General features: G+C 40.7%; 105 protein-coding genes, 1 tRNA gene and 1 other RNA gene. 69 read left to right on the top strand and 38 right to left on the bottom strand.

The window, feature by feature from the left end; genetic code table 11:
- Positions 1-200 precede the first annotated feature (200 nt).
- The gene (locus tag AC1TO9_RS08050; RefSeq protein ID WP_482054322.1) at positions 201-1,484 is read left to right on the top strand and encodes a DEAD/DEAH box helicase; all 1,284 of its coding nucleotides are present in this window, start codon (positions 201-203) and stop codon (positions 1,482-1,484) included.
- A gap of 11 nt (positions 1,485-1,495) precedes the next feature.
- Here the strand turns inward: AC1TO9_RS08050 and AC1TO9_RS08045 are convergent, their stop codons facing one another.
- Genes AC1TO9_RS08045 through AC1TO9_RS08035 form a run of 3 tightly spaced genes read right to left on the bottom strand, consistent with a single transcriptional unit; the run spans position 1,496 to position 4,572 of the window.
- On the bottom strand, positions 1,496-2,644 hold the full coding sequence (locus AC1TO9_RS08045) for a DHHW family protein (RefSeq protein WP_482054321.1): 1,149 nt from the start codon (positions 2,642-2,644) through the stop codon (positions 1,496-1,498).
- A 45-nt stretch (positions 2,645-2,689) separates the two neighbouring features.
- Positions 2,690-4,075, bottom strand: coding sequence for an MBOAT family O-acyltransferase (locus AC1TO9_RS08040; RefSeq protein ID WP_482054320.1), 1,386 nt, complete (start codon positions 4,073-4,075; stop codon positions 2,690-2,692).
- A gap of 5 nt (positions 4,076-4,080) precedes the next feature.
- Entirely contained in the window at positions 4,081-4,572 is a 492-nt protein-coding gene (locus AC1TO9_RS08035; RefSeq protein WP_482054319.1) for a DUF4358 domain-containing protein, read from the bottom strand.
- 254 nt (positions 4,573-4,826) lie between these two features.
- On the opposite strand from AC1TO9_RS08035, the gene AC1TO9_RS08030 reads away from it, so the two are divergent.
- Both AC1TO9_RS08030 and AC1TO9_RS08025 read left to right on the top strand, forming a co-directional pair.
- Entirely contained in the window at positions 4,827-6,353 is a 1,527-nt protein-coding gene (locus AC1TO9_RS08030; protein WP_482054318.1) for a UbiA family prenyltransferase, read from the top strand.
- A 255-nt stretch (positions 6,354-6,608) separates the two neighbouring features.
- Positions 6,609-7,469 (top strand): helix-turn-helix domain-containing protein, encoded by an 861-nt coding sequence (locus AC1TO9_RS08025; protein WP_482058813.1) that lies wholly within the window; start codon positions 6,609-6,611, stop codon positions 7,467-7,469.
- Positions 7,470-7,652: 183 nt separating this feature from the next.
- On the opposite strand, the gene AC1TO9_RS08020 is transcribed toward AC1TO9_RS08025, so the two are convergent.
- Together AC1TO9_RS08020 and AC1TO9_RS08015 are read right to left on the bottom strand one after the other, a co-directional pair.
- A complete protein-coding gene (locus tag AC1TO9_RS08020; protein ID WP_482058812.1) occupies positions 7,653-8,213 on the bottom strand; it encodes a PadR family transcriptional regulator in 561 nt (186 codons plus the stop codon).
- A gap of 14 nt (positions 8,214-8,227) precedes the next feature.
- Positions 8,228-9,163 (bottom strand): NAD-dependent epimerase/dehydratase family protein, encoded by a 936-nt coding sequence (locus AC1TO9_RS08015; RefSeq protein ID WP_482058811.1) that lies wholly within the window; start codon positions 9,161-9,163, stop codon positions 8,228-8,230.
- Between the two features lie 120 nt (positions 9,164-9,283).
- On the opposite strand from AC1TO9_RS08015, the gene AC1TO9_RS08010 reads away from it, so the two are divergent.
- The 4 genes from AC1TO9_RS08010 (at position 9,284) to AC1TO9_RS07995 (ending at position 12,959) form a co-directional block, all read left to right on the top strand.
- A complete protein-coding gene (locus tag AC1TO9_RS08010) occupies positions 9,284-9,553 on the top strand; it encodes a 2TM domain-containing protein (protein ID WP_482058810.1) in 270 nt (89 codons plus the stop codon).
- Between the two features lie 218 nt (positions 9,554-9,771).
- Complete coding sequence (locus AC1TO9_RS08005; protein WP_482054313.1) at positions 9,772-10,785, top strand: LLM class flavin-dependent oxidoreductase; 1,014 nt, start codon at positions 9,772-9,774, stop codon at positions 10,783-10,785.
- A 14-nt stretch (positions 10,786-10,799) separates the two neighbouring features.
- Positions 10,800-11,702 (top strand): LysR family transcriptional regulator, encoded by a 903-nt coding sequence (locus tag AC1TO9_RS08000; protein ID WP_482054312.1) that lies wholly within the window; start codon positions 10,800-10,802, stop codon positions 11,700-11,702.
- 120 nt (positions 11,703-11,822) lie between these two features.
- Positions 11,823-12,959 carry a 5-methyltetrahydropteroyltriglutamate--homocysteine S-methyltransferase gene (locus tag AC1TO9_RS07995; RefSeq protein ID WP_482054311.1) on the top strand — a complete coding sequence of 379 codons (1,137 nt, stop codon included), beginning with the start codon at positions 11,823-11,825 and terminating at the stop codon, positions 12,957-12,959.
- 157 nt (positions 12,960-13,116) lie between these two features.
- Here AC1TO9_RS07995 and AC1TO9_RS07990 read toward each other — a convergent pair whose 3' ends face one another.
- From AC1TO9_RS07990 to AC1TO9_RS07980, 3 genes are read right to left on the bottom strand one after another with little or no spacing between them, the layout of a single operon-like run.
- Entirely contained in the window at positions 13,117-14,022 is a 906-nt protein-coding gene (locus tag AC1TO9_RS07990) for an NAD-dependent epimerase/dehydratase family protein (RefSeq protein ID WP_482054310.1), read from the bottom strand.
- Entirely contained in the window at positions 14,019-14,516 is a 498-nt protein-coding gene (locus AC1TO9_RS07985; protein ID WP_482054309.1) for a hypothetical protein, read from the bottom strand. Before AC1TO9_RS07985 ends, AC1TO9_RS07990 begins: the two co-directional genes overlap by 4 nt.
- A 5-nt stretch (positions 14,517-14,521) precedes the next feature.
- The gene (locus tag AC1TO9_RS07980) at positions 14,522-15,736 is read right to left on the bottom strand and encodes a glycosyltransferase family 4 protein (RefSeq protein ID WP_482054308.1); all 1,215 of its coding nucleotides are present in this window, start codon (positions 15,734-15,736) and stop codon (positions 14,522-14,524) included.
- Between the two features lie 212 nt (positions 15,737-15,948).
- Between AC1TO9_RS07980 and AC1TO9_RS07975 the strand changes: the two genes are divergently transcribed.
- Together AC1TO9_RS07975 and AC1TO9_RS07970 are read left to right on the top strand one after the other, a co-directional pair.
- Positions 15,949-16,572: a DUF1796 family putative cysteine peptidase gene (locus tag AC1TO9_RS07975; protein ID WP_482054307.1), complete on the top strand. Its 624-nt coding sequence runs from the start codon at positions 15,949-15,951 to the stop codon at positions 16,570-16,572.
- 22 nt (positions 16,573-16,594) lie between these two features.
- A complete protein-coding gene (locus AC1TO9_RS07970; RefSeq protein WP_482058809.1) occupies positions 16,595-17,581 on the top strand; it encodes an SDR family NAD(P)-dependent oxidoreductase in 987 nt (328 codons plus the stop codon).
- On the opposite strand, the gene AC1TO9_RS07965 is transcribed toward AC1TO9_RS07970, so the two are convergent.
- The 7 genes from AC1TO9_RS07965 to AC1TO9_RS07935 form a co-directional block, all read right to left on the bottom strand.
- Positions 17,506-17,904 (bottom strand): helix-turn-helix transcriptional regulator, encoded by a 399-nt coding sequence (locus tag AC1TO9_RS07965; protein ID WP_482058808.1) that lies wholly within the window; start codon positions 17,902-17,904, stop codon positions 17,506-17,508. The genes AC1TO9_RS07970 and AC1TO9_RS07965 overlap by 76 nt on opposite strands.
- The gene (locus AC1TO9_RS07960) at positions 17,855-17,968 is read right to left on the bottom strand and encodes an FAD-dependent oxidoreductase (protein ID WP_482054304.1); all 114 of its coding nucleotides are present in this window, start codon (positions 17,966-17,968) and stop codon (positions 17,855-17,857) included. The genes AC1TO9_RS07965 and AC1TO9_RS07960 overlap by 50 nt, the downstream gene beginning before the upstream one ends.
- Before the next feature lie 15 nt (positions 17,969-17,983).
- Complete coding sequence (locus AC1TO9_RS07955; RefSeq protein WP_482058839.1) at positions 17,984-18,736, bottom strand: serine hydrolase domain-containing protein; 753 nt, start codon at positions 18,734-18,736, stop codon at positions 17,984-17,986.
- A 23-nt stretch (positions 18,737-18,759) separates the two neighbouring features.
- On the bottom strand, positions 18,760-19,338 hold the full coding sequence (locus AC1TO9_RS07950; protein WP_482058807.1) for a TetR/AcrR family transcriptional regulator: 579 nt from the start codon (positions 19,336-19,338) through the stop codon (positions 18,760-18,762).
- Between the two features lie 129 nt (positions 19,339-19,467).
- Positions 19,468-20,670, bottom strand: coding sequence for an MFS transporter (locus AC1TO9_RS07945; protein WP_482054298.1), 1,203 nt, complete (start codon positions 20,668-20,670; stop codon positions 19,468-19,470).
- A 25-nt stretch (positions 20,671-20,695) separates the two neighbouring features.
- Positions 20,696-21,286 (bottom strand): TetR/AcrR family transcriptional regulator, encoded by a 591-nt coding sequence (locus AC1TO9_RS07940; protein ID WP_482054297.1) that lies wholly within the window; start codon positions 21,284-21,286, stop codon positions 20,696-20,698.
- 121 nt (positions 21,287-21,407) lie between these two features.
- The gene (locus AC1TO9_RS07935; RefSeq protein ID WP_482054296.1) at positions 21,408-21,986 is read right to left on the bottom strand and encodes an LURP-one-related family protein; all 579 of its coding nucleotides are present in this window, start codon (positions 21,984-21,986) and stop codon (positions 21,408-21,410) included.
- A 230-nt stretch (positions 21,987-22,216) separates the two neighbouring features.
- Here AC1TO9_RS07935 and AC1TO9_RS07930 point away from each other — a divergent pair, with 230 nt between their 5' ends.
- The 7 genes from AC1TO9_RS07930 (at position 22,217) to cysI (ending at position 33,530) form a co-directional block, all read left to right on the top strand.
- Complete coding sequence (locus tag AC1TO9_RS07930; RefSeq protein WP_482054295.1) at positions 22,217-22,927, top strand: response regulator transcription factor; 711 nt, start codon at positions 22,217-22,219, stop codon at positions 22,925-22,927.
- A gap of 32 nt (positions 22,928-22,959) precedes the next feature.
- The gene (locus tag AC1TO9_RS07925; protein ID WP_482058806.1) at positions 22,960-24,387 is read left to right on the top strand and encodes a HAMP domain-containing sensor histidine kinase; all 1,428 of its coding nucleotides are present in this window, start codon (positions 22,960-22,962) and stop codon (positions 24,385-24,387) included.
- A 129-nt stretch (positions 24,388-24,516) separates the two neighbouring features.
- Entirely contained in the window at positions 24,517-25,275 is a 759-nt protein-coding gene (locus tag AC1TO9_RS07920) for an ABC transporter ATP-binding protein (protein WP_482058805.1), read from the top strand.
- A gap of 5 nt (positions 25,276-25,280) precedes the next feature.
- Positions 25,281-27,692 carry an ABC transporter permease gene (locus AC1TO9_RS07915; RefSeq protein ID WP_482058804.1) on the top strand — a complete coding sequence of 804 codons (2,412 nt, stop codon included), beginning with the start codon at positions 25,281-25,283 and terminating at the stop codon, positions 27,690-27,692.
- A 241-nt stretch (positions 27,693-27,933) separates the two neighbouring features.
- Positions 27,934-29,691 (top strand): methyl-accepting chemotaxis protein, encoded by a 1,758-nt coding sequence (locus tag AC1TO9_RS07910; RefSeq protein ID WP_482058803.1) that lies wholly within the window; start codon positions 27,934-27,936, stop codon positions 29,689-29,691.
- Positions 29,692-29,907: 216 nt separating this feature from the next.
- Complete coding sequence (locus tag AC1TO9_RS07905; RefSeq protein WP_482054505.1) at positions 29,908-31,767, top strand: assimilatory sulfite reductase (NADPH) flavoprotein subunit; 1,860 nt, start codon at positions 29,908-29,910, stop codon at positions 31,765-31,767.
- A 35-nt stretch (positions 31,768-31,802) separates the two neighbouring features.
- On the top strand, positions 31,803-33,530 hold the full coding sequence (gene cysI, locus AC1TO9_RS07900) for an assimilatory sulfite reductase (NADPH) hemoprotein subunit (protein WP_482058802.1): 1,728 nt from the start codon (positions 31,803-31,805) through the stop codon (positions 33,528-33,530).
- Positions 33,531-33,702: 172 nt separating this feature from the next.
- On the opposite strand, the gene AC1TO9_RS07895 is transcribed toward cysI, so the two are convergent.
- Positions 33,703-34,539 (bottom strand): patatin-like phospholipase family protein, encoded by an 837-nt coding sequence (locus tag AC1TO9_RS07895; protein WP_482054289.1) that lies wholly within the window; start codon positions 34,537-34,539, stop codon positions 33,703-33,705.
- Positions 34,540-34,840: 301 nt separating this feature from the next.
- Here AC1TO9_RS07895 and AC1TO9_RS07890 point away from each other — a divergent pair, with 301 nt between their 5' ends.
- Together AC1TO9_RS07890 and nspC are read left to right on the top strand one after the other, a co-directional pair.
- Complete coding sequence (locus AC1TO9_RS07890; RefSeq protein ID WP_482054288.1) at positions 34,841-36,040, top strand: saccharopine dehydrogenase family protein; 1,200 nt, start codon at positions 34,841-34,843, stop codon at positions 36,038-36,040.
- A gap of 16 nt (positions 36,041-36,056) precedes the next feature.
- Positions 36,057-37,196 carry a carboxynorspermidine decarboxylase gene (gene nspC, locus AC1TO9_RS07885; protein WP_482054504.1) on the top strand — a complete coding sequence of 380 codons (1,140 nt, stop codon included), beginning with the start codon at positions 36,057-36,059 and terminating at the stop codon, positions 37,194-37,196.
- Between the two features lie 90 nt (positions 37,197-37,286).
- Here nspC and AC1TO9_RS07880 read toward each other — a convergent pair whose 3' ends face one another.
- Complete coding sequence (locus AC1TO9_RS07880) at positions 37,287-38,162, bottom strand: LysR family transcriptional regulator (protein ID WP_482058801.1); 876 nt, start codon at positions 38,160-38,162, stop codon at positions 37,287-37,289.
- Positions 38,163-38,413: 251 nt separating this feature from the next.
- Between AC1TO9_RS07880 and AC1TO9_RS07875 the strand changes: the two genes are divergently transcribed.
- The 5 genes from AC1TO9_RS07875 (at position 38,414) to AC1TO9_RS07855 (ending at position 43,309) form a co-directional block, all read left to right on the top strand.
- Positions 38,414-39,367, top strand: coding sequence for a phosphate ABC transporter substrate-binding protein (locus AC1TO9_RS07875; RefSeq protein WP_482054286.1), 954 nt, complete (start codon positions 38,414-38,416; stop codon positions 39,365-39,367).
- A gap of 88 nt (positions 39,368-39,455) precedes the next feature.
- On the top strand, positions 39,456-40,361 hold the full coding sequence (gene pstC / locus AC1TO9_RS07870; RefSeq protein WP_482054285.1) for a phosphate ABC transporter permease subunit PstC: 906 nt from the start codon (positions 39,456-39,458) through the stop codon (positions 40,359-40,361).
- Positions 40,358-41,254: a phosphate ABC transporter permease PstA gene (gene pstA / locus AC1TO9_RS07865; RefSeq protein ID WP_482054284.1), complete on the top strand. Its 897-nt coding sequence runs from the start codon at positions 40,358-40,360 to the stop codon at positions 41,252-41,254. The genes pstC and pstA overlap by 4 nt, the downstream gene beginning before the upstream one ends.
- A 12-nt stretch (positions 41,255-41,266) precedes the next feature.
- Positions 41,267-42,022 (top strand): phosphate ABC transporter ATP-binding protein PstB, encoded by a 756-nt coding sequence (pstB, locus tag AC1TO9_RS07860; RefSeq protein ID WP_482058800.1) that lies wholly within the window; start codon positions 41,267-41,269, stop codon positions 42,020-42,022.
- 189 nt (positions 42,023-42,211) lie between these two features.
- The gene (locus AC1TO9_RS07855) at positions 42,212-43,309 is read left to right on the top strand and encodes a substrate-binding domain-containing protein (protein WP_482058799.1); all 1,098 of its coding nucleotides are present in this window, start codon (positions 42,212-42,214) and stop codon (positions 43,307-43,309) included.
- Positions 43,310-43,586: 277 nt separating this feature from the next.
- Here the strand turns inward: AC1TO9_RS07855 and AC1TO9_RS07850 are convergent, their stop codons facing one another.
- Positions 43,587-44,165 carry an XRE family transcriptional regulator gene (locus AC1TO9_RS07850; RefSeq protein ID WP_482054281.1) on the bottom strand — a complete coding sequence of 193 codons (579 nt, stop codon included), beginning with the start codon at positions 44,163-44,165 and terminating at the stop codon, positions 43,587-43,589.
- Positions 44,166-44,354: 189 nt separating this feature from the next.
- Here AC1TO9_RS07850 and AC1TO9_RS07845 point away from each other — a divergent pair, with 189 nt between their 5' ends.
- From AC1TO9_RS07845 to AC1TO9_RS07795, 11 genes are all read left to right on the top strand, one after another.
- Positions 44,355-44,780, top strand: coding sequence for a phage holin family protein (locus AC1TO9_RS07845; RefSeq protein ID WP_482054280.1), 426 nt, complete (start codon positions 44,355-44,357; stop codon positions 44,778-44,780).
- An 81-nt stretch (positions 44,781-44,861) separates the two neighbouring features.
- Entirely contained in the window at positions 44,862-45,149 is a 288-nt protein-coding gene (locus AC1TO9_RS07840) for a Dabb family protein (protein WP_482054279.1), read from the top strand.
- A gap of 36 nt (positions 45,150-45,185) precedes the next feature.
- Positions 45,186-45,614, top strand: coding sequence for a DUF86 domain-containing protein (locus AC1TO9_RS07835; RefSeq protein ID WP_482058798.1), 429 nt, complete (start codon positions 45,186-45,188; stop codon positions 45,612-45,614).
- Positions 45,615-45,635: 21 nt separating this feature from the next.
- Positions 45,636-46,565 carry a DUF4261 domain-containing protein gene (locus tag AC1TO9_RS07830; RefSeq protein WP_482054277.1) on the top strand — a complete coding sequence of 310 codons (930 nt, stop codon included), beginning with the start codon at positions 45,636-45,638 and terminating at the stop codon, positions 46,563-46,565.
- 109 nt (positions 46,566-46,674) lie between these two features.
- A complete protein-coding gene (locus AC1TO9_RS07825; RefSeq protein WP_482054276.1) occupies positions 46,675-47,028 on the top strand; it encodes a YtxH domain-containing protein in 354 nt (117 codons plus the stop codon).
- 178 nt (positions 47,029-47,206) lie between these two features.
- Positions 47,207-48,019: a glutamate racemase gene (gene racE / locus AC1TO9_RS07820; RefSeq protein WP_482054275.1), complete on the top strand. Its 813-nt coding sequence runs from the start codon at positions 47,207-47,209 to the stop codon at positions 48,017-48,019.
- Positions 48,020-48,124: 105 nt separating this feature from the next.
- Positions 48,125-49,345, top strand: coding sequence for a M14 family zinc carboxypeptidase (locus tag AC1TO9_RS07815; protein WP_482054274.1), 1,221 nt, complete (start codon positions 48,125-48,127; stop codon positions 49,343-49,345).
- A 122-nt stretch (positions 49,346-49,467) separates the two neighbouring features.
- Entirely contained in the window at positions 49,468-49,710 is a 243-nt protein-coding gene (locus AC1TO9_RS07810) for a hypothetical protein (RefSeq protein WP_482054273.1), read from the top strand.
- A gap of 137 nt (positions 49,711-49,847) precedes the next feature.
- Positions 49,848-50,150: a HesB/IscA family protein gene (locus AC1TO9_RS07805; RefSeq protein WP_482054272.1), complete on the top strand. Its 303-nt coding sequence runs from the start codon at positions 49,848-49,850 to the stop codon at positions 50,148-50,150.
- A 72-nt stretch (positions 50,151-50,222) separates the two neighbouring features.
- Positions 50,223-50,444 carry a YuzB family protein gene (locus AC1TO9_RS07800; RefSeq protein ID WP_482054271.1) on the top strand — a complete coding sequence of 74 codons (222 nt, stop codon included), beginning with the start codon at positions 50,223-50,225 and terminating at the stop codon, positions 50,442-50,444.
- Positions 50,445-50,552: 108 nt separating this feature from the next.
- The gene (locus AC1TO9_RS07795) at positions 50,553-50,828 is read left to right on the top strand and encodes a hypothetical protein (RefSeq protein WP_482058797.1); all 276 of its coding nucleotides are present in this window, start codon (positions 50,553-50,555) and stop codon (positions 50,826-50,828) included.
- A gap of 67 nt (positions 50,829-50,895) precedes the next feature.
- Here the strand turns inward: AC1TO9_RS07795 and AC1TO9_RS07790 are convergent, their stop codons facing one another.
- Positions 50,896-52,869 carry an LTA synthase family protein gene (locus AC1TO9_RS07790; RefSeq protein WP_482058796.1) on the bottom strand — a complete coding sequence of 658 codons (1,974 nt, stop codon included), beginning with the start codon at positions 52,867-52,869 and terminating at the stop codon, positions 50,896-50,898.
- A gap of 101 nt (positions 52,870-52,970) precedes the next feature.
- Positions 52,971-54,128, bottom strand: a complete 1,158-nt coding sequence (locus tag AC1TO9_RS07785) for a THUMP domain-containing class I SAM-dependent RNA methyltransferase (RefSeq protein ID WP_482058795.1) — start codon at positions 54,126-54,128, stop codon at positions 52,971-52,973.
- 197 nt (positions 54,129-54,325) lie between these two features.
- Here AC1TO9_RS07785 and AC1TO9_RS07780 point away from each other — a divergent pair, with 197 nt between their 5' ends.
- The gene (locus AC1TO9_RS07780; protein ID WP_482058794.1) at positions 54,326-54,958 is read left to right on the top strand and encodes an O-methyltransferase; all 633 of its coding nucleotides are present in this window, start codon (positions 54,326-54,328) and stop codon (positions 54,956-54,958) included.
- 386 nt (positions 54,959-55,344) lie between these two features.
- On the opposite strand, the gene AC1TO9_RS07775 is transcribed toward AC1TO9_RS07780, so the two are convergent.
- Positions 55,345-56,541, bottom strand: coding sequence for an MFS transporter (locus AC1TO9_RS07775; protein WP_482058793.1), 1,197 nt, complete (start codon positions 56,539-56,541; stop codon positions 55,345-55,347).
- 198 nt (positions 56,542-56,739) lie between these two features.
- On the opposite strand from AC1TO9_RS07775, the gene hemE reads away from it, so the two are divergent.
- The 6 genes from hemE to AC1TO9_RS07745 all read left to right on the top strand — a co-directional run bounded on the left by hemE (position 56,740) and on the right by AC1TO9_RS07745 (position 63,721).
- Positions 56,740-57,783 carry a uroporphyrinogen decarboxylase gene (gene hemE, locus AC1TO9_RS07770; protein ID WP_482058792.1) on the top strand — a complete coding sequence of 348 codons (1,044 nt, stop codon included), beginning with the start codon at positions 56,740-56,742 and terminating at the stop codon, positions 57,781-57,783.
- Positions 57,784-57,838: 55 nt separating this feature from the next.
- Positions 57,839-58,777: a ferrochelatase gene (gene hemH / locus AC1TO9_RS07765; protein ID WP_482054264.1), complete on the top strand. Its 939-nt coding sequence runs from the start codon at positions 57,839-57,841 to the stop codon at positions 58,775-58,777.
- Between the two features lie 149 nt (positions 58,778-58,926).
- Entirely contained in the window at positions 58,927-60,303 is a 1,377-nt protein-coding gene (locus tag AC1TO9_RS07760) for a CapA family protein (protein ID WP_482058791.1), read from the top strand.
- A 16-nt stretch (positions 60,304-60,319) separates the two neighbouring features.
- Complete coding sequence (locus AC1TO9_RS07755) at positions 60,320-60,943, top strand: fumarylacetoacetate hydrolase family protein (protein ID WP_482058790.1); 624 nt, start codon at positions 60,320-60,322, stop codon at positions 60,941-60,943.
- Between the two features lie 3 nt (positions 60,944-60,946).
- Positions 60,947-61,744, top strand: a complete 798-nt coding sequence (locus AC1TO9_RS07750) for a DUF92 domain-containing protein (RefSeq protein ID WP_482054261.1) — start codon at positions 60,947-60,949, stop codon at positions 61,742-61,744.
- A gap of 48 nt (positions 61,745-61,792) precedes the next feature.
- Complete coding sequence (locus AC1TO9_RS07745; RefSeq protein WP_482058789.1) at positions 61,793-63,721, top strand: ABC-F family ATP-binding cassette domain-containing protein; 1,929 nt, start codon at positions 61,793-61,795, stop codon at positions 63,719-63,721.
- A gap of 82 nt (positions 63,722-63,803) precedes the next feature.
- On the opposite strand, the gene AC1TO9_RS07740 is transcribed toward AC1TO9_RS07745, so the two are convergent.
- The 5 genes from AC1TO9_RS07740 to AC1TO9_RS07720 form a co-directional block, all read right to left on the bottom strand.
- On the bottom strand, positions 63,804-64,841 hold the full coding sequence (locus tag AC1TO9_RS07740; protein ID WP_482054259.1) for a M42 family metallopeptidase: 1,038 nt from the start codon (positions 64,839-64,841) through the stop codon (positions 63,804-63,806).
- Positions 64,822-65,163 carry a LapA family protein gene (locus AC1TO9_RS07735; RefSeq protein WP_482054258.1) on the bottom strand — a complete coding sequence of 114 codons (342 nt, stop codon included), beginning with the start codon at positions 65,161-65,163 and terminating at the stop codon, positions 64,822-64,824. Before AC1TO9_RS07735 ends, AC1TO9_RS07740 begins: the two co-directional genes overlap by 20 nt.
- Positions 65,164-65,278: 115 nt before the next feature.
- Entirely contained in the window at positions 65,279-67,069 is a 1,791-nt protein-coding gene (gene pepF / locus AC1TO9_RS07730) for an oligoendopeptidase F (RefSeq protein WP_482054257.1), read from the bottom strand.
- 396 nt (positions 67,070-67,465) lie between these two features.
- Entirely contained in the window at positions 67,466-67,645 is a 180-nt protein-coding gene (locus tag AC1TO9_RS07725; RefSeq protein WP_482058788.1) for a hypothetical protein, read from the bottom strand.
- Positions 67,646-67,651: 6 nt separating this feature from the next.
- Complete coding sequence (locus AC1TO9_RS07720; protein ID WP_482054255.1) at positions 67,652-67,885, bottom strand: hypothetical protein; 234 nt, start codon at positions 67,883-67,885, stop codon at positions 67,652-67,654.
- A 433-nt stretch (positions 67,886-68,318) separates the two neighbouring features.
- Here AC1TO9_RS07720 and AC1TO9_RS07715 point away from each other — a divergent pair, with 433 nt between their 5' ends.
- The gene (locus tag AC1TO9_RS07715; protein WP_482054254.1) at positions 68,319-69,062 is read left to right on the top strand and encodes a YebC/PmpR family DNA-binding transcriptional regulator; all 744 of its coding nucleotides are present in this window, start codon (positions 68,319-68,321) and stop codon (positions 69,060-69,062) included.
- Positions 69,063-69,453: 391 nt separating this feature from the next.
- On the opposite strand, the gene AC1TO9_RS07710 is transcribed toward AC1TO9_RS07715, so the two are convergent.
- The gene (locus AC1TO9_RS07710) at positions 69,454-70,785 is read right to left on the bottom strand and encodes a multi antimicrobial extrusion protein MatE (protein WP_482058787.1); all 1,332 of its coding nucleotides are present in this window, start codon (positions 70,783-70,785) and stop codon (positions 69,454-69,456) included.
- Between the two features lie 269 nt (positions 70,786-71,054).
- On the opposite strand from AC1TO9_RS07710, the gene AC1TO9_RS07705 reads away from it, so the two are divergent.
- Both AC1TO9_RS07705 and pfkA read left to right on the top strand, forming a co-directional pair.
- A complete protein-coding gene (locus AC1TO9_RS07705) occupies positions 71,055-72,086 on the top strand; it encodes a tetraprenyl-beta-curcumene synthase family protein (protein WP_482054503.1) in 1,032 nt (343 codons plus the stop codon).
- Between the two features lie 18 nt (positions 72,087-72,104).
- Positions 72,105-73,076: a 6-phosphofructokinase gene (pfkA, locus tag AC1TO9_RS07700; protein WP_482054502.1), complete on the top strand. Its 972-nt coding sequence runs from the start codon at positions 72,105-72,107 to the stop codon at positions 73,074-73,076.
- Positions 73,077-73,150: 74 nt separating this feature from the next.
- Here pfkA and AC1TO9_RS07695 read toward each other — a convergent pair whose 3' ends face one another.
- The 3 genes from AC1TO9_RS07695 to AC1TO9_RS07685 all read right to left on the bottom strand — a co-directional run bounded on the left by AC1TO9_RS07695 (position 73,151) and on the right by AC1TO9_RS07685 (position 75,701).
- Positions 73,151-74,335: a putative glycoside hydrolase gene (locus AC1TO9_RS07695; RefSeq protein WP_482058786.1), complete on the bottom strand. Its 1,185-nt coding sequence runs from the start codon at positions 74,333-74,335 to the stop codon at positions 73,151-73,153.
- Positions 74,336-74,506: 171 nt separating this feature from the next.
- Positions 74,507-74,701, bottom strand: a complete 195-nt coding sequence (locus tag AC1TO9_RS07690) for a hypothetical protein (RefSeq protein WP_482054251.1) — start codon at positions 74,699-74,701, stop codon at positions 74,507-74,509.
- A 178-nt stretch (positions 74,702-74,879) separates the two neighbouring features.
- On the bottom strand, positions 74,880-75,701 hold the full coding sequence (locus AC1TO9_RS07685; RefSeq protein ID WP_482058785.1) for a YitT family protein: 822 nt from the start codon (positions 75,699-75,701) through the stop codon (positions 74,880-74,882).
- Positions 75,702-76,046: 345 nt separating this feature from the next.
- Between AC1TO9_RS07685 and cshA the strand changes: the two genes are divergently transcribed.
- On the top strand, positions 76,047-77,648 hold the full coding sequence (gene cshA, locus AC1TO9_RS07680) for a degradosome RNA helicase CshA (protein ID WP_482054249.1): 1,602 nt from the start codon (positions 76,047-76,049) through the stop codon (positions 77,646-77,648).
- A gap of 94 nt (positions 77,649-77,742) precedes the next feature.
- On the opposite strand, the gene AC1TO9_RS07675 is transcribed toward cshA, so the two are convergent.
- The gene (locus AC1TO9_RS07675) at positions 77,743-77,841 is read right to left on the bottom strand and encodes a YjcZ family sporulation protein (protein WP_482054248.1); all 99 of its coding nucleotides are present in this window, start codon (positions 77,839-77,841) and stop codon (positions 77,743-77,745) included.
- Between the two features lie 171 nt (positions 77,842-78,012).
- Here AC1TO9_RS07675 and AC1TO9_RS07670 point away from each other — a divergent pair, with 171 nt between their 5' ends.
- The 3 genes from AC1TO9_RS07670 to AC1TO9_RS07660 all read left to right on the top strand — a co-directional run bounded on the left by AC1TO9_RS07670 (position 78,013) and on the right by AC1TO9_RS07660 (position 79,579).
- Positions 78,013-78,771, top strand: a complete 759-nt coding sequence (locus AC1TO9_RS07670; RefSeq protein WP_482054247.1) for a YesL family protein — start codon at positions 78,013-78,015, stop codon at positions 78,769-78,771.
- Positions 78,772-78,835: 64 nt separating this feature from the next.
- Positions 78,836-79,027, top strand: a non-coding RNA gene (gene ssrS / locus AC1TO9_RS07665) — 6S RNA.
- A gap of 162 nt (positions 79,028-79,189) precedes the next feature.
- A complete protein-coding gene (locus AC1TO9_RS07660) occupies positions 79,190-79,579 on the top strand; it encodes a DUF1499 domain-containing protein (protein WP_482054246.1) in 390 nt (129 codons plus the stop codon).
- 111 nt (positions 79,580-79,690) lie between these two features.
- Here the strand turns inward: AC1TO9_RS07660 and tpx are convergent, their stop codons facing one another.
- On the bottom strand, positions 79,691-80,209 hold the full coding sequence (gene tpx / locus AC1TO9_RS07655) for a thiol peroxidase (protein WP_482054245.1): 519 nt from the start codon (positions 80,207-80,209) through the stop codon (positions 79,691-79,693).
- Between the two features lie 118 nt (positions 80,210-80,327).
- Between tpx and AC1TO9_RS07650 the strand changes: the two genes are divergently transcribed.
- Positions 80,328-80,933: a rhomboid family intramembrane serine protease gene (locus AC1TO9_RS07650; RefSeq protein WP_482054501.1), complete on the top strand. Its 606-nt coding sequence runs from the start codon at positions 80,328-80,330 to the stop codon at positions 80,931-80,933.
- Positions 80,934-80,976: 43 nt separating this feature from the next.
- The gene (gltC, locus tag AC1TO9_RS07645) at positions 80,977-81,894 is read left to right on the top strand and encodes a glutamate biosynthesis transcriptional regulator GltC (RefSeq protein WP_482054244.1); all 918 of its coding nucleotides are present in this window, start codon (positions 80,977-80,979) and stop codon (positions 81,892-81,894) included.
- Positions 81,895-81,917: 23 nt separating this feature from the next.
- On the opposite strand, the gene AC1TO9_RS07640 is transcribed toward gltC, so the two are convergent.
- Together AC1TO9_RS07640 and AC1TO9_RS07635 are read right to left on the bottom strand one after the other, a co-directional pair.
- The gene (locus AC1TO9_RS07640) at positions 81,918-82,598 is read right to left on the bottom strand and encodes a zinc metallopeptidase (protein WP_482054243.1); all 681 of its coding nucleotides are present in this window, start codon (positions 82,596-82,598) and stop codon (positions 81,918-81,920) included.
- A gap of 51 nt (positions 82,599-82,649) precedes the next feature.
- Positions 82,650-83,078 carry a MerR family transcriptional regulator gene (locus AC1TO9_RS07635; protein ID WP_482054242.1) on the bottom strand — a complete coding sequence of 143 codons (429 nt, stop codon included), beginning with the start codon at positions 83,076-83,078 and terminating at the stop codon, positions 82,650-82,652.
- A 289-nt stretch (positions 83,079-83,367) separates the two neighbouring features.
- On the opposite strand from AC1TO9_RS07635, the gene AC1TO9_RS07630 reads away from it, so the two are divergent.
- The 4 genes from AC1TO9_RS07630 (at position 83,368) to AC1TO9_RS07615 (ending at position 87,276) form a co-directional block, all read left to right on the top strand.
- The gene (locus tag AC1TO9_RS07630) at positions 83,368-84,777 is read left to right on the top strand and encodes an ammonium transporter (RefSeq protein WP_482058784.1); all 1,410 of its coding nucleotides are present in this window, start codon (positions 83,368-83,370) and stop codon (positions 84,775-84,777) included.
- Positions 84,778-84,829: 52 nt separating this feature from the next.
- Positions 84,830-85,909, top strand: coding sequence for a DUF294 nucleotidyltransferase-like domain-containing protein (locus AC1TO9_RS07625; protein ID WP_482058783.1), 1,080 nt, complete (start codon positions 84,830-84,832; stop codon positions 85,907-85,909).
- The gene (locus AC1TO9_RS07620; RefSeq protein WP_482054500.1) at positions 85,906-86,604 is read left to right on the top strand and encodes an exonuclease domain-containing protein; all 699 of its coding nucleotides are present in this window, start codon (positions 85,906-85,908) and stop codon (positions 86,602-86,604) included. The genes AC1TO9_RS07625 and AC1TO9_RS07620 overlap by 4 nt, the downstream gene beginning before the upstream one ends.
- Positions 86,605-86,724: 120 nt before the next feature.
- Positions 86,725-87,276, top strand: a complete 552-nt coding sequence (locus AC1TO9_RS07615) for a TlpA family protein disulfide reductase (RefSeq protein ID WP_482054239.1) — start codon at positions 86,725-86,727, stop codon at positions 87,274-87,276.
- Between the two features lie 85 nt (positions 87,277-87,361).
- On the opposite strand, the gene cimA is transcribed toward AC1TO9_RS07615, so the two are convergent.
- Entirely contained in the window at positions 87,362-88,981 is a 1,620-nt protein-coding gene (gene cimA / locus AC1TO9_RS07610) for a citramalate synthase (protein ID WP_482054238.1), read from the bottom strand.
- A gap of 180 nt (positions 88,982-89,161) precedes the next feature.
- Between cimA and AC1TO9_RS07605 the strand changes: the two genes are divergently transcribed.
- The 3 genes from AC1TO9_RS07605 to AC1TO9_RS07595 all read left to right on the top strand — a co-directional run bounded on the left by AC1TO9_RS07605 (position 89,162) and on the right by AC1TO9_RS07595 (position 92,400).
- Complete coding sequence (locus AC1TO9_RS07605; RefSeq protein WP_482058782.1) at positions 89,162-90,454, top strand: DNA polymerase IV; 1,293 nt, start codon at positions 89,162-89,164, stop codon at positions 90,452-90,454.
- 127 nt (positions 90,455-90,581) lie between these two features.
- Complete coding sequence (locus AC1TO9_RS07600) at positions 90,582-90,824, top strand: ferredoxin (RefSeq protein WP_482054236.1); 243 nt, start codon at positions 90,582-90,584, stop codon at positions 90,822-90,824.
- A 130-nt stretch (positions 90,825-90,954) separates the two neighbouring features.
- Positions 90,955-92,400, top strand: coding sequence for a L,D-transpeptidase (locus tag AC1TO9_RS07595; RefSeq protein WP_482058781.1), 1,446 nt, complete (start codon positions 90,955-90,957; stop codon positions 92,398-92,400).
- Here the strand turns inward: AC1TO9_RS07595 and AC1TO9_RS07590 are convergent.
- Positions 92,397-92,531, bottom strand: a complete 135-nt coding sequence (locus tag AC1TO9_RS07590; protein WP_482054234.1) for a hypothetical protein — start codon at positions 92,529-92,531, stop codon at positions 92,397-92,399. The two genes, AC1TO9_RS07595 and AC1TO9_RS07590, sit on opposite strands and share 4 nt — an antisense overlap.
- Positions 92,532-92,720: 189 nt before the next feature.
- On the opposite strand from AC1TO9_RS07590, the gene AC1TO9_RS07585 reads away from it, so the two are divergent.
- The 5 genes from AC1TO9_RS07585 (at position 92,721) to AC1TO9_RS07565 (ending at position 96,860) form a co-directional block, all read left to right on the top strand.
- Positions 92,721-93,815 carry a quinone-dependent dihydroorotate dehydrogenase gene (locus AC1TO9_RS07585; protein ID WP_482054233.1) on the top strand — a complete coding sequence of 365 codons (1,095 nt, stop codon included), beginning with the start codon at positions 92,721-92,723 and terminating at the stop codon, positions 93,813-93,815.
- A gap of 34 nt (positions 93,816-93,849) precedes the next feature.
- On the top strand, positions 93,850-94,662 hold the full coding sequence (gene yjbM / locus AC1TO9_RS07580) for a GTP diphosphokinase (protein WP_482054499.1): 813 nt from the start codon (positions 93,850-93,852) through the stop codon (positions 94,660-94,662).
- The gene (locus tag AC1TO9_RS07575; protein WP_482058780.1) at positions 94,652-95,113 is read left to right on the top strand and encodes a DUF309 domain-containing protein; all 462 of its coding nucleotides are present in this window, start codon (positions 94,652-94,654) and stop codon (positions 95,111-95,113) included. The genes yjbM and AC1TO9_RS07575 overlap by 11 nt, the downstream gene beginning before the upstream one ends.
- A gap of 148 nt (positions 95,114-95,261) precedes the next feature.
- Positions 95,262-96,011, top strand: coding sequence for a pseudouridine synthase (locus tag AC1TO9_RS07570; protein ID WP_482054231.1), 750 nt, complete (start codon positions 95,262-95,264; stop codon positions 96,009-96,011).
- A 48-nt stretch (positions 96,012-96,059) separates the two neighbouring features.
- Complete coding sequence (locus tag AC1TO9_RS07565) at positions 96,060-96,860, top strand: Cof-type HAD-IIB family hydrolase (RefSeq protein WP_482054230.1); 801 nt, start codon at positions 96,060-96,062, stop codon at positions 96,858-96,860.
- A gap of 301 nt (positions 96,861-97,161) precedes the next feature.
- Here AC1TO9_RS07565 and AC1TO9_RS07560 read toward each other — a convergent pair whose 3' ends face one another.
- Complete coding sequence (locus tag AC1TO9_RS07560) at positions 97,162-98,220, bottom strand: GGDEF domain-containing protein (protein ID WP_482058779.1); 1,059 nt, start codon at positions 98,218-98,220, stop codon at positions 97,162-97,164.
- 232 nt (positions 98,221-98,452) lie between these two features.
- Between AC1TO9_RS07560 and AC1TO9_RS07555 the strand changes: the two genes are divergently transcribed.
- Genes AC1TO9_RS07555 through AC1TO9_RS07545 form a run of 3 tightly spaced genes read left to right on the top strand, consistent with a single transcriptional unit; the run spans position 98,453 to position 104,090 of the window.
- Positions 98,453-99,589, top strand: coding sequence for a glycosyltransferase family 4 protein (locus AC1TO9_RS07555; RefSeq protein ID WP_482054228.1), 1,137 nt, complete (start codon positions 98,453-98,455; stop codon positions 99,587-99,589).
- A gap of 2 nt (positions 99,590-99,591) precedes the next feature.
- A complete protein-coding gene (locus AC1TO9_RS07550) occupies positions 99,592-100,896 on the top strand; it encodes a metallophosphoesterase family protein (protein WP_482054227.1) in 1,305 nt (434 codons plus the stop codon).
- Positions 100,896-104,090, top strand: a complete 3,195-nt coding sequence (locus tag AC1TO9_RS07545) for an AAA family ATPase (protein ID WP_482058778.1) — start codon at positions 100,896-100,898, stop codon at positions 104,088-104,090. Before AC1TO9_RS07550 ends, AC1TO9_RS07545 begins: the two co-directional genes overlap by 1 nt.
- Here the strand turns inward: AC1TO9_RS07545 and AC1TO9_RS07540 are convergent.
- Positions 104,065-105,093, bottom strand: a complete 1,029-nt coding sequence (locus AC1TO9_RS07540) for a YkvI family membrane protein (protein ID WP_482054225.1) — start codon at positions 105,091-105,093, stop codon at positions 104,065-104,067. The two genes, AC1TO9_RS07545 and AC1TO9_RS07540, sit on opposite strands and share 26 nt — an antisense overlap.
- Before the next feature lie 188 nt (positions 105,094-105,281).
- Between AC1TO9_RS07540 and AC1TO9_RS07535 the strand changes: the two genes are divergently transcribed.
- The 4 genes from AC1TO9_RS07535 (at position 105,282) to AC1TO9_RS07520 (ending at position 106,809) form a co-directional block, all read left to right on the top strand.
- Positions 105,282-105,854: a xanthine phosphoribosyltransferase gene (locus tag AC1TO9_RS07535; RefSeq protein WP_482054224.1), complete on the top strand. Its 573-nt coding sequence runs from the start codon at positions 105,282-105,284 to the stop codon at positions 105,852-105,854.
- 97 nt (positions 105,855-105,951) lie between these two features.
- Positions 105,952-106,281 carry a hypothetical protein gene (locus AC1TO9_RS07530; protein ID WP_482054223.1) on the top strand — a complete coding sequence of 110 codons (330 nt, stop codon included), beginning with the start codon at positions 105,952-105,954 and terminating at the stop codon, positions 106,279-106,281.
- Between the two features lie 107 nt (positions 106,282-106,388).
- A complete protein-coding gene (locus AC1TO9_RS07525) occupies positions 106,389-106,604 on the top strand; it encodes a hypothetical protein (RefSeq protein ID WP_482054222.1) in 216 nt (71 codons plus the stop codon).
- A gap of 121 nt (positions 106,605-106,725) precedes the next feature.
- A tRNA-Leu gene (locus AC1TO9_RS07520) sits at positions 106,726-106,809 on the top strand.
- Positions 106,810-107,063 lie beyond the last annotated feature (254 nt).

Here is a 107,063-nt window from a genome sequence, read left to right as displayed (position 1 = left end):
TACCGATGGACAAATCCTAACCGTGGAATTGGATGATTAATTGGAGAGCAACGATAATGAATCATCTACAGTAAGCTACCATCAAAATAGAAGCGGGTAAATTCTCGGTTCTATTTGTGCGCTTATTTGTGTTATACTTATATGTTATGACATAAAGTAACGATGTTAAAAAGAAATGTATTTATAATTAAGGAGACAACATGACATTTAATGAATTGAATATTATACCCGAGATTCTAAAGGCTTTAAGTAAAGAGAATTATACTACTCCGACCCCTATACAGGAACAGTCGATTCCAGCTGTGTTAGCTGGTAAAGATCTACTTGGTTGCGCTCAGACTGGAACAGGGAAGACTGCCGCGTTTGCTATACCGATTATCCAACGATTGAATGAACAGCAAAGTAAACCTAACGCTGTGCGCCGTGTTCGTTCATTGATTCTAACACCGACAAGGGAACTTGCCCTGCAGATTTCTGACAATATTAAATCGTATAGTCAATATACCAACGTGAATTGTACTGCGATCGTGGGTGGCGTGTCGCAAAAAGTGCAGGAACGGGCGCTAAATCATGGTGCGGATATTATTATTGCTACGCCAGGTAGACTGATTGATCTTATCACTCAAAAACGTATTGATCTACAATATGTTCAAATCGCTGTACTTGATGAAGCTGATCGAATGTTAGATATGGGCTTTATTCATGATGTAAAGAGGATTATGGCCAAGATGCCGAACAAAAAACAGACACTCTTCTTCTCGGCAACGATGCCACCTGAAATATCCAAAATGGTTAAATTGTTATTAGTTGATCCAGTAAAGGTAGAGATTGCTCCGGTGTCATCGACAGCTGACAGAATTAAACAATCTGTTTATATGCTAGCAACGGGAAATAAGCAGAAACAATTGAATCACTTATTACTAGATAAATCGATTGTTTCGGCATTGGTGTTTACCCGCACGAAGCGTGGTGCTGATCGGGTTGTGCGCGATCTGACTAAAGAGAATGTTTCTGCTCAGGCTATTCACGGAAATAAGTCTCAAATAGACAGACAGAAGGCATTAAGTAATTTCAAAAGCGGTGTAACGCGAGTGCTCGTAGCGACAGACATCGCAGCTAGAGGAATTGATATCGATGAACTTTCTCATGTTATTAATTTCAACCTTCCTAATATTCCAGAAACCTATGTGCATCGAATTGGTCGTACCGGTAGAGCTGGGTTGAGCGGGAGTGCGATTTCCTTTTGCGAAGTGGATGAACTTCCGTTCCTCAGCGATATAGAGAAATTAATCGGGAAGAGCATCCCAGAGGTGAAGGATCATGCCTATCCGATGCCTAAATCAAGTCAATCTACGAAGGTGGAAGGTTCATCGAAACCTACAGCTAGGAAACCTGCAAAACCCACCCAACCCTCTAAGCCGGCTAAATCGAAGGAGAACCCAACTCGTAAGCCCAAGAGTGAATGGTTTACAAAAAGAAAGTAAACATATCTAATTTAATATCCGAGTTTCAATATTTCTCTATTATCAACAAAAGTTGAAGTATTGAACAACATCAATACTTCATCAATCTCATTCTCGGTCATATAATCACTAATATTTCCGTTGTAATAACGCAGGTCGATGACGTGAATTTCCGGTACATGAAGGGCTAGAAATGGAAGCACACTATGTGCGTAGGAATCCTTGAGAACGAGCAGCTTCTGCTGCTCAATGTCTACGGGTTTAATATCGCTAGTGATGGTCATCAGCGCATGAACTCCACCGAGGAAATACGAGTATTTATCTTTTGTATCCAAATAACTAGAGTCGTATAGACCAGAGACTGTTTCATTCGTGTCCGCAATATACAGTTCCGAAATGACTGGCGATTTCGGTAAATAGACTTCAATGGAATCCGCATTCAATCTGTTGAATTGACTCCGCGTTTGATAGCTTCCTAAGAATGAATCGGTGACGGTTTCAATCGTAAACTCCGATTCCATTTTTACTTTCCATCCCATTTTCTCAGCATACGCTTGATAAGCTAAATAAGCACCATAGGTCGTCCAATGATGATCCGTTCGATAGTATATTGGTGTGGTGTCGCTAGCGGCAGGACGTAGATAATCAAACCCATCAATGAAAGACAAGTTGTCTCCCAACTGCTCACGAATGAATTCGTTCACCTTTGATTGGGGATAAGCGGAAGCAAGCCAAGGCAGTCGTTCTGGGTATAAGCCAATCGAGGTTGGTGCAAGCATGAACGTTATATGAGTATCAGGGTGCTTAATAACAAACTTGTTAACAGCATCTGTATATTTCTGTACGGTTTCATAATAAGGCTGATTGAATTTCTCGAATAAATAGCCGTTATGGCCTTTGTAGATCCCATTGTTCTCCTGCTGAAGTCGTAGTTGTTCCATGGTCGATTTCACGGCAACCCATTTGTCCCGATAGGGGAAATGATCTGTAATATAGCTTTCTGTCTGTTCTGAGAATGTTTTCGACCAAAGATTGTCCCATGTGAATTGAGGAATCTTTTGCAGGTTACGGTTCTCCGTGTCAGAGAAATAAGATTTAGGAAGAAGAAGGAATAAGAAGAGCATGGCAAACAGAATAGTGACAAATCCAACGATATACAATTGATCTACACGTTTATTCATCTTGTTCATGCTCCTTCTTTAGTAAGAATTTTTGAACTACCTCTATTAGAATCGGAAGTATAGGAATGGATTGAAGGTTGCATCGACTAAATATGCAATAGAGAGTAGAAATAATACAGCATGCCATGTTAGTTGTAGATAGGGTCTAGATTCCAAGCGTGGGTTCGTCCGATCTGAAATAGAGGCAATCACCAGTACAACGAGCAAAATGGCGTTCGTGTATAGGAGATATAACGAATCAGAATTCCACAATGCTTGCCCATTCAACCCTGCAAGTGCGTTAAAGTAACTTCCCATCATAGGAAGCTCGTCGAATGCGAACAGCACCCAACCGATCAAGATTAGTAGCAATGCGTAACTATGCCGCAACCACCGTGGCATCCGCTGAAGTAATTGTAGCCCCAACCATTTCTCGAATATAAGAATAATACCGAAGTATAAACCCCATAAGAGGAAGTTCCAGCTTGCGCCATGCCATATCCCTGTTAGTAACCATACGATCAGAATGTTCCGTAGTTGTATCCCTAACCCACGACGATTACCACCTAATGGAATGTAGACATAGTCACGGAACCAGGAACTTAATGAAATATGCCACCGTCTCCAGAAGTCGGTGATACTTTGTGCTATGTATGGCCTATTGAAATTCTCATTAAATCGGAAGCCGAACATGAGTCCAAGACCAATAGCCATGTCCGAATATCCACTGAAATCGAAATAAATTTGGAATGCAAAGGCAATCATGCCAAGCCAAGCTGTTAGAACGGATAGTGTATCTGGGTTGGAGCTAGAAATAGTGTTCCAGAGCAGTCCGATATTGTTCGCAAGCAATACTTTCTTCGCTAATCCAATCGTGAAACGACGAACCCCTTCTGCGAACATTTCCCTGTTCACAGTTCGGTTACGTAATTGCTCAGAAATGGTAGAATATTGCACGATAGGACCAGCTACTAATTGTGGAAATAATGCGACGTATGTCCCGAAATCGAGCCAATGACGTTGGGCTGGGGTCGTTCTTCTATACACATCAATGATATAGGACATGGATTGGAAAGTATAAAAGGAGATACCGATCGGCAAAGGTAGTTCAGTTAAAGGAATATCAGTACCGAGTAGCGTATTGATATTGTCGATCAGAAAGTCAGTGTATTTGAAGTATGATAGTAAGCTTAAATTAACGATAATAGAAAATACCACAATCCACTTCCGCTTGTGATCACTGAACTTTGGACTGTCAAGAAGCAGACCAAAGCAGTAATCAGTGAAGGTGGAGAGTAGCATGATGACGATATATACAGGCTCGCCCCACGCATAGAATACGAGGCTGGCAGCGAATAAGATTAGATTCTTAGTACGCCGCGGCGAGCAATAATATATAGCTAATACAGCAGGCAAGAACAAGAATAAGAATAATAGGCTGCTGAATACCATACTAATTAAGGTTTAACGAAGAAAGGTTCGAATGCTTTCTCAATATCGGCGGCATTCTCTGAGATGATGAAGATGACATAGTTACCTTTTGTGACGAGTTTATAGTTCTTGGCATGCTCGTATTGATCTGGCAGATATTGCTCGAACTGTTTCTGAATATCTGTTGCACGTTGTTTGACGGCTGTTTCTACTGTGGTGATGTCTTTCGCATCTTTCACTTTCAGAACTGCAATTTCATTCGTCTTCACATTCATCATCGGTGTCATAATGGTATATTGATCAAGCAAAGTAGGATCTAAATGATAGAGTTCGCTGACCATTTCGGCCGGTAATTCCATTAAAGATGGTTGCTCGATTTGTGCTAATACGCTATCGGTCATTTCTTTCGTTGTTTGTGTCGGTTCATATACAACTTCTTTATTGTTCGATCCACCACATGCGGTTAACATAATCGCAAGTACGATCACCATGATCATGACAACATTCTTTTTTCTCATTTTTGTTCATTCTCCTTAGTTGTGTGTTTTGTCACTCTAATAGTAAAGACGGCAGTGATGTCGTTAATGTTGCAACTGTCGGTATATTGATTATCCCCATAATACGACTAATGATGCGCTTTAGGGAGGTTCTTGAGATATAATTGACGACTATGGGTATGTCTATTACCTTTGTTATAGTAAAATAGAATAGTTACCTAAAAATCATGTGCGGTATTTAATTATAATAGAAAAGTACGGAGGAGATATATTGTATGGCACAGCGCAGCAAGCAAGAGGTGTTCGAGTATTTAGGACGGGCTGAGGTCGCAGCAGTAGGAACCTCTAATATGGGGTTGCCTCGGCAAAGAATGATGCATTTTGCAGTGGATGAACAATTTAATTTCTATTTAACGAGTACGAAGGGTGATCCGAAGGTGATCCAATGGATCAACATACCTGAGACAGCTATATTGATTCATCAGGGCCCTACCTTTATGGAGATGGAAGAATGTGAAGTCATCGGAAGAGCAGAGGTACTGAAAGATGAGAAGGATCGGAATAAAGCGATTGAACTGCTATTGAACCGTTCACCTATTGTAGGTCAATTTCATAATATTGGTGCTCTAGATCGGTTGGAGTTTATTCGTGTTAAGCCATTTACCGTTAAGTATCGATATGTACCAGAAATTCTTCAAGGGGAACCTCCAACGGTGTTCGAATTCGAACACAATCGCGAGAATGTTAATGTGTGGGATGATGTTAAAGCTAAGGCACGGGCATGGAAAGAAGCAGTTCGTCCGTTGTCTCTTACAGCGTCATTAGTTCCGATCCTTTTGGGCGCAGCATTGGCTTTGTCGCAGACGGATCATATAAATATGCTTACCTTTATACTAACCCTATTCGGGGCTATCATGATTCAAGCTGGGACGAATATGATCAATGACTGGAAGGATGCTGAACGTGACAGCGAGAATCGTACGGGTATTCGCCCATTTACCGGTGGATCACGGATGATTCAGCTTGGATTAATCTCCAGAGCAGATATGGGGTTCTTCGGGATAGCGTTAAGTACCAGTGCTGTCTTAATTGGGATATATTTAGTTTTTGCTAGTGGACTTGGTCTGATCCCACTAATTATCTATGGATTGATTGCGGGTATCTTTTATACGGGTGGAAAAGGAAAACTCTCCTTCATTAATATGGCAACAGGTGTGGCTGAATTTCTCGTCGCTACGACCTATGGCGTTTTGATGACGATGGGAGCTTATTATGTGCAGACTGGACACTATTCGTTGCAAGCATTTCTGATCTCACTACCAGTCGCCTTGTTTATCAATAATGTATTGATTATTAATCAGTTCCCAGATGAAGAATCGGATAGGAACTCTAGTAAAAAGACGCTGGTCGTTCGCCTTGGTAAGAAGAAATCTAAAAATGTACTCATCGGTAGTTTCGTCCTAGGTTATGGAATCATCGCGGTGCTTCCGGTTGTGGGCTATGGGCCCTATACGCTGTACTTTTCTTTCTTATCCATTCCATTTGCCGTACAGGCAATCCGTTACGCACATCAGAATTATAATAAAAATGCTGTGGATTTGATCCCGAGCAATGCTCATACAGCGATAAACCATCTGTTCAATGGTTTACTTCTAGTTTTTGCTTTTCTATTAAACAATGTTACTGTCATCGTGCCCGTTTTGTATTTGGTTGCTTCCCTAATACTGGTCTTTTGGGTGTGGAATTATATTGAACGGCATAGAAAAGCGATGAATGAATTTAGATTAGCGTTTAAGAAGTAATATCAATAAGATCAATAATTGTAACGAGATACGTCTTATTTGAAAATATAAGAAAGCATAAGTTTCACTTGAATCAATTTCATAATCGCCGGTGCAGCTAAATCGAGTTGCATAATTATGAAATTGATTTTTGATACTCTAATCCTTATATTTCCGCTGAAATGGGTGCCGTCCTTGAAAAAGGACGGCGAAGCCGTTTCTACTTGTCAAGTGAGGTTAATTAAATATAGCTTTTTAAAGGGGAGAATGGGTAGATTGAAAAAGTATATGGACTATATGATCAGTCCTCATCCAATTCGTCTGTATGACCCAGTGGTAGATCCGAGTAAAAAGAAAATAAAGTCGCTTACTGTAGTAAATGCGGGACATTTACCCGCAAGAACACTTCAGCGAAAAGATGCTGATTTCAAATTTTGGGCATTCGTTATGATTACGGGTGGAGGCGGCTACTACCAGGTTAACGGAGGCGAGCTGCAGATCGTTGAAGCAGGAAGTTGGTTCTGTCTATATCCTGGTGCTGTTTTTAATTATGGTCCGCATAAGGACGGGTATTGGGATGAATATTATTTTACCGTGGAGGGAGAGAGAATAGCTGAGTGGTTGGAGAATTGGCTTCCTGATCCGGCACTCATTAAGAGAGCGAACATTGACGAACCATTTGTTCATAAGATGGAATTGATGTTCATGCTTATTGACAGTGGTGTTCCGAGTAATCTAGATCGCGCCTCAATGATGCTCGAATCGTTCTTGTATGAACTTGTTGCTCAAGCGGATCAGAGTGAAGATGGTAATCGGGGAAGTTTCGTTCTGAAGGTTATTGATGATATCTCTCGTTCACTGCACCTCTCACAAGAGCCTACGGACATGGCGGCTAGGCATCATATTTCCGTGTCGACACTTCGCAGGATCATTCATGAGTATACTGGATATCCGTTAAATGAATTTCTCCATCAACTCAAGGCTGCGGAAGCAAAGAATATTCTGCTTAACACAGAGTTAACTGTCAAGGAAGTAGGAGAAGCGCTTGGTTATAAAGATATATTCTACTTCTCTCGCGTATTCAAACGTATCACTGGATTTTCTCCGAGGAACTATCGGAAAAGGGGCGGTCAGTAACCGTAGTTTCAGTTTGTGAAAGTGAATAAATTGAAGTAACCAGAATACACTTGAATCAATTTCATAATCGCCGATGCAGCCAAATCTGGTTGCGTAATTATGAAATTGATTCTTGATACTCCATTTCTTATGTCTCGGCAGAAACGACATCAAGACGTTATGGATCATTCGCCTAATATATAGTTAACTATTTAATTCTTCAATACTTTCCTCGCACCACTGAATCAGCGCCCTAACTTGTATCTTTCCGTAGTTAGTCGTCATTAGCCAATACTTTAAATTTTCATCTAACGGGTGACAACTGCGGAGTGATACCTCTACGGTTTCGAATACTTGCAGCATCTCCTGCATCTTGTTCTTATACTCATCAATATGTCGGATGTTGACTTCAAGTGGAACATTATGACCGAAGAACAACCGTAGCAAGAGTTCGTTCTTTTTCTCGATAAAAGAGTGTTCCATCGGCATGCTTAACCAAGCAGCCAATGTCCGCTTGCCTTGTTGTGTTATTGTATATACTTTACGGTCTGGTCTTCCCTCTTGTGATTCCACATCCATCGTAACATCATTGTTCTCTAGAAGCTTACTTAACTGAGGATAGATCTGTCCGAAGTTCTCATTCCAAAAGTAGCTAGTGCTAAGCTCCATTTGTTTCTTAATGTCATATCCCGTATGAGGACCCAATGTCAAAACACCCAGTATTGCGTACATGCTGCTGTTCACTTTTCCTTCTCGACGCGTCAACTTGCTTCTGCCTCCTAATTAATCGTCTTTTCTTCTAAACTTCGATACCATGCTAATGTGCACTGGATCGCTTCTGTATGAGATGTCACCTGTGTACCGAAGGCCCGATCAAATTTCCCGTGATCCACTTTGAAAGGCTGATTGAACATATACATGATTTCCTTGAATTCCCTCATCATTGGCACGAACCATCCCATAACAATCAATATGAATCCCTTCGCGATACGAACCTTCGGTTTATGACCAGCTTCCTGATAAATTAAGTCTATCAACTGACGCGTGCTAACCGTGTCGGCAGAAGGTACATGCCAAACTTGACCGAGCGATTCTTCATTTTCGGATAGTGTTACTAATGCTCGCGCGAAATCATCGATAAAAATATGGGTATGAAGTTGGTCAATATCTCCAATAACTTCAGCAGGCTTTCCTGCTAGTGCTGCTCTAAATACACGTTCACCTAATGTAGATAATTGTACCTCAGGACCATAGAAGTCTGATCCACGACCAATTGTGGCTTGAATTCGTCCTTCCTTATGTGCTTGTAATACCATCTGGCTGAGAGTAGCACGAATACTTGTTTTTGATCCAATTGGTTTCTCTTGAAGATCTTCATGCAGATCGCCATACTGCGGTCCATAGGCATAAAGATTATCAGCATAAATCAATTTCGCTCCAGAGGAGGAAGCACCTTGAATGATTCCATGTTGAATTCTTGGCAGATCGGTGACCCATTGACTGTAAGGGAGTCCTGTACAATTATATATGACCTTGGCCCCCTGGCAAACATCTTTGCAAAAGCTTTCTTCCTTTGCATCACCGTGCACGAGTTCAACACCTGTAGGCAATTTTAGTTTCGATTTCCGATTAACCATTCTTACCTGTTCTCCATTACGCAATAATTGCCTCATGACAGCTAAACCTAATGCACCCGTACCGAAAATGATTTGCATGTTGGAGACCTCCTATGTATTATAATAATATATATTATTATAATACATAGGAGGAGATATGAATAGAAGTAATAACAGGTTATACAGTAAATTAATAAAATAAAGATGGGAGTTGTTTTATTGGACAATCATGAAAAATTTGAGCTAGCATTAAAAAGGGTTAGAGCATTAAAGGAATTTTATATTCACTTATTTGTATATATTTTAGTGAATTCAGGGTTAATTGTGATAAATTTATTATTCTCCCGAGACAGTATCTGGTTTATCTATCCATTGCTTGGGTGGGGAATAGGAATTGTAGCGCATGGCTTCTCTGTCTTAGGAAACGGCTTCTTTTTCGGTGATGATTGGGAGAAGCGGAAAATTGATAAGTATATGAATAGAAAATAAGCAACAACCTGTTGAATTCGATTGAGAGTATGAATTGGTTTTCATCAGAATTAAATGTTATAATTTAGTTCGAATTAGCTTATTGAATAGAACAGGACATGATATCCTTTTAGTAAGACAAGACTTACTTATTCATATCGATAAGCCCTTTTGAAGAAGGGTTTTTTTTATTATTACTTCAAGTTTTACACCATAGAGAAGAGGAGCAGTGCATAAATATGATTAAGTTAGGCGTACTTGACCAGGTATATGTTAATGAAGGACAAACGGCCACAGAGGGCCTTCATCAATCAACACGACTTGCTAAAGCAACGGAGGATCTAGGATACACTCGATACTGGGTGTCCGAGCATCACGCCATGCCAGCACTTGCTTTCTCTAGTCCAGAAGTACTCGTTGCTCATCTAGCAGCAGCGACCAACCGAATTCGTGTCGGTTCTGGCGGTATTATGCTCCCGCATTATAGTGCTTATAAGGTGGCTGAGAACTTCCGGTTGCTGGAAGCACTTCATCCCGGTCGTATTGATCTTGGTCTAGGGCGAGCACCTGGTGGTATGCCGCTTGCGACGAGAGCTCTACAACAGGATAAGTACGTTGATGTGAATAAATATCCCCAACAGGTATTGGATATTATAGGGTATCTAAATAATTCCATTCCTGCTGGACATCCGTTTGAGAAGCTAATAACTGCTCCAATCATTTCCACAGCTCCTGAAATTTGGCTTCTAGGTTCAAGTGGGGAGAGTGCGAGAATTGCCGCCACACTAGGTACCTCTTATGCTTTCGCGGAGTTCTTTGGCACGCCTGGTGGTGAAATGGCGACGCAACATTATAATGAGCATTTCGAGTCCAATCATGTATTGGAGGATCATCCACGTTCGATGATTGCAACCCTTGCGATCTGTGCTGAGACGGAAGAAGAAGCAAGTCAATTGGCGATGAGTAGTGATTTGTTATTCCTCGGTATTAGAACAGGGTTGGAGATCCCATTCTTACCGTCTGTTCAGACAGCAACGAATTATCCATACACGGAGATGGATCTGCAACATATTAAGGAGATTCGGAAACGTAGAGTGATCGGTACACCGGCTCAGGTGAAAGAGCAACTTCTACAAATGGGCAAGGATTATAATGTTAGTGAGATACTCCTTAATAGTCCGATTCACGATGAGAAGGCAAGAATCCATTCCTATAAGCTGATTGCAGATGCGTTTGACATGAATGTAAACTGAAAGGACTAGATCTATTGACTCTACAACAGCTGAGATATGTTATTGAAGTCGCTAATCGAGGTTCGATGAATGAAGCCGCAAAGCATTTATTTATATCTCAACCCAGTCTTTCCAATGCGATTAAAGATTTGGAAGAGGAACTTCAAATTACTATTTTTGATCGGACGAATAAAGGAGTCACTCTTTCGATGGAGGGTGCAGAATTTCTTGGATATGCACGGCAGGTGATTGAGCAGGCGGAATTACTTGAGGGACGCTATTTAGATGCTAAGCCATCACCACAGCATTTCTCAGTTTCTACACATCATTATGCTTTCGCGGTGAATGCATTTGTGAATTTGGTTCAAGAATATGGGCAGGATGAATACGAACTAGCACTACGTGAGACCAAAACCCATGAAATTATTGAGGATGTTAAAAGTTTGCGTAGCGAAATTGGGATATTGTATCTTAACGAATTCAATGCCAAAGTAATCAACAGGCTACTCCAAGCTGGGAATCTGCAATTCAACAGCTTATTTACGGCAGAGCCGCATATTTTTATTAGTAGTAAAAATCCCTTAGCTAAGCAATCCGTAGTTACGATAGAACAGCTTCAGCATTATCCTTATCTATCATTTGAACAGGGAGAGTATAATTCCTTTCACTTTTCAGAGGAGATTCTTAGTACGTTATCGCGCAATAAAAGCATTCGTGTAACGGATAGGGCAACGCTTTTCAATTTATTGATAGGCTTAAATGGATATACTATTTCTACTGGAGTGCTTAGTTCTGATCTAAATGGCAATGAAATTATTCCGGTTCCATTGGATTGTGATGAAACGATCAACGTCGGATGGATTTCCCATAAAAATGTGGCATTATCAAAACTTGCATCGGCCTATGTTGAAGCACTTCATCAAGCTATTATCGAATAATAAAAAGTATATAGTTTAAAGCTATAACTAGATATAGTATATTGGATTTACGTTATAACTGATATCCCGTGGTATATTTCTTTTAGACATTCAATTCAAAAGCTAAAGGAGATTACCCATATGAGCAACATTACAGAAAACGCAACACAACGAAAGGTTACTCCGTTCAGATATGATACAGTTGGTAGCTTTCTACGTCCTCAGGTGATTAAAGAAGCTAGATTGAAATTTCAGAACGAGGAGATTTCTGCTGACGAATTGAGAAAGATAGAGGATAACGAGATTATCAAGTTGGTAGAGAAGCAAAAGTCTGTAGGACTTCAGGCCGTTACGGATGGTGAATTCAGACGCTCTTGGTGGCATCTTGATTTCATGTGGGGTCTTGATGGCGTGGAGAAGGTTATTCTTGAAAAAGGATATCAATTTCAAGGTGTGGAAACAAGGGCTGAAACTGCACGGTTATCGGGAAAGATTAGCTTTTCCACTCATTCATTCGTAGAGGATTTCAAATTTTTGAAACAAGTTGCAGGTGATGACGTGATTGCCCGTCAGGCGATACCGGCACCCGCACAATTTCTTGCAGAGCTTGAACGCGGAGAGAATAAAGCGAGCACAGACGCTTATTATAGTAATACAGATGATCTGATAACTGATATTGCGAGTGCCTACAAAGCTGCAATTCTAGCTTTCTATGAAGCGGGATGCCGTAGTCTACAGTTAGATGATTGCACTTGGGGAATGCTCTGCGACAAGAACTATTGGGAAGTAAGGCAGCAGGAGGGAGCGGATGTTGCTGATATTGCGAAGCGATATGCTCGTGTCAATCAAGAAGCAATTACCGGGCTTCCTTCGGATTTGGTCATTACTACTCATGTTTGCCGTGGTAATTATCATTCAACTTGGGCATCCTCAGGCGGATATGAGCCCATCGCAGAAACACTTCTTGGTATTGAGAACATAGATGGCTATTACCTTGAATTCGATACCGATCGTGCCGGGGACTTTAAACCGTTGAGATTTATGAAAGACAAGCAGGTTGTACTAGGTCTGTTTTCTTCCAAAAATGGCGAACTAGAGGATAAGCAAGAAATCATCAAGCGCATTAAAGAAGCTGCACAGGTGGTGGATATCAATCAAATTTGCCTTAGTCCTCAATGTGGGTTCGCGTCGACAGAAGAAGGTAATATTTTGACAGAAGAGCAGCAGTGGAGCAAACTTGCATTCATCAAGGAAATTGCAGATGAGATTTGGAAGTAGTCGTTCAAAGCAGCCGTCCTATGCGCTTCATTATACACAATAAACTTACGCAGCCGTTATAGGTTGCGTTTTTTTTGAAGAATAAGAGCTTGACTAATGATAGGTTAAAAATGGGATATGCAGTTGATATATAATTATTGCATACCCTTTTGAGATTTTAAATAGAGTTATATGTTTCCATAAGTCCTTTTATCATGTCCACTTGCGGTTGCCACTGTAACTCACGGTAAGCCTTCCTACAGTCAAGACAACTATGACAGATATCACCGTCTCTGGCCGATGAGTAAGTAGTCTCAATTTCGGAACCGTGTATCTGTTTCAGCATTTGGACCAAGCTATTGATGGAAATACTGTGGCCGGTACTGATTTGAATGGTCTCCCGGTGACCAAAGGTTATCGCGGAAATATTGGCCTGAACGACGTCCTTAACAAATACGAAGTCACGGGTTTGTTCGCCGTCCCCATGAATGTGCAAGGGCATTCCGTCCTTAATTCTTTGTATGAAGACTGCAATGACGCCTCCTTCTCCCTTTGGCATTTGTCTTGGACCGTATACGTTACCGTAGCGAAGAATCGTATAAGGAATCCCATGCATCGTGGAAAAAATGCGGATATACGCTTCTGCAGTCCATTTGGACAAACCGTAGTAAGATATGGGTGCCGCAGGGTCTTCCTCGGAGATCAGATCACTCTGCAAGTTCCCATAAACAGCGGAGGTAGAGGAGAAAATCAATCTTTTAACGGAAGCCGCTCGACAGGCCTCAAGCAGGTTTACGGTTCCCAATATGTTGACGTCTGCATCAAAGCGTGGGTCGTTTATGGATCGCTGCACGTCCGCTTGGGCGGCCAGGTGGAATACAACGTCCGGCTTTTCGCTGATAATGATTTCATTACTCTCTTTGCTACGAATATCTTCCTTATGAAAAATAGCCTGAGGATGGACGTAGGATAAATGCCCGGAGTACAAGTCATCAATTACATGCACATCAAATCCGATAGCCAGAAGGTTATCTACAAGATGGGAGCCGATAAAACCTGCCCCGCCGGTCACAATAGCTTTCATAATTTCGATTTCCTTTTTATTTTCTTCACGTTATCGGTGGGTACAGAATCGGCTAAACGATAACCATTAAGCAATGTAGCAGTGATTAGTGCCCATTCCTTGTCATCGAATATATTGCCATGCTGGGATAAGGGAGCGGTGAATTGAGTGTTATTGTAGTCCGTAGGCATCGTTCTCAAGATCTCGACCGATGCTTGATCAGGGATAACATAATGATGAGGCAAGGAATCCCTAATTAGCGACCAAACAGAGCCATCAACGAAAGATCCGAACGTAGGCAGGGGGTTAGAAAATAAGGATTTGTAATAATCGCCGTTCATATTCAGCAGAACATCGAGTGAGGCCTGATCAGGAATGGTATAACCTTTCGGGAGTCTTCCCACGGCAAGTGGCCAGACTCTGCTGTCAACAAGTACATCAAGGCTCTTTAGCGGCGAAAGAAACAGGAAGTTATATGAATTTCCATCAATCTCATAAGTAGGTAACCTTTTCATATACATTACCCCTGTCTTCTTTTCTGGATAGCGGACTCATAAAGATTAAGCAATTGATCAGTCATAGCATTCATCGGCCATTGCTTCATGGCAAACTTCTGGGCGGCTATTCCGAGTTCCGTCCGATAAGCATCATTTTTTAGTAACTTCCTCAAACTCTTCGCTAATGCATCAATATCCCCTACCGGAGTAATTAAACCTGTAACCTTATGCTCAACCATCTCAGGCAAACCACCAGCATTGCTGACAATCGCCGCTTTTCCTGCAATTTGTGCTTCAATTACAGATATAGATTGATTTTCGATAAGGCTTGGTAATACAAAAATATCAGACTTGTGTAACAGTGCTGGAATATCGTTCCTTACGCCCAGAAACATGACGTACTTCTTCAGACCAAGTTCTTGACATTGTTTCAAAAGCTCCTCTTTTTTCTCCCCTTCTCCGACAATCCAGCAAACCCAGTCTTTACGTTTCTTCTTTAATTTACTAAGTGCGGATAAAAGAAAATGAATTCCCTTTAATTCTACCAATCGCCCCGTAAAGATAATGACTTTTTTGTCGGTAGGGCGAGCTAAGTCGCTTCCTATATGCATCCGGTTTATAAATGTATCTATATCGAATCCATAAGGAAACACTTTCACTTGTTCAGCGGGCACCTTATATTCACTAGTCAAAATGTCATGCAGCCACTGGTTAGCAACATGAGTGACCTCAGCGGAAGTGGCTCCTGTATGTTCAACCGCATCATAATAAGCATGGGCCACAAAATCCGTTGGGTGTTGAATTTTTCTAATCTCATGAGCAACGCAACCGTGTAATGTGGCTACTAGAGCAGTTTTTGGATGACGAATTCGAGCTATGGCAGTGGTGGATATGACATCTTGCGTGTGAATCACATCATAGTCATTTACATTGAAATAAGCAGCAGCTAATTCATACATATACCTTTGGAATTCAGCATAGTTGACTAGGGGGTTGGCATGAAGAACAGGATATGTGGTTAGATTCAACTTGGCTTTTAGCAACGGAAGCAGTTTGTCCTTTGAAAGTATTCGATTTTGATTCTGCATATAAATAAAAGAATTTGTGGCGTCGTCCCCATTTCCGAGAATATCCACTTCATGCCCCATGGATTCCAGCTTAGCTTTAAGCTGCACCATAAAAGGCCATACCCCTCCAATATGCGGAATGGGCCAGTATGTTGCTAGCAGTATTTTCACTGTCCATCTCTCCTCTATCCTATGATATTAATTTTTTTAGTATAGACTACAGTATATTGAGAAATAAGGAATAAGTTCGGGCGAAGTTATGGGCGAATAAGTCCAAAATTATAAAAATGGATGCTGTTACAATTACTTGAGTCCAAGCATTTTGGTGGAAGAGTGAATTTAATAGAGTAGAAACCTTAGTAAACGAAAGGTGCTGAGAGATTATGAGACTAGCGGAGTTAAAAGGGGAGTACGATAGTATTTTCAGTTTGGGAGATCTTTGTCTGGGTTCCATTCAGCTTAAAAAAAACAACTTAAGGTTATTTTCCGGCGTGTTAGATTGGGTGGGATCGCCACAGTTGTCGGAAGTAAATAGGTTGTTGATGAATAGATTTACAGGTTTTATGGAACTGGATAACTTGAGGGTAGTCGGAGATGCAGGCGAAGAAATGCTGCTTGTGTCGGAAAATGCCTATCATATTTTTTCCAACCATGATTTTACCAAAGCGAGCAATACTTACACTAACTTATTTGCCTATCCTGAGGTGAAACAAAAGTTTGACCGACGCATTCAGCGCTTTCTGGAGAAGATGGAAAGCTGTCAACGGATTCTTTTTGTCAGAACAGAAGGGAGCATTCAGGATGTATATGACCTTCAAACGGTTTTAACGGGACTTGTAAAGCATGATTTTCGGATTCTTCTCATTAATCATGCTCCTGTAGATGGAATTGTGGAATTAAACTGGCCACTAGATAAAGTATGTGCCGTTCAATTACCCGACGGAGAAAAATGGGCAGGTAATGATGAACTCTGGAAAACGATGCTTAAAGGAATTGACCATTTATAAAAAATAGGGGATGAGGAGAGATATGTTAACACAATCTAGTATTTTGGTTACCGGTGGAACGGGTTCTATTGGCTATGAACTGGTTACTCAGTTACTTTCGTATAATCCCAAAAAAATTATCATTTATACAAGGAATGAATCAGCACAAGTTGCGATGAAGCAGACCTTCAACGATGCTAGATTATCCTTTTGTATCGGTGACATCCGCGACAAGGAAGCGCTATTCAAAGCTTGCGAGGGCATCGATTACGTATTCCATCTTGCCGCGCTTAAGCACGTTCCCATTTGCGAGGAACAACCTATCGAGGCTTTGAAGACCAATGTGGGCGGTACGCAAAATGTCATTGATGCTGCATTGCATAATGGCGTGAAAAAGGTTATTAACATGTCGACGGATAAGGCGGCGGATCCGAGCAACTTTTACGGTATGACGAAAGCAATTGGGGAAAAGATGATGATTTTGTCGAATAATTTGAATACAAAGACGAAAATGATTTGCGTAAGAGGCGGAAATATTCTAGGGACCAGCGGAAGTGTGCTTCATTTATTTAAGAAGCAAATTCAAGATAAAAATCAAGTCGGTATTACGGATAAGAGGATGATCCGATTCTTCATGACGCTGGAAGAAGTCACCGGGCTTCTGGTTAAAGCCGCGATAGAAGGAATAGGAGGTGAAGTTTTTATCATGGCTATGCCTGCGTGTAAAATCATTGATCTAGCTGAGGTACTGATCGAGATGTCCGGGAAGAAGAATGTAGGGATAAAGGAGCATGGCATTAGACCAGGTGAGAAACTTAATGAACTTCTCATTTCCGAATACGAAAGTCACAATGCGGTACAATACAACGAGCAATTAATTGTCATACTTCCTACAATTGAGAATTCTCAGTTAAATGAGCATTATTCCAATTATCCTTCGCTTAAGAACAAGACCTATTCTTCCAATGATGTTCTGATGACCAAGGAAGAAATAAGGAAAATGCTGATTAAGAGCGGATTACTTTCCTGACAACAAGACAAATTCCAGTTGTGCGATTCTTTGCCTTCTAGTTTTTTAAATATTCGCGTAAAGTATCCGGCGTCATCATAGCCAACATACCCGGCAATCATATCGATCGAGCTGAGATCTTTTTTCAAAAGTATCTTGGCTTCATCTACCCTCATCCTATTCTGGTAATCAGTTAATGTCATTCCTGTTTCTTTCTTGAATTGTCTCGACAAATGTGAAGGATGCAGATGATACTCCTCGGCTAGTTGCTGTAGGTCTAACGGTTTACTGAAGTTAATTTTGATGTGCTGATCTTTTTTCGAAAACGGTCGCTTGTATGCCAATCTTGCGTAGGGCAAGAGCAACACATAATCCACCAATACCTGCTCCAATAACGATCACCTTCATGAACTAGAGTCTCCTTTAATCACATTTTGAGAGCTTATCAATGATTTGAAGAATCAATCGTATTCCTTTTCTATTGTAACGAAAGTGATTTAAACTTCCTATTAGATATGTATCCATGTCCGGATGGTAGAACAGAAACGTTCCTGTTGATCCGGCATTTCCCCACATATTATATTTCTGCGGCATAAATAAGGGGATGGTTTTGAAATTCATTATTCCATAACCATAATCAATACCAATGAAAAATTTCGTCCAATCCTTCTTCATACTTGCAAGAGTGTCTTCTTTAAGAATTCCATTATTCACTAATGCATTCATGAATGTGAGTAAATCCTCATTTGTAGACACAATTCCACCTCCAGCATAACTAATACTAAGGCTTTGGAAGTCTGTCATATTGATATTTCGTCCATATAAATGAGCTATAGGGTACTTGCTTGGTGTCGTAGGTTCAGAGCGATGAGTTAAATACGAGTGGTTCATCTTAAGAGGTTCAAAAATGTCTTGCCGAAGGACTTCGTGCAATGGTTTCGATGTGATTTTCTCAATGATTAATCCTAACAGATTATAGCCTGTATCTGAATAATGAAATCCTTTACCTGGTGGGAAATGTGAGTGCAGATGCTCTTTAGACCATTGAATGACTTCTTGCGGTGTCCAGAAATGAGAGGGATCATCAAACAGCATATCGAGCATAGATTTACCCTGTTTAGGCTTATCTTCGAGAAAACAATTTAAACCTGATGTGTGATTCAATAAGTGTTTTATTTGTATATCACTCCCATATGATATTAATCCAACCTTTCGATCTTGTGAGAGCGAACACCAGCAATGATATCTTTGCCCGTGCGTTCCATCATCGCAATTAACTTCTCCTCATCAAATCCATCTGGAAGCAATCCATTGACGTCCATTACGGATAAACCCATTTGAAATATTTGCATTTTTAATAGAATTCCCATAAGCTCCTTGTCTGTAAAGTCATGCATTTCAGGATCAAGTCTCATTTGTTCCAGAATGTTACCCACTTGTGGTTGAACATCACTCAAATAAGTATGGTTATTCATGATGAAGTCTTTAAAAATAACGCTATACTCTCGAGCAAACTTCAGACTGGCTATACCTATATTCAGAAATGGATTTGGGTTGTATTGTGTCATTAGCATCTGCTGGGAAACCTCATGAATTTTGTTCATCACTGCCTTTTTTAGCTCATAGATATCTGTAAAATTCACATAAATAGGGGCTATGGAGCTCCCCATATGGTCAGCAACCTTTCTTATCGTGATTTGATCAATACCCTCTGCCTTTGCTATTTCAAAAGCTACAGAAATGATTGTTTCTTTAGTAAACTTTCTCTTAGGTGCCATAAGCATCTCCCTGTTCAATGACCGTGAGCATGAAAAAGCGTGGTTGATGGTAACTACAAGAAATTACTATTAAGACATAAAGAAAGCTGCCGAGAATGTCTCGACAGCCTTAGTAGGTCATTCCCCATATTATTGTGCCAAGCTGCTAGCGGATTGTTTTTCTTTCCACATCATCGTAATGACAAGACCAATAAACATAATGACAGCAGCAAAGAGATACGGATAGTTGATGTTTACATCAAATAATATACCGGCTAACGCAGGTCCGACGATATTACCCAAGCTAGTATATGTTGAGTTCATTCCAGCGATAAATCCTTGTTCTTGTTCGGCAGTTCTTGATAAATAGGTCGTTAATGCTGGGCGTAGCAAGTCAAATGCGAGAAAGATGAAGCAGGTGATTAGCAGAATGGTTAAATAGCTAGAGACCATGGTGGATGCTACCGCTAATGCTACGCCAGCAATTAAGCATATTTGGATGAGTTTCTTTTCACCGAGTTTATCTACCATTTTACCAAACGCAAAGACCTGGACGATAACCCCGAAGATGGCGCTTATTGTAATAATGGTAGCAATATCTCGTGGAGTGAATCCAAATTTATGATCAGAATATAGACTAAATACAGTTTCATATGCAGATAAACCAAAGGCCAGTACAAATACAATAATAAAGGCAATAATGTATAGTGGTTGGAGTGAGCGTTTGAGATCACTTGCCAAGTTTGTCTCTTTTTTAAGTTGACTGATTTCCAAAAGCTGCTGCTTGGTCAGTGGCTCTTTGAGAATAAATAGGGATGAAATACCTGTTATTAATGCGAAGCCAGCAGCAAAGTAGAAGGGGGCACGAATACCCAGTTCAGCAATAAAGCCCCCGATACCTGGGCCAATAATAAAACCGGTACTAATGGCGGCAGAAATATAGCCCATCGCTTTCGGTCTTTCCTCTACAGAGGTAATATCTGCAACAAAGGCAGTTACGGCAGGCATAATAAAAGCACCGCTAATGCCTCCTAGAATTCTGGAAAAATAAAGAACCGATACATGTGTACCTAAACCAAAGATGATCTCCGATATACTGAAGAGGAATAAGCCAATTATGATCATTTTCTTTCTGCCATAACGGTCAATCCATCGTCCTGCAAGGGGAGACATGAGTAATTGTGCGAACGCAAAGGCCGCCATAAGATACCCCATCGATTGGCCTGATAAATGCATCATATTCATAAAGGATGGCATAACAGGGACGATAAGTCCGACTCCTAGAAAAACAATGAATATGTTACTTAATAGGATGAGTAAAACTGCCTTTTGTTCTTTTAATGGTTTCTTCATAAAGTAATACCTCTCTTTTGTAAAATCATATCTGTGAAATACCTCTCCAAAACACGGTCCATGAGGCATTTAGTTTATCGTTTAAACGTTGTTCATTATTACCATAAGCAAGCTCTAGCATGATCGAATCAACGATACCTAAGAAGGCAAGAGTAGGTACGGTGGCTGTATCTTCCATGATGGCTTTGGCATCGATCCATTCTTGAAATTTACTTTCTAGTACGGTTTGAATTTTTTGTTCCGAGTCGATTACTTCCTCACTAATCGCTATTGCAAGATGGAGAGGTGGAAAAAAAGACATACGTAGCCAAAACTTTAACTGTTCGTTCTGTTGAAACAAATCAATGACCAATTGCAGATATCCTAATAAATCTGCTTTGGGATTAAGGGGAACGACTTTACTCAAATAATGTAGTATCGATGAGATCTCTGTCTCTTTGGCATCATGTAAAACTTGCAGAAATAGATCATCTTTCCCTTTGAAATGAGCATAGAGAGACTGTTTCTTCATGCCGACATGCTCGGCAATTTGCGACAGAGATGCTCCCTCATACCCATGAATTGTGAAAAATTTCAAGGCGACCGCTTTAATCTCTGTACGTTTCAATCGAATCACCCCTATATTAACGAACGTTCGTCAGTTATTCTAGCAAATTTAATTATTAAATACAAATGCGAATTGAAATATATCAAAAAACCGCCCAGTCATAAATTCATGATCAAGGCGATTTAGTATATTATTGTTGTTTGCCTTCGATTGCGCTCATCAAGACGCTAGCCGCGATTCCAAGTCTGCGATCGAGGAGACGGTTATGATCCATGGAGAAATCAAGCTCAATTTTCTGAATGAAAGGATTAAATCGTTGGTTGAAAGTAAGCACGTCATATTGCCCCATTGTACCACGGAAGGACTGAGGTACGAGATTGGATAGAAATCTACGGATGATAGCCAGCAACATATTATCTTCTGTAATCAGTCCGACCTCAACTTCCTGAGTGTCGAGAATGGTCCATTCATCCTTGAGGATCGACTTCATCCCCTTTCTTCTTAAGCTGCCAACAGTCTCATTTCTTTGGGGATCGTAGACATCGTATGTAGCAGAGAAGTCAATTCTTGATCGTGCTTTTATAATTAGAATTTCTTCAGTCATGTCCTCGGAACTATATATTCGAATATCTTCCTTCAGTTTAAATGCCTTTTGTTTGACGTAAAAGGCTAGTCCGCCCTGAGCATCATAAATATGGAAGGCATCACCGAATATTTTGAAAACTTTCTTGCGAATTAAATAGGTGGGATGGTTATAGCGATCAGTCATAATAATAGTCTCCTTTATATTTAAACTTTTCTTATTATCTCATATTTTCAAGAAAGGGGAATCATGGAATTAATAACGATAATCACAGCTACTTTAATAATTCGCAAATAATAGAAAAACAACTTAGAATCTAGTAGAATAAGAGGGATTGAAAAAAAGTCGAAGATACCTGAACCGTTGCGTTGGACTTAAGGTTGTCTGTTGAATATTAGAGTGAGGGGTCATAATCTATGAATCGAGCAAGCAAGATTCTTATTATTGAAGATGAGCAAGATATTTCTCGTATATTACGAGATTATATAAGTATACATGGGTACGAGGTAGAGGTAGCGAACAACGGCGCAGACGGATTGCGGTGTGTTGATACATCAAATCCGGATTTCATAATTTTGGATCTTACGCTACCAGATGTGGATGGTATTGAACTTTGTCGTCAAATTCGAGATAAATGTACAACACCTATACTTATTCTAAGCGCGCGCGGAAGTGACACAGATAAAGTGCTAGGCCTTGGATTTGGTGCAGATGATTACATGACTAAACCATTCTCATTAAGTGAGTTGGTTGCAAGAATAAATGCTCATTTGCGAAGAGTTGAGGGAATGGTAAGTAAAAAAAAGAAATTAGACAGTGATGCGATACATATAGGAAATATTACAATAGATAAGAAAGCTTACATATTAACCGTGGACGATAAGGAAATTTCATTGTCTTCCAAAGAATTTGAACTACTATATTTTTTAGCCAATAATCCCAATCAGGTGTTTACTAAGAGCCAATTGTTAGACGCCATTTGGGGTTACACCTCTCTAGGAGATGAGAACACGATTACTGTGTATATTCGAAGATTAAGAGAGAAAGTGGAATCCGACCCGTCACATCCAATCTATATTAGAACGGTCTGGGGTGTTGGGTATAAATTGAATATGGATGAAATGTGAGATGGGAGCATTGTATGTATTTACGTGACTGGATGAAAAGATGGCATGCTTATGCCTTGATTAGTGTGATTGTGATGATAGGATGCGCGACATATATGTGGGTGAATCCTCTTGGAAGTGGACAAGCATCTGAACCGAAATATGTAATCAATCAAGTACGTATCCAAGTGAGTGATATCATGCAATATCTAGAACAACATCACGAGGATATTTCCGCGGACCCCTATATGCAAAAGACAGTGCGAGAGATGACCGAAGTCAGCGGTGTGAATCTTATTTATGCTCAATTAGACGGTAACGTAGCGTTTACGGTTCCTATAGATCAATCTATTGAACATATCGATGTGAGGACCTCGCTTCACTATGATTTATATACCTCAAGAGTAGATAAGGATATGTTCAAAATCGCCTTTCCTGTCATTGATGAAGAGTCTCAAGTTCAAGTGGGAAATGCAATTTTTACGATGCCTGAAAGTATGGTTCTGAACGAGAAATCACATTCAAAGTCTTGGATTCCATTCGTAATCATTATTGTATGTGGGATCATTCTAATCAATCTATTATTCATTCTTCTTCGCAAAATAAACGATCAAGCCATCAAGCCTATCTATCAATTGAAGAACTATTCCGAAGCGATTCTTAAAGGCAATTATGAACCGCAATTCACATATGGCAGAATGGACGAAGTTGGGGAAGTATATGCGATGTTCGATCAGATGAGAATAGAGATCATGTCACTGCACATCCAAAGAGCAGAACAAGATACAGCACAGAAAGAATTGATCTCTAACATTTCACATGATATCAAGACACCGCTAACCACTATAAAAGCTTATATTGAAGCTATTTACGCTGGGGTATGCCCGGATATTCCTTCTATTATGGAATACATGGAAGTGATGCAGACGAATGCGGATAAAATGGCAAGGTTGATTGATGATCTGTTAGTTCATGCCTTGAGTGAATTGGGACAAATTTCAGTTACTCTTACAGAGCAATATAGTCGAGACATCCTTCTGAACATTCTGAAACCTATTGGACATTATGTTCGAACTACTGGTGTTGTATTTACCGAACCGGAGCGAGAAGATGTTCCTAATGTATTAATTCATGTGGATGCAACTCGATTGGAACAGGTTATTTCAAATCTCATTGCTAATGCATTGAAACATACATCGGCCGGCGATACGATCCGTATTCACATCGAACTTCAACAGGAGCAGTTAACATTCACCATATCCGATACAGGAGAGGGAATTCTACCTCAAGATATGCCGTTTATATTTGAACGCTATTTCCAAGGAAGAGTGAGTTCATATCAAAGCATTCATCGAAATGAAGGAGCAGGGCTAGGACTCTCGATTTGCAAACATATTATTGAAGCGCACAAGGGTACTATCTCATTTACAAGTGTGAAGGGTCAAGGAACGGAATTCTTCTGTGCTATTCCATTGTGTTGAGACTAAGCGTAGTTGCTGTGCTGAACCGTATATTTTGTACCAGTAATATTTTGTTAATATATTGATAAGTATTTCACAAGATTAGCCCCTTACAATGAGTTTATACGGAAATAAGGAGAGGGCTTAAATATGTCAAAGCAAGTGATTATTAAGGGAACCAATCTATGCAAGACTTATTCAACTGGAAGCGAGCAATATCATGCCATACGTAATGTAGATATAGATATCTACGAAGGGGATTTCACCGTCATTATGGGGAACTCGGGTTCAGGAAAGTCTACATTGTTATACCTTCTAAGTGGGCTGGATAGCGTAACGGCTGGTGAAGTGCAATTTCAGGGGCAACACATTCATAAATACAAGGAAAAAGAATTAGCTGATTTTAGGGCGCGAAAGATCGGATACATTTATCAGAGTATTAACTTGGTGCCTGACCTTACGATCTTCGAGAATATTGCTCTACCAGGATACGTGGCAGGATATCTGAAGACGGAAGTGAAGCAGCAGGCAGTCTCACTCATGAGTAATATGGATATAGAAGGACAGCGAAATCGTCTGCCTGCCCAGACTTCGGGTGGACAGCAGCAAAGAGCGGCGATAGCTAGAGCGCTTATTAATTCTCCAGATGTCCTGTTCGCGGATGAGCCGACGGGAAGCTTGAATTACGATCAGGGTGTTTCGGTTCTGGATATTCTCACGAAGATGAATCGAGCGGGGCAGTCTGTTGTGATGGTAACTCATGACATCAAGGCTGCATGTAGAGCGGATCGATTAATATTGATTAAAGATGGTACTATTGGCGGTGTTCTTCAGTTCGACAAATATGATGAGCATTCTATTCGTGATAGAGAAAGTATCATCTTCTCTTATGTGTCAGGGAGGGAGTAGACGATATGTATGCTGTATGGATGCTCTGTCTGGCTAATTTAAGGAGAAAGAAATTACAAAATGGATTAATCGCTGTACTTATCATGTTATCCACGTTGCTTCTTGCAACCTCTGTCACGGTTATTCTGAATACAGAGAATGTATTTACAGAAATTCATAACGAAACGAAGGGATCTCATCAAATATTACATTTGGGAGGCGAACTACACGATCGGCATAAGGTACATGAGTGGTGGGATAAGCAAGAAGGGGTAACTGCATCTGAGTTGATGCCTTTTAGAACTTTAGCAGGGATAACACATCAAGGTAAAGAAATACCAGAACTATTTTTATTAATGATGGATACGCCGAAACGACTCTTTACTGTGGATAAGCTTATGTTCGCTCAGGGGGTTGAGAGCTTGCAACCCGAGATCGGAACGATATGGATTCCAACTTCGGCTGCATATACCCATGACATTTCAATAGACGATACGATTGGATTCAATACGGGTGATAGTGACTTTGAATTGAGAGTATCTGGCGTAGTGGTTGATATTCCTGAAGGAGGTCCTTTTTCAACGAGCGCTCGTATATGGATGAACAGTCAAGATTATAAGGAACAGTTAGATCATATGTCGGGCAAAGACATGTATATGATGGGGCTAAGATATGATGATTACAGTCAAAGTTTGAAGTATTGGCAGAAGTTTGAGGAAGATTTGGGTACCCCTTTTCTTGAATCAAGAATAGAGTTTGAGGTGATCTCTGCTTTCTATCTTATTCTCAATAAAATCATTGGGTTTGTGATGATTTTTCTTGGAGTCGTTATGATGTTAGTTGCCCTATACACGATTGGATATACTATTTCTGATGCGATACTGACCAATTATAGAACGATAGGTGTTATTAAATCATTGGGATTAACCTCGAAGAAAATGATAGGCATATATGTTGGTCAATATGGTCTACTTTCTATGATCTCAATTATACCGGGGCTAATCGTTAGCATATTTGTCTCGAGAATAATTATGGAGAGCTCGCTTTCTTATATGAAGACAGAGAATACCCCAATCGATATCCAATGGATGCCAATCGTCACTAGTGTTGGATTGCTAATATTGATACTCGTCATACTATGTGCGTGGGGGTATGCGGGCAAAGCGCGTTCTATTCAACCCGTGCAAGCGATCAGGTATGGCATGTCTGAAATAGATAGTAGCAAGATGACAAGACGATTGAATTCAGTAGGAACCAACAGAATGGGATTTGAACGGTATCCTGTCACATTTGTTATTGGAATGCGGAATATTATGAATAATATGAAGGGCTCCATCTTAATGATGGTTCTAGCTACCATTACATCCGCAGTACTAGTGTTCGGATTTCTTCTGTTGAGCAGTATCAGTTCAATTGGGCAGACATCGCCAAAGTGGGGGTATGATTCATCTCATATACTAGCGACAGTATATAATGATTCTGCCTTTGACCGTGCTACATTCGATAAGGAACTGCTGTCAGACCCAAGGGTAAAGAACATCAGTTGGATGGGGGATGTAGTGGGTGTCCTTCCTTCGGATGAGAAGCAAGATGGTAATGATTCCATATCGGAGTCGGTGAGTATCACTATGGCAGTTGCTAATGGAAGTTTTGATGATATGGGCTATACGACAATAAGAGGAACTAACCCCAATAATAAGAATGAAATCGCTATTGGTGTCAACGTGGCGAAGGCGCAAGGTAAAGATATAGGCGATGTTGTAGAAGTGTATATAGGGGGTCACAAACATACCCTTACCATAACCGGAATCTACCAGGCGATTAAAAATTTGTCCTATTCAGGTAGAATTACCGACAATGTCGTTAAATCGTACAATCCAGATTATAATGGGGCGGATACGACATTTATTAATCTACATGATAGTACGCAAGCTCATCTTATGGTAGATGAGATGAATGATCAATACAAAGACTCCCTTAAAGCATTGAATCAACAGACGTTACTGGATGCCACATTCAAAGAGGCTACAACTGTATTCAGTATTCCGTTTAGCATTATGGGGTTATTGTTCATCATGGTTACATTCATCATTATAGTGAGCACTTGCCGAATTAACATTAAGAAAGAAAGTAAAACTTACGGCATTTATAAATCCATTGGTATGACTTCTAGTTATATTAGATTATCTGTAACGGTAGGGATCATCATCCTGTCTGCGATGGGTGCGCTACTTGGTGGATTGGCTGGCGTATATTTGTTACCTAAGCTCCTCGAGAGTATTGTCTCTGATTATGGAATAGTTGATTTCCCTCTCGTTATCCAGTGGTGGGGCGTTATCGGCTTTGCGTTTCTAAGTATATTGGCTGCAGGTCTTGCTTCTTGGGTGTCATCGAGAGTGGTAAATACAACATCGGCCAGGATATTGGTGGTGGAATGAGTAACCACATCGTATTAGTTTAAATAACTTGCTATGAGACGCTTGGAAATCCAAGCGTTATTTTTTTATGTGTCTACTATTTACAAATTCGTGCGCAATAATTTACATTCCCTTTACACAATCATACTAATCCATTAACAATTTGCTCTTACAATCAAGAGTATAGTAAAAAAGACCTATTTAATTTAATAGGAATTATGGAGGATGATATTTTATGAAGGGAAACACCTTGCACCTTTCTATGAAATGGAAGTTGATTTTAAGCTTCTCTGCTGTTGCACTAATATTTCTAGGGGTAGCTCTTTATCAGAGTCATACAATAAAGCTTGTGCAATCTTCAATGGAAATTCAGCAAATAGAGATGGAGAAAAGAGTTACTGTTGTACAAATGACCCAACTGTTGCAAGAGTTGAATGGATTGGAAAATTCCCTCGTTCAAACTAGCGATCTCAAATATGCAGATTCTTTTAAGGAGACGTACCATAAACTTAATACGAAATTAGCTAGGGTGGATTTCTCAGAAGATACAAGGGCGTTCAAAGATTTACAAATTTTACAAAGCCAGATTAAGAAATATAGAGAAAAAATAGATGAATTAATTAGTATAGTGGAGACTCAAGGACAGGACACTCTGACGACACTTGAGGAAATGAATAACTTACATACGGAAGCACTTGCTATGAATCAAGCTATGGTTAATACGAATGAGCAATTGTATATGGCGGCAGAAGAGAATGCACTGAAGGCGGAAGATTATTCTTTTGCGTTATTACATGATACAACTTCTATTGCTACTTATGCTGCAATTCTCGTAATTGTTATGACGCTTGTTATAGCGATATTTCTAATACGCTCCTTTGTATCGCCGTTAAACAAGCTGCAATCGGCCCTCTATCAAATTTCTGAAGGTGATCTGCGCTATCAAATTAATTCTCCATATCATGACGAGCTAGGTCGCTTAAGTCATCATTTCGATCATATGGTACAGAGGGTTAGAGATATGCTTCAGCATACGCAATCTGCAGCGTCCTCGCTAGCGACTTACGCTCACTCTTTCCAGCAGTCTTCAGCGATTACGGCTCACACGAATCAGGATATTGTGAGGACTATTCAGGATATCTCTGTTGGAGCGGGACAGCAAGCTGAGCAATCCGAGCATAGTGCGAGTCTGATCGAAGAGTTAGAACGGGGAGTTCATGAAATTACGGAATATACGAAGATGATGGTATCGACAAGTGAAACCGCTAATAACAACACCCGTAAAGGGTTTGTGGCTGTCACAGACTTACGGATCGTATCACAACAATCTCGTGATTCGATCGCAAATGTATATGATGCGTTAATCAAGTTAGTGGAGCAATCGAAACAAATATCGAGAATTACCAATTCGATTACAGAAATATCAACTCAAACGAATCTGCTTTCATTAAATGCAGCTATTGAGGCAGCTCAGGCCGGAGCCTATGGAAAGGGATTTGCAGTTATTGCAGCTGAAGTGAGGAAGTTATCGGTACAAACGAAAGAATCATCTGTTCATATCGCAGCGATAATCAATGATTTACAATTGGGTATGATCGACTTTCAAAGAGATATGCTTGAGACGAAAGGGAATTTTGAGAAGCAGGATCATAAAGTAGCGGAGACTCTTTCATCATTTGAAGCTATTGACCATTCTATAGAAGAGATTAGTAGGCAGATTGGGCAGATTCACGACAAGATGGATATGACCCGGACTAATAATACCAGACTATCTGAATCGGTTCACAGCGTAGCTGCCATCGCTGAAGAAACCGCTGCAGGAGTTCAGGAAGTGAATGCTTCAAGCATGGAGCAGGACAATGCTATTAGTGATATTGCCGAACAAGCTATTAGAATTAATGAAATTTCACAAATGCTGTTTCAAGAAATTAATGTGTTCAAGATTGATGCTGAAGAAACGGATGAGTCTGATGAGTCTGATGAGACTGAAGAGGTTAATGGAGTTTTCGCCCTATTATAAGGAAAACTTATGATTCCATTGCGATACTGTGATTGGACTAATCGGTGAATCAGAAACTATAATTAAATATAAGAAAGTTATCGGAAATGGAGTGATTCTATCATAATCTCATTGACGTTATTGTCGCTTTATGATAGCTTGAAGTAATCTAATAACTAATTCATATGTGTATACTTGGTTTTAAAATGATCGTATTTCTTTGTGAGGTGGATAATGTTGCAACTTCAAGTAATGAATAGTCCTTTCAACCAAGAGCAAGTAGAACTACTCAATCGTCTCTTGCCAACACTAACGGAGACACAACAGATCTGGCTTAGTGGGTTTCTTACGGCTAGCCAAAGTGCTTCATCGCAGTTGACACCAAACGCTGTCGTGCAAGCTGCTTCAGTGGTGCCAGCAGAGCCAGCAGTGCTCAATACAAACAGTCCTGTTGCTATATCCCGAGAAGTGACTGTACTTTTCGGATCTCAGACAGGCAATTGCCAAAGATTAGCGAAGGGTCTGACGGCTAAGTTGGAAGATCAAGGATTTAAGGTTGTACTCTCATCTATGAGTAACTTCAAATCCAATAGCTTAAAGCAAGTACAGAATTTATTAATCCTCGTGAGTACCCATGGGGAAGGAGATGCGCCTGATAACGCTCTACCTTTCTATGAATTCTTACATAGTAAGCGAGCACCACAATTGAAGGACCTACAGTTCTCGGTGCTAGCTTTAGGAGATACATCCTATGAGTTCTATTGTAAAACAGGTAAGGACTTTGACATTCGTCTAGAAGAGTTAGGCGGAAACCGACTTACTCCGCGTGTTGATTGTGATGTGGATTATGATGAATCTGCGGCAGAGTGGATTGACAGTGTATTAGCTAGTTTAAGTGCAACAACAGGATCAGCTGTTGTAACAGATGCTGTAACGGCGATTGGTAACGGAAATTCAGAAGGAGAATCGACGTATTCTAGAACATCTCCCTTTAAGTCTGAAGTGCTTGAGAATTTGAATCTCAACGGTCGTGGATCAGACCGGGAGACACGTCATCTCGAACTATCTCTTGAGGGATCCAATTTGCAGTACGAACCAGGTGACTGTGTAGGTATCTTTCCAGAGAACCATGCTAGCTTAGTGGATGCACTGATCGAACAAATGGGTTGGAAGGCTGAAGAGCTCGTTCCTATTAATAAAAAAGGCGAAGAACGTCCGCTTCGTGAGGCATTACTAAGTAATCTAGAGATTACCGTGTTAACCAAGCCGTTATTGGAGCAAGCTGCGAAGCTTACCACGAACAAAGATCTGCATGAACTTCTACAGTCAGGTCATGAGCAAGAACTTAGAACTTATTTAAGCGAGCGAGATCTATTGGATTTGGTACAGGATTTCTCTCCTTGGGAAGCTTCTGCCAGTGAGTTCGTCTTGATCTTGCGGAAGATGCCTCATCGTCTGTATTCGATTGCTAGTAGTTCAAAAGCTAGCCCAGATGAGGTTCATCTTACGATCCGTACAGTTCAGTACGAATCACATGGACGTGTGCGGTACGGTGTATGTTCTACACAGTGTGCAGAACGATTAGAATCAGGTGATTCTTTGCCGATATATATTCATCAGAACCCTAATTTCAAACTTCCTGTTAACCCAGAAACACCGATTATTATGATTGGACCTGGAACGGGTGTCGCTCCCTTCCGAGCTTTCATCGAAGAGCGGGCGGAGACTGGGGCAGAAGGGAAGAATTGGTTGTTCTATGGAGATCAGCATTTCCTGACAGATTTCCTCTATCAATTGGACTTCCAACGTTGGGTTAAAGAAGGCGTCTTAACACGGATGGATGTTGCATTCTCCCGTGATACGGATCAGAAGGTGTATGTGCAACATCGTATGCTTGAGAAGAGCCAAGAGCTTTACCAATGGTTGCTGGAAGGTGCCTCGATATATATTTGTGGTGATGAGAAACATATGGCCCATGACGTTCATAACACATTGATCAAGATAGTAGAACAAGAGGGTGGCAAGAGCTACGAAGAAGCGATAGCTTACCTTGCCGATATGCAACAACAGAATCGCTATCAGCGTGACGTATATTGAGACATAAGAACGAAAGTGAAAGGAGCGAGCAATAAATGACACACAACAAAACAGCGGTTACGGTACAAGATGGTCCGCCAAGCGATGTTGAAGATATCAAGACACGGAGTCGCTACTTGCGGGGGGAACTTGTAGAAGCTCTCCAAGACGGAATCACTGGATCCATGTCTGAGGACGAGAATCGGTTGATGAAATTCCACGGTAGCTATATGCAAGATGATAGAGATTTACGGAATGAACGGCAACGGCAAAAGTTGGAGGCTGCTTACCAGTTCATGGTGCGTATACGTGCACCTGGCGGAGTCCTTACGTCTGCACAATGGTTAGAAATGGATCGACTTGCTAGAGAATATACTACTGGATCCATTCGAATTACTACTCGGCAAGCCATCCAATTCCATGGCATTCTGAAATGGAACTTGAAGAAGAGTATTCGAACGATTAACGACGCGTTACTGACTACGTTGGCTGCTTGTGGTGATGTGAACCGGAATATTATGTGTAATCCAAATCCTTATCAATCTGAGGTTCATGCGGAAGTGTATGAATGGGCAACGAAAGTCAGCGATCATCTATCTCCTCGGACTAATGCCTATCATGAGATTTGGCTTGATGGTGAGAAGGTAGTGGATACCGATAAGAATGAGGAAGAGATTGAACCGATTTACGGAAAGGTTTATTTACCGCGTAAATTCAAAATTGGTGTGGCAGTGCCACCTAACAATGATATAGATGTCTTTTCCCAAGATCTTGGCTTGATAGCCATTTATGAAGCGGGGAAACTCAAGGGATTCAACGTTGCAGTCGGTGGTGGGATGGGTATGACTTATGGTGATACACAGACGTATCCACAATTAGCCCGGGTCATTGGATTTTGCACGCCAGAACAGATCGTTGACGTGGCAGAGAAGACGGTTATGATACAGCGTGATTACGGAAATCGTTCGGTTCGTAAGTACGCCCGTTTCAAATACACGATCGATAGATACGGTATTGAGTGGTTTGTTAACGAACTTCAGGACAGACTTGGCTGGAAACTTGAGGCAGCACGACCTTATGAGTTTAAACATAATGGTGATCGTTATGGCTGGATCAAGGGAACTAACGGTAAATGGTATCTGACCCTCTATATTCAGAGTGGCCGGGTTGAGGACCAAGAAAGTTATCTGTTGATGACTGGCCTTCGAGAAATTGCCAAGATTCATACAGGAGATTTCCGACTCAGTCCGAACCAGAATCTTGTTATTGGTAATGTGACAAGTCAGAAGAAGCGTAAGATTGAAGCTTTGATTGAGGAGTATGGACTCACGGATGGATCGCATTATTCCGCATTACGAAGAAGTTCTATTTCTTGTGTATCCCTACCGACTTGTGGGATGGCTATGGCTGAAGCAGAGCGATATCTACCTTCTCTACTGGACAAGATAGAGCCTATGCTAGCGGAGGTTGGACTTAGCGAAGAGGAAATTAATATTCGTATTACGGGTTGTCCTAATGGTTGCGCTCGACCAGCTCTGGGTGAAATTGCATTTATGGGCAAGGGTCCTGGTAAATACAATATGTATCTAGGTGCAGGTTTTGCCGGTGAGCGATTGAATAAGATGTATCGAGAAAATATTGGAGAAGAAGAAATTCTATCCATATTAAAACCGATGATTCATCAGTTTGCGAAGGAACGTCAGAACGGCGAGCATTTCGGTGATTTCGTCGTCCGTGTTGGCCATGTCAAAGCGGTTAAGTCCGGAACGGACTTTCACGCCTAGACCATCGGTGGACGAGAGATAGAGATACACGGATTTGGAATAAATAATAAGACCGTACAACATACGGTCTTATTTCTTGTTTATAGTCTACCCAAGAGGGTAATGACTAGAACATAGGGAGAAATCCCGATAGTCATGATTTCGAATTTAGATAGATTTGTAATGAATTACTTCAGGCAAACAGCTTCTGAGTGTCTTTCATATGGTCGACTGCTAAGTCGTAGCCATGCAGGTAGGTTTCCCTGAGCTTATTGATATCTTTCTCAAAGCTGTTAAGAGATCGCTCAGGACGAAGAATGATAGCCTGCCCATCTTGTTCTAATTGTTCACAGAACTTCACAGTTTCATTATATCTATCGTGTCTTGTTAGTAAGACCTCCTCAAGATGGGGATATTTATTTTTAAATAACTTGCCAATCATCGCATTTTGCTTGCTGAAGTGCTTGATGTAGCCTTTCGGTTGGGTAAGTACGATAAGATGCTGTTTATTGCCATCTGCAATGGATTTACGAATGGGGATGGGGTCAGATAATCCACCGTCATAATAGTTATATCCGTTCATTTCAATGGCAGGGAAGTACATGGGAACGGCACATGAAGCTCGTAACATAGTCGATTTTTGATCAATGTGCATTCCATTCATATATTCCGGCAGTCCTGTTTGGGCGTTGGTGACACCTACTAGAAGTTGTCCGCTGTAGCTATGGAAAGCCTTCAGATCAAAGGGAAGTAACTTATTAGGGATAACATCGAATACAAAGTCTAATCCAAATAGGCTACGATTACGCAGAAAATTACGGTAACCTATATATCGTTTATCATGACGATACTTTTCCAAGATCTCTAAATTTCTTCGTTTCTGTTTGGAGATATAAGAGAATCCATTGCTGATTCCCGCGGACACACCAATACAATAAGGGAACATCAACTGCTGGTCTAGTAGCGCATCCATGACACCAGCACTGAATATGGGGCGAAGTGTTCCCCCTTCTAAAATTAAGCTTGGCACGTATTTTCACCTCTCAGATTTACTATGTAAGGATGAACATATCCTATACAACAGTTTAGCTCTAAAAATAACGAAAATCAACATTACTTACCTTATGGGCCAAATATTTCTATATCCTTAATTTAATGATTTAAAACGATGATATATGAAGAATGTTGATGAAATCTTGAGGGATTATTAACAAACTGAGTGCTTTCCATGAAAAATGATAGATTATTGTCGTTTTCATTGATTATTTGTATAATATTTTGTATAATCGTTCTTGTTGATTTTGCATATGAATTATAGGAGGTTATCAATTTTGGGAAAAGCTTTGATTATTGGCGCTGGCGGCGTTTCTAGTGTTGTTGTTCATAAATGTTGCCAGAACCCGGATGTTTTTGAAGAGATTTGCATAGCGAGTAGGACGCTTTCGAAATGCGATGCTCTAAAAAATAAATTGGCCGGAGGCCGTACGATTATTCACACGGCTCAGCTGGATGCTGATAATACTGATGAGGTAATTGAGTTGATTAAGAGTTTCGGGCCAGATGTAGTGATCAACGTGGCTCTCCCTTATCAGGACTTGACCATTATGGATGCATGCCTTGCAACAGGTGTTCATTACGTGGACACTGCTAACTATGAGCCACTGGATACGCCAAAGTTCGAATACAAATGGCAGTGGGATTACAAAGAGAGATTCGAAAAAGCAGGTATTACAGCACTACTCGGGAGTGGATTTGACCCAGGCGTGACTGGCGTTTTCGTTGCACATGCGCAAAAACATCATTTTGATGAGATTCACACGATCGATATTGTGGATGCGAATGCTGGCGATCATGGCTATGCTTTTGCAACTAATTTCAACCCTGAAATCAATATTCGTGAAATTACAGCTAAAGGCCGTTATTTTGAAAATGGAGAATGGATTGAAACAGAACCTCTTTCTGAGAAGAAGGTTTATGATCTTCCAGAAATCGGTCCGAAGGATATCTATCTTTTGTACCATGAAGAATTAGAATCTTTGGCCGTTAATATTAAAGGTGTTAAAAAAATCAGATTCTGGATGACATTCTCACAGAATTATCTAAATCATTTACGTGTGCTTGAAAATGTGGGGATGACCTCCATCGAGCCTATCATATACGAAGGTAAAGAGATCGTTCCTCTTCAATTTTTAAAGGCGATTCTGCCTGATCCTGCTTCATTGGGACCAAGAACAAAAGGGAAAACCAATATTGGCTGTATTATCCAAGGAACCAAAGACGGCAAGCCTAAATCGTACTATGTGTACAACGTTTGTGTGCATGAAGAATGTTACGCAGAAGTCGGTTCTCAAGCGATTTCATACACAACAGGAGTTCCTGCAATGATTGGTGCTATGATGATTATCAAAGGCATCTGGAAAAAGCCTGGTGTATATAATGTTGAAGAATTCGATCCAGATCCATTCATGGAAGCTTTGAACAAGCATGGATTGCCTTGGCAAGAGGATTTCTCGCCAACGCTGTTAGATTGAGGGATATAGAATGAGCATAGACATTGATATTAGTGCGCTACCGTCTCCTTGTTATATCGTAGATGAAAGACTCCTTATCAAGAATCTTGAAGTTCTGAACTCTGTTCAAGAGCGTACAGGAGCTAGCATTCTGCTTGCGTTGAAGGGATTCTCTATGTTCTCCGTATTCCCTTTGGTGGGGCAGTATTTGAAGGGTGTAACTTCGAGCTCATTATTTGAGGCCAGACTTGGTTATGAAAAAATGGGTAAAGAAGTACATGCTTATGCTCCTGCTTATATCGATGGAGAATTTGATGAACTTCTGGGCTATGTTGATCATCTTGTGTTTAATTCCTTTGATCAATGGAATAAATATAAGGATAAGGTGAAGAGTGTTCATTCGAAGAATATTGAATGTGGCATTCGTGTCAATCCTGAATATTCTGAAATTGAGACGCCACTGTATGATCCTTGTTATGATCATTCAAGACTTGGAGTGACGCTTCCCAATTTTAGACCTGAAGATCTAGAGGGGATTGACGGAATTCATTTCCACACGATGTGCGAACAAAACTCAGATACACTTGAGCGTACGGTCAAAGTGGTGGAAGAGAAGTTTGGTAAATATATCCATGGTATGAAATGGCTTAATTTAGGCGGAGGCCATCATATTACCCGACCTGATTATGATATTGAAACGCTTGTCCGCACGATTCTATATCTTAAGGATAAGTATTCAGTAGATATATATTTGGAACCGGGTGAAGCGATCGCTTTGAATACAGGATATCTGGTTGCTACAGTTCTTGATATTGTAGACAACGGGATGAACATTGCTATTCTAGATACTTCTGCTGAATGCCATATGCCTGATGTACTGGCAATGCCGTATAGACCGAATATTATAGATGCAGGCACACCGGGAGAGTATGAGCATACCTACAGACTTGGAGGCATGACCTGTCTTGCTGGAGATGTCATTGGCGACTATTCATTCAAAGAACCTTTGAAAGCCGGAGACAAGCTTGTGTTCTGTGATATGGGGCACTATACAATGGTTAAGAATCACATGTTCAATGGTGTGAATCTTCCTTCGATTGCCACATATAGCGAAGCTGATGGGATCAAAATCATTAGACAATTCAGTTATGAAGACTACAGCTCCCGTTTATCTTAAAATGTAATGAAGCATAAGTTTCAGCTCGATTAATATATTGAAGCCGTTAGGTACTTGGTTTTTACCAAGTGTTTAACGGCTTTCTTTCTTTTATAAGGTATAATTTCGAGCAAACTCCACAAACTCATTACGTAGTGAATGTTGAGTTGGATCATGTTGAAAGGCAATAACAGACTGGATCATGTCAGAGGTATCGTTTGGAATAGGAAGGCATTTAAGAACGCCAAGTTCAAGTTCCTGTTGAATGCTACGTTTGGGGAAGAACGTGATATGATGTCCAGCTTGTACGGCAAGTTTGATCGCTGCAGGGGAATCAAGCTGAATTCGTTCCCATAGGTGAATGTTATTGTTGTTAGACCATTCATGTGTAAATTGTTTGACAAAGGAACCTTCGGCATGCTGAATGAAAAATTCCATCGTAATAAGTTTAGGTTCGAGATGCTGAAGATTTGCGAAACGGTGATTAGCTCCAAATATGACTACTAATTCATCATCAAATAAAGATTCAATCGTAGTGATCTCTCCATCGGTTGGATGCTGACCACCTATTGAATGATACAAGGCAACATCGATATCACGATCACTTAATATGGTTCTGATGGTCTGAGTTGGGTTTACAATGACTTGAAGTTGAATGCCTGTATGTTGTTTAGTGAAGGCGGTAATAAGTTCAGGCAAAGGAAACGTACTAGCACCGCAGTCTGCACCTATGCGAAGAGTCCCTTTATTCAATAGTGTGTAATCCTGAACAACCTTTTTCGCTTCAGCGGCTAGTCCTGTAATTTTCAAGGCGTAGGGGTAGAGAGCTTGTCCTGCCTCAGTTAGTACCATGCGTCCTCGCTTTGATTCGAATAGGACTGCGCCCAATTCCTCTTCTAAGCTTTTCATATGGAAGGTTACGGATGGTTGTTTCATATTCATTTCTCTAGCAACATCGGTCACTCTTTTATATTTCTCTATAAGCACAAGGATCATTAATTTAATAATATTGATGTTTCTCCCACCTTAATTAAGTATGATATAGGATAGTTGATCGTCCTAATGATTCATTATAGATAAAATCTATACATAAATAAAGTTTATATGGGGATATTTATTGTTAAGTTTACAAAAGAACGATTTTTAAAAAATAATTGAGAACTATAATGAGATTGTGAGTTACGAGAAACCAACTCATCATAACGAATTTAGATATAAATAGGAGGAGAAATTAACGAATGAATTTCAAAAAGCCATTTCTTATGTTGGGATCACTAGCACTAGTTATTGCACTAGCAGCATGTGGTACAAACAATGCAACGAACAACGGAGCGAATCAAGGGGCAGCAAATACTACAGAGACAGAAACAAAGAAAGAAGAAGTTCTAAGTGGATCTATTCTTGCAGTTGGGTCAACAGCATTACAACCATTGGTTGAACAAGTAGGGCAGAAGTTTATGGCTGATGCAAGATATTCGAAAGTAGCAGTACAAGTACAAGGTGGCGGTAGCGGAACAGGGCTTACGCAAGTATCTGGCGGACAAGCGGATATTGGTAACTCCGACGTATTTGCTGAAGAGAAGCTAAAAGACGCTGATGCGGATAAGGCGAAGGAATTGGTAGATCATCAGGTAGCAGTTGTTTCTATGGCTACGGTAGCTCATAAAGAAATCGGTGTTGATAGCTTGAATCAGCAACAGCTAGTAGATATTTTCTCAGGTAAAATTACGAACTGGAGCGAAATTGGTGGAATTGATCAAAAGATTGTTATCATTAACCGTCCAAGTAGCTCAGGGACACGTAGTACTTTTGAGAAATATGCACTTGGTACGAAGGTTGAAGATATTCCAAACTCCATTCTAGAAGAATCATCAGGTAACGTTCGTAAGCTCGTTGCAGAAACACCAGGTGGCATTGGTTACCTAGCATTATCCTATCTAAATGACTCCATTAAAACCATTCAATACGATGGCGTTGAAGCTACAGTAGAGAACGTAAAATCAGGTGATTATCCAGTGTGGGCTTATCAGCACATGTATACAAAGGGTGAGCCTAACGAAGTAGTAAAAGCCTTCCTAGATTATATGGTTTCAGATGAAGTTCAAAACGGAGACGTTGTTGAACTGGGGTATATCCCAGCTTCCCAAATGCAAGTAACTCGTGATGTAGATGGCAACGTTACTAAGAAATAATAAAAGAGTTTTACATGGGATTAGTTAATATTACCAAAAGAGGCGGACTTATCTGCCTCTATTTTCACTTTAAGAAAGTAGGACAACTATGAAAGCGAAAAATCCACCTCCTGTTCTAATTAAAAAACATCATTTGGAAGACTGGATTGGTCGTATTTACACGACCTTTTGTGTATCTCTTCTAGTTATCATTATTGTGTCTATGATTTATTTCGTGGCATCTAAAGGGCTTGCGACCTTTATTAAAGATGGAGTAAATATTGGTGATTTCTTGTTTGGAACCAAATGGAGTCCGAGTGCGGATAATCCACTATATGGAGCCTTGCCATTTATTGCAGGATCTTTCGCAACCTCTATTCTAGCAGCATTAATTGCTAGTCCATTAAGCATATGTGCATCTTTATTTATGACTGAAATTGTTCCAGGGTGGGGTAAAAGGATTCTTCAACCCGTGATTGAGCTGCTTGCTGGAATCCCATCAGTTGTGTATGGTTTCGTGGGCTTATCTGTGATCGTTCCGTTCTTTCGTGATGTATTCCCAGGACAAGGAATTGGGATAGCAGCGGGTGCACTAGTACTCTCCATTATGATACTTCCAACGATCACCAGTATTACAACGGATGCACTTACTTCACTTCCCAAAGGGTTGAAGGAATCATCATTTGCCCTTGGTGCTACACGTTGGCAGACGATTTCTGGAGTTGTTATACCAACAGTTCTGCCTTCTATACTTACTGGGGTAGTCTTAGGGATGGCACGCGCGTTTGGTGAAGCGCTAGCTGTTCAGATGGTTATTGGGAATGCGCCTCATGTTCCTACCTCATTGTTCCAATCAGCTTCAACACTTACGAGTATTATTACGTTGAATATGGGTAACACAGTTGGTGGTTCAATCGAGAATAATGCTTTATGGAGTATGGCTCTTGCTCTTATGGTCATGACATTCATATTCGTAATCATTGTAAGAGTATTGGAAAGGAGACATCGGACATGAAACCAAAAACAGCTGATAAAATTGCTACTGGGGTAATTGTCACCTGCTCCTTGATCATTGTTGCTGTATTAATCGCTTTGCTGGGATATATTCTATTCCGTGGACTAAGTCATATTAGTTGGTCATTCTTAACATCCGTTCCACAGACGATCAGAGAAGGTGGGGGGATTGGACCGCAATTATTCAACTCACTATTCTTACTTGTTCTTACATTACTTATTACCATCCCACTAGGTCTAGGAGCAGGAATTTACATGGCGGAATATGCGAAGCCGGGTAAAGTTACAGGCACGATTCGTCTCGTTGTTGAAGTGCTGTCTTCTTTTCCATCCATCGTGGTCGGTTTATTCGGTTTATTGCTTATTGTAAATACATTCGGCTTTGGTTTCTCACTCTTCTCAGGTGCGCTAGTACTGACCATTTTCAATCTACCTCTTATGGTACGTGTTACAGAGCAAGCTTTCAGAGGAGTTGCTAAGGAGCAGAAGGAAGCTGGACTTGCACTTGGTTTATCGAAGTGGAAGATTATCACATCCATTCTTCTTCCAGTTGCTTTGCCGAGTCTTGTAACGGGTACCGTCCTTGCAGCTGGTAGAGTGTTCGGTGAGGCGGCAGCACTTCTGTTCACGGCAGGGATGTCCACACCGAGACTTGACTTTACGGATTGGAATCCACTCAGTCCGACATCACCGATTAATCCATTCCGTCCAGCAGAAACACTGGCAGTTCATATCTGGAAAATAAATAGTGAAGGACTTGCACCAGATGCAATTCAGATTGCTGCGGGAGCTTCGGCGGTGCTCGTAATCCTTGTATTAGTATTCAATTTGCTCGCTAGATGGCTTGGAAGAGTAGTATATCGATTCTTTACAGCTTCTAAAGTTATGGAATAGGGGTACAATAATATGAAAACATCCTTTCGAACCGAGAAACTTAGTGTCTTTTACGGAAGTTACGAAGCAGTAAAAGGTATTGATATGAATTTTCCTGAACAAAGTGTAACAGCTTTAATCGGTCCTTCTGGCTGCGGGAAATCTACGTTTCTACGTTCCTTAAACCGTATGAATGATGAAATTGTCGGTTCCAGAATTCAAGGTAAAATTTGGATTGGTGATGAAGATATCAATTCACCGAGTACTGACGTTATTGAATTAAGACAAAGAATTGGGATGGTATGGCAGCGTCCTAACCCTTTTTATAAATCTATTTATGAGAACATTGCCTTTGGACCGAAATATCATGGAATTAAAAATAAACAACAATTAGATGAAATCGTTGAAGGCAGCTTGAGGAAAGCAGCGCTATGGGATGAAGTGAAGGATCGCTTGAAGCAATCTGCTCTGTCTCTATCTGGAGGTCAGCAGCAACGACTTTGTATTGCCCGAGCACTTTCTGTCAATCCTAAAATTCTATTGCTAGATGAACCTGCATCAGCACTGGATCCTGTGTCGACAGCTAAAGTAGAAGAACTGATTGTGGAATTGAAGAAAGAGTTGACTATTGTTATAGTCACACATAATATGCAGCAGGCGGCAAGAATATCTGACTATACCGCATATTTCTATTTGGGAACATTGATGGAATATGATGCTACAGATATCATATTCACCAATCCATCCAATCCAAAGACTCAGGATTATATAACAGGTCGATTCGGATAATGGGGTGCTATAGTAAGAAACAATAAAGAACCGCGAATCTTGAGCATAAAGATTCACGGTTTTTAATTATTTCAATAATGGTAATAAAGTGAACAACGTTGTACGTACAACCCTTCCCTATCTTATAATATTGTACGATTTAGAATTTAACATTTAACATTGGATATCACTGTTCTAACGGAGGAATACATGATCGCAAAATATAAGCAAGTGAAGCAAGAGATTCTATTCTGGATCCATTCATCTAAACTTTTGCCAGGAAGCCAACTACCTTCAGAGAATGAGATTTCTAAACAGTATAAAGTTAGCCGTCAAACGGTGAGACAGGCTATTGGTGAATTGGTGCAGGAAGGATGGCTATATCGTATTCAAGGTAAAGGAACGTTCGTATCTAACGAACCGGGTGTTAAGTTAGTCAGTAACAGTACTCAGACTATCGGCGTCATTACAACTTATATATCAGATTACATATTCCCATTAATCGTACAAGGCATTGAGAGTGAGTTAAGTAGCCGAGGATATCGCCTTGTACTATCTAGTACGGATAATGATCGAGGCAAGGAACGAGAGTGTCTTGAGATGATGCTTGATCAATCCCTCAGTGGACTTATTATAGAGCCGACAAAAAGTGGAGAACGCAATCCGAATCTCAGCTATTTCTTGACGCTGGAGAACAGGAGAATTCCGTACGTTATGCTTAATGCTGCGTATGAAGAAATGAATTCACCCTGCTTACGTGTGGACGATGAACGTGGTGGCTTCCTTGCAGCTGAGCACCTAATTTCATTAGGACATCGAAGATTAGCAGGCTTCTTCAAAACAGATAATAAGCAAGGCATCCTTCGAATGAAGGGATTTATCGCCGCGCACCATAAATACAATGTATCGATATCCCCTTCTTCTGTATTCACGTATACGACAGAGGAGAAGAATGATACACCCATTGAACAAGCTAAGCAGTTATTGAGTCAATCTGTTGAGGACAGACCGACAGGATGGGTCACGTATAACGATCAATTGGCAGTAACTTTACTTGATACAGTCCGTTCTGCGGGGTTATCTGTACCTGGCGATTTATCAATTGTAGGATTTGATGATTCATTCTTGGCAACAGCCACTGAGGTAAAGCTGACAACGATAAGTCATCCGAAGCAGGAACTGGGAATTAGAGCTGCGGAATGGGTCATCTCTATGATTGAAGGGAAATCAGAGTTACCTGAGGATAGTCAAATGATTTACATGCCCGAGTTAGTTATTCGAGAATCAACGGCGATGCCTAGACAATGAAGCGGCCTTGTTGTCAGACCTACGCCATCTAGACACAATTGAGAGTCCTTACTGATTCTAGGAAAGGGCTTTTTTGGTATTACAAAAAAGGTTGGAATACTTGTACGTACAAGTGTGTAATGGACCTAATAAATTGAATGAGAAGGGAGATATCGTTGAAGGAGCAAGCAGAGGTATAAGCATCCTTTAAATAGACGGAATAGCCGTTTCTTCTGCGTACAGAATGTATAAAGCTCGGAGGACTGTGATGGAATCCAGTCTCCCGAGCTTTATGTGATTACAACACGCAGTCTGCAAATAGAATTGACTTAGGGATTCGGAAAAAGTCTTCTGCTTTTTGTTGGAATGATATGGACGGTAGCGTTCCTTGATGTAACCATTTACGGAATGTGCCCGGATGAACTTCAATCCATCTACTCACATCACTAACCGAAAGATCATAAACCATACAAAGCCCGGTAAGAATATGGTTGCTAACAGGAGAACGAGTTATCGTTCTGCGCATAAATTTCGAATGGGTAGGCTGGCAAATGATAGGACTCTGTTCAAGGAGAGTTTCGTTAAATAAAATATGTCTAGGGTATCCTAAATACTGACATACATTCTCCATGTTCTTCTTGCCGGGAATTCTTCCTTCATATACCCAGGCACTTACGCTTCGAGATGATATTGAAAGTTCCTCAGCCAATGTAGACAGTTTGATGTCTTTTACCATCAGAATAGCGAGCAGTACACGATTGCGTATTTGACAGCGAGTGGGTTTGCGGAAACGTTTCACGCGAACACCTTTTCCTAAATACTTCCGATTGATCAGAGCCCAGGCCTGAATCGAGTGTTTCTCTAGTTGTATAGGCATAATTCCTCCGATAATTTTAATTAAATATATTATTCTGTGTGTTGTTTAGAGTTCAATAATAACACTAATCATCCTCAATTCACAATTAGACTAACTCTATGGATCTATAAGAATGATAGTATACGCCAACGCATTCTTGCATCTCCGGCATATGATAGTGTATGTGGGATGTTATGGAGGGTGGTTTAGATGAATATATATTGGCTTAAAGGAATGAGCGGAATTGTTGGAACTATCCTTGCATTTTCGTTTGGCGGCTGGACTCAAGTACTTAGTGTTTTCTTAATTATTATTATTATTGATTATATCACAGGAGTGCTAGCGGCTATTAAGACTAGAAGTGGACTCAATAGCAAAATTGGATTTTGGGGATTAACTAGAAAAGCATTGATGTTCCTTGTTATTTTAATAGCACATCAAATAGACCTTCTCATAGGTAATGAAATCGAAGCAGTGAAGAGTGGTGTGATTTACTTTTATATGGCAAATGAACTCATATCTATTACCGAGAATTATGGTAGATTAGGATTACCACTTCCAAACCAAATAACGAGATTGATAGCAGTACTGAAAAATAAGGATAAGCAAGATGAGGATAGTAATAAGAAGTTATAAATGACAAGCTTCTTCCCGAAAGTCATGTGTTATGTTATATTTTTGATAAACCTATTTCTTTAAGATGATAAGGAGTATTCCATGATAAAACATATTGTATTGTTTAAATTAAAAGATAGTTCTCCTGATAGTATCAATAGAACGGCGGATGTACTGCGAGATATGAAGGGTAAAATACCTCAACTTATATCCATAGAAGTCGGGATCGATGTTATTCGTTCTGATAGATCTTACGATATTTCACTTATTACGGAAGTAGAGTCATTAGAAGCACTACAAGCCTATCAAGTTCATCCGGTACATCAGGCAGTGATTCAACATATGAACGAATTTAAAGAAAGTTCTATCGCTGTAGACTATGAGTTATAGGAAGCAAATGCTAACAAATTTCATGGGGGTCAGGCTGTGTATTATGTCAATAGAGAACAGATTGAGATTCGCTTGCATGCCATTCCTGAGATTGTAAAGGGTCTGCAAATCGTGGCAGACCAATGGGATGGAGGTCTCATCTTGGGTTTTTCTCAAGAGAGAGCTTTACATTTAGCCATTGAAGTAGTAACAGATATTGGTAGCTACCTTATTGATGGTTTTATTATGCGAGACGCCAGCAGTTACCAAGATATTCTAGATATTACACACGAAGAGAAAGTATTTAATAGTACGGTGCATGCGGCCCTGGTTTCATTAGTGCAGCTCCGTAAACCATTGGTACAGAATTATTACGAATGGGACCGATCTTCTCTTCACCCTCTTACACAGGCCCTTCCAACGATTTTGAATGAATTCTCTGTTTCTGTAAGAGATTATTTAGATCAGGAATTAGGGACATCGTGATAATAAAGGAGCGAGTATTGAATGACTTCTGAAATAGAAATGAAGAACAAGGATAATCAAGAAACGAAAGATAATGATCTTTCGGGCTTTGCGCCTGTGTATATCATTGAATTTCTGTATGATCAAGCACCTATTGTATCCATAGAGAAACTTCGTACAGCTATTGAAAAATATACAGGGAAAGTGAAAGTGTCAGATGCAAATGTAGAATTACCTTCACCTTTTGCCAATGTATCGGCTGAGTCTGGGGAAGGGGCAGCTAAACCACATGTTTTCTTTCATGTGGATCATAAAGTATCTTTCGATGATGTAGAAGTGCATGCCCAAAGTTGTATTTATGAACCTCGTCCTATTCAAGATTACAAACGTTTCGAACGTGGATTACAACAAAGTTTTCATTGGCAGGACGTTCATAAGATAGTGAACACCTGCAAATATAGTCTGCGTATCCATGATTTATTTACGGCAGGATTGCCTTATAAGGAACGTTTCGAACTTATATTAGGTATCGTCCATGCCATTCAAGAAACAGCACCATGTAAGGCTATGTATTGGCATGGAAGTGAGAAATTTGTCCAGCCCAATACATATTTGGAAGCTGTTGAGATGGGAGAGAAGTTGTACGGTGCGGTGAATCTACGCCTATATAATACAGCCAAAGACAAGGTACTGATTATGGATACCCTTGGATTATCATCTCTAGGAATTCCTGATTTACAATGTCATTTCTATGACATGGATCCAAGTGAGGTCGCACGTGATCTACTTGTGATTTCCAAGTATTTATATGATCAGGGGGATATTATTCGTGATGGGGAATCCATTGGAACTTCAGCTGACAAAGCCTATCTATGTGAGCATCAGCATGCACTAGTCGTTCCGGAACGTTATGTTCTTGATCTAAATCCTGGGCCTAAGCATGATGCGAGACAATTTAAGCAGGATGAATAAATGATTATAGTTATCAGCTTGTCCAGTGTGTCAAGTCAAGCTCCTTCTGATTATAATGCATTAAGAAATAGGCATTCGCCCGATTTTAGTTATGAAGAAGGAGAGATGAATGATGAAGGACAATGATAAAAGCTTCTTATGGGGAGCATTGGTAGGAAGTTTACTCGGATCTATCACAGCACTACTGTTAGCACCGAAACAAGGGTCTGAATTACGTAAAGACATTGCCGACACAACCCGTCAAGTAAGTAATAAGACGCAGGAACTGGTAAGTGCAGCTAGTGAACAGGGTGTAAATATTTATGGCATAGTGAAGGGAAAGGCGACTGACATTGCTCAGGATATTCAATCGTGGCGTCAATGCAAGAATGAAGATTCCGATGAGAAGCTTGCAGTTTCATCTATTCTTGAGAATCCAGAATCAGATGAATTTAATATCAATGTAGATGATGAGTTGATCTAACCTTAACCTGAAGAGCGGGCCTTATCCTGAATGATGGGATGTGAGGTCTTTTTTTCTGTAATGATATATCTTGAAGGACGAATTGAACTAGAGTAATATTTAGGTACATTATTATTTCCTTGGACATATAGTAACACAGTGGGAAATAGAAATTGACATAGAAGGAAGCGGTGTGTTCGTGCAACATGCAATTGCGATATTGGACTCAGGAGTTGGAGGACTAACTGTAGCAAGAGAAGTTATGAGGCAACTCCCGAGAGAGAAAATTATATATTTTGGGGATACTGCTCGTACGCCGTATGGATCGCGGTCATCTGAGCAAGTTAGAGTATTTACAGAACAGATTGTTGACTTTCTTATTCAGTTTGAACCGAAGATGATCGTAATCGCCTGTAATACAGCAACAGCAGCAGCACTAACTTATATTTCGGAAAAGGTTACGATCCCGGTGATCGGTGTTATTCATCCGGGAGCTCGAGCGGCGATCAGTGCTACTAAGACTGGTGAGGTTGGTGTGATCGGTACGGTTGGTACGATTGGAAGCGGAGCTTATACGGCTGCATTACAAGAACTCTCTCCGTACGTCAATGTAACAAGTGAGGCGTGCCCACTGCTTGTGCCACTCGTGGAGCAGGGGTTATTTCGTTCTGAAGCGACCACACATATTGTGGAACAGTCATTGGAGAATATACGTAACACAAATATTGATTGTCTTATTCTTGGTTGTACACATTATCCGTTCCTAATGGAAACGATTCAAGAGGTTATTGGGGACAGAGTCAAATTGATTAGCTCAGCCGATGAGACAGCAAGAGAAATCAGTACGATATTATATGACAAAGGTCAACTTGCTAAAAATGATGAATCACCGGTTCATCATTTTGTCTGTAGCGGGGACGGCGAAATATTCAAGGGAATTGCGAAGCAATGGCTAGGTGAGCAGATACAAAGGACACCTGTCATCTGGCAAGTTTCTAAGTTTGATGACTAAAGATAAAATTAGATAGCATGAAGTACACTAATATAGGCATACAATCTAACCACTCATTCTTTGTTGTTGCGGTTAAATATGAAGTCCGCAGAAAAGGAGGTTTGTATGCTGCAATATATTGTTCGTAAGGGAGATACACTTGCGCGCATCGCCGCCAAGAAAGGTCTTAAGCTTGAGAATATTGTATATGCGAATCCGTGGTCCTCTGATCAACCTTATCTTATTCCCGGGCAAATACTATTTCTTCCTTCTACACCTCGGCGTAGATATGAAATACAGTCAGGAGATACATTGGAAAGAGTTGCAGTACAATTCTCTGTTAATGAACAGACTCTAGAAGAGATGAACCCAGGCATCTCACATGATCGATTTCCAACGGGACTTGTCCTAGTACTTCCTTCACTGGAATCTAAATGTATCGTTGAGCTGCAAGGTGAGTATGGATACAAGGAAATGACAGAAGATATGGAAGAATTATTGGGTAAATATAAGTTTATCGAGGCGAAGGAAATAGGTCATAGTGTTATGGGTAAATCACTCGTTATGTTGAAAATAGGGAAAGGTAAAAGACAAATACATGTCAATGCTTCTATTCATGCAAACGAGTGGATTACCACATTATGTTTGATGACATTTATCGAAGAGTACGCTAAGGCATATGATAGCGAGCGAATGTGGAATGGCTACAATCCGCAAGAGTGGTTTCAACATTGTACCCTTTGGTTGTTGCCTATGGCTAATCCTGATGGTGTAGAATTAGTTCAAGAAGGTGTTACACACGAACATCCGCATGCTCAGCAACTATTGGATTATAATAACCAACGAATAGATTTTAGACATTGGAAATCTAATATTCGAGGTGTAGATCTTGGAGATCAATTTCCTGCACATTGGGAGGAAGAGGGAGAGCGGAGGGGCATAAACTCTCCTTCACCACGTGATTATGGTGGAGCGTATTCACTTAGTGAGCCGGAAGCAGAAGCACTTGCTACGTTTACGCTTGATATAGCTCCGGATGCTGTTATTTCGCTACACAGTCAAGGTCAAGAGATTTATTGGAATTACCGAGACTTTGAGCCAGAAGAAAGCGAAAAAATAAGTGTTAGACTAGCTCAAGTTAGTGGATATCGAGCTGTTAAATTACAGGGAAGTGACGCAGGATATAAAGATTGGTTCATTCAACAATTTAAACGACCTGGATTTACGGTGGAGATAGGTCAAGGGGTGAACCCTCTTCCGACGCAACATTATCGAAATATGAGTCTTGAAGTCGGAATGATTATTGGTGAATTAATGAAATTATTAAAAATGGATGTAACATATTAGTGGAAAAGCCGTATGATATTCCAGAGGGGGTTGACCGCTCAATAGGGTTCAATGACTTTTTGAACAACCTCTTAATAGTGGTTGCTCCCTCTCGCTATAGCTTAAGGATGGAGGCATGAGACATGAAACTTAGAAGATTACTGTCTTTTAGGCATTGGTCTGTTATGATCGGTAATATACGACGGTATGTGTTCTCATCCGAAGTGTCATTAGTGGACAAGCTATTGTTTCTAGTTCCAGTTATTTTCTATTGGCTCTTTCCATTTGATTTATTACCTGGACTTCCATTTGACGATATTGGAGTGACTATGATCTTGATGGGATGGTTCACTTCACGAATACGGCGTAAACACCCAACATTGTAAGGGAATAAAGTAGATTAAAAGGGGATATTGTTCGTAATAAATAAGGACAAGTGATGAAGTGTCTTGCGAATTAAGTTCTGTTTCTTTACAATAAATATAAGCGCACAATAATACATTGAATTTAGGGGACAACTCAGATGAATTGTAAAATAACCCGCAATGCGGCAAAAGTATTAGCGAAAGAATTGAATAAAGATGAGAATAAGGATTTGAAACTTCGTGTATTTGTTACACACGCTCACGGAGACCATGCTCATTATGGGTTGGATCTAGATACAGCCACAGAAAAAGACGAAGTCGTATCAACGGATAAAGACATCGATGTCATCTTGGATTCAAGTGAACCATTACTTGATGGCGTGAGGATAGATTATTTTTACCTACCTGAGGAAGGTTTTGTTATTACAAATCCATCTAAAGGTAATCACGGAGACCACTAAGGTGCGTGTTCAAAAAGTGAATTTTTTGAATAACCTCTTATAGTTAGAATAGTAAAGAAGGATGGATTAGATATGGCAAACGATATACGTGTATGTGATAAATGTAGGCATATACGTCTCAAAACGATTGTACCTAAGCTTCAAAAGATGGCGCCTGACGCTGAAATTCAAGTGTTATGTAAGTCTTATTGTGGACCTTGTGGAAAGAGAGCATTCGTTTTTATTAATGGACGTTATATAAGTGCGCCGACAGAAGATGAGGTATTGGCTAAAGTAGCTCCTTTTATAAAGTAGCTGTTTTGGTAAATGATATTGTTTCTTGTAGTACATAATTCCTTCCTATAGTAACCAAGCTAATGATGGTAATGGATAAGGAATATGTATTGAAGGGGGAACATGTGAATGTCTAAACGTGATTTTTCTAGTATGCAAAATAACACACCCATTTCTCAAGCTAATAATGCTGTGGATAGGCTACATCAGTCGATAACACAAGCTGCAAGCCATCCTACAGAGCAATTGGTGGATCAAGCGGAGAATTCCTTAGCTCACGCAGAACAGGCCGTTGAGGCCCTTCAAGGCAGTGAGATTGGACTAACTGTTGAACAGACTGAGGAATGGCTTGCGGAAGAGAAAAGTCGGTTAGCGGCAATTAACGTTTCTAAGTCTAATAAATAGTCTTATAATCGAAAGAAAACCGCCACAAAAGAGAAATCCTCTTTTGTGGCGGTTTTTTTCATGTGCTTTAATCCGTGGTCAATTTACCTAGCAAGTCATATTGAATCACTTGATCTGAGACATTGAGTTCAAGCTGAGCTTGATCAAAGCCGACCCTGCATCTACTAACTTCGGTAGTTTTCCGAGTGTTGAGATCATAGCAGCTACCATTCTCGAAGATACCATCTGGCGATGGAGTATAAAATTGCTTGCTGTCTGTGAAAGCCCCTGAACGAAGTACTACAAAACGATCATTATCAACGAACAAATTGTTGCCCAGCATATGATAGGATTCTGTTGGGATTCCAAGTAAGTGCAGGAGAGATGGGGTCATATCTAATTGGCCAGAAGCTTCTGAGTATTGTCCTGCTTGACTACTATCGGGCAGATGAATCAGTAAAGGAACTTGGTTCATGATTTGTTCCATATCGAGATCATTTAAGCTTTTCCCTAGAAACTGTTCATAATAAGGTTTGTCTTTGATTGAATTATCATGATCTCCATATACGATAAGAATCGTATTATCCCAAAGCCCCTGTCCTTTCATTTGTGTGACAAACTGCCCGAGTGCATCATCAACGTAATGGATCGCATGGAGGTAATTTCCGAATATGTTACCACTAAATTCGCCCACATCCAATTGTTGTTTGCTTTTTGGAATACTATAGGGATGGTGGCTGGTAAGTGTAATCAAGAAAGAGTAGTAAGGTTGTGTGATTGACCTCATCTCATCTAGTGATTGTTGAAGGAATGAATTGTCACCAAGAGACCAACCAAGCGGTTCATCGATCGTATAATCTTTTTTGCTGAAAAAGCGATCGTAACCCATATAGTTATACATAATGGTCCTATTCCAAAAGCTACTATCATAAGCATGAAAAACGTTAGGTGAATAACCCTGACCTTTCAATATTGCTGGTAACATATCGTACTTATGATCGGAATAACGGATAAATGCAGACCCTGTGGGCAGTGCATGTAGGGAGCTGTGGGAGCTAAAATCTGCATCAGATGTTCTTCCCTGCCCAGTCTGGTGATAATTATTGCTGAAATACATACTGTCCTTCATTAATTTGTTGAAGTTCGGTGTAATCTCTTGGTCATTGATGCTCTTACCGATCATGAAGTTCATGAAAGCTTCAACTTGAATGACGATAACATTACTGTTCTTGTACTTTCCGAATAATTCGTTCGGTTTGGTTCGCTGTGCACTTTTGAGGGCAAATAAATCCGCTATACTATCTAAGTCATCTTGTGGAAGCTGATGTTCAGGACCCAGATGTTCTTGTGCGTAGCGATACATATCGTACCCATGGAAGCCTATCAACCCTGTTACATTGTAAATGCTCATGTTCCACCAATTGCTGTCGAATAGTCCCTTTGCCCATGTTTCGCTGTAATATTTAATGGGGGCAAAAGTGAGAACGGAACCGAATGCAAAGATTAGAATACCTGTAGTAAAGCGGCGGATAACGCCCAAGCTTCTTTTCGAAGATGATAGGGTTTGGTCGATATGGTAAAAAGACTTTCTCCTGTGTAGCAGAGCCATTCGAATGATGGCGTACACGATGAATAGAATCCAATCAATAAACAATAATAGATCATCCCAACGTAATAGTGACTGTATGCTCTCCCCTAAAGAACCGACCTGCCCGGTCTGAAGAAGAACAGGGACCGTAATAAAATCCTCGAAATAGCGATAATATACGAGATCCGAATACATGATTGCTGTCAAAAGGAAGTTCAATACAACAAGTGATATGAAAAAGCCACGTCGAGGTAGCCAGAATGTCCAGAATGATACTAACATGACGGACCCTATAGCGATGATGTAATCCAAGAAACTCAGTTCTACATATAGAATGTGAAGTCGATTATCAATTAGGGTTAACTTGTACAGCATAAGAGCGATAAACAGGGGATAGATAAGGTAGCGAAATGGAAGGAGATGGATGTATAATCTCCAGTTATAGCTGGGCGTACCTTCTTTATGGAAATACATAAATAATCTCCTTTCTTTATTAGCAAAATGTGAATTTAATGATGAAAAAGAACGAACTCAGTAGTAAGAGTTCGCTCCTTCGTTCAAGCGAAAAGTGAATGTTATTCACTAGGAGATATCTTGTTGTGACGAGGAGGAAGAGGTCCGAGATATTGATAATACTGACACTCGATCGTTCCGTTGTAGAGCTTGCGACGTTTATCGGCCTTTTTATTGAATAGTTGTTCGAAACGCTTCGTTGAACTGATCGCAAAAAATGACCAAGAAGGTAGTCCTACTGACATTCGTCCCAATTCACGAATAATCTTGTCAACCTCTTCTATCTCGCTTAAACGTTCACCATAGGGAGGGTTTGTAATGATACAACCGTAGTCACCCTTGGGTCTTGCTTGGGTAATAGGAAGAACCTCTAATTGGATGTCCTTGGCGAATCCAGCACTGTTTACGGCGGCTTGAGCTACCTCTATAGCGGCTGGATCAATATCGCTTCCGGATATCTGTAATGGAATATCATCACGTATCGAATCAAATGCTTCTTCCCTAGCTTCAGACCATAGAGCTTCAGGGATGATTGGCCAATCTTCAGAGTTAAAGGTACGGCGTAATCCTGGCGCAATATTCCACCCGATCATAGCCGCCTCGACTAAGAGTGTACCAGAACCACAACATGGATCGTAAAAAGGTCTTGAGGGGTTCCAACGGCTTAATTGGATGAGCGCAGCGGCCATCGTTTCCTTTATTGGAGCTTCCGTTACAAGTTTACGATATCCGCGCTTATGAAGACCAGATCCTGTTGTATCCAGCGTGATCAAGGCAGTATCATTCAACATAATTACTTCAATGACATAGCGTGGTCCATCTTCAGGGAACCATTCTGTATGGTAAGTCTGATTTAATTTGTCGACGACTGCTTTCTTAACGATACTTTGACAAGCGGGTACGCTGCTAAGTTGTGACTTAAGAGAACGTCCCTCAACCGGGAATTCGCCATTCTGTGGAATAACATCTTGCCACGGTAATGCTTTGGTACCTTCGAACAATTCGTCGAAGGTAGTGGCGGTAAATTCACCCATTTTAATCAGAATACGGTCCGAAGTACGAAGCCATAAATTACAACGACATATATCGATTAAATCCCCACTAAAGATGACACGTCCGTTCTCAACCGTCATATCGTGGTAACCCAGTTCTTTTAATTCACGAGCTACGATAGACTCTAAGCCCATTGGTGCAGTAGCAATAAGTTGTAAGTGAGCCATGTATACAATTCAACCCCATCCGGCCATCCTTGACGCCACACGGGCACCATCAGGAGACCTATAAATTTCATGCAGTCTTGCCGGTTTCCGACAAAACACATACAATAATAACGTTAGTAACCCATAACGATGCAACCAAACATCAATTATAAAACAAATAGGCTAATATGGAAAGTTAGTTAGAGGAGGAAAAGAATTTGAATCTCACCCCTGAAGAATATATTAACCAATTGTATCAAGATGATGAGCAATTGGAGCAGGTGAAAGAAAGCATTAGAGAGCAGGGCATGCCAGAAGTGTCAGTGGCACCGGCATATGGTAGGCTTCTAACGATCCTTGTTCAGACATCTCGTGCACGCAATGCGATTGAGATTGGTGCTCTTGGAGGATATAGCGGAATTTGTATTGCAAAAGGACTTCCTGTAGATGGGCAAGTACTTTCCTTGGAATTAAAGGAAGAATATGCGGAGTTAGCGAAGCGAAATCTTGAAATGGCGGGTTTTGGGAGCCGTGTGAATTATATGGTAGGTGCTGCGCTTGATAGTTTGGAACGTCTCAAGCAAGACGGGCGAAAGTTTGATTTCTTTTTCATTGATGCGGACAAAGAAAATTACCCATTGTATCTGGAATACGCTATCCAGTTGGCGAACCCAGGCTCTGTCATTGTGGGCGACAACTGCTTCTTACGTGGAAGAACCTTGAACCCAGAGAAGAATGGTCCAGCTGTACTGGGAATGCGCAGTTTCAATGAGCAAGTTGCTTCTGATGAGCGACTCGTTAGTACATTGCTACCAGATTATGATGGATTGTCGATTTCATGGGTGAAATGAAGGTGAGGCTAGAATAGATGCATAAAGCACATTTAATTAGCAGGAAATGTAGGGAAAGAGAGAATTAGTTGCAAAACTACACTTAAAAATGGCGGTAACGCTGAAAAATGGAGTTTCAAGAAAATTAGATGTACTCCATGCAACTAAAGTTAACTTCAGAGGGATTGGGTTGAATTTAGATGTACTTATTGCACTTAATAGTGAATAGTGGAGACGAAAGGTGATTATTGGTGATGGTGTTGGTGTTGCGGCTCATATCTGCTAGCGATACGATGGATCACTGGCATCGGAAACGTAAACTTCCTCACTATATGTACTCTTTCACAAAGGACGCCGAAAGGCGTCTTTTTAATACATAGCTTGGATGCTTGTCCGTGATACCCTTGTTAGTTATTCCGGGAATACAGCTTTCGTCTTACCCACACCACGTTCAGAAGTAGCAAGCAACCCGAAACGATAAACAAACCCTCGATACCAATAAATCCTGACAAAAGTCCTCCAATGAGTGCACCCATCATATTTCCTAGAGAAAGTGTACTGCTGTTAAATCCGAATGCGCGACTCTCCATGCCGTCCGGAGTATAGGAGCGTATGAGGGAATTTACGCTCGGTAGCAAACCACCCATAAAGATTCCCATGAGGAAGCGGATTACGATGAGCTGCCAGACATTTTGAACAAAAGCCTGAGGAATAATGGTTAGAGCTGTTCCTATTAGTGCGTAAGTTAGGACGCGATGTGAGCCGAATTTATCGCTAATTTTACCAAGTATTGGTGATGATATCATATTAGAGATTCCTGTTACGGCTAAGACTAGACCTGCCCAGAAAGCAATATTGACGGTTGAAGCATGTAACTTCTGCACATACAATGGGAGCAACGACATAGGGCTTACCATAGCGAACTGCAGTAGGAAAGTCACTGCAAAAAGTGCTAGTAATTGAGGAATATGAGCTAGCTCTTTGAAACCTTGCATAACGGATACCACGGGTGCGTGTGAAGCTTCTTCGCGATCAAAGGTTTCTTTGACAAAGAATAGCGCTAATAAAGAAGCGGCAAGTACTAAAGCGCCAGTGATATAGAAAATGGGACGAAATCCGATGAGATCTGCCAAGATACCCCCAATGAGTGGACCTAAAATAGTACCAGCTACCATACCAGATTGCATGATTCCCATGGCGAATCCCATACGGGCTTTCGGCGCTGTTCCTGAGATGAGCGAGATTGCGGCTGGATTGAATCCAGATATCGTTCCGTTCAGAAGACGAAGTATTAATAATTCCCATGGACTTCGTGCAAAACCCATAAGAACGATGACAATTGCCATTCCAAATCCAGATCGTAGTAACATAATTTTACGTCCATAGCGATCAGCTAGTTTACCCCATAATGGTTGAAATATGAAAGCCGTCAAGAAATTCGCTGCAAAAATGACCCCAGCCCATATACCAATTTCATATTCGCCCTGTACTCCTAAATCTTTAGCAAGATATAAAGCTAGAAAAGGTGTGATCATGGTTACTCCAGCATTGACGAGAAATTGACCGATCCAAAGAACAATAAGGTTTATTTTCCAAGTATTCACGTGCCGTACACGTCCTTTCTAAGCTGTGATTTCAATTTCCCAAAAAAGAGTAATATATAATTATATCATAAAAGACGATGTGTCTGTGGATAACAATGTCATAGTATTGTCATGACATTACATTGTGAGCTAGTTGTTACTTACTTTTAAAAAGGGCATAATAATATGTAGGGAAATTATTATACTGGAGGCTAACTGATGACGTACAATGACGTATTCACCAGAGCTTGTTATAAGCAGGAAGTGAAGCATGTACCCGTATGGTACATGAGACAAGCAGGTCGAACTGATCCTGATTACCGTAAAATCAAAGAAAAATATAGTCTTCTTGAAATTTGCCGTCAACCAGAGCTAGCAGCTGAAATTACATTAATGCCTGTAAAGAAGTTAGGCGTTGATGCTGCGATTCTGTACTCGGACATTATGAATCCTGTAGCTTCACTCGGAATTGATTTCGATATTGTGAAGGATATAGGACCAGTTATTAACAATCCTATACGAACGGCAGCAGACATAGAGCGTCTTCGTCCCATTGATGTGGATAAGGATCTCAGTCATATTTTAGAGACCATTCGAATTCTAGATAAAGTATTGAAAGTTCCTCTTATTACTTTTGCAGGCGCGCCTTTTACAATAGCTAGTTACTTAATTGAAGGTAGACCTTCGAAAAGTTATATCCGTACTAAGACTCTGATGTATAACGAGCCACATCTGTGGAATTTACTGATGGACAAGTTGGGAGATATGGTCATTACATATGTAAGAGCCCATATCGCTAATGGTGGTAAGGCTTTTCAGTTATTTGATAGTTGGGTGGGGGCATTGTCTCCGAAGGATTTCGAAAAGTTTGTGCTTCCAACGATTACTCGTATTTTTGCCGAACTATCCGATTTGAATGTACCCAAGATTTATTTTCCAGGTGTTAGTTCAGGAGAACTGTTACCGACGCTCACCAATATTCAGTCTAATGTGATGGGATTGGATTGGAGAGTATCTATTTCTGAAGGACGCCGAAGAACGAATGGACGCTTTGCTATGCAAGGCAACTTAGATCCTTATATATTAACAGCGCCTATAGATGTCATTAAACAATATGCCAAAGAAATTATTGATGATGGCATACAGGAACCTGGCTTTATATTTAATTTGGGGCATGGATTGTTCCCAGAAGCATCCATTGATAAACTTCGTGAATTAACACAATTTGTTCATGAATATTCGGCTTCTCAATTAAGAGCATAAGTACTCTCTTAACGACCATAATATAAACCTATACTGAGTTTAAGGTGGTAATTTCGTGAAATCTAAAGTAGGCGTTTTAGTTATGTCATATGGAACACCAGAGAGTCTAGAAGGAATTGAAGCTTATTATACGCATATCCGCAGAGGACATCCTCCGACTTCGGAACAACTTCAAGATTTAGTAAGTCGTTATGAAGCTATCGTCGGTGGAGTATTTCCTCTTCGTGAGAACACTAACCAACAGGTAAGAGAATTACAAGCCGTTCTTAACCAAAGTATAGATCAATCCGAAATTGAGTATGTATGTTACCAAGGACTTAAGCACGCTGCACCTTTGATAGAAGACGGTGTGGATCAAATGGCTAAAGATGGGATTAAGCGGGCTGTAGGGATCGTATTAGCACCTCATTATTCAGTGATGAGTGTAGGTAGTTATATTAAACGAGCGCAAGAGAAGGCCAATGAGCTAGGGATAGAAATGACTTTCGTTGAGAGTTATCATGTCCATCCACAATTGATTCAGGCGCTTAGCGAGCGTGTAAGTGCGAAGCTGGATCAATTCGAGGAGGCTGGCGCTAAGCGCGAGGATGTTATGGTGTTATTCAGTGCACATAGTCTTCCGGAGCGGATACTCGAAATGGGAGATCCATATCCAGAGCAATTGTTGGAAACTTCACGTGCGATTGTTGAACAGACAGGTGTGGCACAGTGGCAGTTCTCATGGCAAAGTGCTGGACGAACAGCTGAGCCATGGCTTGGGCCGGATGTTCTCGATACACTTCAAGAACTCAGTAAGGAACAGGTGAAGAATGTGCTTGTCGCCCCTGTTGGCTTCGTATCTGATCATTTGGAAGTACTATATGACTTAGATATTGAAGCTCAAGATATCTCGAAGGATCTAGATATCCGACTAATGAGAACAGATTCATTGAATAGTGATCCTCTCTATATGGAGACTCTTCGTGATGCAGTGTGGGCTTCTTTAGGGAAATAGTCCAGCAATAGAATAGGTCGTAAGCCTCAAATACTATAGAAGAACTCCCGAATTCATTCGGGGGTTCTATTTGTTTGCCGTAACCTGATATACTGAAATGAGAGTCTTTCAAGATACTAAATTCAATATCGTGTGAGAAGGAGTAAATAATGCATTTATCACGTACTAATAAAAATAGATCGACTAGAAAGAAAAAGAATAAGCGCTTTAGAAAATCATGGGTCCTACTAAATACGTTTCTTGTCTCTGCGATTGTTATTCTACTATCCTATTATTGGATTACAGAAGGGAATCAAGCGCAAGAGAATGAATCGATCGCAATAGAGCGTCCAGTTGTTCAAGCTGATAAGCTTGATGGTGAGAGTAGTAAACCTACTCTATCTAAAGAGGTAGAGAAGGATCAAGCAAGTAAAAATGAGGCATCGAAAGAAATGGATGTAACTAAAACTCTAACCGAACCTATTGAACCTATGAAATCTAAGGATTCTGAAGCTTCTACTGAACCCGATGATTCTACCGAACTTGAAGCTCCTATTGAATCGGATGATTCTAGCGAGATTATTGCGAACTCAGATAGTATTCTCACATTTAATTTTGCAGGAGATATGATGTTTGCGGGTAAAGTAGAAGGGATGCTGAAAGAAAAAGGGTACGACTATCCCTTCGAACATTTGGGTGATCTTTTCCATAATGATGATTTAACGATTGCTAATCTTGAGTCGCCAGTGACGACATCTGGAGTAGGAGCAATGAATAAACAATATGTATTCAAGTCATCACCTAAGGCGCTAGATGCCCTTAAGAAAGCTGGAATGGATGCTGTAGGGCTTGCCAATAATCACATACTGGATCAAGGGGTTTCAGGGCTGCTGGATACATTGAAATATTTAGATGAAAGCGGGATTCAGTATGCGGGTGCGGGTAAGAATGCGGATGAAGCGTATGCTCCTGCATATTTCACACGTCAAGGAGTTAAGATTGCGCTTATTGCCGTTAGCCGTGTTGTACCCGATAAAGATTGGCATGCTGGGAAAGGCAAACCGGGTGTTGCTACGGCATATAGTCCAGCCGAAGCCCTTAAATCTATTGCTACCGCTCGTACGAAGGCGGATATCGTTATCGTCATGGCACATTGGGGCAAAGAGAAAGAATTGCAACCAATAAAGAATCAGACAGAGTTGGCACACCAATTCGTAGATGCTGGAGCAGATCTCGTGATTGGGGCACATCCTCATGTTCTTCAAGGACTTGAGCAATATAAAGGGAAATGGATCGCTTATAGTACAGGTAATTTCATATTTACTAAATCGAGTACTGCATCTACATGGAGAACAGCTGTATTCGCAACCACCTGTACTCCTAAGGGGGATTGCAAGATTAAGCTTATCCCTTTCCATACTGAAGTAGGTCAACCCGTTCCGATGTCTGATCAAGAAGGTCAACAATTGTTTCAAGATATAGAGAAGTTGTCTATTGGTAGCGTGAGAATAAATAAAGACGGTAACGTCTATATGCCTAAATCATGAAAGGACTGATTAACCGATGGATTCAATGATTCGTAATGTTTATTGTATAGGGCGTAACTATAGATTACATGCAGCAGAGCTTGGAAATGATATACCGCAAGAACCGATGGTATTCATGAAACCATCTCATGCTGTTGTTCCATTAGATAAGAGCTTAATTACGTTACCCAAGGATCAAGGCGCAGTTCATTATGAAGGGGAATTGGTATTTCGAATTAGTCGGAATTATGAGGCAGGCCTTGCAGTCGATGACTTGATCGATGTTATGGCATTGGGAATTGACTTCACCTTGCGTGATGTTCAAGAGGTCATTAAGAGAAAGGGTCATCCGTGGACAGCAGCTAAAGGATTTAAATCATCAGCACCATTGACATCATTCATTCCTTTCCCAGGGATAGAAGAGCTTGCATCACAAGATTTCACGGTTATTATGAATAAAGTCGAAGTTCAGCGTGGTAATGTGAGCGATATGATCTTTTCTGTGCAAGAAATTATAGACTATATCGGTTCACATTATGGATTAGGCAAAGGAGATCTCATCTTCACAGGTACTCCCGCAGGCGTTGGACCGGTATCTTCAGGTGATCAATTTGAACTCTTGTGGGGGGATAACCAGCTTGGAAGCTGTGTCATTGAATAACAGATGATGTGGGTAATAGGCGTTGTGTGTGCATTAATGGTGTCTGCGGCAGCATATCGGAAGAAATCACTCTCAGGTTCAGGTGCGGTGGCAGCTACCATCATGGGGACGGTGTACTTCGCTGCAGGAGGGCTATTCTGGTTCGGAATTCTCCTTGTATTCTTTGGTTCCTCTTCTGTGATATCCAAGTTTCGCCACAGTCATAAAGCGGAGATGGAGAAGTCCTACGCGAAGACTGGACGGCGCGATGCAGGACAAGTGCTAGCGAACGGTGGACTTGGAATGCTCCTGTGTATTCTGAATGCGATATGGCCTCATCCTGAATGGGGAATTCTATTTATTGGCATCATGGCTACGGTGACTGCTGATACTTGGGCTACGGAGATCGGTAGCTTAAGCGCTAGACCTCCACGTTCGGTTTTGAATGGCAAGGTGTTAACAGTAGGGACATCAGGTGGAGTATCAATCCTTGGAAGTGCGGCTGCAGCAACGGGTGGAGCTATGATTGGGGGATTCGCATGGATCTTTGAAGCACTTTCGGCATCGGACTTTCAATTACGTCCGTTGTTGATGTGGGTATTCATAGGTCTTGTTGCTGGATTAGCAGGAGCATTTACAGATTCGATATTAGGTGCCACGATTCAAGTCATGTATCAGTGCCGTGTTTGTGGGAAAGAAGTGGAAGTGTTGCATCACTGTGAGCAAAGTACGAAGCAGATTCGTGGTTGGATCAGAATGAACAATGATGCAGTCAATATGTGGAGCTCCATCGTTGGAGCGATGGTAGCATTCATGCTATAATCAAATGATTGCCAACCAAATAAGAAAAGTTAGTAGGGAAAATTAAAAATGAATATATTAACTGTAGAACATATAAGTAAAAGTTACGGAGAAAAGGTGCTTTTTAAAGATGCATCTTTCGGTATGGAAGATCAAGATAAAATTGGGATTGTTGGTGTGAATGGAACGGGGAAATCAACTCTCTTACGTATAATTGCGGGATTAGAGAAGCCGGATGAAGGCCAAATATCCATTGGGAATGGTGTTAGAATTAGAACACTAGCACAGAATCCTGATTATGATCCAGAAATGACCGTTTTACAGCAAGTATTCCAAGGAAATGATCCGCAAATGAAAGTCGTGCGTGACTATACAATAACGATGGATTTATTAGATCTTGATCCTTCAAATGAGAAGGTGTTGGAAAGACTGTTGGATCTGAATCAAGAGATGGATACACTACAGGCTTGGAATCTTGAAAGTGAAGCGAAGATCATTCTGAATAAACTAGGAATTACACAATTTGAAGACTTGATGGGGACGCTGTCTGGTGGGCAACGCAAGCGTGTAGCATTGGCTAACGCGTTGATTCAACCCTGCGAGTTGTTAATTCTAGATGAGCCAACGAACCATATCGACACGGATTCAGTGGCGTGGCTTGAGCAATATTTACAGAAGCGACGCGGTGCGTTACTGATGATTACCCATGATCGGTATTTCCTCGATCGAGTGGCTAACGTTATGTTGGAGCTCGATTATGGGCGGTTATTTCGATATCAAGCCAATTATTCAGCATTCTTGGAATTGAAAGCAGATCGCGAAGACAGAGAGGCGTCTACAGAGCATAAGAGGCAGAATTTACTTCGGAGTGAGCTTGCTTGGATGCGTAAAGGACCGAAGGCGAGGTCTACTAAGCAGAAGGCACGGATTGATCGCTACGAAGAAATGAAAGATCAGCAAGGGATACAGCGTGCGGGATCGATGGATATGTCAGTGGCATCAAGCCGTCTGGGGCGTAAAATTCTAGAGATAGATCATCTGCACAAAACAAATGAGGACAATGTTCTTATTCAGGATTTCAGTTATATTGCTGTGCCCGAAGATCGAGTGGGTATTGTCGGTCCGAACGGTACTGGGAAGTCCACACTACTTAATCTCATAGCTGGTAGATTACAGCCAGATGGTGGAGAGATAAGTTTGGGTACTACTGTAAATATTGGTTATTTCACTCAAGAGCATCAAGAGATGAATGAGAAACAACGTGTTATTGAATATATTAAGGAAGTAGCGGAAGTGATTACTACGGCAGATGGAAGTACCATTACAGCCGGGCAAATGCTGGAACGGTTTCTGTTTACTCCTACGCTTCAATGGACGCCCATTTCCAAACTATCTGGTGGGGAGAAAAGACGTCTCTATTTATTGAGAGTACTTATGGGAGCGCCGAATGTGTTGTTGCTTGATGAGCCTACGAATGATCTTGATATTCAGACGTTGGCTGTTTTGGAACAATATTTAGATGAGTTTCCAGGGGTCGTATTTGTAGTATCACATGATCGGTACTTTTTAGATCGGACGGTAGATAAGATTGTTGCATTTGAAGGAGAAGGAAGCCTTAGAGTTCATGTAGGTTCTTATAGTGAATATGAGGAATGGATGACTAAGAATGTGTCCAAAGGACCAGATCGTCAGCGCAATGATCAACCTGCAGAACCGGTACACAAACCAATCGTTGTCTCCCCAAAGGAGAATGAACTTGAATCATCACGTGAGAAAATCAAGTTCAGTTTCAAAGAACAGCGGGAATTTGAACAGATCGATAGTCTAATTCAGGCTGCTGAACAGAATATAGTGGACATAAATCACCAGATGGAGCAATCCTTTGATGACTCTGCCCGGCTACAGGAGCTTATGAATAAGCTTCAGGAAGCACAGCAAAGACTTGAACATCTGATGGAGCGTTGGACGTATTTGAATGAATTAGCAGAGAAAATGTAAGGTTAAGAAAACTTGATAGATGTAACAAAAAAGGCACAGTGCGTAATTCTCAGCACTGTGCCTTTTTCTGTGAACTAACCTGTTACTGCTGTAAATATGCTGCAAGTAACTTTGTCGTATTTAGAATGGCCTGCTTATGTGTACGTTCCATAGCATGTGAGGCATGAACACCTGGACCAATAAGAGCTGCGCGAATATTGTTGCCAGCTCGAAGCGCAGCAGAGGCATCAGATCCATAATACGGATATACATCGACGGCATATGGAATGTTCTCTGATTCGGCTAAGGAGATGAGACGGCTTGTCATATCGTAATCGTAAGGTCCTGATGAGTCTTTGGCACAGATGGATACATCCGTTTCTTTACAACTAAGATCATCGCCAATACATCCCATATCAACCGCAATCAGTTCCTCGATATCATCAGGTATGGAGGAAGCACCATGTCCGACTTCTTCATAATTGGAGATCAGAATTTTTAGCGTAGTCCGTGGTTTCCAGCGTTCACGCTTCATCGATTCGAGTAGACCGAATAGAGCCGCAACGCTAGCCTTATCATCGAGATGACGGGATTTAATATATCCACTGTCCGTAACGACGGCTCTTGGGTCAAAGGATATGAAATCGCCGACTGATATTCCTAGTTTTTCCACATCTTCTTTGCTGTCTACAAGCTCATCAATACGCACTTCCATATGTTCTTCTAGACGCTTGAAATCACGAGCATCGTTGTAGACATGAACCGAAGGATGAGTACTTAGAATAGTTCCAGTATAAATCTTACCATTACGTGTATGTATGGTGCAGTACTCATTCTCAATTGCCTGCAGCATGAATCCACCGACTAAAGAGAGTCGAAGTGTGCCTTCAGGCTTGATAGCTCGAACCATAGCGCCTAAAGTGTCTACGTGGGCGCTGAGACCTATTGTACGGCTATTATCATGCCCTTGTACGGTTAAGATGGCGCCACCTTTCTGATTCCATGTCAAGGGAATCTCGAGGGCTCTGGCCTCTTCCTCAATCCAATTCATGACATGAGCAGTGAATCCGCTAGGACTCGGTGTGTTAAGTAACTTTTGAAGAAAATTTATAATATATGTCTCATTTGGTTGGATCGACAATAGGATCTACCTCCTTAATATCTTCCGTGCTGGATGCTGAAATAGGTTCGGTTGGTGGTAAATAATTAGTTTCTTTAATGACTATATCCAGTTGGGTAGATAGTCGTTTTATTTCTCTCTGTAGTTTATATTGTCTATAAATTCCATAAGAACCAACGATTAATCCGCCGATGAGCGTACATCCCAGTATTAGCAGAATTAAGGGAATACTTACCTCACTGAAATAAAAGTTAACTTGAACAGGGTTAACATTGATGACGGCAAATAAGGCCGTTAATAAAGCAAATATAAGTCCAGCGATTAATGACCATTGCATTTTCATGTAGACATCTCCTTTCAAGAGGTTGTTCAAAAAGACATCTTGTGATTACGGGCTGTAATCACATTATAAAATCCCCTGACCAAATGGACAAGGGATTTTATAACAGTCTCACATATTACTTAGTCAGTTGCTCCATTTGTGTTATTAATTCTTCGAATACGCTCATAGCATCTCGGATCGGTTGTGGCGAGGACATATCCACACCCGCTTTACTTAGAATATTAATGGAGTAGTCGCTTCCCCCGCTTTTGAGGAATCCTAGATAACGATCAACCGCTGGCTGGCCTTCCTCCAAAATTTGTTTGGAGAAGCTAGTTGCTGCTGAGAAGCCAGTAGCATACTTGTATACATAAAAGCTGTTATAGAAATGAGGAATACGTGCCCATTCCATTCCAATATCTTTGTCTACTGCCATATCCGGACCATGATATTTGAGATTCAATTCATAGTAGATATCCGAGAGTGCTTGTGGAGTAAGGGATTCGCCTTGTTCAGCATGCTCATGGATTAGCTTCTCGAACTCTGCAAACATCGTTTGTCTAAATACCGTTGTACGGAATTGGTCTGCATAGTAAGTGAGAAGATACATCTTTTCTTTAGGATCAGTTGATTTCTTCAATAAGTAATCCATCAACAGCGCCTCATTCGTAGTAGAAGCCACTTCCGCTAAGAAAATAGTGTATTGTGCATCACGATATTTCAACGCATTATCAGAATAGTATGAATGTAATGCATGACCCATCTCATGAGCCAATGTGAACATACTATTGAGATTATCTTTATGATTCAAAAGGACGTAAGGATGTGTTCCATAAGCTCCCCAGCTGTATGCGCCAGTTCGTTTTCCCTCGTTCTCGTAGATATCAATCCATCCTTCATCATAACCAGTCTGTAAGGCGCTAAGATAATCATCACCAAGTGGCTTGAGGCCATCTTTAATGGTCTTCTTTGCTTCTTCATAGGTGATGTCCATCTTGTATTCGTCTACAAGAGGAGCGAAGAGATCGTACATGTGTAATTCATCGACTCCAAGCAGTTTCTTGCGAAGTTTCATGTAGCGATGGAGTAAAGGCAAACTCTCATGAATTGTATCGATTAGATTGGTGTACACTTCCTTCGGAATGTTGTCGCCATACAGGGACATATCAAGTACAGAAGGGTATTTGCGAACACGTGAGTAGAAAATATTCTTATTGACATTAGCGCTTAACGTCGCTGCAATGGTGTTCTTCTGTTTGGCATAAGTTTCATAGACTGCTTTGAAAGCACGACTGCGAACTTCCCGATTAGGGCTCTCTAGATACTGAATATAGCTTCCATGAGTCAGTTCAACTTCTTTACCATTCTCGTCTTTGATCTTAGGGAATTTCATGTCTGCATTGTTAATCATACCGAAGATCGTTTGCGGTGCTTGAGATAAGTTACCTACCTGAGCTAACAGAGCTTCTTCTGTTTTCGTAAGAACATGAGCCTTTTCACGCTTCATCTCTTGTAGAGTGAATTTGAAATCGGATAGGGTTGAATCTGCAATGAAGGCGTCAAGTTTATCATCAGGCAGAGACAAAATTTCAGGTGTGACAAAAGAAAGTGCCTCATTCGCATCGACACTTAACTTTTTAGCTTTTTGGGTTAGTGCTTGATATGTAGGGTTCGTTGTGTCTTCATCATGATGCATATGAGCATATACGTATAGACGTTCAACATGATTGGAAATATCATCTTCTAGCGTGAAGCATTCTTTCACGGATTGGACTGTATCTAACTTTCCTTCCAACTTAGCAGCCGTGGATAGTTTCTTCTGAACTTCGGTGTAAGCTTGATCCCAATCCGATTGGTCAGCATACAAATCTTGTAGGTTCCATTGATGGTCTTGAGGTACTTCTGAACGTTTCAATAATTGGTCCATGGGAATCCTCCTTACGTGATTTGAGTATAAAGGTTGGGTTCCTTGTGATGCAGCGATTAGTGGAAAAAAGGGACTGGACAATATACTGAAAGTGAGTATAAGTGATACAGTTTTGGGTATCATGACCAAACGTGTACCTCCTTTGCATATACAATTAACTCATAGAGGATGTTCAAAAAGTCATCTTTTGATCACGAAGTATAGCGAGAAGTGTATTCGACATCGAATATTGAATTCAGCCGGTTCTTCCGGTGCTCACGTAGGTACTGCCTACGCTCCGCTCCTCACTCCCTTGCTTTATCCAATCTTCTCGGTGCTGAAAATCTGACTTTTTGAACTGGCATCCATAGTATATCCAGTCCTACACGTATTATTACTAGTAGTATCCCACTAAACTTAGGAACCCATGTTTAGAAAATTAATGACGATTAAAACAAAGGAAACAAGGATCATAATGATGGCGGCGAGAGCCATCCAACGCCTTAATGATGGTGGGACGGAATTCTTGCCCATGATGAGCGCTACACCAAGAATAAAAGCGCAGATGACAAATATTAAACTGCTACTGGAATCCATTATAAATTAAACTCCTTTGAAGGCCGCAATAATTGTGCGCCATTCGTCTTCATTACCGACATACTCTTCTTTGGGAAAACGATTGTTTGCCCAATTCATCAAGGCAGGCCGACTTAGAAAAGTTTGAGTTTCCTCTCCCCATTGATCGGAGATTTCACGAAGTACGAGATATTTACCTTGAACTTCGATGGTCATCATATTCCAATTATCTTTTTTGTATATTTCATGTTTTTTTATCATATTCACATTTCTCCGTTTGCTCTTTTGATAAAATGATAACGCAGACGCACTTATAAAAGCAAATAAAAACGGAGAAAAAGATGCTTATTGAACAAAAATAATAAAATTGATAGTTTCTAATGGTGTTTAGATCTGTTTTTATATTTGAATATATGTCAAATGAACACATTCATGCCTTTGACCGAATTAGCGTTAGAATGATACACTAGTAGCTATGAAATAATCAATTTTATAGAGGTTGTTCAAAAAGTCATCTTTTGATCACGAAGTATAGCAGAGGGCGTATTCGACATCGAATATTGAATTCAGCCGGTCCTTCTGGTGCTCACGTAGGTACTGCCTACGCTCCGCTCCTCACTCCCTATCTTCATTCAATCTTCTCGGTGCTGAAAATCTGACTTTTTGAACACACACTTATAGGGAGCGCTCCGTTATGAAGTTTAAGTTATTTAAAGATCGTAAAGGGAAAGCAGATCAGGCTAAAAACAATAAATTTGTAAAGCTTGGTCGTGAAATTTATGTACAAGCTCGTAAAGGTGGACCTAATCCGGATGCCAATTTCGGTTTAAAGACGGCTATCGCGAATGCACGGCAGATTAATATGCCAGTTGATAATATTGAACGTGCGATTAAGAAAGCCTCAGGTAATAGTGATAATGTAGAATACGACGAAATTTACTATGAAGGTTACGGCCCTGGTGGCATAGCTATTATGGTGAAATGTCTGACAGATAATCGCAATCGTACGGCAGCGGATGTAAGATCCATCTTTAATAAGCTTGGAGGAAACATGGGCGAGTCTGGTTGTGTTTCTTATATGTTTGATCAAAAAGGGCTACTTGTTATTGATCGGGAGAAACATGGAGAATTGGATGAGGATACATTGATGCTTCAAGCTATTGAAGCTGGTGCTGAAGATGTCATAACGAATGATGACAGTTTTGAGGTGTTAACTCATCCACATGAATTCGAAGCAATTAAGAGGCTATTGGAAGAAGAAGGCCTTGACTTTAGTAGTTCTGAAGTAAGATGGATTCCCCAGAATACGATTGATGTTGAAGGTGAGAATGCAGAGAAACTACTACGAATGATGGATACCTTTGAAGATAATGACGATGTTCAAGATGTCTATACGAACTTCGAGATTAGCGAAGATGAAATGGAACGTATCGGATAACAAATAAAAGTATTTAAACTATAAAAACACTGCACCCCGTGGTCAACGAGGATGTAGTGTTTTTTTCACATAATAGAAAGTATAAGATTCTAACGGAAGTGAGTGACCTTATTAGGCCTTCTTCTTCGGATTTGAGCTGTTAATGCGCATATAGAGGTCAGTATTTCCGTTAGAATTTCATGTTGGTGTTTTTTCGTGAAATAAGGTCTGTGGCTTCCGTTAGAAAGGTTAGAAAATCTACCGCCGGCGAATAAGAGCCTAAACAACATTTAAATTAGCAGAATGGTGGGGCTTGCGAGAAATAAGTGCATACACTGCAATTACTCCATTCACTTCAACAGAAGAAAGATGCACAATTGCAAACTTTCTGTCACCATGTCATCGCATATCGTTAATGCCCCTTCTGAGTCTGCTGTATTGGTTTAAGCACAGGTTCTTTGTCTGTACGACGAATAACGATCCAAACAATGACTAATTCAGCTAGAAGTCCAAAGGACTGGGAGAGCGCACCAACCATTCCGTTCCATCCTGGCGTAAATATTATTAGAATAATCAAGAAAAGGATAGTACAAACGGCGTTTGCAGTCTGAGAACGGAACATGACCTTTGTCTGACCGCGAAGAAGGATTAAGCCATTTCCATAGTCAAGCCAGGGCATAACCAGTGTATATAGTGCGAAAGCACGTAACGTAAGTAGACTTTCATCTAACAATTTTCCATTAACGTTCATCATATGTTCTAGCACCCATGGGCCAAGTGGTGTGTAAGCGATACTTACAAGTAGCACGAAAGGGATAAACCCGATGCTGAGCGCAAACTTTTTGACTAAAGGAGCATTAATATTGTAAAAGTTCAACACAATTTGATGAATATAAGTGAAGAAACTCAGTATTAATTGCATCAGGCTACTAGCAACGGCAAAGGCAGATATGGACAAGAGTATACCTGTCGTTTTTCCAAGCATGATATTAATCATCGGACCAATAAACATAGCAATGAAGGAAGATAGCAATAAAGGTTTATAGAACGAGAAGACATCAGCCTTCGATTCAACTTCGTGATCTATTTGCTTGAGCGGCATGTTACGTACGATGTTATTCCCTTCCCAATAACTTACAGCTGCTTCTATGATCATCCCTGATAAGAATATAATGGCACCAACACGTCCGCTTGTAATATTGTCAGAGATAACGAAATATAGGGAAAGTGCATACATAACAGCGAGACGGAAGATCATCCCAATTGTTAACCATTTCGTGCGGTTATGACTAATAATGACACCTTGATATATATTGCGAATAACAGAAAAGATGCTAACAAACATGAGGATCTGGTAGACATCGATGACAGAAGACAATAGGCTAGAATCTACTCCAAATAAATATTTGAATATGCCATGACCAACAGGTGTATATACGATTAGAAAGCCTACAAGCATAACAAATGCTAAAAAGACTTTGGTTACATAGGTCAGTGCTTTAAATGATATTCTATCTTTGACTAGTGCTGAGCATGTCTGCCTCAATAATGAGGATGGACGCTCCGTAATGGTTAAAAAGCTTAATGCGATGGCATAACTAGCAATGACTGTTTCAGGATTCGCGGCTTGAGCCAGTGTCCCATTGATAATGACGTGTGAAATGGTCACTAGTGATGCGGCTACGCCAAGGGGTAAAAAGAAAGAGAATAATCGTCTCCAAGAGAGTGATTCATCTATAGACATGGATTGAAGACTCCTTATTTTAAGTAATGGTTGTTAGTATATCATAGGAAATGGGATACGGGTGTGAAAGGGTTGGTTTTCGATATATTTCGATTCGTTTGTAGAAGAATTAAAGAAAGTGACTTAGTTTATTTGTACAAATGGTGGGTACATATTATAATAATAATAATTTGGTCAGGAATATAAGTAGACAATCATTGTGGAGGCACCCGTCAGTGAATGATAATGTGCAACACCTAAATCAAGTTCCTCGTAATCCATTAAGTCTTATGAGCCGGGTATATAAACATATTTTGCCGGAAGTGCGCAGAGAATTAAGCGCTTGGCGCAAGATAGCTTTCGCAATCCCGGATCCAGAGTTACGGATGCAGGCACTTGCCAGCATCGATACGAAACAATTTCATTGTCAAGGCGGTGCTGTTTATGCAGCTATTGATCTGCCGGATAGGAATGTATTAATTCGTCTCATCGTCTCTTATCAAACGATTAGTGATTATCTTGATAATTTATGTGATCGAAGTACGTCCATGGATCCAGAGGACTTCAGATTGTTGCATCAATCCATGCTGGATGCGGTTGATCCTCAAGCAGAACAATGCGATTATTATGCTTTGCATCAGGAAGTGAATGATGGAGGTTATCTATCTAGATTAGTTGAGACCTGTCAGGAGTGTATTCGAATGCTTCCAGGTTATAATGCTGCGCAGCCGTACATAAAGGATTTGGTTAGTCTGTATACGGATTTGCAGGTATATAAGCATATTGATCCGCTACTTAGAGAAGAGGCACTTCTGAATTGGTGGTTATCGGAGAGGTATAGAGCACCTCATTTGGAGTGGCAAGAATTTGCTGCCGCTACAGGGTCTACCTTAGCGGTATATACGCTATTTCTTGCTGCATCGTATGAAGGGTTATCTAGTGATGAAGCGGCTTCTATTTATAAATCTTATTTCCCACATCTATGTTGTCTGCATATTTTGTTGGATTATTTGATTGATCAGGAAGAAGATCGCTTGGGTGGGGATCTTAATTTTTGCAACTATTATCATGATTCCGAAACGATGTTGCAAAGAATTACTATGATTGTGGAGTCTGCAAGAAAAGACGTTATGACAATCCCGTCAACTTCATTTCATCGAATGATCATTGAGGGTTTGTTGGCAATCTATTTATCCGATCCGAAAGTTAGTGAGCAACAGGAAGTCGTTACTGCTTCAAAGCATTTGATGAAGGGGAGCCCACTTACCCGGATTTTCTTCTTCATCAATAGCCGATGGATTCGTAAATATTTGTACAAATGATAAATTAGGGGGAGAGAGATCATGTCAGTCAAAAAAATAGCAGTATTAACAAGTGGTGGAGATTCTCAAGGCATGAATGCAGCGGTTCGTTCTGTAGTTCGGAGTGGATTGTATTATGGCTTGGAGGTATATGGTATTCAAAGAGGATTTCAAGGACTTCTTAATGATGATATATTCTCTATGGATCTACGGAGTGTGGGAGATATTATTCAGCGTGGGGGAACCGTTCTTCAGTCTGCGCGATGTAAAGAGTTTACGACGCTAGAAGGTCAACAAAAAGGTGCGGAAATTTTGCGAAAGCACGGAATTGACGGTCTAGTAGTCATCGGTGGCGATGGTTCTTACCATGGAGCTAATAAGCTAAGTAAGTTGGGAATTAATACGATGGCGCTGCCGGGTACGATTGATAACGATGTTTCTTTTACGGATTTCACAATAGGCTTTGATACTTCCGTAAGTATTGTTGTGGATGCGATTAACAAACTAAGAGACACTATGTCGTCTCATGAGCGTTCATCGATTGTAGAAGTTATGGGTAGACACTGTGGTGATATCGCATTATATGCCGGGTTAGCGTCAGGCGCAGAGACTATTATAGTACCTGAAGTGCCTTACGATATGAATGAAATAGCAGACCGTATGGAGCAGAATTTCGCTCATGGTAAACGCCATAGTATCGTTATCGTTGCTGAAGGTGCAGGAAGTGGAGAAGACGTAGCTAGGCAATTGGTTGAACGTTGTCCTTCTTTGGAGCCGCGGGTAACTGTATTAGGCCATATTCAACGTGGGGGTACTCCGACGCCAGCAGACAGAAATCTTGCTAGTCGATTGGGTGATTTCGCAGTGCGGATGCTCATTAAGGGTGAATCAGATAAAGCTTGCGGAATCATTAAAAATGAGTTAGTGCTGACCGATATTGACAAGGTCGTTAACAGTAAGAAAGATTTCAATATGGAATTGTATGAACTGGCAGCACGTCTGTCTCAATAATGAATAAATCGTATAAAGATAGGGGGTGTCTCCAAAGCCATGGACAATGGCTTGAGACACCCCCTATTTCATATTTATTTGTAGATGACATCTTTGCTGTATCGATTATTAGCATTCCAGAGCAGATACTCATGAACATCCATATCTTTCAGCGCTCGAATTTGTTCTTCTACTTCCTTCTTCCCATATTTAGTGTAATGTCCGCTTCCAAGCCAACTAGCGGTGAAATCTTGAATCCAAGGGCGTATGATTGGTTTATGATCTCCTAGTGTTTCCAATTTTTTATGAGTATCAACCATAGAGCCTTTGATTACGTTGTATGGTTCTTTATCTGGATTGGTCGCTCCGTACCATCCTGTAGAGTAATGACTTGGGTATACCATAGGGGCTATAACATCTACATTCTCAGAAATTTTCACCATATCTTGACCAATACCTTCGGCTGCGGGGACTGAAGCGGCATACCCAAAAATATCAACCGATATACGAATTCCAAGTGGCGCTAGCTCTTGACGTGCGTATTGTACGAAGTCAGAAACGATATCTACACGAGAGGAATCACCTTTGACATATTTCAAAATATCAGCTCGCTTATCAAAACCTTCAGGGAAACGAACATAGTCGAATTGTATTTCTTTGAAACCTAACTTGGCTGCTTCTTTGGCAAGTTCAATGTTGTAATCCCAAACTTCCTTGCTGTAGGGATTTACAAACCCGTCGCCATTTCCATTCTTCCATAGTGTTCCATCTTTATTGACGAAAGATAGATCTGGCTGTTTCATAGCAAGGAATGTATCTTTAAATACGACAATCCGAGCAATGGGATAGACATCATGCTTTTGTAGACGCTCCATTAGTACTTGAATATCACCAATGTATGGTTTAAGATTACCATCCTTTTGAAGGATTGGATTGTCTGATTTATACGTTATGTATCCAGCATCATCCTTGATATCTATAACCATCGCATTGAGTTCTGTTGAATCAAGGAGATTTAGAAGCTCGGTCATGCGTGATCCACCAGCACTATGTGCGGTTACGTAAATCCCTTTAACAATGGGAGCGTCTAACTGTGGATCAACTTTGATCGACGGATCAAACGAAATATGACCCAATGTAGTTTCAGAGTCTTTTTGTTGGGAAGCAGTGATAGCTGAATGAATGGATGATTGCAGGGTGCTTATAGAATTGTGATCGTCTGACGGAGTTCCTGTTGTACTACCTAATACGAATAGCAATAATGCCCAGATGATGTTCATTTTTTTCTCTCCCTTATAAGGTACTGTCTCTTTGTAATTATATAGAATCAATAGAGAATTGAAAGGACAGCTTTGTCACATTTTAAGATAATGTGTCAGTACATATGGAAAATGCCGCCATCCCCACCAGCAAGGAGGGGATGGCGGCATAGTAATCTGTTTAGCGCTTTGTTAATGAAGATGGCTTAAGTTTTGATGCTCGCAAATGCTGAATTGGATAATCTCCATGGCATCATGCGGTTCAAGAATACTGAGACCATCTCTGAGCATAATGAGTGAATTCAGTTCACTTTGCTTCAGGAAAGGCATCATATCTGGATACCAACGCAATACAATTTGGGAAAGTTTTACCGATTCCATTTCCATAAAGATCACCCTTCCTCCTACGAATTCTTTACCACCAAAATTTCTAGAGTAGCGAATCGGAAAAGTCTTTAGTGCCTAAGCATTAAGAATGAGGCTAAATCTTATGGTAAAGAAATGGGAACTGTGCACCTTTAATATATCATATATATGGATAATATAACACGGCCATCCTCATGAATTATCTTCTACGGAATGAACCCATCACGCCGACGGTTTCAACAATATTAACAAATGCTTGTGGATCAGTCTTTTTAATGATGCTCTTAAGTTCTGCTAGCTCATAGCGAGTAGTGACTGTCATTAGCATATCTCGCGGTTCATGAGAATAAGCGCCTTCTGTTTTTATTTTGGTGACACCCCGTGGGATTTTAAGCAATTTTGAAAGAAGTTCTTCGGTTTGGTTAGTAATGATATATACGGTTACCTTAATATGGCTGATATGAATCAAATCCAGAATTTTTCCGGTTATGTAGATTGAAGCCATAGAAGCTAAGGCGATATTCCAATTGTCATTGAAGTATCCTGCGGCTAGAATGACCACAGCGTTCATTCCAACAAGGATAGTACCCACTGGGAAATCACGATAACGTGTAATTAATGATCCAATGATGTCAAATCCTCCAGAGGATCCACCAATACGGAATGATATTCCAGCGCCGATTCCGACTAATACACCACCGAAAACGCTAGCTAGGAGTATATCCGTTGCAATTAATTTTACTGGGATCAGTGTGATGAACCATGTGGTTGCAACTACGGAAAGAATGCTTAAACTTATAAATTTCTTCCCTAGCTTAAACCAGCCAAGGATTAGAATGGGAATATTAATGAGCAAATACATAGTACTGACACTGAAATTACTGAAATAACTAATAAGTAAAGATAAACCAGATACACCACCACTGAGAAGTTGATGCGGAATAAGAAATAAATTAAAACCGCATGCTATGATAGCGGCGCCAAGAATGACAACAAACGAATTCCAACATTTTTCGAACAAAATAAACCCACCTTTGATAGTTGTGTTGAGACAAATATTTATATAAACTTGATAACTGTAGTAGTAATCGCAATTCGTTATGTGATATAATATGTTGGATGTTCTTGAGTAGGGTTGTACAATAGTATTATTTTCGATTTTTCTTCGGCGAAATAATAACCCATTAGTCATTAGAATGGTTAAATATCCCGACTTAAAGCATGAACATTTTGTTCATGCAATATTTTATGGCATGTATGGCTACCCTATAACTGTATGCCGCTACTTAAGAATACAGACAAGAATGTGGAATGTCCACTTATGATGAAGTGGAATGTCCACTCTATAGAAGGAGTATGAATATATTTGAAAACATTTGCAGAATTTGACTTGGATCCGAGAATTCTCCAAGCAATCACGGAGCTTGGGTTTGAAGAAGCTACACCCATTCAAGCACAAGCTATTCCTCCTGCTTTAGCAGGAAGAGATTTAATTGGTCAAGCACAAACAGGTACAGGTAAAACAGCAGCATTTGGTATACCGTTGATTTCAAAAATCAGCAAAAATGAAGACAGAATTATGGCACTGATTATGGCTCCAACACGTGAGTTGGCTATTCAAGTATCAGAAGAAATTGGTAAACTTGCCCGCTTTGCAGGAGTTCGTTCGTTGGCAATTTACGGTGGCCAAGATATTAGCCGCCAAATTCGTTCCCTAAAGAACAAACCTCAGATTATTATTGGTACACCTGGTCGTCTATTGGATCATATTAATCGCAAAACGATTCGTTTGAATGATGTCCAAACCGTTGTACTTGATGAAGCTGATGAAATGCTGGATATGGGTTTCATGGAAGATATTCAATCCATTCTTAAGCTAGTCCCTGAGGAACGTCAAACGATGCTTTTCTCCGCAACAATGCCAGCTAACATTCAGAAGCTTGCGCAACAGTTCTTGCGTAATCCGGAACATATTTCCGTTATCTCTAAACAAGTAGATCAAGGTCCACTTATTGAACAAGCCTATATTGAGGTTCCAGAACGTCAAAAATTCGAAGCACTTAGTCGCCTTATTGATATGGAATCACCTGATCTTGCTATCGTATTCGGACGTACAAAGCGTCGTGTAGATGAATTATCTGAAGCCTTGCAAAAGCGTGGATATTCAGCAGACGGATTGCACGGAGACTTGTCTCAGAATCAACGTGATGCAGTTATGCGTAAATTCCGTGACGGTAGTATTGATGTATTAGTTGCAACTGACGTTGCGGCTCGTGGACTCGATGTTTCTGGTGTAACGCATGTTATTAACTTCGATCTACCTCAAGATCCTGAGAGCTATGTACACCGTATTGGTCGTACTGGTCGTGCAGGTAAAGAAGGAACGGCGTTGTCGTTCGTAACTCCACGTGAAATGGATCATTTCCACTTTATCGAGCGTGTTACACGCCACCGTATTGCTCGCAAACCACTTCCTACAATGGCTGAAGCTATTGAAGGTAAACAACGGGTTACAGCAGAAAGATTGCTTGAGACGTTGGAGAAGGGTGAATTGAACGAGTATAAAGGCATCGCGATTCAATTGTTGGAGCAATATGATTCGGTTCAATTGCTAACAGCAGCTATGAAACTTCTTACAGGTGATAAAAAGGATTCGGATATCCATTTGACACCAGAAGATCCAATGCGTGCAAAACGTCGCAAACCAGACATTCGCAGTGGTCGTAAACCATCAAGCAGTTATGGTTCACGTAACGGCAGTTCTTCTGGTTCAAGCACTGGCGGAAGCAACTATCGTCGTGATCGTGACAGTAGTGGTGGCGGTAGTCGTGGTGGTTATGCAGGTAAGAGTAGCTATAACAAAGATGGTGGAGCTTCTCGTGATTCTTCTGCACGTACGAATAAACCTCGTCCAAGTAGCAGCAGTAGCACTCGTCCGGCGAAACGTCCTGACAGCTCTTTCGAATAATTAGTTAATTAGACTTGTGTGTTATAACGTAAAGGCGGAGTGCATATGCACTCCGCCTTTTTGAAGTATAAGAAAGTATAAGTTTCATTTGAAACTAGAGAATGAACGCACGTGTGATGATAACCAACAATATGAACAATACGAGAATGGCACCTGTTGAAGTGAAACCGCCAAATCCTATAGGGGCAGACATTGTGAAAACCTCCTTTAATTTGTGAATTACTTGGTTTACTTTATATTCTATGTAGTAGGTTGAAGCTTGTTTAGACATCTACCCAGCCTTAAGAAAATTAGGCACTGGCTTTGTCGATAGGAAATGCGTTATATTATTATATACAAGCATAATTACAGAGGGGGAGAACTTTTGGAATTCAAGGGCACAATGGGAGGAATTTATAAATTAACGGAATGGATTACACGGATTGCGTATACTAACATACTGTGGCTTATCTGTTCATCACCATTTGTATTGGTGTTAATACTCAAATTCTTGTTAATTACAACGGAAGCGACGGCAGATGATCAGTTATTATTAAATTGGGTACTGGGTATTCTAGCTCCGTTCGTACTATTTCCTGCAATTTCGGCATTATATGCTGTTGTACGTAAGTGGGTTATGGGAGATTCGGAAGTGCCTGTATTCCGAACGTTTTTTACAGGATACAAGGGAAATTACAAGCAAAGCATGATTGGTGGAATATTCTACACATTATTATTTGTTGTGATGTGGGTCGACTATAAAGTATATATGACCATGGATAATTTGCAACTTGTAGGCGGAGTCATGTTGTTACTGCTTCTTATTTTATTTGTTTCTATGTTTAACTTCTTCTCGATGGTTGTTCATTATCACTTGGGTGTCTTTATGATTATCAAGAATGCAATCCTATTAACCATTATTAGACCTTTTCGGATGATCTCAACTGTACTGGGATGTGGACTACTATTATATATAGCATCACTCTACCCAGTATTGATTTTCTTTTTTGTCATTACATTAATTGCGTTATGGTCATTTTTTAACTTTTACGGATCATTCCTTAAGATGCAGGAGCAAGCAGAGCGCTTGAGATTGTTAGATGAGGAGAAAGCGGAGCAGAAAAAAGAAAAATCCATGGAATAAGGGTGGAGTTTGAAAACGACTTCATTTGAGTTTACTTTTATAGAGATTAGGATTATAATGAAAATACATCCTGCGATGTTCGCCACGGTTGATCGTTATTTTGAACCAATGATGATTGTCTAGGGAGATTGATAAGAAGTGTGGCTGGAACGCCCTGTCTATATGACATGGGGACTTCATAAACAATTCTGAAATCACCCACCTGCTACTGCAGGTTCAGAGGGCTATTTGACCGAACGGCATAAGCGGGATTCCTTTTTATCTAATAAGTTATATGTTACCTGCATTCCAATGTCGACAGTTTAATGACATTGGAATGCTTTTTTTATTCTAGAATGGCAACACCTCTTTTGTTCTGAACAGTTCAATGTTAAACTAATAAGTATGTAATGATGGATAATATAAAGGGGGAACGGTCTTGTCGTTAAAGAGAGTTTTGATGGGGGTCATACGGAGTCAAGAGGGAACGAGTGACCGAGCGAAAGATCCTAAAATGAAAACGCGTTATTATAATTTATCGAAGGACAAGGCATGGGAGGAAGTGACTTCCACGCTAAAAAAAATTCCAGGTTATAAGGTTTTGCATGAAGTGCCCTCGGTTGGAGAGATCATTCTAGAGAAGAGGAGCGCTATGGGACGTACAGTGGATATTACAGTATCTATATTATCAGTTACCCCAGTTCGTAGCGCTGTCGACATCTACTCAGCTTCAAGAGGTTCATTAGGAGATTTGGGAGCTAATTATCGTTACATTCTCCATTTGTTTGGCATTTTAGATAAGAAATTAGCTAAATATAAAATTTCATAATAAAGATTCAACTTATAAGAAATATAGAATCATAATGGACAAGTATTTATTATATGTTATATAAAAAAAGCGAGAGAAAGATGTTCTCTTCCTCTCGCTTTTTAGCATGGATTACAGTAGTTCTTTGACTGCAGCTATAGCATCTTCGTAATTCGGATGTTCAGTCATTTCTTTAAGATATTCAACATAAGCAAGTTTATCATTTTTATCTATAACGAAAATTGAGCGCATATCAAGACGTAATTCTTTAATCAATACTCCATAAGCTTCACCGAAAGAAGATGATTTATGGTCAGACAATGTCACGACACGCTCAACACCTGCTGCACCACACCAACGCTCTTGAGCGAATGGAAGGTCCATACTGATCGTAAGAATAACGACATCGTCTCCTAGTTGATCTGCAGCTACATTGAAACGACGAGTCTGTGCGTCACAAACTCCCGTGTCAAGTGAGGGAACGACGCTGATTAATTTTATTTTACCAGCATAATCCTTCAGGGATACTTCTTCAAGCAAGTTTTTACTTACTGTGAAGTCGGGAGCGGAATCACCTGCTTTTAATTCTGGACCAACCAATGTAATGGGGTTACCTTTAAGAGTAGCTATACCTGTACGTTCTTGTGGCATTGTGAGATTCCTCCTTGATTATTTGATTTAAGTGAAAGACTGCCAAGATTATTATAATCTACTTGAGAATGTATTACCAATGTTGGACTTATTTAAGTATCAAGAAAGGAAAGTTACTATGATATTTATCCGATATGAAGATTGGAAAAGTTATATTAAATTTTATCCTGTGACGACACTGTTATTGCTAGCTAACGTCATCATGTTTTTGGTATTATCTCTAAACGGCGGCTCAACTGATATAGTGACATTATATCGATTCGGTGGACTTGTAAATGGTGCTGAAGGCTGGAGATATATCGCCGCGATGTTTCTTCACAATGGATTTGACCATTTGCTGTTTAATTGTTTCGCGTTATTAGTATTCGCACCGCCACTAGAACGACTTATGGGTTGGTGGAGATACGCACTGTTGTACGTTTTAAGCGGCATTGTAGGGAATGTTCTATCGACTCTATATTATACTCAAATAGGTGCCAATATTATATCTGTGGGTGCTTCAGGTGCGATCTATGGTGTATATGGCGCTTTACTATACATCGCGTTGCTTCAACGCAAAATAATAGATGAGTCCTCTAGGAAGACGTTGTATGCTATGCTTATGTTTGGGATTATATTCTCAGTCATGGTTGTTAGAATTAACTGGATGGCTCATTTCGGTGGTTTAATTGGCGGGTTCTTCGTATATGGACTCATGATTAGGCTAGTTAAGAAGCGACGATAAATATGATCAAGAATATACATTCTAGATTGGAGCGATCACTCACGTGGAACTGAGACAGTTGCACTATTTCATGAAAGTTGCACAGAAAGAGCATGTGACGAAAGCGGCTGAAGAACTTCATGTAGCTCAGTCTGCTGTAAGTAGGCAGATTCATCAATTGGAACAGGAACTAGGCGTAGATTTATTTATGCAAAAGGGTAGAAATTTACAATTAACACCTGTAGGTCATTTGTTCTGTAAGCGAGTAGAGACGCTTATGAAGGATCTGGACAAAGCTGTGGCTGAGGTTCATGAATTTCTAGATCCAGAACGTGGGGAGATCAGAATAGGTTTTCCTCATAGTCTCGGCATTCACTTGATTCCGTCTGTCGTTGCAGAGTTTAGAAAGCGTTATCCCAATGTGAGATTCCGTTTCAAGCAAGGAATGTATCCATCGCTAATTAAAGATGTCATATCTGCCGAAGTTGATTTGGCATTTATATCTCCATTTCCAGAGGGGCATGAACAGGTCGAAGGTGATGTTCTTTTGACTGAGGAACTGTATGCTATACTTCCCCAAAGCCATATATTGGCAGAGCAGGAATCGATAACTTTGGATCAACTAAAGGAAGATAAATTCATTTTGTTTAGCAAAGGATATTCTCTGCGTCCAATTGTATGGCAGGCATGTCTTGATGCCGGATTCTCACCGGAAATCGCCTTTGAGGGAGAAGAAACGGATACAATTCGTGGATTGGTTGGGGCGGGGATGGGAGTTAGTCTGTTGCCTGAGATGGCCTTTTTTCAAAGTAATCCACTTCAACCTGCTCGTGTTAGGGTAATTGAACCGAGAATAACGCGTACGATCGGATTAATTCATAGATCTGATGATAAGCTACCTTTAGTTGCACAGGCATTTCGTAATTTCTTACTTAAATACTTCGAATTTATGGATGAGAATAAGAAAACCCCGATTGTATAAAATCGGGGTTTTCTTTGACTTGATTAGTCACGATTGCTTGTAAAGATCATGATATAACGAATTAATTCGAGAATTGAGATCAAGGCAGCAGCTACATAAGTAAGCGCGGCAGCATTTAGTACTTTAGCTACACCACGTTCTTCATCGTTGGAAATGAATCCTTGTTCAATCATGATCGTACGAGCGCGGCTACTAGCATTGAATTCAACCGGCAATGTCACAAGTTGGAATGCTACAGCTGCAGAGAAGAAAATGACTCCAAGACCGATTAGGTTGGTAGCAGCGAATATAAATCCTGCAATGAGTAGGAAAGGTGCTATCCGTGAAGCGAAATTAACAACCGGGAACATTCGATGGCGTATTACTAACATAGGATAGCTTTCTTTGTGTTGTATAGCATGGCCAATCTCATGACAGGCTACAGATACAGCTGAGATTGAATTTTCGTAATACACGGTTTCCGACAAACGAACTACCTTATGAATGGGATCGTAATGATCGGTTAGAGAACCTTTGATAGGCTCAATAGGAATATCCTGGAGACCATTAGCATCCAACATACGCCTAGCGGCTTCATAACCAGTCAATCCGTTATGGACGGGTACCGTAGCCCATTTATTGAAAGTTCCCTTAACACGGGATTGTGCCCACAATGAGAATAAGAATGCGATAATAATTAGTATAAACATGGAATTAGAATTCATTTATTAACCTCCTATATAATAGTGGTACTTTAAATTGAGTAAAGCTCGAACTTATAGTAACGGTCCATGATCAAGTAGAATCTTCAGTGCCTCTATACAAGCTGCTCCTTGTGGTAGCAATTGTGTAAGTGTACGTCTAGCTTGCACAGGCTTCATCTGTTCAATTAGTGGGCTAAGTTCCCTTAGTTCCTTCTCTAACTGAAACATATGCAGTTCTAGATGGGTCAGCTTGTCTGAAACTTGCGTTTCCTCGATAATCATATTCCATTTGTCTAATCTTGTTTTAATTTCCTCTAAAGTATACTTCTCTTTCTTTAACTGAATAATACGTACCAGACGTTCAGAGGTTTCATTACTGTATAGACGGTAATTTTTCTGAGTTCGGCTTTCGGGAGTAATCAACCCTAGTTTGGTATAGTAATCGATGGTTCGTTCGCTGATGCCAGCTAATCTTGCTAATTCTCCAATTCGGTATAACATGATATCTCCGATGTGAAATCACCTCATTTAAGTACTTATTTAAAATATGATACCTGATGAACAACCATACAGTCAAACGTTAGACTTTCTAGACGATAAAATGTTTTATATGTGAAGTGAAAACTATAGATAAATATTATATTCAAAGTGTTACATTTTATAACATAAGAATTATCTATTCTATTGATAAATAAAAAAGAATTGTCAGTTATTACTGTTGGTGCTTATAATCGCAATACAGGATAATAATTTATGTTATATAACCTGACACGATGAGGGGATGGTTTTTATGAGAAGAAGATGGATTGGTGTCTTTTTGGGTATGGTAGCATTGTTAGCTTTTCCAATACGTGCATTTGCAGATGGCGGGGCAAGCAATTTGGAATTACAAGCAGGGCTTAACACAGTCTTCGTCTTCTTAGCAGTTATACTAGTATTCTTCATGCAAGCAGGCTTTGTGTTGTTGGAAGCAGGATCTGTTCGTATGAAGAATGCTGGTCATGTTGCAGGTAAAACAATTTTGACTTTGGGTATTTCAGTGATTTCCTTCTGGGCAGTTGGATTTGGTCTAGGATTTGGTAATGGTAATGGAATCATTGGTCAAACGGGCTTCTTCCTAGGTGGAGAAGGTATGGCAAGTTCATTCAATTCCTTAGCAGGTTCAGATGTATCTTTAACGGTGAAGTTTTTATTCCAATTATCGTTCGCTGCTATTTCATTGGCGATTGCTTCTGGCGGAATGGCAGAACGTGCTAAATTAAGTGTCTATATTATATTTGGAATATTGTTCATGGTCGTTATTTATCCAGTCGTCGCGCACTGGGTTTGGGGTGGAGGATGGCTTGCTGAGTTAGGTATGCAAGATTATGCTGGGTCTACTGTAGTCCATCTGACAGGTGCTACGGCAGCGCTTGTAGCGACATATTTATTAAAACCGCGACTAGGTAAATACAATAAAGATGGTAAGCCGAATTCTATTCCGGGACATAACCAAGTATACACGGTACTGGGTGTTATTATTCTCTGGATTGGTTGGTTCGGATTTAATCCAGGCAGCGGATTGACGGGATTAGGAGATTTCTTTGGATACGTATCGCTTACAACGAATATTGCAGCAGCTGCTGGAGCTTTGGCCGCGCTTGCTATCTCCTGGATGATTTTTGGTAAGGGTGATATTCCGAGTATGTTGAATGGCCTGCTTGCCGCGTTGGTAGCTATAACAGGCTCTTGTGCTTTTGTTGAACCATGGGCAGCAATTGTCATCGGTGCTATTGCAGGGACGGTCGCATTCTTAGCTGGACAATGGTTAGAACGCGCTGGATTAGATGATCCGATCTATGCTGTATCTGTTCATGGTATTGCCGGAGTATGGGGTGCTCTATCTACTGGATTCTTCGCTACTGCAGAATTGGCTGAGGCTACGGGAGTAGGGGGAGCAGGATTGTTCTATGGCGGAGGTCTTCAGCAATTAGGGGTTCAAGCATTAGGTGTCCTTGGTACCTTCGTATTCGTATTTGCGGTCTCATTCATTATTCTTGGTGCCATGAAAAAGATTATGGGGCTTCGTGTTACGGAAGAAGAAGAAATGATGGGGTTGGATATTAGTGAACACGGTACCTATGGTTATCCTGAACAAATGAAATTACTAGTAAATGCAGAAGCAAAACCTGTGAATACGTCAACACCGGATATAAATTAACAATGATTATGATCTGCTAGCCAGAATGCTTGTAAGGAGAGGGGCGGGTGATTTGACATCATTAAATTCACTAGAGCAGATTATAGACTTGAACGGAATTGCAATCTCAACATCTTGGGAGGAATTAAAAGATAGACGTAGTGAATATCAGACAGAGCTTCAGCAGTTGAAGCATGTATTGCCAATCTCAGAATGGATGTCTCTTGTCAATCAAATGCATGATTTATTTGTAGCTAAAGTATTGAGGAATTGTGAAGAAGAAATGGTGGTAGACGGTTATGGTCTACCACCTGTAGTTTATTCGTTCGTTGTATTCGGAAGTGCTGGGCGTCTAGAATCTACCCTGTGGAGTGATCAAGATAATGGAATGATTATCAGTGATGACTTTAGTGAGGGCAACAATAAATATTTCGAGAAGTTTTCCAATATCGTGTGTGACAGGCTGGCTTATTTGGGATATGAGAAATGTCTAGGGAAAGTGATGTGCTCAGAACCCATGTGGAGAAGGCCGCTGCAGGAGTGGAAAGCGACATTAGTGGAGTGGGGAAGAGATATGAGTTGGGAGCCAGTTCGTTATTTGATCATAGCAGCTGATGTACGTCATATAGCTGGCGACAATATCTTAACTGAGCAATTTAAAAAAGCACTATATCAAGTGTTCGAAGATTCCCCTGAACTACCATTTTCCATATTACGCAATACGGTTAAACATAAGGCAACATTAAATCTAGTGGGGAGAGTCATAACTGAGCGATTTGGTGAACATGCAGGTGAATTCGATGTTAAATATGGTCTCTATATTCCGTTAGTGAATTTCGTGAGATTTATGGCAATACAATTCAGTGTACAAGATACGATGACACAGAGCAGGTTAGATAAATTGATGTCTCTAGGTGCCGGGGATATCGCCATTGAAAATTGTCATAAAGCCTTTGAAATAGCTATTCAATTGAGGGCAAGTACTTCTTATACCATAGTTGATGGGTTATTTATAGGTAGTAATTATATTCCGGAACAAGATCTGAAGAGAAAACCAATCATGCATGACCTTCGTGAAAGCTTGGGAACAGTGAAAAGAACACATAGAGTACTACAGCGTATGTTGCGATATGCAGATTGGAAGAAACGATGAAGGGGCATGAGGGAATTCCATCTACAAAAGCTGACAGCATAGGGGCGCCAACGGCTCAATATATGGCCTTTATCCGTTCATTATTGAAAGAACGGCGTCGTCCAGATGCGTTAATGATTCCTTTATCAAAGCTTGAGACGGTTGTGTTTGATCTGGAGACTACGGGTTTTTCCTCCCAACAGGGGGATGGAATTTTGTCTTTCGGTGCTGTAAGAATGGTGGGTGCTGATATCATTGAGGAGGAAAGGTTCTATTCATTGGTGGATTGCCATAAGCAGATTCCACGGCATATTACTGAATTGACGGGGATCACACAGGGGATGGTAGATGGTGCACCATCACTTATGAATGGTCTGCATGAGTTTATGTCTTTTGTAGGGGGAAGAGTGCTAATTGCCCATGCTAGTGCTCATGATAAGGCATTTCTAAATGCAGCTTTATGGAAGACTTCAAAGACTCATTTAAGACATCGTATCATTGACACGATGATGATTGCGCGCTGGCTTGAACCACGGCGAGATGGGTACGGACTTGATGAATTATTAATAGAGCGTAATATTCCTATTATAGGAAGACATCATGCTTTAGAGGATGCGTTGATGACTGCTAAGTTGTGGCAGTCATATCTCATCGATATCTCCAAGCGTAGGGTAGATACACTTAGTGATCTATATGCCTATTTAAGTCGTTCATAATGAGAGGGATTAATACAATAACTAGCGCTTAGCAAATATTCATGAGGAGAACGCTGTAAGTTATTTCAGAAAGAGGGTAGAATAATACGTAATAACTTTAAGAAAAGGAAGTCAACCCTCATGAAGCGTAACATAACTGTATTGATTGTCACAATTATTTTGTTAGCAATAGCTGTGTATCAGAATGCAGACCCTGGGGTGCAAGCTGTATTTCAGATGGGCAAACCATTCCCGACGGAGTCTGGCCCTAAGGTCGGTTTACTCGCACCTCCATTCTCTGCGACTGGTTTGGATGGGGATATGTATAGTGTGGGTGGTAAACAGGACAAAGCGATCATGGTGAACTTTTGGGCTTCGTGGTGTGATCCTTGTAAGCAGGAGGCACCTGATTTAGTAAGAATAGCAAATGACTATTCCAATGATCTTATAATCTATGGTGTAAATGTAACCAAGTTTGATAATAAAAAGAATGCTGAGACATTCGTTAAGAAATATGATTTGAATTTTCCTGTGCTACTTGATCTTGAGGCAACGATATTTGATCAATATGGGGGAGCGGCCTTTCCAACAAATGTGATGATCGACAAACACGGTGTGATTCAGGAAGTTATTCTCGGGACTATTTCGGCAAAGGAATTGGAAAAGAAAGTACAACAGTTAATTAAATCTTGATAGTACAAAACCTCGGTGTCCATTGTGGATGCCGAGGTTTTGTTGAAATATAAGGAAGTATAAGTTTCACGTGATACTCTAACCATTAATGATTGACAAGACCATGTTGGCCTGCATTATCCGGAAGTTTCTCAACTTGCCCAATCTGACCCAAGAGTGCATATCGCATACTGTCGACTAAGGCTTCCCAACTGGCTTCAATCACATTGCCAGATACACCGACCGTATTCCATGTACTATCCATATTCTTCGATTCAATCAGAACACGTACTCTAGCTGCTGTTGCATCTTTCTCATCTAGGACACGTACCTTGTAGTCAGATAGATGCATTTCTTTGAGTTCTGGAAAAGATTGAACAAGTGCTTTCCGTAAGGCGTTATCGAGAGCATTGACGGGTCCATTTCCTTCGGCTGCCGTGTATACGCTTTGACCGTCAATCTTTAATTTAACAAATGCTTCAGAAACGACAGGTTTACCTGCAATTTTTTCAACAAGCATTTTGAAGGATTCAAAGATGAAGAGCTCAGATATTTGTCCATTTGCTTCACGCAATAAGAGCTCCAAGGAAGCGTCCGCTGCTTCAAATTGATAACCTTGATGCTCTAAGTCCTTAATTTTATCAATTACTATACGTGATTGTTCAAGGGTGGGGTCAAATTCTACGCCCATGTCCTTTGCTTTAGACAGAATATTGCTCTGACCGGCTAACTCAGACACGAGGATTCGTTGTTTATTACCAACAAGTTCCGGTGAGATATGCTCATAGGTGCGTGAATCTCTCAGAATTGCAGAGACATGGATGCCCCCTTTATGAGCAAATGAAGCACTGCCAACATAAGGCTGGTTAACGGGTAAGTGTACATTTGCGATTTCGCTTACATAACGAGCGGTGTTGGATAGTTGTTTTAACGATTCGGCTTCAATGCAGTCATATCCCATTTTAAGCTGAAGCGTAGGGATGATCGAGCATAGATTTGCATTTCCACAACGTTCGCCATAACCATTTATTGTTCCTTGGATTTGTCTTGCTCCAGCTTGTATAGCGCTCAATGTGTTAGCAACAGCAAGTTCGCAGTCATTATGAGTATGAATACCTAGGTTAGCATCAGGTAAATATGTAGCAACAGCTTTGACGATATCGTGAATCTCATGGGGAAGAGTTCCACCGTTCGTATCACACATCGTTAACCAATCAGCTCCAGCATCATTGGCTTTTTGGAGAACTGTAAGTGCATATTCCGGGTTATTCTTGTAGCCATCGAAGAAATGTTCAGCATCAAAGATCACTTCAAGTCCGTTGTGTTTCAAGAATGAAATGGAATCGTAGATCATGGCTAAATTCTCTTCTAATGTTGTTTGAAGTGCAGTATGGACATGGAAGTCCCATGACTTCCCAACTAAAGTTGCAGCCTGTGCACCTGATTCAAGAATAGATTGTAGATTTCGGTCTTGAGATGCTTCCGTGTTTTTGCGTCTTGTACTTCCAAATGCAGTGATTTTTGCACGTAACCTAAGCTCTTGAACTCTTTTGAAAAATTCAATGTCTTTGCTATTGCTGCCGGGAATGCCACCTTCAATATAATGAACACCGAGATCATCTAGTTTTTTGGCAATTTTCAATTTGTCGTCCGCCGATAAACTGACTCCTTCGCCTTGAGTGCCGTCTCGTAAGGTTGTATCGAATATAGCAATGGATGCAGACATTATAGCCCTCCTTTTATACTCACTGTAATGACGTTTTTATAGTTCATAATTATAGCACTTCTACGCTGGAATGTAACAAAGAATTCAATTTTCTTTGCCAAGCTTATTTCTTGACCTCTTCGTATGAGGAGGGTATGCTGACATTATCGTCATATAAATGAACGAAGAAGGGGTATTATAATGAGAACAATCGATGAATATTATCCAGCTAATGGCAGGGTTATACTTCATGTCGATATGAATGCATTCTATTGCTCTGTACATGAAGCGGAAGAGCCCGATAAATACCGGGATAAGCCAACGGCTGTAGCAGGAAGCGTTGAACTACGTAAAGGAATTATTGTCACTTGTTCATATGCTGCAAGACGTTTAGGTATAACAACGGGAATGCTTGTCAATCAAGCGCTGAAGAAGTGTCCTAACCTGATTGTTATATCGCCAGATTTCAATGCATATCGTAAATATTCTAACGCTTTTATGAAGATAGCTTATGATTACACACCTTGTATGGAAGCGACATCGATCGATGAGTGTTACTTAGATATTTCAGGATCCAAACAATTTGGAACCCCATATGAGATTGCTACAGAAATTCAGAATAGAGTGTATAAAGAACTATCGCTCCCATGCTCAATTGGTATCGCTCCGAATAAACTACTAGCAAAAATGGCTTCAGATATGAAAAAACCTAACGGTCTAACGATACTTCGTATCCGAGATGTTCCTAAGGTTCTTTGGGATAAGCGATGTGTTGAATTATTTGGTATTGGTGATCGAACCGCAGATAAATTGCGTAAACTTAATATTCACACGATTGGGCAGTTAGCCGAAGCGGATGAGCAATTATTGAAACAGAATTTCGGTGTGCTCGGCGTATGGATGAAGCAGGCTTCGAACGGGATTGATCACTCACCGGTGTTAGAAGGGCGTGAACAGAGCAAGTCGATAGGCCATACAACGACACTCCCTGAGGATATCTGTGCGAAAGAAGATATCCATCGTGTTCTGCTCAACTTAAGCGATCAAGTGGCTCGTAGGCTTCGACGACAGCAATTGGTTGCTGGTGGAGTGCAGATTACGATTCGAACACCAGATATGAAGACCATTACACGTACCCACACAATGAATGCCTCGACAGATCATACGGATGATATTTATGAGCAGGCCTGCCAATTATACCATGAACACTGGAATTGGGATAAGCCCGTTCGATTACTAGGTGTAACGCTGCAACATCTAGTGTCTAAAGAAGATTCAGCGATTCAATTGGATCTTTTTAATTATGAACAGCAACCTAAGAAGGAATCCTTAACGAAGGCGATGGACTTGTTACGTAACAAGTTCGGTGAGAATGCGGTTCTGACAGCAGGGATGTTAGGTGATGATCCATCGGTGTTAATTCGGAATCATAAAGTTAGAGGAACTTCATTGCAAATGGATTTCAGAGATAAATCCGATGATAAATTGTCATAACTAGGATAACAATTGGTAATATTGTTCGAAATCAATTGAAAATTCATTTTTAATGGTTTAATATTATGGATGATGTCGCTTGACGTAAAGGCTGTAATGAATGGATATACAGGAGGAAGAGAAGATAATGGCTAAATATACATGGGTAGAGAAAGATACTTGCATTGCATGTGGGGCGTGCGGTGCAACAGCACCAGATATTTATGATTATGACGATGAAGGAATAGCTGAAGTTATCTACGGAGACGACGCTAACCGTGGTGTGACTGTGATACCAGAAGACATGTTTGATGATTTAGATGATGCATGTGATGGTTGCCCAACAGATTCTATCAAGATTGCAGACGAACCTTTTAATAAAGAGGGTTAATGATAGGTTTTGACAGGTGTGAAATAACAAAATAGGCATACTCACGATATAGCTTGATGTGGGGATGTCTATTTTTTTTGTCTTTCTGCCGATATATATAGTAAAACGGTATTTCGGGGGTCCAGATGAGATGAAAGATTCTATATACCTTAAAGAATATGTGAAGCTACATCCTGAGAATAAGATGGGATGGTACTTATTAGGTAAGGAATACGAAAAGAATGGACAGGAAGGTAAAGCTAATTATTGCTTTAATCAATCTAGTGAAGTATTTGAAGCTTTTGAAAAGAGTAAGGTGCCGGATGATGTTTGGAAGGAATACGAAGATAGAATTTTGCAGATATCACGCCATAAAGAACGTCGCATTCGTAAAGTACGTGTCATCCTCCTGACGCTGCTCCTTTTATTCCTGACCTTTATACCTTCAGTACATACGCCAGGAGATACGATTGCTTTGGTTCCTGATGTGGAACAGATTGCTATGAATGAAATAGAGCAGCAACCAGAAGCAATTGTAACTGAGAGAGAGTTAAAGCAGAATACTCCTCTTGTGAGTCCTCGATTTACAGCGCAACCCAATGGTTCACCGGATGAGAAGGCTCGAACGCTATCGAATATGCTTGTTCGTTCAGGTGCTTTACCACCAAGGATTGCTGTGCTTAAGATGGAGCGTGAAGACAAATGGTTGATATGGAAACGAAATATGCCCATATCATTTACGTTAGAAAAAACGGATGGGGCACAAGTGACCTATCAACCTTATGATTCCAATGAATGTGCATGCACACCACCTGATGCAACGAAACTCAAGGCATCTGCCGTATTATGGGTTAAGAAGCAAGAGGAACTAGCGGCATTATCAAGTGCAATTCGCTTTTTTGTGCAAGAAAAGGGGCGTGTACCTGAAAGTTTTAGTGAATTAGTACAACCATTTCCGCGAAATAGAATATCCGGTTCAACGGAAGTGATGAAGAAGTATTTTAATGAGATCAATGCAAGCATAGGTGCGACAATACCGGCAACAGCAACTACCCCAATTACTGCTGGGGGTGACTCAGGTACAACGTCGAGTAATAAAGAAGGTTCAGTAATGACAGGTTCTGATTCGGGTATGGAAGGGGATATGTTCTTTAAAGAGCCATTAGAGATTATTGTGGATAAAAAGAACTATCGATTGGCGGTAGTTAGTGGAGATATCATACTGCGTAATTACAAAGTAGGGCTGGGCGGAGACAAAACACCAGAGGATGACTTTATTATATCGGATAAGGTTGTAAACCCAAATGGACGGTCTAATGGTGAATTTGGTAGCCGTGGAATGCAGTTATCTTCTAGCAATTATGCGATTCATGGAACGGATGAGCCTGGTAGTATTGGTCGTGACGAATCATTAGGTTGTATACGAATGTTGAAGGAGGATATAGAGGAGTTATTCGATCTTGTTCCCATGGGCACGAAAGTACGTATAGAAAAAGGGGTTCTACCTGATGAAGAGCGGGTTCCAACAGATCGTTATCGATCACAGCATAGACAGGATCAGACGAACCCGCTCAAAAAATACCGTTGGTTGAATTAAATGTTGAAAATAAGTAGAACGATCATTGCAATGACGACGATAGATATGCTGAGTCCAACCCATAAGAGCGCTTTCTTATTCACTTCTTGTTTGGTATGTTGAAGTGTAGGTGGTTTACGTTTGGTTGCCATAAAGATAACCCTCTTTCAATGATTTTCATTCACTAATCCAATTGTAATGTGTTTTTTAATAAATAGCTATAACACTATTCATGATAAAATGGAGTCTGATATAGAGGTAGTTTCACTTTCTTTTTAAACTGTAAAAGGATAAACTATAAAAGTGTGAGATCAAAAAGTAGATAGAGATGAGGAGAACTTGTGTTGTATAAAAACGTAGCTAAACCGATACTTTTTAAAATAGATCCAGAAAAAGCGCACCATCTCGTCGTTGGAGGATTACATACTGCTGGCTCCATCCCGGGCGTATCCCATGTGTTACAAAGTTTATGGGGTGTAAAGGAAACAGCTGATCTTGCTGTTGATTTATTCGACTTACACTTTCCGACCCCTGTTGGTCTAGCTGCAGGATTGGATAAAAATGCGGTAGCTGTACAAGGCTTCTCTTCCATTGGGTTTGGATTTATGGAAGTGGGAACAGTAACACCTAAGGGGCAATCGGGGAATGAACAGCCGCGTCTATTTAGATTACCTCCTGATGAGGCACTTGTGAATCGCATGGGGTTCAATAATGAAGGTATAGATGCAATGGAGCGAAGACTTTCAACGAATCAGAGGCGGCGAATTCCAGTTGCTATAAATATAGGGAAGAATAAACTAACCCCAAATGAAGAAGCTTATAAGGATTATCAGGAATGCATACGCAAATTATATCCTTATGGTGATTTTTTCGTAGTTAATATTAGTTCACCGAATACGCCAGACTTGCGTAATCTGCAGTATGGTAGTGAATTATCTTCTCTACTTTCGCATATCATGGAGGAAATGCAAGAACAAGCGCGTAAGCATAATAAGAGTAAACATATATTGGTGAAGATTGCTCCAGACGTGAGTGATTCGGAGCTTGAGTCTATGGTAGAAGTCCTTCAAACAAGTGGCGTTTCAGGTGTCATTGCAACGAATACGACTTTATCAAGAGAAGGGCTGAATCATTCTAATGCGAAGGAAAGCGGTGGATTGAGTGGTAAACCACTAAGTAATCGATCTACAGAAATTATTTCTCGAATTTACCGTCAGAGTCAGGGCTCCCTACCGATTATCGGTTCTGGGGGAATTTTTACTGGTAAGGATGCTTATGAGAAAATTCGGGCAGGCGCGAGTCTGGTTGAAATATATACATCACTTATCTATGAAGGACCAGTAGTGAATCGAAAGATTCATGCTGAATTGAGAAAGTACCTACTTCAGGATGGATTTAGTCATATATCAGAAGCGGTAGGTGCGGATCATCACTGAAGGTGAAAGACAGGAGGTTCGCTAGCTTATGGGAATGGACAATAGGGATTGGGGCATGTTTTTGCTCCCTTACGAACAGACAGTAGAGGAATTGAAAGTTAAATTTAAAACGATGCGTTCGGAATTGAAGAAGCGCGAAGAATATGCTCCCATAGAATTTGTTACAGGTCGAGTGAAGAAAATATCTAGTATTCTAAATAAGGCAAAACACTTAAATGTCCCTATGGATAAGCTTGAAACGGGTATTGAGGATATTGCTGGCATTCGAATTATGTGTCAATTCGTAGTGGATATACGTCGTGTAGCTGAATACATTCGTAATCGGAAAGATCTAAAAGTAGTGTATGAGAAGGATTACATTACCAATTATAAGGAAAGTGGGTATCGTAGCTTTCATATGATTGTAGAATATCCTGTTCAAACCGCACTTGGACAAGTGATTGTACTTGCTGAGATTCAAATTCGTACACTAGCGATGAACTTTTGGGCGACTATAGAGCATTCTCTAAGCTATAAATATCCAGAGAGTTTACCGGATAATATTCGCAAGCGGTTGAAAAAGGCAGGGGAAGCAGCATCAACATTAGATAATGAGATGTCGAGTATTCGTGAAGATATATTGGAAGCACAGAAGCAGTTTGAGGATGACTCGAATGTGACTACACAGGTGCTTTCACTGATCCACCAGTTGTACTTCTACCATTTAGTTAATGAGGCTATTGGATTCCAAGATCGATTCAATGACATCTGGCAGAGCCATGATATGGATGAAATGAAGGTGCTTCTAGATGAAGTGAAGCAATTGATTGCCAGAACCAAAAAAGGTGAGAATACGGATGAAATATGAGGAATTGTACGTCGCCTACCTCATTTATTTCAATCGTGATCAGGATTATTTCGAATGCCATGAGGTGCTTGAAGAATTGTGGCTTCGTGATAACCGGAATCCATTGTATAAAGGTCTTCTACAGGTAGCGGTCGGACTATATCATTTCCGAAATAATAATATCATTGGTGGCAGGAAGATGTTGCATAGTGCTGCTGATACATTGGAGCAGTATCCATCTTTGTCACTCGGAATTGAGTTGGGTTCATTAGTGAATCAAGTTCGCCGTTATGCTGATCAATTGGAGCGATTTGATGAGAATCCTTTTCTTTATTATGATCTAACCATTGTCATTGTTGATCCAGTATTACAACAGGCGGTTGATTTGGCGGATCTAACGATTGAACGCAATATTCCACAGCGTCGGGGACCTGAACGGCCACAGAGAGTGAAGACTCATGTTAGTGAATGAGTATGGATAACAATCAGGATGATGTTTATCTTGCTACGAATAATGGAACAACCTGCTATGTGATATCATAGCGGGTTGTTCCACAAATATAGGTTATGATTGGAGCTTTTTTTTCGTTCATAAGTGAAGAATTGGAGGTGTCGTTTATATGAGTGGAGGAAATCGGAAGACGCAAAGAATTGATAAAGTACTAGTTCATCTTGGTTATGGTTCTCGAAGTGAGATTAAGAGGATGGTTAAGCAAGGTAGTATTACGGTAAATGGTACCATGACGAAAGATAGCGGGTTGCATGTCGATCCGTTCAATGATACGGTTGAAGTAGATGGAAAAGGGATAGTTTATAAGGAATTTATCTATATCATGCTGCATAAGCCGCAAGGAGTCATATCTGCCACGGAAGATAAGCGTGAAGCAACGGTGCTTGATTTGTTGGAATCTGAGCATGCCTTGTTTGAACCTTTTCCAGTTGGAAGACTAGATAAAGATACAGAGGGATTACTACTTTTAACGAATGACGGAAAGTTTGCACATAATCTATTGTCACCACGGAAGCACGTCCCAAAGACGTATGAAGCGAAGGTGGACGGGGATGTTGGAGCGGAAGATATAGCTCGATTTGCACTTGGGGTCACACTGGACGATGGTTATACTACTTTGCCTGGGGAGCTGTTTGTGCTAAGCCAAGAACAAGATGGAGATCGAATCATCTCTATGATATCGCTGACGATTCATGAAGGTAAGTTTCATCAAGTGAAGCGGATGTTTGAAGCTGTAGGTAAAAAGGTGGTATACCTAAAGCGAGTTCAAATGGGGCAGCTACCGCTTGATCCCAAACTTGAAATTGGTAAATACCGTGAGCTGACCATGGACGAGTTATCCTTGTTAGGCAAGGAATGATCATAGATAAGTAGATAAATACAGAGATAGTAAAGGATGGATGGAGTTATGAAATACAAACTAATTGCACTAGATGTGGATGGAACTCTTTTGAACGATGATCATGAAATTAGTGAACAGACGATGGAGACCGTGAAGGCGGTATCAAACACAGGGGCAGAAATTATTTTGTGCACGGGCCGGGGACCTCAGAATACGATACCCTTTATGGAACAGATGGGATTAACGGGGTATGTTATCAGTCATAATGGTGCAGCAACTGCTAAGGTAGACACGAGTGAGATCGTTCATCAATTCCCCATGGATCACATGTCGCTAACGCCATTTATGGAATATTGTAGGGATAAAGGTATTCACTTTGATGTTAACACACCGTTAGAAATGTTCGTGGATAGCGTGGAGAGTTTAGATGAAGTAATAAGAGGTATGTATGAGAATTATCTGACATTACCATCGAATCTGCCAGAATGGACTGAATTTAAAGACCCTATCGTCAAATTCACGATGTTCGCTGAATCGGATGTTATTGATGATTTATATAAAGAATTAAGCAATTGGACATTCGATCTTACGATGCTCCGCAGTGGAGATTACTTCATAGATCTCATGAATAAAGAGGCTTCTAAAGGAAATGCATTGAAGCAACTTGCTATGAAACGTGGTATTCAACAGGAAGAGATATTAGCGATCGGGAATTATTATAACGATATCACGATGCTAACATTTGCAGGAAAAGGTATTGCGATGGATAATTCGCCTGTGGAAGTGAAGGCGGCGGCAGATGAAATAACACTTTCGAACAATGATGATGGTGTACATGCTGCGCTCCTTAAATACTGCCTCTCCTAAATAGTAAAGAGAAACGGGTTGTCCCAATAGTCATGAAAATGGCTAGGGACAACCCGTTTGTTTCTTATAGGCGAAAATAGATGTTCTGAAAAGACGCTCCGAGAACGGACCTTGCAGAAAATAAGGTATACTATTCGAAGTAGCGAAGATGACGGAATTGTCCTGAAGAAGCGAAAGTGTTCGCCTTTGCCCTCTGATTTCAACCGCTATGCGGTATACAATCAAGAAATCGGAGGGCAACAGCGATCGTAAGGACAATCCGTCATTGTAGCGGCATCCTACACTAATGTGTGTGGATTTCTCAGTGGCCTTGATCTTGAACAGGCCGTTTTTTAGATCTAGGAGCATGAAAAGGAGAGACTTTATTCTTACCTGTCGTTTTGGAACGATACATCGCTTGATCTGCTTGTGATACTAATTCATCTGCAGTTACATTCTTTCTGAGACTACTATGTCCTACACTGATCGTTACGATGCTCTCTTGTTCAACACGTGCTCGTATGCTCTCTGCAATATGATTTACATTGGCTCGTTTATCGACTAATGCGGCTACTAGTTCTTCTCCTCCATATCGACCCGATAGCCCTACTCCAGACACTTCTTCTTCGAGAATATTAGCTACCTGAATCAATACATCGTCTGCTTTGGCATGACCTTGAGTGTCATTCAATTTCTTGAAGTTGTCGATATCACAAAAAATGATAGAAACCTTTAATCCCTGATCCACATAACGATTCACATTTTTCATGAAGAACCGTCGGTTATAGAGGTTCGTTAATCCATCTGTAATAGAGGAACGATAGATGGATTGCATTTGCTCAACAATTCTTTGGAATAATATAAAAAAGATAACCGTGTAATAAACAAGTGGAAGTAATAACCTCAATATATTGAGCGTTGTATTCATCTGATCTGTATAAAGATTAATAATGGTCATGATAACCCAAATTAGACTTACAATCGAGCCGAAGATGTATTTGTATTGTTGTCCAATGCGGGGTGATATCAACCGCAGACCTATAATAATAACGAATCCTTGATGGATATTAAGATAAAGAAACTGTCCCGAAGGGGTATTAAATGGTGGGAACCCTAAGGGGAAAAGTGGAACAAGAAATAGTAATATCATCAATCCAAGCAGTATGTATCCAGCTTTATTCATCTTTCGGTACAATAGATAAACGGATGCATTTAAAAGTAGAAATGAGAAGACCTGCATCCGCATAGACCATAGAGAATACCTATATACAACATCTCCTTCTGTTAGGTTGAAATGGATGTTCATTCCTTCGTATGCCATAATAAAGAGGAAGGCAAGCACCATATATAGGTAAGCTTGTCTACGTTGTTTGCTGTACATAATGAGACACATCACTGTCATGATGAATACTATATAAAAACTACATGTTGCAGCGAACCCCGATATGATAGGGGAGGACCAAAGTGAAGATGGCATCAATATTCCTCGTTCCTGAATGTGAATTTTATATACAACGAATGATTAATCCGTCATAATGAAACGTATGTTCTTAATATACCATAAATCCTCGGATGATAGATATGACTGACATTATAGAAAGAGGGAATACTCAATGAAATTGTTACAAGCATTATTCTTCCCACCAGAACAGCCGGGTGGTGTATCATCTATGATTCCTTATATGCAGGAGCGGTTCAGTTCCTCCCGCTGGGAGATGGATATGTTCTGGTTACCGAGGAGAATTCGCAACAAGGGTCAAGAAGAAGTTGTATTTGATACATTCGACTGGACCATTTATGAAGATAGTGACATCGTACAGAAATATATTCAGACTTATAGAGATTATCTCTGGTGGAGTCATATGCGTATTCAACAACCATATGAACTAATTCATGCACATCATCCGATTGCTGGACTAGCGTTGAAACAATTATTTCCTGATACACCACTGATCCAAACGATCCACTCTAGTTATGAAGGAGAGTTAATCCTCAATGGGAAGATTCAAGAGAATGGACCTGAGCATCAATTTCTAGTATCCCTATATCGTGAGTTGGAACACAAGAGTGATCGCTTAATAACGGTATCGCAATCCTTTGCAGGATATGTGTCACCTTATGTTAATCACCCTGAACTTATTAACGTCATTCCGAACGGATTTGATGAGAAACGATTCAGACCGATCCCCCATGAGAATGAGATAGCACAGCTTGTTACGGTCTGCCGTCTTGTCCCTGCGAAAGGATTGGATATTCTACTCAAAGCTTGTGCTGAGCTTAAAAATCGGGGATATGACTATGTGCTTCATATTATCGGTGACGGGCCCTTTCGTAAGGAGCTTGAGGGATTGGCACGTGAGCTCGGAATTTATAATGAAACGATATTTTATGGATATACGCTACATCCAGAAGAGTTTATTCCTTTCTTCGATATTTTCGTATTGCCATCTAGAGCGGAGTCTTTCGGCTCAGTATTCGCTGAAGCAGCTCTAAGCTGCCTTGCACTCGTCGGAAGTGACGTTGGTGGAATACCTGAACAAATCGAAGACGGTGTGAATGGATTGCTTGTTCCTGTTGAAGATGTTGTTGCCCTCAGTGATGCGCTTGAGAAGGTCATTAGTGATCCATCCTATCGATATGAACTGGCCCGTTCTGCTTGGGAGAAAGCGAAGAGTGAATATTCCCTTACCCATGTAGTCAACGTTCTGAAGACCATATACTTACAATATGACATGGAAAAGAGTGGATAAGAATGATTCCATTTCGCTTCATTCATACCGCTGATTTACACTTAGACAGCAAGTTTGCTGGTATGAAGGGCTTGTCGGATTCTATTCGACAGCATTTGAGGGATTCCACGTTCACTGCCTTGCGACATTTAATAGAAGTCGCAATTGTTGAACAAGTAGATTTCATTGTGATCAGTGGTGATGTGTATGATGCAGCAGATAGCTCATTGAGAGCTCATTTATGTTTGCAAGCGGCATTCGAGGAGCTTGGTAGTCACGGAATACATATTTATGTTATCCATGGGAATCATGATCCATTAGATGGACCTAGGCTGCAAATTAAGGCTGCGGATCATGTGCATGTATTCGGTCCTGAGGTGGAGAGTTATAGAGCTAGACGACGAACGGACCAACAGGAGGTTGCCGTTGTAAGTGGCATTTCCTATCCAACGTCCAAAGTAACGGAGAACACAGCTCTGAAATTTCGTAGAGAAGATGAGTCAACGCTGTTTCATATTGCGATACTGCATGCCAATGTAGATGGAGATCCCGTTCATGAGACATATTCACCTTGCACGCGTAAAGAATTGGAATCATCTGGGTATGATTATTGGGCGCTTGGACATATTCATCAGCGGCGAGTGATTCAGGAGTATCCACATATCGTATACGCTGGAAATATTCAAGGGAGAAGTGTGAAGGAGACTGGACCTAAGGGATGCTATGTTGTTGAAGTTTTTGAGGATGCCTCAATTCAGTTAATTTTTCATGAATTGGATCATGTACGCTATGTTCGAGAAGAAATATCGATTGATGGTATTCATGATATAGATGAATGGCGAATGCGAGTTGAGGAAAAGGTGGATGACATTCGAATTGTTCGTCCAGAACGAATGAGTATCGTACGCTGGATCATAACAGGACGCAGTTCCATTCATCGTGCATTAGAAAGTGGACATGTAGCACGCGAACTAGAAGATGAATTACGGCGTAGAGAAATAGCAAGAGCAGAAAGTGGACAATTCGGTGGATTAGTATGGAGCGAGAGCATTTCACTTCAATCGGGTATAGAAATTGATCGTTCTGAACTTATGCGCGAAGATCATTTTCTAGGTGAGATGCTTCGTCTTGCAGAGAAAGTAGACCAAGATGATGAGTTGACGAAGGAACTGCTGGATAAGGCATTGGCTCCCCTTATGAGCAATCGAGTGATTAGGGGGATCATGAATGAAACTAGTGAGCAGGAAAGACAGGAATGGCTAGAACGTGCTGGGGAGCTAGGTGCTATGTTGCTTCTTGACGAGGCTAGTGACGGAGGCAGAAAGTGATGAGAATTGAAAGACTACAGATTCATGGATTTGGGCGCTTGAAGGAACAAGATATAACGATCAATCCGGGAACTACGGTATTTATTGGACCTAATGAAGCGGGTAAAAGCACGATTCAGCAATTTGTACGTGCCATGCTCTTTGGAATCCCTAGTCGGTCTTATCCCACTGAAAGATATGAGCCACTGGCTGGTGGTGTTCATGGAGGCATTCTTACAGCAATAGATGCAGGGGGGAACAGATGGATTATTTCCCGGTTCGCAACGACTGGAGATGGAGGAAGTGGATCTGCTAACCGAACGGAGAAGCTCTCGATTATTAGAAATGATGAATATGGACAAGTTCAGCAGGTGACCCAACAAGAACTGGAACGTGAACTTTTGGGAGGGTTATCTCGTGAAATGTTCAATCAGTTATTTGCGATATCGTTAAGCGAACTTCAGGAAATACGTTCACTGCAATCCGATGAAATGAGCAGCTACTTATTTCATGCAGGCATTGGTGGTGGAAGTGAGATCATTCAGGCTGAACGCAAACTTACTCAGGATATGGAGAAGTTATACAAGCCAAAAGGTCGTGTACAAGATATTTCAAAAGTGCTGCAAACGATGGAGCAATTGGAGAAAGAAATATCTGTAAGTCGCTCCTTTCTGAAGCGGTATAATGACAATGCTTCAACACGGATGGAGACAGTTGAGCTATTAGATAGACAGGAGTGGACTCGCCAAATTTCTATTGAGCGTCATCTACTCCTAAGAAAGGCGCAAGAGATCAGACCAATGTGGCTAAAATGGATGGAGGCAAAGCTTCAGGAGTCTTCTCTTCCAGAAGTTCCGTTTTTTCCTGAAGGAGGGGTACGAAGATGGGAGTCACTCCAAGCAGAAACGGATACAGCCTATCTTAGGCAAACGCAACTTCTCCGCAGTCAATTAGAGATACAAGCGCAACTTGATCAGTTGCCATATGATATGGAACTTGAAGATCAGGGCGATCTAATTGAACGCTTGAGTACTCGAAGAGAATCTTATGATGCAAAAAAGGGAGACTTGCAAGAAGTTAGAGCTGAAGCATCTGCGTTAGATATGCGGGTAACTCGTATTGTTCGGCAGATAGATTCAACTTGGACCAGGACTGAACTTCAGAATTTCTCTACATCAGTAGGTGAACGCGAGTCTGTGCGTCGTTATTCAGCTGGCTTCTCCAGTTATGATCGAAGAATAGAGAGTCTAGGTGTGGAGGTACAACAGTTACGGCAGCAAATGGATACTACGGAAGTAGGTTATCGTAGATCTCAGCAGGCATACAAGGAAGAGTGGGATGCGGGGAACAGTCGCTTTGCTATGTTGATACCTCGTAGCTCACAAGAAATGACTGCGCTTTGGAATGAGTTGCAAGAAACTCTAGAGCGTTGGCGTGAGAATAGAATGGTAAGGCTAACATCTTTGGGACAAGTTGAGAGTGATAGAGTTATACAGCAGCGCTTGAAGACAATAACTCGTGGATTTCTATGGGGTAGTAGCATTTTGACAATTGTCGTTCCACTACTTGTATGGAGCAGAGGATTTCCTATGCCTGCTATAGTTATAGCATCCATTTTATTACTTGTGGATGTCGTTCTACTATGGAATGGAATTCTGAAGTCTCCACCTCAGCGTGGCAAACGTGCAGATTCTAGACTTGTTGAAGATGAACGACAGGATCTGGAAGACATCACCAAGTTGATGTGTCGTCTTATAACGAACCCCTTCAATGCTACTGATGGTGAAGCTGCAAAGAGGCATCCGATCAATGCGACGGAAGTAGAGACAGGTGTGCGTGAACTACGTAAATTGATGGATCAATGGTTAGTTTGGCAGCAAAAGATAGATAAGCTGATGATAGAACTCAAGGCCTATCAAGACCGTATGAATACGTTAAGGCATGAACTCTCAAGGGTTGAAGAAGGTATGTCGAAGGAAGAGCGCATCTTTGAACAGCTTGAGAAGCAATGGGAGGGTTGGTTACGACAACGAGATCTTAACCTCCAGCTCTCACCAGAAGCTGTACTTGATATGTATGTGTTGGCAGAACAAGGGTTAGAGAATATAGATCATCTAGATAAGATAAATCGTAAAATGCATCAGCTACACCAGGATTGTCTTGATTATGAAACAGAATCGTTAAGTCTGTTGTCAGAAGGTGTAAATCCAGTGGACTTGTCTCCTGGAGCATGGATTGAACTGAAGAAGAAAGAATGGGATGAGTATCAGGAACAGGTTCGTAAACGTAAAATACTAACTTCGAGATTAGAACCTTTAGAAGAAGAGTTGCAGCTTCTGTCAGATGAGTTACAACGAGTAACATCTCTCAAAGAGGAGCTAACCATGGAAGGAGAAGCCGTCAGTGGGGAGGACTATTTGCGACGTGGGGGGATTTATAAGCACCGTTCGGAATTAAAGGACAGCATTCTTCAGTGGGAAATTTCGATGTTTAGCGGCTCAGATGATCAGCGAAGAGAAGCCATTCTAAATGTATTAAATACTCATGATGAGACGGGATTAGAATTAGTATGTCAACATCATGAAATGGAATTGAACGAGGTTGAGTCCCGCTGGAATGAGTTGCAACAACAACATGGAAGGTTGTTGCAGGAGCGGGACCAATTAGAATTGTTATGTCTACATGATACAGCGATTCAGAAACTTGAGGAACAGAAAGCATCTTTAAAAGAATTAACAACTGATTATGCTGTGATGTCTATTTGCTCGGAATTGATCTCAAGAACCCGTCGTATTTATGAAGAAGAGAAGCAACCAGAAGTTTTGAAGATGGCGTCAATCTATTTCGCACGATTAACTAAAGGTGCTTATTCTCGCATTGTTATGAAAATGGGAGGGAAAGAGCTGCTTGCTGAGCACCGCGACCAAGGACTGATTGATAGTGCGAAACTTAGTCGAGGCACGGCTGAGCAGATGTATTTGGCCATGAGACTCGCTTTAGCAGGTACGATGAAATCAAAAGTATCGATCCCTTTACTTTTTGACGATATATTAGTTAATTTCGATCAGGAGAGAATGGTGGCTGCGTTGTCTCTGTTGCAGGAGATTTCTTCAACACGGCAGATTATCATGATGACTTGTCATCCCTATATCGTACAACATATTCAGGATAGGATGCCGACAGCTCATTTCATTTCGTTGCAACCATCAATTTGACGACCCAAAATAAACTGAGAAAACCGAAGAGTGGATATAAAATGGACAATAAATAACTGAATCCGAATTGGCTAACTATAAAACATGTCAGCATGATGGCCACGGAGATCACTTTGGGAGAAAAATGAAAATGTTGTTGAAGTTGTAAGTTAACCCCGTATATATCCGCAACAAAGGTTGTGAATATTTCGAGGAATATGAGCAGTACGTAAATCAATTGTACGGCTACACCCAATTGAAATGCGATATTGCCCATTGGAATCTCATATTGTGTAATGCCTGGCATTTGCGCTGACAGGGCGAAATGGGCGGCCATTAACATAAATCCAACGCCCAGTCCTCCAATAACTCCACCCCATTTAATGACAGTAAGGCTCTCAGTTCGGCTACCTAGGGGGACAAGTATTGCTTGTGCCATAACGAGATTGAATGCCGTATAGAGTACTGGTGATAGCCATGCCATCGTTAGGTTCGTATCGGTAGATAAGGTTATGAAACGATCTGCATTTGGGGATTGCAATGTATTAGAGATGATGAGCAGTGAGATGGTCAGCATCATGGGTACAACAATACTGTTCATGTACATAATGGAATGCATGCCTCGACGAAGTAAGAAATAGGCACCTACAAGTGTTATAATTAGACCTGTCTGATAATGGAGATTTAGATGTTCCACAAATACAGAACCGGCGCCAGCAAGCATAATGCTGTTTACTCCGATGAGAACGAACAGCATGATAATACTGATGTACCCGCCTGATTTATGTCCAAACAAATACTTGTTTAGATCTTCATAGGATTTCGCACGAATGGTTCGTGAAATGATCATCATCTTCGTACCTAACCAAATAAAGAGGATGGTTGAAAGGATAATAGTCAACGTAGCCCACTTTCCATATTGAGTGAAGAACTGGAGGATTTCCTGTCCAGTAGCGAATCCGGCGCCAACAATGGTACCTATGTAAGTAAATGCAATTTGTAAAATTCTACCTAAGTTTTTCATTGTTACCTCCTTGAACATACTTCGCAATAGTACAAGGTATGTTGAAAAAGAGTGGGACATGACTATAAGTGCGAGTTCAAAAAGGTGACTTTTTGAACAACCTCTGTAACTTGTCCAAATGTACTTGATGTTTGGGCTATATATATGGTATTTTTACGACAAAGAATTGGCATGGGAGGGTAAACACTATGGAATTACTAAAACAACGAATTATTGAAGAAGGCACAATATTGTCCGATCAAGTATTGAATCTTGATGGATTATTGAATCATCAAGTAGACCCTCAATTAACGATGGAAATGGGTAGAGAGTTTGCAGCGAGGTTCAGGGAGTCTGGAATTACACGGGTAGTGACGGTCGAATCTTCCGGAATTTCAGTTGGTTTCGCTACTGCCTATGAACTTGGAGTGCCACTCGTATTTGCACGTCGCAAAAAGACACTTCTTGCTGATCCAGATGCATATTGTGAGCGCGTACCATCCTTCACCAAAGGAATAGTGACGGATATTATGTTATCAAGACGGTATCTAAGGAGTGAAGATCGGGTGCTTTTTATTGATGATATTATTGCTAATGGTGATGCTGCCAAAGGGTTGATCAAGATCATAGAACGTTCTGGAGCAGAACTAATGGGATTAGGAATTGTGATTGAGAAGTCTTTCCAAGCAGGAGCACGCACGATTCGAGAGCAAGGGTTTAGAGTTGAATCGCTTGTGAAGATTGCATCATTGACCGATGGAACGATTACTTTTCTCGAATAAAATAGGATATGATAAGCCCAAATATTCGCAATACCTTTCAAGTGGAATACGAATAGCTTATAATATAAAGTGTAAGGAAGAGAGAGGAGGCAACACAATGGGGAAAGAACCGATAACAGAACAATTCTTTGTTGATAAGTTGGCCGCTGCAAAGATTCATTTCGAACGTGCGGTAGATTGTAAACATACAGAATTTGATGATTTATATCCCTATATGCTTGAACACCCTCAATTTTTTTGGTACAAACGTTATGTCGCTTGGTCTGAATTGTTAACTATTGTGAGCTTGTGTGAGGAATTAGCGTTCTCGTGGAAGGAAATATTCACACCTCAACAAGTTGAGTATCTGAACAGTCGAGTGATGTCTGCTACAGTGCTAGATTTCTGGTTCGAGAAGAACGATAGTAAAGAACATGTGCAGCGATAATTCTGGGTTCAATATGAATTGAATACTTAATGTGTGTAATTTAATAATATGGCCTAAATGTAACTGTTTAGGTCCTTTTTATAAATGTAGGGAGTTGAATTCGTGAAATGATTAGTGATGGAGAATTGGATGCTTTTCGTGTTCAAGGTGAGAAAGTTCGTGTCGTTCGCGATTCAATCGCAAGCAATGATATAAGAGGGATTGTAGTGGCATGGGATGCAGAGCAGGTACTCATTCGACGACCTAATCGAAATGTGGTCAAGCTGGATCGCAATTACATTTACCAATTAGCCAGTGAACCCCGACTTGATCCATTGAAATAGTGAAGGTGAGTTACTACTATAATCGGTGGAGAATGACGTGATTTACTGTAATAAATAGGTATGATAAAATCATGATGCTAGTGTGGTTTTGAGTTGTTTCAACATAGTAGCATCATCATATGCGGTCATGGCGGAATTGGCAGACGCGCTGGCTTCAGGTGCCAGTGGTAGTTATACCATGGAGGTTCGAGTCCTCTTGACCGCATCATACTCTTAAACCCAGGAAGCCTTGCCTAGCAAGGCTTCGTTTCTTTTTGTCTGAGTTTGAATGATCGTTGTATGGGTCGGGTAGTAAGGATTCGGACTGGTTTTTCTACCATTCTACTAATATTGCTTTATTTTTATGAATAGGAACAATGATATCGAGATTCCGATGTTCTCAGGTGGTTGAATATGTGTATATCGCTCGTTGCTTTCTCCTCGTTTATGAACTGCTTAAACTCTTCCCTCAGTAGCGCT

It is taken from the genome of Paenibacillus sp. Y916, from assembly GCF_056786435.1.
This window is presented reverse-complemented; position numbering and strand designations above follow the sequence as displayed.

Excerpts from the sequence above, each read along its gene's own strand:
- AC1TO9_RS08050 (WP_482054322.1), top strand. The coding sequence starts at position 201 with ATGACATTTAATGAATTGAATATTATACCCGAGATTCTAAAGGCTTTA.
- AC1TO9_RS08045 (WP_482054321.1), bottom strand. The coding sequence starts at position 2,644 with ATGAATAAACGTGTAGATCAATTGTATATCGTTGGATTTGTCACTATT.
- AC1TO9_RS08040 (WP_482054320.1), bottom strand. The coding sequence starts at position 4,075 with ATGGTATTCAGCAGCCTATTATTCTTATTCTTGTTCTTGCCTGCTGTA.
- AC1TO9_RS08035 (WP_482054319.1), bottom strand. The coding sequence starts at position 4,572 with ATGAGAAAAAAGAATGTTGTCATGATCATGGTGATCGTACTTGCGATT.
- AC1TO9_RS08030 (WP_482054318.1), top strand. The coding sequence starts at position 4,827 with ATGGCACAGCGCAGCAAGCAAGAGGTGTTCGAGTATTTAGGACGGGCT.
- AC1TO9_RS08015 (WP_482058811.1), bottom strand. The coding sequence starts at position 9,163 with ATGCAAATCATTTTCGGTACGGGTGCATTAGGTTTAGCTGTCATGAGG.
- AC1TO9_RS08005 (WP_482054313.1), top strand. The coding sequence starts at position 9,772 with ATGATTAAGTTAGGCGTACTTGACCAGGTATATGTTAATGAAGGACAA.
- AC1TO9_RS07995 (WP_482054311.1), top strand. The coding sequence starts at position 11,823 with ATGAGCAACATTACAGAAAACGCAACACAACGAAAGGTTACTCCGTTC.
- AC1TO9_RS07990 (WP_482054310.1), bottom strand. The coding sequence starts at position 14,022 with ATGAAAGCTATTGTGACCGGCGGGGCAGGTTTTATCGGCTCCCATCTT.
- AC1TO9_RS07985 (WP_482054309.1), bottom strand. The coding sequence starts at position 14,516 with ATGAAAAGGTTACCTACTTATGAGATTGATGGAAATTCATATAACTTC.
- AC1TO9_RS07975 (WP_482054307.1), top strand. The coding sequence starts at position 15,949 with ATGAGACTAGCGGAGTTAAAAGGGGAGTACGATAGTATTTTCAGTTTG.
- AC1TO9_RS07970 (WP_482058809.1), top strand. The coding sequence starts at position 16,595 with ATGTTAACACAATCTAGTATTTTGGTTACCGGTGGAACGGGTTCTATT.
- AC1TO9_RS07960 (WP_482054304.1), bottom strand. The coding sequence starts at position 17,968 with ATGAAGGTGATCGTTATTGGAGCAGGTATTGGTGGATTATGTGTTGCT.
- AC1TO9_RS07950 (WP_482058807.1), bottom strand. The coding sequence starts at position 19,338 with ATGGCACCTAAGAGAAAGTTTACTAAAGAAACAATCATTTCTGTAGCT.
- AC1TO9_RS07945 (WP_482054298.1), bottom strand. The coding sequence starts at position 20,670 with ATGAAGAAACCATTAAAAGAACAAAAGGCAGTTTTACTCATCCTATTA.
- AC1TO9_RS07935 (WP_482054296.1), bottom strand. The coding sequence starts at position 21,986 with ATGACTGATCGCTATAACCATCCCACCTATTTAATTCGCAAGAAAGTT.
- AC1TO9_RS07930 (WP_482054295.1), top strand. The coding sequence starts at position 22,217 with ATGAATCGAGCAAGCAAGATTCTTATTATTGAAGATGAGCAAGATATT.
- AC1TO9_RS07925 (WP_482058806.1), top strand. The coding sequence starts at position 22,960 with ATGAAAAGATGGCATGCTTATGCCTTGATTAGTGTGATTGTGATGATA.
- AC1TO9_RS07920 (WP_482058805.1), top strand. The coding sequence starts at position 24,517 with ATGTCAAAGCAAGTGATTATTAAGGGAACCAATCTATGCAAGACTTAT.
- AC1TO9_RS07915 (WP_482058804.1), top strand. The coding sequence starts at position 25,281 with ATGTATGCTGTATGGATGCTCTGTCTGGCTAATTTAAGGAGAAAGAAA.
- AC1TO9_RS07910 (WP_482058803.1), top strand. The coding sequence starts at position 27,934 with ATGAAATGGAAGTTGATTTTAAGCTTCTCTGCTGTTGCACTAATATTT.
- cysI (WP_482058802.1), top strand. The coding sequence starts at position 31,803 with ATGACACACAACAAAACAGCGGTTACGGTACAAGATGGTCCGCCAAGC.
- AC1TO9_RS07875 (WP_482054286.1), top strand. The coding sequence starts at position 38,414 with ATGAATTTCAAAAAGCCATTTCTTATGTTGGGATCACTAGCACTAGTT.
- pstC (WP_482054285.1), top strand. The coding sequence starts at position 39,456 with ATGAAAGCGAAAAATCCACCTCCTGTTCTAATTAAAAAACATCATTTG.
- pstA (WP_482054284.1), top strand. The coding sequence starts at position 40,358 with ATGAAACCAAAAACAGCTGATAAAATTGCTACTGGGGTAATTGTCACC.
- pstB (WP_482058800.1), top strand. The coding sequence starts at position 41,267 with ATGAAAACATCCTTTCGAACCGAGAAACTTAGTGTCTTTTACGGAAGT.
- AC1TO9_RS07855 (WP_482058799.1), top strand. The coding sequence starts at position 42,212 with ATGATCGCAAAATATAAGCAAGTGAAGCAAGAGATTCTATTCTGGATC.
- AC1TO9_RS07850 (WP_482054281.1), bottom strand. The coding sequence starts at position 44,165 with ATGCCTATACAACTAGAGAAACACTCGATTCAGGCCTGGGCTCTGATC.
- AC1TO9_RS07845 (WP_482054280.1), top strand. The coding sequence starts at position 44,355 with ATGAATATATATTGGCTTAAAGGAATGAGCGGAATTGTTGGAACTATC.
- AC1TO9_RS07840 (WP_482054279.1), top strand. The coding sequence starts at position 44,862 with ATGATAAAACATATTGTATTGTTTAAATTAAAAGATAGTTCTCCTGAT.
- AC1TO9_RS07830 (WP_482054277.1), top strand. The coding sequence starts at position 45,636 with ATGACTTCTGAAATAGAAATGAAGAACAAGGATAATCAAGAAACGAAA.
- AC1TO9_RS07825 (WP_482054276.1), top strand. The coding sequence starts at position 46,675 with ATGATGAAGGACAATGATAAAAGCTTCTTATGGGGAGCATTGGTAGGA.
- AC1TO9_RS07815 (WP_482054274.1), top strand. The coding sequence starts at position 48,125 with ATGCTGCAATATATTGTTCGTAAGGGAGATACACTTGCGCGCATCGCC.
- AC1TO9_RS07810 (WP_482054273.1), top strand. The coding sequence starts at position 49,468 with ATGAAACTTAGAAGATTACTGTCTTTTAGGCATTGGTCTGTTATGATC.
- AC1TO9_RS07805 (WP_482054272.1), top strand. The coding sequence starts at position 49,848 with ATGAATTGTAAAATAACCCGCAATGCGGCAAAAGTATTAGCGAAAGAA.
- AC1TO9_RS07800 (WP_482054271.1), top strand. The coding sequence starts at position 50,223 with ATGGCAAACGATATACGTGTATGTGATAAATGTAGGCATATACGTCTC.
- AC1TO9_RS07795 (WP_482058797.1), top strand. The coding sequence starts at position 50,553 with ATGTCTAAACGTGATTTTTCTAGTATGCAAAATAACACACCCATTTCT.
- AC1TO9_RS07790 (WP_482058796.1), bottom strand. The coding sequence starts at position 52,869 with ATGTATTTCCATAAAGAAGGTACGCCCAGCTATAACTGGAGATTATAC.
- AC1TO9_RS07785 (WP_482058795.1), bottom strand. The coding sequence starts at position 54,128 with ATGGCTCACTTACAACTTATTGCTACTGCACCAATGGGCTTAGAGTCT.
- hemE (WP_482058792.1), top strand. The coding sequence starts at position 56,740 with ATGACGTACAATGACGTATTCACCAGAGCTTGTTATAAGCAGGAAGTG.
- AC1TO9_RS07760 (WP_482058791.1), top strand. The coding sequence starts at position 58,927 with ATGCATTTATCACGTACTAATAAAAATAGATCGACTAGAAAGAAAAAG.
- AC1TO9_RS07755 (WP_482058790.1), top strand. The coding sequence starts at position 60,320 with ATGGATTCAATGATTCGTAATGTTTATTGTATAGGGCGTAACTATAGA.
- AC1TO9_RS07750 (WP_482054261.1), top strand. The coding sequence starts at position 60,947 with ATGATGTGGGTAATAGGCGTTGTGTGTGCATTAATGGTGTCTGCGGCA.
- AC1TO9_RS07745 (WP_482058789.1), top strand. The coding sequence starts at position 61,793 with ATGAATATATTAACTGTAGAACATATAAGTAAAAGTTACGGAGAAAAG.
- AC1TO9_RS07735 (WP_482054258.1), bottom strand. The coding sequence starts at position 65,163 with ATGAAAATGCAATGGTCATTAATCGCTGGACTTATATTTGCTTTATTA.
- pepF (WP_482054257.1), bottom strand. The coding sequence starts at position 67,069 with ATGGACCAATTATTGAAACGTTCAGAAGTACCTCAAGACCATCAATGG.
- AC1TO9_RS07725 (WP_482058788.1), bottom strand. The coding sequence starts at position 67,645 with ATGGATTCCAGTAGCAGTTTAATATTTGTCATCTGCGCTTTTATTCTT.
- AC1TO9_RS07720 (WP_482054255.1), bottom strand. The coding sequence starts at position 67,885 with ATGATAAAAAAACATGAAATATACAAAAAAGATAATTGGAATATGATG.
- AC1TO9_RS07715 (WP_482054254.1), top strand. The coding sequence starts at position 68,319 with ATGAAGTTTAAGTTATTTAAAGATCGTAAAGGGAAAGCAGATCAGGCT.
- AC1TO9_RS07710 (WP_482058787.1), bottom strand. The coding sequence starts at position 70,785 with ATGTCTATAGATGAATCACTCTCTTGGAGACGATTATTCTCTTTCTTT.
- AC1TO9_RS07705 (WP_482054503.1), top strand. The coding sequence starts at position 71,055 with ATGAGCCGGGTATATAAACATATTTTGCCGGAAGTGCGCAGAGAATTA.
- AC1TO9_RS07695 (WP_482058786.1), bottom strand. The coding sequence starts at position 74,335 with ATGAACATCATCTGGGCATTATTGCTATTCGTATTAGGTAGTACAACA.
- AC1TO9_RS07690 (WP_482054251.1), bottom strand. The coding sequence starts at position 74,701 with ATGGAAATGGAATCGGTAAAACTTTCCCAAATTGTATTGCGTTGGTAT.
- AC1TO9_RS07675 (WP_482054248.1), bottom strand. The coding sequence starts at position 77,841 with ATGTCTGCCCCTATAGGATTTGGCGGTTTCACTTCAACAGGTGCCATT.
- tpx (WP_482054245.1), bottom strand. The coding sequence starts at position 80,209 with ATGCCACAAGAACGTACAGGTATAGCTACTCTTAAAGGTAACCCCATT.
- AC1TO9_RS07650 (WP_482054501.1), top strand. The coding sequence starts at position 80,328 with ATGATATTTATCCGATATGAAGATTGGAAAAGTTATATTAAATTTTAT.
- AC1TO9_RS07640 (WP_482054243.1), bottom strand. The coding sequence starts at position 82,598 with ATGAATTCTAATTCCATGTTTATACTAATTATTATCGCATTCTTATTC.
- AC1TO9_RS07635 (WP_482054242.1), bottom strand. The coding sequence starts at position 83,078 with ATGTTATACCGAATTGGAGAATTAGCAAGATTAGCTGGCATCAGCGAA.
- AC1TO9_RS07630 (WP_482058784.1), top strand. The coding sequence starts at position 83,368 with ATGAGAAGAAGATGGATTGGTGTCTTTTTGGGTATGGTAGCATTGTTA.
- AC1TO9_RS07620 (WP_482054500.1), top strand. The coding sequence starts at position 85,906 with ATGAAGGGGCATGAGGGAATTCCATCTACAAAAGCTGACAGCATAGGG.
- AC1TO9_RS07615 (WP_482054239.1), top strand. The coding sequence starts at position 86,725 with ATGAAGCGTAACATAACTGTATTGATTGTCACAATTATTTTGTTAGCA.
- cimA (WP_482054238.1), bottom strand. The coding sequence starts at position 88,981 with ATGTCTGCATCCATTGCTATATTCGATACAACCTTACGAGACGGCACT.
- AC1TO9_RS07605 (WP_482058782.1), top strand. The coding sequence starts at position 89,162 with ATGAGAACAATCGATGAATATTATCCAGCTAATGGCAGGGTTATACTT.
- AC1TO9_RS07600 (WP_482054236.1), top strand. The coding sequence starts at position 90,582 with ATGGCTAAATATACATGGGTAGAGAAAGATACTTGCATTGCATGTGGG.
- AC1TO9_RS07595 (WP_482058781.1), top strand. The coding sequence starts at position 90,955 with ATGAAAGATTCTATATACCTTAAAGAATATGTGAAGCTACATCCTGAG.
- AC1TO9_RS07590 (WP_482054234.1), bottom strand. The coding sequence starts at position 92,531 with ATGGCAACCAAACGTAAACCACCTACACTTCAACATACCAAACAAGAA.
- yjbM (WP_482054499.1), top strand. The coding sequence starts at position 93,850 with ATGGACAATAGGGATTGGGGCATGTTTTTGCTCCCTTACGAACAGACA.
- AC1TO9_RS07575 (WP_482058780.1), top strand. The coding sequence starts at position 94,652 with ATGAAATATGAGGAATTGTACGTCGCCTACCTCATTTATTTCAATCGT.
- AC1TO9_RS07570 (WP_482054231.1), top strand. The coding sequence starts at position 95,262 with ATGAGTGGAGGAAATCGGAAGACGCAAAGAATTGATAAAGTACTAGTT.
- AC1TO9_RS07565 (WP_482054230.1), top strand. The coding sequence starts at position 96,060 with ATGAAATACAAACTAATTGCACTAGATGTGGATGGAACTCTTTTGAAC.
- AC1TO9_RS07560 (WP_482058779.1), bottom strand. The coding sequence starts at position 98,220 with ATGTACAGCAAACAACGTAGACAAGCTTACCTATATATGGTGCTTGCC.
- AC1TO9_RS07555 (WP_482054228.1), top strand. The coding sequence starts at position 98,453 with ATGAAATTGTTACAAGCATTATTCTTCCCACCAGAACAGCCGGGTGGT.
- AC1TO9_RS07550 (WP_482054227.1), top strand. The coding sequence starts at position 99,592 with ATGATTCCATTTCGCTTCATTCATACCGCTGATTTACACTTAGACAGC.
- AC1TO9_RS07545 (WP_482058778.1), top strand. The coding sequence starts at position 100,896 with ATGAGAATTGAAAGACTACAGATTCATGGATTTGGGCGCTTGAAGGAA.
- AC1TO9_RS07540 (WP_482054225.1), bottom strand. The coding sequence starts at position 105,093 with ATGAAAAACTTAGGTAGAATTTTACAAATTGCATTTACTTACATAGGT.
- AC1TO9_RS07535 (WP_482054224.1), top strand. The coding sequence starts at position 105,282 with ATGGAATTACTAAAACAACGAATTATTGAAGAAGGCACAATATTGTCC.
- AC1TO9_RS07530 (WP_482054223.1), top strand. The coding sequence starts at position 105,952 with ATGGGGAAAGAACCGATAACAGAACAATTCTTTGTTGATAAGTTGGCC.
- AC1TO9_RS07525 (WP_482054222.1), top strand. The coding sequence starts at position 106,389 with ATGATTAGTGATGGAGAATTGGATGCTTTTCGTGTTCAAGGTGAGAAA.